Source organism: Mesorhizobium sp. Mes31 (genome assembly GCF_024519675.1).
GTDB lineage: Bacteria > Pseudomonadota > Alphaproteobacteria > Rhizobiales > Rhizobiaceae > Mesorhizobium.
On the sequence record NZ_JALJRL010000017.1, the window covers coordinates 1 to 113910 of the forward strand.

107 protein-coding genes and 7 pseudogenes are annotated in these 113910 nt (G+C 59.4%); 60 read left to right on the forward strand and 54 right to left on the reverse strand.

From position 1 onward, the window contains the following. Together NR193_RS24670 and NR193_RS24675 are read right to left on the reverse strand one after the other, a co-directional pair. The coding region (locus tag NR193_RS24670; protein WP_256753359.1) for an ABC transporter permease subunit at window positions 1-262 on the reverse strand (262 nt) is incomplete at its 3' end. A 28-nt stretch (window positions 263-290) separates the two neighbouring features. Then, the gene (locus tag NR193_RS24675) at window positions 291-950 is read right to left on the reverse strand and encodes an ABC transporter permease (protein WP_256753360.1); all 660 of its coding nucleotides are present in this window, start codon (window positions 948-950) and stop codon (window positions 291-293) included. Between the two features lie 271 nt (window positions 951-1221). Between NR193_RS24675 and NR193_RS24680 the strand changes: the two genes are divergently transcribed. Both NR193_RS24680 and NR193_RS24685 read left to right on the forward strand, forming a co-directional pair. Continuing rightward, a complete protein-coding gene (locus tag NR193_RS24680; RefSeq protein WP_256753361.1) occupies window positions 1222-2139 on the forward strand; it encodes a LysR family transcriptional regulator in 918 nt (305 codons plus the stop codon). 72 nt (window positions 2140-2211) lie between these two features. Next, window positions 2212-2292, forward strand: a pseudogene (locus NR193_RS24685) (AsnC family transcriptional regulator); the annotation flags it as partial. A gap of 178 nt (window positions 2293-2470) precedes the next feature. On the opposite strand, the gene NR193_RS24690 reads toward NR193_RS24685, so the two are convergent. Continuing rightward, a complete protein-coding gene (locus NR193_RS24690; protein WP_256753362.1) occupies window positions 2471-2611 on the reverse strand; it encodes a hypothetical protein in 141 nt (46 codons plus the stop codon). A gap of 66 nt (window positions 2612-2677) precedes the next feature. On the opposite strand from NR193_RS24690, the gene NR193_RS24695 reads away from it, so the two are divergent. From NR193_RS24695 to NR193_RS24705, 3 genes are all read left to right on the forward strand, one after another. Further along, complete coding sequence (locus tag NR193_RS24695) at window positions 2678-3958, forward strand: M20 family metallopeptidase (RefSeq protein ID WP_256753363.1); 1281 nt, start codon at window positions 2678-2680, stop codon at window positions 3956-3958. Between the two features lie 123 nt (window positions 3959-4081). After that, window positions 4082-4750, forward strand: coding sequence for a trimeric intracellular cation channel family protein (locus NR193_RS24700; protein WP_256753364.1), 669 nt, complete (start codon window positions 4082-4084; stop codon window positions 4748-4750). Window positions 4751-4938: 188 nt separating this feature from the next. Beyond that, entirely contained in the window at window positions 4939-5511 is a 573-nt protein-coding gene (locus NR193_RS24705) for an NADPH-dependent FMN reductase (RefSeq protein WP_256753365.1), read from the forward strand. Window positions 5512-5723: 212 nt separating this feature from the next. Here the strand turns inward: NR193_RS24705 and NR193_RS24710 are convergent, their stop codons facing one another. Next, a complete protein-coding gene (locus NR193_RS24710) occupies window positions 5724-6179 on the reverse strand; it encodes a hypothetical protein (protein ID WP_256753366.1) in 456 nt (151 codons plus the stop codon). A gap of 383 nt (window positions 6180-6562) precedes the next feature. Between NR193_RS24710 and NR193_RS24715 the strand changes: the two are divergent. Together NR193_RS24715 and NR193_RS24720 are read left to right on the forward strand one after the other, a co-directional pair. Then, window positions 6563-6670 (forward strand): annotated as a pseudogene (locus NR193_RS24715) (ATP-binding protein); the annotation flags it as partial. A gap of 381 nt (window positions 6671-7051) precedes the next feature. Continuing rightward, window positions 7052-8266: a M24 family metallopeptidase gene (locus NR193_RS24720; RefSeq protein WP_256753367.1), complete on the forward strand. Its 1215-nt coding sequence runs from the start codon at window positions 7052-7054 to the stop codon at window positions 8264-8266. 823 nt (window positions 8267-9089) lie between these two features. Here the strand turns inward: NR193_RS24720 and NR193_RS24725 are convergent. Then, a complete protein-coding gene (locus NR193_RS24725; RefSeq protein ID WP_256753368.1) occupies window positions 9090-9869 on the reverse strand; it encodes a creatininase in 780 nt (259 codons plus the stop codon). A 134-nt stretch (window positions 9870-10003) separates the two neighbouring features. Between NR193_RS24725 and NR193_RS24730 the strand changes: the two genes are divergently transcribed. The 9 genes and pseudogenes from NR193_RS24730 to NR193_RS24770 all read left to right on the forward strand — a co-directional run. Next, complete coding sequence (locus NR193_RS24730) at window positions 10004-10885, forward strand: LysR substrate-binding domain-containing protein (protein ID WP_256753369.1); 882 nt, start codon at window positions 10004-10006, stop codon at window positions 10883-10885. Between the two features lie 90 nt (window positions 10886-10975). Further along, complete coding sequence (locus NR193_RS24735) at window positions 10976-12112, forward strand: extracellular solute-binding protein (protein ID WP_256753370.1); 1137 nt, start codon at window positions 10976-10978, stop codon at window positions 12110-12112. 110 nt (window positions 12113-12222) lie between these two features. After that, complete coding sequence (locus tag NR193_RS24740) at window positions 12223-13068, forward strand: ABC transporter permease (protein ID WP_256753371.1); 846 nt, start codon at window positions 12223-12225, stop codon at window positions 13066-13068. Then, window positions 13065-13895, forward strand: coding sequence for an ABC transporter permease (locus NR193_RS24745; protein WP_256753372.1), 831 nt, complete (start codon window positions 13065-13067; stop codon window positions 13893-13895). The genes NR193_RS24740 and NR193_RS24745 overlap by 4 nt, the downstream gene beginning before the upstream one ends. 68 nt (window positions 13896-13963) lie before the next feature. After that, window positions 13964-14983, forward strand: a complete 1020-nt coding sequence (locus NR193_RS24750) for an ABC transporter ATP-binding protein (protein ID WP_256753373.1) — start codon at window positions 13964-13966, stop codon at window positions 14981-14983. A gap of 11 nt (window positions 14984-14994) precedes the next feature. Next, entirely contained in the window at window positions 14995-15939 is a 945-nt protein-coding gene (locus tag NR193_RS24755) for a GlxA family transcriptional regulator (protein WP_256753374.1), read from the forward strand. A gap of 64 nt (window positions 15940-16003) precedes the next feature. After that, window positions 16004-16210: a hypothetical protein gene (locus NR193_RS24760; RefSeq protein WP_256753375.1), complete on the forward strand. Its 207-nt coding sequence runs from the start codon at window positions 16004-16006 to the stop codon at window positions 16208-16210. 782 nt (window positions 16211-16992) lie between these two features. After that, the gene (locus NR193_RS24765; protein ID WP_256753376.1) at window positions 16993-17199 is read left to right on the forward strand and encodes a hypothetical protein; all 207 of its coding nucleotides are present in this window, start codon (window positions 16993-16995) and stop codon (window positions 17197-17199) included. Between the two features lie 123 nt (window positions 17200-17322). Then, window positions 17323-17986, forward strand: a pseudogene (locus tag NR193_RS24770) (catalase); the annotation flags it as partial. Here NR193_RS24770 and NR193_RS24775 read toward each other — a convergent pair. The 7 genes from NR193_RS24775 to NR193_RS24805 all read right to left on the reverse strand — a co-directional run bounded on the left by NR193_RS24775 (window position 17935) and on the right by NR193_RS24805 (window position 21819). Continuing rightward, entirely contained in the window at window positions 17935-18378 is a 444-nt protein-coding gene (locus NR193_RS24775; protein WP_256753377.1) for a CBS domain-containing protein, read from the reverse strand. The pseudogene NR193_RS24770 and the gene NR193_RS24775 sit on opposite strands and share 52 nt — an antisense overlap. Continuing rightward, the gene (locus NR193_RS24780) at window positions 18378-18656 is read right to left on the reverse strand and encodes a CBS domain-containing protein (protein WP_256753378.1); all 279 of its coding nucleotides are present in this window, start codon (window positions 18654-18656) and stop codon (window positions 18378-18380) included. The genes NR193_RS24775 and NR193_RS24780 overlap by 1 nt, the downstream gene beginning before the upstream one ends. A 39-nt stretch (window positions 18657-18695) precedes the next feature. Further along, entirely contained in the window at window positions 18696-19271 is a 576-nt protein-coding gene (locus NR193_RS24785) for a sterol desaturase family protein (protein ID WP_256753379.1), read from the reverse strand. Between the two features lie 119 nt (window positions 19272-19390). Beyond that, window positions 19391-19534 carry a hypothetical protein gene (locus NR193_RS24790; RefSeq protein ID WP_256753380.1) on the reverse strand — a complete coding sequence of 48 codons (144 nt, stop codon included), beginning with the start codon at window positions 19532-19534 and terminating at the stop codon, window positions 19391-19393. A gap of 140 nt (window positions 19535-19674) precedes the next feature. Next, complete coding sequence (locus tag NR193_RS24795) at window positions 19675-20133, reverse strand: Rrf2 family transcriptional regulator (protein ID WP_256753381.1); 459 nt, start codon at window positions 20131-20133, stop codon at window positions 19675-19677. A gap of 60 nt (window positions 20134-20193) precedes the next feature. Then, the gene (locus NR193_RS24800) at window positions 20194-20658 is read right to left on the reverse strand and encodes a group III truncated hemoglobin (RefSeq protein ID WP_256753382.1); all 465 of its coding nucleotides are present in this window, start codon (window positions 20656-20658) and stop codon (window positions 20194-20196) included. A 663-nt stretch (window positions 20659-21321) separates the two neighbouring features. Next, complete coding sequence (locus NR193_RS24805; protein ID WP_256753383.1) at window positions 21322-21819, reverse strand: PTS sugar transporter subunit IIA; 498 nt, start codon at window positions 21817-21819, stop codon at window positions 21322-21324. A 620-nt stretch (window positions 21820-22439) separates the two neighbouring features. On the opposite strand from NR193_RS24805, the gene NR193_RS24810 reads away from it, so the two are divergent. The 3 genes from NR193_RS24810 to NR193_RS24820 all read left to right on the forward strand — a co-directional run bounded on the left by NR193_RS24810 (window position 22440) and on the right by NR193_RS24820 (window position 24314). Further along, on the forward strand, window positions 22440-22853 hold the full coding sequence (locus tag NR193_RS24810) for a DUF5602 domain-containing protein (protein ID WP_256753384.1): 414 nt from the start codon (window positions 22440-22442) through the stop codon (window positions 22851-22853). After that, window positions 22850-23374, forward strand: coding sequence for a plastocyanin/azurin family copper-binding protein (locus NR193_RS24815; RefSeq protein ID WP_256753385.1), 525 nt, complete (start codon window positions 22850-22852; stop codon window positions 23372-23374). The genes NR193_RS24810 and NR193_RS24815 overlap by 4 nt, the downstream gene beginning before the upstream one ends. A 109-nt stretch (window positions 23375-23483) precedes the next feature. Continuing rightward, window positions 23484-24314 carry an ATP-binding protein gene (locus NR193_RS24820; RefSeq protein ID WP_256753386.1) on the forward strand — a complete coding sequence of 277 codons (831 nt, stop codon included), beginning with the start codon at window positions 23484-23486 and terminating at the stop codon, window positions 24312-24314. Between the two features lie 17 nt (window positions 24315-24331). Here NR193_RS24820 and NR193_RS24825 read toward each other — a convergent pair whose 3' ends face one another. After that, complete coding sequence (locus NR193_RS24825) at window positions 24332-25219, reverse strand: LysR family transcriptional regulator (RefSeq protein ID WP_256753387.1); 888 nt, start codon at window positions 25217-25219, stop codon at window positions 24332-24334. An 831-nt stretch (window positions 25220-26050) separates the two neighbouring features. Here NR193_RS24825 and NR193_RS24830 point away from each other — a divergent pair. The 5 genes and pseudogenes from NR193_RS24830 (at window position 26051) to NR193_RS24850 (ending at window position 31308) form a co-directional block, all read left to right on the forward strand. Next, complete coding sequence (locus tag NR193_RS24830) at window positions 26051-26500, forward strand: (2Fe-2S)-binding protein (RefSeq protein WP_256753388.1); 450 nt, start codon at window positions 26051-26053, stop codon at window positions 26498-26500. Between the two features lie 11 nt (window positions 26501-26511). Continuing rightward, complete coding sequence (locus tag NR193_RS24835) at window positions 26512-28767, forward strand: molybdopterin cofactor-binding domain-containing protein (protein ID WP_256753389.1); 2256 nt, start codon at window positions 26512-26514, stop codon at window positions 28765-28767. A gap of 226 nt (window positions 28768-28993) precedes the next feature. Next, window positions 28994-30289, forward strand: coding sequence for a cytochrome c (locus tag NR193_RS24840; RefSeq protein WP_256753390.1), 1296 nt, complete (start codon window positions 28994-28996; stop codon window positions 30287-30289). A 104-nt stretch (window positions 30290-30393) separates the two neighbouring features. Continuing rightward, window positions 30394-30498 (forward strand): annotated as a pseudogene (locus NR193_RS24845) (sulfite exporter TauE/SafE family protein); the annotation flags it as partial. A gap of 159 nt (window positions 30499-30657) precedes the next feature. Further along, window positions 30658-31308, forward strand: a complete 651-nt coding sequence (locus tag NR193_RS24850; RefSeq protein WP_306280479.1) for a uracil-DNA glycosylase family protein — start codon at window positions 30658-30660, stop codon at window positions 31306-31308. 198 nt (window positions 31309-31506) lie between these two features. Here NR193_RS24850 and NR193_RS24855 read toward each other — a convergent pair whose 3' ends face one another. From NR193_RS24855 to NR193_RS24875, 5 genes are all read right to left on the reverse strand, one after another. Then, complete coding sequence (locus NR193_RS24855) at window positions 31507-31686, reverse strand: DUF2945 domain-containing protein (protein WP_256753391.1); 180 nt, start codon at window positions 31684-31686, stop codon at window positions 31507-31509. A 123-nt stretch (window positions 31687-31809) separates the two neighbouring features. Beyond that, a complete protein-coding gene (locus NR193_RS24860) occupies window positions 31810-33345 on the reverse strand; it encodes an FAD-dependent oxidoreductase (RefSeq protein ID WP_256753392.1) in 1536 nt (511 codons plus the stop codon). A gap of 108 nt (window positions 33346-33453) precedes the next feature. Continuing rightward, window positions 33454-34275 (reverse strand): universal stress protein, encoded by an 822-nt coding sequence (locus tag NR193_RS24865; RefSeq protein ID WP_256753393.1) that lies wholly within the window; start codon window positions 34273-34275, stop codon window positions 33454-33456. Between the two features lie 204 nt (window positions 34276-34479). Next, the gene (locus NR193_RS24870) at window positions 34480-34776 is read right to left on the reverse strand and encodes a hypothetical protein (protein ID WP_256753394.1); all 297 of its coding nucleotides are present in this window, start codon (window positions 34774-34776) and stop codon (window positions 34480-34482) included. A gap of 89 nt (window positions 34777-34865) precedes the next feature. Beyond that, a complete protein-coding gene (locus NR193_RS24875) occupies window positions 34866-36401 on the reverse strand; it encodes an FAD-dependent oxidoreductase (protein WP_256753395.1) in 1536 nt (511 codons plus the stop codon). A gap of 1301 nt (window positions 36402-37702) precedes the next feature. Here NR193_RS24875 and NR193_RS24880 point away from each other — a divergent pair. After that, entirely contained in the window at window positions 37703-37927 is a 225-nt protein-coding gene (locus tag NR193_RS24880; protein WP_256753396.1) for a hypothetical protein, read from the forward strand. A gap of 115 nt (window positions 37928-38042) precedes the next feature. On the opposite strand, the gene fsa is transcribed toward NR193_RS24880, so the two are convergent. The 6 genes from fsa to NR193_RS24910 all read right to left on the reverse strand — a co-directional run bounded on the left by fsa (window position 38043) and on the right by NR193_RS24910 (window position 42640). Then, the gene (gene fsa, locus NR193_RS24885; protein ID WP_256753397.1) at window positions 38043-38699 is read right to left on the reverse strand and encodes a fructose-6-phosphate aldolase; all 657 of its coding nucleotides are present in this window, start codon (window positions 38697-38699) and stop codon (window positions 38043-38045) included. 147 nt (window positions 38700-38846) lie between these two features. Continuing rightward, the gene (locus NR193_RS24890) at window positions 38847-39218 is read right to left on the reverse strand and encodes a DUF488 domain-containing protein (RefSeq protein WP_256753398.1); all 372 of its coding nucleotides are present in this window, start codon (window positions 39216-39218) and stop codon (window positions 38847-38849) included. Then, window positions 39215-39436, reverse strand: a complete 222-nt coding sequence (locus NR193_RS24895; protein WP_256753399.1) for a hypothetical protein — start codon at window positions 39434-39436, stop codon at window positions 39215-39217. The genes NR193_RS24890 and NR193_RS24895 overlap by 4 nt, the downstream gene beginning before the upstream one ends. A 38-nt stretch (window positions 39437-39474) precedes the next feature. Beyond that, window positions 39475-39882: a cytochrome c family protein gene (locus NR193_RS24900; RefSeq protein WP_256753400.1), complete on the reverse strand. Its 408-nt coding sequence runs from the start codon at window positions 39880-39882 to the stop codon at window positions 39475-39477. A 116-nt stretch (window positions 39883-39998) separates the two neighbouring features. Further along, complete coding sequence (locus NR193_RS24905; protein WP_256753401.1) at window positions 39999-41768, reverse strand: GMC family oxidoreductase; 1770 nt, start codon at window positions 41766-41768, stop codon at window positions 39999-40001. Between the two features lie 23 nt (window positions 41769-41791). Beyond that, window positions 41792-42640 carry a gluconate 2-dehydrogenase subunit 3 family protein gene (locus tag NR193_RS24910; RefSeq protein WP_256753402.1) on the reverse strand — a complete coding sequence of 283 codons (849 nt, stop codon included), beginning with the start codon at window positions 42638-42640 and terminating at the stop codon, window positions 41792-41794. Window positions 42641-42867: 227 nt separating this feature from the next. On the opposite strand from NR193_RS24910, the gene NR193_RS24915 reads away from it, so the two are divergent. The 7 genes from NR193_RS24915 (at window position 42868) to NR193_RS24945 (ending at window position 47761) form a co-directional block, all read left to right on the forward strand. Next, on the forward strand, window positions 42868-43722 hold the full coding sequence (locus NR193_RS24915; protein WP_256753403.1) for a LysR family transcriptional regulator: 855 nt from the start codon (window positions 42868-42870) through the stop codon (window positions 43720-43722). Window positions 43723-44186: 464 nt separating this feature from the next. Continuing rightward, window positions 44187-44840, forward strand: coding sequence for a BON domain-containing protein (locus NR193_RS24920; protein ID WP_256753404.1), 654 nt, complete (start codon window positions 44187-44189; stop codon window positions 44838-44840). Between the two features lie 500 nt (window positions 44841-45340). Then, the gene (locus tag NR193_RS24925) at window positions 45341-45631 is read left to right on the forward strand and encodes a DUF6522 family protein (RefSeq protein WP_256753405.1); all 291 of its coding nucleotides are present in this window, start codon (window positions 45341-45343) and stop codon (window positions 45629-45631) included. 62 nt (window positions 45632-45693) lie between these two features. Beyond that, complete coding sequence (locus tag NR193_RS24930; RefSeq protein ID WP_375162737.1) at window positions 45694-46494, forward strand: succinate dehydrogenase iron-sulfur subunit; 801 nt, start codon at window positions 45694-45696, stop codon at window positions 46492-46494. Between the two features lie 15 nt (window positions 46495-46509). Beyond that, window positions 46510-46908 carry a succinate dehydrogenase, cytochrome b556 subunit gene (gene sdhC, locus NR193_RS24935; RefSeq protein WP_256753407.1) on the forward strand — a complete coding sequence of 133 codons (399 nt, stop codon included), beginning with the start codon at window positions 46510-46512 and terminating at the stop codon, window positions 46906-46908. 4 nt (window positions 46909-46912) lie between these two features. Next, on the forward strand, window positions 46913-47299 hold the full coding sequence (sdhD, locus tag NR193_RS24940) for a succinate dehydrogenase, hydrophobic membrane anchor protein (RefSeq protein ID WP_256753408.1): 387 nt from the start codon (window positions 46913-46915) through the stop codon (window positions 47297-47299). A 21-nt stretch (window positions 47300-47320) separates the two neighbouring features. Beyond that, window positions 47321-47761, forward strand: a complete 441-nt coding sequence (locus tag NR193_RS24945; RefSeq protein ID WP_256753409.1) for a cyclic nucleotide-binding/CBS domain-containing protein — start codon at window positions 47321-47323, stop codon at window positions 47759-47761. 74 nt (window positions 47762-47835) lie between these two features. Here NR193_RS24945 and NR193_RS24950 read toward each other — a convergent pair whose 3' ends face one another. The 4 genes from NR193_RS24950 to NR193_RS24965 all read right to left on the reverse strand — a co-directional run bounded on the left by NR193_RS24950 (window position 47836) and on the right by NR193_RS24965 (window position 59590). Beyond that, window positions 47836-56400, reverse strand: coding sequence for a GH36-type glycosyl hydrolase domain-containing protein (locus tag NR193_RS24950; protein ID WP_256753410.1), 8565 nt, complete (start codon window positions 56398-56400; stop codon window positions 47836-47838). A gap of 145 nt (window positions 56401-56545) precedes the next feature. Further along, window positions 56546-57166, reverse strand: a complete 621-nt coding sequence (locus NR193_RS24955) for a Tim44/TimA family putative adaptor protein (RefSeq protein ID WP_256753411.1) — start codon at window positions 57164-57166, stop codon at window positions 56546-56548. 61 nt (window positions 57167-57227) lie between these two features. Further along, window positions 57228-58823 carry a cytochrome c oxidase subunit I gene (ctaD, locus tag NR193_RS24960; protein WP_256753412.1) on the reverse strand — a complete coding sequence of 532 codons (1596 nt, stop codon included), beginning with the start codon at window positions 58821-58823 and terminating at the stop codon, window positions 57228-57230. Window positions 58824-58927: 104 nt separating this feature from the next. Beyond that, window positions 58928-59590, reverse strand: a complete 663-nt coding sequence (locus NR193_RS24965) for a 5-formyltetrahydrofolate cyclo-ligase (RefSeq protein ID WP_256753413.1) — start codon at window positions 59588-59590, stop codon at window positions 58928-58930. A gap of 39 nt (window positions 59591-59629) precedes the next feature. Here NR193_RS24965 and NR193_RS24970 point away from each other — a divergent pair, with 39 nt between their 5' ends. Next, window positions 59630-60562: a LysR family transcriptional regulator gene (locus NR193_RS24970; RefSeq protein WP_256753414.1), complete on the forward strand. Its 933-nt coding sequence runs from the start codon at window positions 59630-59632 to the stop codon at window positions 60560-60562. An 86-nt stretch (window positions 60563-60648) separates the two neighbouring features. On the opposite strand, the gene NR193_RS24975 is transcribed toward NR193_RS24970, so the two are convergent. From NR193_RS24975 to rnk, 3 genes are all read right to left on the reverse strand, one after another. After that, window positions 60649-60777, reverse strand: coding sequence for a hypothetical protein (locus tag NR193_RS24975; RefSeq protein ID WP_256753415.1), 129 nt, complete (start codon window positions 60775-60777; stop codon window positions 60649-60651). A 95-nt stretch (window positions 60778-60872) separates the two neighbouring features. Next, window positions 60873-61475, reverse strand: coding sequence for a nucleoside-diphosphate kinase (locus tag NR193_RS24980; protein WP_256753416.1), 603 nt, complete (start codon window positions 61473-61475; stop codon window positions 60873-60875). 119 nt (window positions 61476-61594) lie between these two features. Further along, window positions 61595-62059, reverse strand: coding sequence for a nucleoside diphosphate kinase regulator (gene rnk, locus NR193_RS24985; RefSeq protein WP_256753417.1), 465 nt, complete (start codon window positions 62057-62059; stop codon window positions 61595-61597). Window positions 62060-62532: 473 nt separating this feature from the next. Here rnk and NR193_RS24990 point away from each other — a divergent pair, with 473 nt between their 5' ends. Then, entirely contained in the window at window positions 62533-63390 is an 858-nt protein-coding gene (locus NR193_RS24990; protein ID WP_256753418.1) for a universal stress protein, read from the forward strand. 7 nt (window positions 63391-63397) lie between these two features. Here the strand turns inward: NR193_RS24990 and mnhG are convergent, their stop codons facing one another. From mnhG to NR193_RS25030, 8 genes are all read right to left on the reverse strand, one after another. Continuing rightward, window positions 63398-63787, reverse strand: coding sequence for a monovalent cation/H(+) antiporter subunit G (mnhG, locus tag NR193_RS24995; RefSeq protein WP_256753419.1), 390 nt, complete (start codon window positions 63785-63787; stop codon window positions 63398-63400). Next, window positions 63784-64065, reverse strand: a complete 282-nt coding sequence (locus NR193_RS25000) for a K+/H+ antiporter subunit F (RefSeq protein ID WP_256753420.1) — start codon at window positions 64063-64065, stop codon at window positions 63784-63786. Before NR193_RS25000 ends, mnhG begins: the two co-directional genes overlap by 4 nt. Then, a complete protein-coding gene (locus tag NR193_RS25005; RefSeq protein WP_256753421.1) occupies window positions 64062-64547 on the reverse strand; it encodes a Na+/H+ antiporter subunit E in 486 nt (161 codons plus the stop codon). The genes NR193_RS25000 and NR193_RS25005 overlap by 4 nt, the downstream gene beginning before the upstream one ends. Then, complete coding sequence (locus tag NR193_RS25010; RefSeq protein WP_256753422.1) at window positions 64544-66187, reverse strand: monovalent cation/H+ antiporter subunit D; 1644 nt, start codon at window positions 66185-66187, stop codon at window positions 64544-64546. The genes NR193_RS25005 and NR193_RS25010 overlap by 4 nt, the downstream gene beginning before the upstream one ends. Continuing rightward, window positions 66187-66528: a Na+/H+ antiporter subunit C gene (locus NR193_RS25015; RefSeq protein WP_256753423.1), complete on the reverse strand. Its 342-nt coding sequence runs from the start codon at window positions 66526-66528 to the stop codon at window positions 66187-66189. Before NR193_RS25015 ends, NR193_RS25010 begins: the two co-directional genes overlap by 1 nt. After that, entirely contained in the window at window positions 66528-69446 is a 2919-nt protein-coding gene (locus NR193_RS25020) for a monovalent cation/H+ antiporter subunit A (RefSeq protein WP_256753424.1), read from the reverse strand. The genes NR193_RS25015 and NR193_RS25020 overlap by 1 nt, the downstream gene beginning before the upstream one ends. A 306-nt stretch (window positions 69447-69752) precedes the next feature. After that, the gene (locus tag NR193_RS25025; protein WP_256753425.1) at window positions 69753-69959 is read right to left on the reverse strand and encodes a hypothetical protein; all 207 of its coding nucleotides are present in this window, start codon (window positions 69957-69959) and stop codon (window positions 69753-69755) included. A 92-nt stretch (window positions 69960-70051) separates the two neighbouring features. Then, window positions 70052-70351 (reverse strand): XRE family transcriptional regulator, encoded by a 300-nt coding sequence (locus NR193_RS25030; protein ID WP_256753426.1) that lies wholly within the window; start codon window positions 70349-70351, stop codon window positions 70052-70054. Window positions 70352-70665: 314 nt separating this feature from the next. Between NR193_RS25030 and NR193_RS25035 the strand changes: the two genes are divergently transcribed. The 3 genes from NR193_RS25035 to NR193_RS25045 all read left to right on the forward strand — a co-directional run bounded on the left by NR193_RS25035 (window position 70666) and on the right by NR193_RS25045 (window position 74099). Next, window positions 70666-71196, forward strand: coding sequence for a hypothetical protein (locus tag NR193_RS25035; RefSeq protein ID WP_256753427.1), 531 nt, complete (start codon window positions 70666-70668; stop codon window positions 71194-71196). A gap of 11 nt (window positions 71197-71207) precedes the next feature. Further along, window positions 71208-71906 (forward strand): CBS domain-containing protein, encoded by a 699-nt coding sequence (locus tag NR193_RS25040; RefSeq protein WP_256753428.1) that lies wholly within the window; start codon window positions 71208-71210, stop codon window positions 71904-71906. A 177-nt stretch (window positions 71907-72083) separates the two neighbouring features. Then, complete coding sequence (locus NR193_RS25045; RefSeq protein WP_256753429.1) at window positions 72084-74099, forward strand: hydantoinase/oxoprolinase family protein; 2016 nt, start codon at window positions 72084-72086, stop codon at window positions 74097-74099. Between the two features lie 120 nt (window positions 74100-74219). On the opposite strand, the gene NR193_RS33640 is transcribed toward NR193_RS25045, so the two are convergent. Then, complete coding sequence (locus NR193_RS33640) at window positions 74220-74534, reverse strand: SH3 domain-containing protein (protein WP_375162734.1); 315 nt, start codon at window positions 74532-74534, stop codon at window positions 74220-74222. A 105-nt stretch (window positions 74535-74639) separates the two neighbouring features. On the opposite strand from NR193_RS33640, the pseudogene NR193_RS25050 reads away from it, so the two are divergent. Beyond that, window positions 74640-74847: pseudogene (locus NR193_RS25050) on the forward strand (IS6 family transposase); the annotation flags it as partial. Window positions 74848-75065: 218 nt separating this feature from the next. Here NR193_RS25050 and NR193_RS25055 read toward each other — a convergent pair. Continuing rightward, a complete protein-coding gene (locus tag NR193_RS25055) occupies window positions 75066-75782 on the reverse strand; it encodes a Crp/Fnr family transcriptional regulator (protein WP_256753430.1) in 717 nt (238 codons plus the stop codon). A gap of 122 nt (window positions 75783-75904) precedes the next feature. Here NR193_RS25055 and NR193_RS25060 point away from each other — a divergent pair, with 122 nt between their 5' ends. The 17 genes and pseudogenes from NR193_RS25060 to NR193_RS25145 all read left to right on the forward strand — a co-directional run bounded on the left by NR193_RS25060 (window position 75905) and on the right by NR193_RS25145 (window position 90879). Then, entirely contained in the window at window positions 75905-76510 is a 606-nt protein-coding gene (locus NR193_RS25060; RefSeq protein WP_256753431.1) for a DUF6448 family protein, read from the forward strand. Window positions 76511-76572: 62 nt separating this feature from the next. Next, window positions 76573-77022: a hemerythrin domain-containing protein gene (locus NR193_RS25065; RefSeq protein WP_256753432.1), complete on the forward strand. Its 450-nt coding sequence runs from the start codon at window positions 76573-76575 to the stop codon at window positions 77020-77022. 420 nt (window positions 77023-77442) lie between these two features. Next, window positions 77443-78642, forward strand: coding sequence for an efflux RND transporter periplasmic adaptor subunit (locus NR193_RS25070; protein ID WP_256753433.1), 1200 nt, complete (start codon window positions 77443-77445; stop codon window positions 78640-78642). After that, window positions 78639-79772, forward strand: a complete 1134-nt coding sequence (locus NR193_RS25075) for an ABC transporter permease (protein WP_256753434.1) — start codon at window positions 78639-78641, stop codon at window positions 79770-79772. Before NR193_RS25070 ends, NR193_RS25075 begins: the two co-directional genes overlap by 4 nt. 1 nt (window position 79773) lies before the next feature. Continuing rightward, window positions 79774-80478 (forward strand): ABC transporter ATP-binding protein, encoded by a 705-nt coding sequence (locus NR193_RS25080; RefSeq protein ID WP_256753435.1) that lies wholly within the window; start codon window positions 79774-79776, stop codon window positions 80476-80478. A 272-nt stretch (window positions 80479-80750) separates the two neighbouring features. Further along, window positions 80751-80951: a hypothetical protein gene (locus NR193_RS25085; RefSeq protein WP_256753436.1), complete on the forward strand. Its 201-nt coding sequence runs from the start codon at window positions 80751-80753 to the stop codon at window positions 80949-80951. Between the two features lie 158 nt (window positions 80952-81109). Next, on the forward strand, window positions 81110-81331 hold the full coding sequence (locus tag NR193_RS25090) for an IS3 family transposase (protein ID WP_256753437.1): 222 nt from the start codon (window positions 81110-81112) through the stop codon (window positions 81329-81331). A 65-nt stretch (window positions 81332-81396) separates the two neighbouring features. Continuing rightward, window positions 81397-81645 (forward strand): annotated as a pseudogene (locus NR193_RS33645) (DDE-type integrase/transposase/recombinase); the annotation flags it as partial. A gap of 347 nt (window positions 81646-81992) precedes the next feature. Continuing rightward, the gene (locus NR193_RS25100; protein WP_256753439.1) at window positions 81993-82124 is read left to right on the forward strand and encodes a hypothetical protein; all 132 of its coding nucleotides are present in this window, start codon (window positions 81993-81995) and stop codon (window positions 82122-82124) included. A gap of 425 nt (window positions 82125-82549) precedes the next feature. Continuing rightward, window positions 82550-84163 carry a cytochrome-c oxidase, cbb3-type subunit I gene (gene ccoN / locus NR193_RS25105; RefSeq protein WP_306280485.1) on the forward strand — a complete coding sequence of 538 codons (1614 nt, stop codon included), beginning with the start codon at window positions 82550-82552 and terminating at the stop codon, window positions 84161-84163. Between the two features lie 4 nt (window positions 84164-84167). Then, window positions 84168-84920 (forward strand): cytochrome-c oxidase, cbb3-type subunit II, encoded by a 753-nt coding sequence (ccoO, locus tag NR193_RS25110; RefSeq protein ID WP_256753440.1) that lies wholly within the window; start codon window positions 84168-84170, stop codon window positions 84918-84920. A gap of 18 nt (window positions 84921-84938) precedes the next feature. Continuing rightward, window positions 84939-85103 carry a cbb3-type cytochrome c oxidase subunit 3 gene (locus NR193_RS25115; protein ID WP_256753441.1) on the forward strand — a complete coding sequence of 55 codons (165 nt, stop codon included), beginning with the start codon at window positions 84939-84941 and terminating at the stop codon, window positions 85101-85103. After that, window positions 85094-85975, forward strand: coding sequence for a cytochrome-c oxidase, cbb3-type subunit III (gene ccoP / locus NR193_RS25120; RefSeq protein ID WP_256753442.1), 882 nt, complete (start codon window positions 85094-85096; stop codon window positions 85973-85975). The genes NR193_RS25115 and ccoP overlap by 10 nt, the downstream gene beginning before the upstream one ends. A 243-nt stretch (window positions 85976-86218) precedes the next feature. Next, a complete protein-coding gene (locus NR193_RS25130; RefSeq protein ID WP_375162735.1) occupies window positions 86219-87025 on the forward strand; it encodes a DUF2189 domain-containing protein in 807 nt (268 codons plus the stop codon). Between the two features lie 14 nt (window positions 87026-87039). Continuing rightward, complete coding sequence (locus NR193_RS25135) at window positions 87040-89328, forward strand: heavy metal translocating P-type ATPase (RefSeq protein WP_375162736.1); 2289 nt, start codon at window positions 87040-87042, stop codon at window positions 89326-89328. Then, complete coding sequence (gene ccoS / locus NR193_RS25140) at window positions 89325-89474, forward strand: cbb3-type cytochrome oxidase assembly protein CcoS (protein ID WP_256753445.1); 150 nt, start codon at window positions 89325-89327, stop codon at window positions 89472-89474. Before NR193_RS25135 ends, ccoS begins: the two co-directional genes overlap by 4 nt. 1159 nt (window positions 89475-90633) lie before the next feature. Further along, window positions 90634-90879 carry a DUF982 domain-containing protein gene (locus NR193_RS25145; RefSeq protein ID WP_256753446.1) on the forward strand — a complete coding sequence of 82 codons (246 nt, stop codon included), beginning with the start codon at window positions 90634-90636 and terminating at the stop codon, window positions 90877-90879. 803 nt (window positions 90880-91682) lie between these two features. On the opposite strand, the gene NR193_RS25150 is transcribed toward NR193_RS25145, so the two are convergent. Then, complete coding sequence (locus NR193_RS25150) at window positions 91683-92156, reverse strand: hypothetical protein (protein WP_256753447.1); 474 nt, start codon at window positions 92154-92156, stop codon at window positions 91683-91685. 178 nt (window positions 92157-92334) lie between these two features. Here NR193_RS25150 and NR193_RS25155 point away from each other — a divergent pair, with 178 nt between their 5' ends. Next, window positions 92335-92922 carry an NUDIX hydrolase gene (locus NR193_RS25155; protein WP_256753448.1) on the forward strand — a complete coding sequence of 196 codons (588 nt, stop codon included), beginning with the start codon at window positions 92335-92337 and terminating at the stop codon, window positions 92920-92922. Window positions 92923-92945: 23 nt separating this feature from the next. Continuing rightward, window positions 92946-94385 (forward strand): homospermidine synthase, encoded by a 1440-nt coding sequence (locus NR193_RS25160; protein ID WP_256753449.1) that lies wholly within the window; start codon window positions 92946-92948, stop codon window positions 94383-94385. Window positions 94386-94895: 510 nt separating this feature from the next. Here NR193_RS25160 and NR193_RS25165 read toward each other — a convergent pair. Continuing rightward, window positions 94896-96629, reverse strand: coding sequence for a molybdopterin-dependent oxidoreductase (locus NR193_RS25165; protein WP_256753450.1), 1734 nt, complete (start codon window positions 96627-96629; stop codon window positions 94896-94898). 42 nt (window positions 96630-96671) lie between these two features. Then, window positions 96672-96887, reverse strand: a complete 216-nt coding sequence (locus NR193_RS25170) for a DUF2945 domain-containing protein (protein ID WP_256753451.1) — start codon at window positions 96885-96887, stop codon at window positions 96672-96674. A 198-nt stretch (window positions 96888-97085) separates the two neighbouring features. On the opposite strand from NR193_RS25170, the gene NR193_RS25175 reads away from it, so the two are divergent. Further along, complete coding sequence (locus NR193_RS25175; RefSeq protein ID WP_256753452.1) at window positions 97086-97655, forward strand: DUF488 domain-containing protein; 570 nt, start codon at window positions 97086-97088, stop codon at window positions 97653-97655. Window positions 97656-97685: 30 nt separating this feature from the next. On the opposite strand, the gene pgm is transcribed toward NR193_RS25175, so the two are convergent. From pgm to NR193_RS25200, 5 genes are all read right to left on the reverse strand, one after another. Continuing rightward, window positions 97686-99344, reverse strand: coding sequence for a phosphoglucomutase (alpha-D-glucose-1,6-bisphosphate-dependent) (pgm, locus tag NR193_RS25180; RefSeq protein WP_256753453.1), 1659 nt, complete (start codon window positions 99342-99344; stop codon window positions 97686-97688). A gap of 10 nt (window positions 99345-99354) precedes the next feature. Further along, window positions 99355-101466 (reverse strand): transketolase, encoded by a 2112-nt coding sequence (tkt, locus tag NR193_RS25185; RefSeq protein ID WP_256753454.1) that lies wholly within the window; start codon window positions 101464-101466, stop codon window positions 99355-99357. 110 nt (window positions 101467-101576) lie between these two features. After that, entirely contained in the window at window positions 101577-103232 is a 1656-nt protein-coding gene (pgi, locus tag NR193_RS25190; protein WP_256753455.1) for a glucose-6-phosphate isomerase, read from the reverse strand. Further along, a complete protein-coding gene (gene tal, locus NR193_RS25195) occupies window positions 103229-104332 on the reverse strand; it encodes a transaldolase (protein ID WP_256753456.1) in 1104 nt (367 codons plus the stop codon). The genes pgi and tal overlap by 4 nt, the downstream gene beginning before the upstream one ends. A gap of 63 nt (window positions 104333-104395) precedes the next feature. Then, complete coding sequence (locus NR193_RS25200; RefSeq protein ID WP_256753457.1) at window positions 104396-104641, reverse strand: DUF982 domain-containing protein; 246 nt, start codon at window positions 104639-104641, stop codon at window positions 104396-104398. A gap of 837 nt (window positions 104642-105478) precedes the next feature. Here NR193_RS25200 and NR193_RS25205 point away from each other — a divergent pair. After that, window positions 105479-106081: a carbonic anhydrase gene (locus NR193_RS25205; protein WP_256753458.1), complete on the forward strand. Its 603-nt coding sequence runs from the start codon at window positions 105479-105481 to the stop codon at window positions 106079-106081. 156 nt (window positions 106082-106237) lie between these two features. On the opposite strand, the gene NR193_RS25210 is transcribed toward NR193_RS25205, so the two are convergent. The 5 genes and pseudogenes from NR193_RS25210 to NR193_RS25230 all read right to left on the reverse strand — a co-directional run bounded on the left by NR193_RS25210 (window position 106238) and on the right by NR193_RS25230 (window position 112830). Continuing rightward, window positions 106238-108838 carry a membrane-bound PQQ-dependent dehydrogenase, glucose/quinate/shikimate family gene (locus NR193_RS25210; RefSeq protein ID WP_256753459.1) on the reverse strand — a complete coding sequence of 867 codons (2601 nt, stop codon included), beginning with the start codon at window positions 108836-108838 and terminating at the stop codon, window positions 106238-106240. Window positions 108839-109513: 675 nt separating this feature from the next. Further along, a pseudogene (locus NR193_RS25215) lies at window positions 109514-109984 on the reverse strand (IS5 family transposase); the annotation flags it as partial. An 83-nt stretch (window positions 109985-110067) separates the two neighbouring features. Next, a complete protein-coding gene (locus NR193_RS25220) occupies window positions 110068-111276 on the reverse strand; it encodes a cysteine desulfurase-like protein (RefSeq protein WP_256753460.1) in 1209 nt (402 codons plus the stop codon). A gap of 24 nt (window positions 111277-111300) precedes the next feature. After that, window positions 111301-111972 (reverse strand): amino acid ABC transporter permease, encoded by a 672-nt coding sequence (locus NR193_RS25225; protein ID WP_256753461.1) that lies wholly within the window; start codon window positions 111970-111972, stop codon window positions 111301-111303. Between the two features lie 66 nt (window positions 111973-112038). After that, entirely contained in the window at window positions 112039-112830 is a 792-nt protein-coding gene (locus NR193_RS25230) for a transporter substrate-binding domain-containing protein (RefSeq protein ID WP_375162738.1), read from the reverse strand. 185 nt (window positions 112831-113015) lie between these two features. Here NR193_RS25230 and NR193_RS25235 point away from each other — a divergent pair, with 185 nt between their 5' ends. Then, a complete protein-coding gene (locus NR193_RS25235) occupies window positions 113016-113729 on the forward strand; it encodes a FadR/GntR family transcriptional regulator (protein ID WP_256753462.1) in 714 nt (237 codons plus the stop codon). Window positions 113730-113910 lie beyond the last annotated feature (181 nt).

Below are 113910 nucleotides of genomic sequence, written 5' to 3' on the forward strand. Positions count from 1 at the left end.
CGCGCAGGATGACCCAGAAGATGCTGGCTCGCACCGCCTCGATCTGAGCGAGGCCGTAGTAGAGCAGAAAGAGCTGAACAAGCATCGGCGTGCCGCGTATCACATAGGTGTAGGCGAGCACCGCCAGCGAGAGGCCGGGACCTCCAAACGCACGGATGAAGGCCAGCGGCACGGACAGAAGAAATCCGGCCGTCAGCGACAGGACCGTCAGGGTCAATGTGAGACCAACGCCCGAAGGCAGGACAACCATTGCGTCAAACATCAAGCCGAGGTTCATCGGTCGCGCCCCCCTACCGGCCGAGTGCCGGATAGCGCCGTTCAGCCAGCCGGATCGACAGCAGCGTGACGGTGGTCAGCGAGAGATAAAGAGCGGAGGCCGCAAGGTAGAAGGTCAATGGCGCGCGCAAGGATCCGGCTCCTACATACGCAACGCGCATGATGTCGGTCAGGCCGACGATCGAAACCAGCGCGGTATCCTTGAAGAGCGAAATCCAGAGATTGCCGTAGGCCGGCAGCGCCAGCCGCAGCATCTGAGGTCCGATGACGAACATCCAGCGCTGCCAGGCGTTCAGCCCAAGTGACTTTGCCGCTTCGGTTTGACCCGCTGGCACTGCCGCAATCGCGCCGCGAAACACTTCGGTCGCATAACCGCTGAAGACGACCGAGAGTGCGATAACGCCTGCGGTGAATGCGTTCACCTCCACATAGCGGCCGGCGATCTTGCTGGCGAGGGTCGTTCCGCCGAAGTAGATGAGCAGGATAATGAGAAGTTCTGGTACACCACGGACAACCGTCGTGTAGGCCGTCACGACGCTGGTGAGGCGCGGCTGTGCCGTGCCCTTCGAAATGGCCAGAAACAGCCCGAATGCCGTACCCAGGCAGCCGCTGACAAGAGCCAGGCTTATCGTCACGGCGAGTGCGACAACAAACTGAGTAGTAAAACCACCCATGGGGCACGTTCCTTGACTCGCAATACCGCGAGATACGACGGTCCGTGTCACCCAGACAAAGTCGTATAACCCAAGGTTGCGAATTGTTTTATTTGTAATTTGGAGTTAATTTAAGATGTTGCCCAATTATAGCGTGTGCAATTACACACTCAATCTATAATTTTTATTATTTTATCTATAACGCACCGTTATATACTGAGGCGGTTCGTTGCTCCCGGGTTGGCGTTATCCGCTTCCCGGGTGGGCGTTATCAGGGAAAGGAGCGCAGGGAATGGAGTTGCTGCAGAGCGACCTGAAGCTCCGTCAACTGAAGGTCTTCCGGGAAGTGTTGCGGGCCGGTTCGACAAGGCGAGCAGCGGTTGCGCTCGGGATAAGCCAACCGGCCGTCAGTCAACATGTGAAGCAACTCGAGACCACTCTCGGCATCACACTCTTCAAGAGATCAGCCAACCGCATCGTTCCCTTGCAGGAAGCCTGGGAACTCCTGCGAAACGTAGAACTTGCCCTGACGTCCCTGGATCGTCTGGAAGCGTCGATCTTCGCGATGAAGCACGAGGAAAAGCAGAGGATTGCGATTGCCGCACCTTCTGTTTTCGGTTTCGTGACGTTGCCCAAGGTCGTGGCGATCATCCACTCAAAGACCGCTTCAAACATCCGGTCGATTTCGGGAAGCTACGAGCAGATCGGCGAGCACATCCTGGCTGGGCGGGCGGATCTCGGAATCTCGAGGTTGCCACTGGATCCACGCCTGTTTGAATGGGCGCCGCTCGGGTCGGCACGGAACGTATGCATCTTCCATCCCGACCACCGCTTTTCAAAACAGACCTGTATCGAGGCTCACGACCTGGCAGGCGAAACGATCGTCGATATCGATCCGCAGTTCGCCGCCCACCAAATGAACTTCAATGCCTTGCGCTTCGCCGGCGTTGAGCCAGACATACTCGTGGAATTCGATTGCAACGGTCACGAAGCCGGATACGTTTCGGCTGGCCTAGGCATTTCGATAACCAATGAGATTATTGCGCGTGAATACGCGGCGTTTCATCTCGAAGCAAAACCGGTGGAACCGTCAGCGCTCTATCACTACGTTGCGATGTGGCAGAAGGGCAGGAACTTTTCCAGCGCTTTGAATATCTCGCTCGAGGCGATCATCGCCGCGTTTTCGAACGTGCCAACTTCGAGGGCGTGACAGTACCCGAGGCGCTCGTCTCTTTCGTCGGTGCTCTGTCCCTGAGCAACGAGCCACGGACCTGCGCCGCATCGGCTCATTGCTGGCTTAACTGGCAGCGAAACGAGCCTGCTCCTTGCGACGCCGCGCACGACGCGGGCAAGACTGACGTAAGAAGCCGCATAGGCAGTGGCTCTCAGGGAAGGGCATCGACACGTTTGGTCTTAAGGTGCCGGCGATCGTAGGGGCAGACCTAGTCTCGAAGCTCGCAGCCATGAAAATCGATCAAGGGTTACTGGTGAGTTTCGAGAGTTCGCCCCCGAAACTGATCTTTGACATCGCTACGGGGCGACTAAGCCGTCGACGCCGAGCCCTTGGAAATACGCATGAAGGCGTCGCCCGGGAATACCAGCACGGCGACCGCGGTTGAGGTCACGATCGGTTGATCATAAGAATTTGGCTTGCTGTCGATACAGGGGACAGCAATGATCACCGTTTACTCCGCTGTGCCATCGAAGGCCTAAAAGCCAGTTGTGCAAGCCCTCGGCAGGAGATTGTCATGAAGAAGCAGACTTCTCGTGAGGACACATCCGCCGTTCTGTCGAACATGGACAAGCTACTGCCCGATCTTGAGGCGCTCTATAAAGACATTCACGCCCATCCAGAACTGTCGATGCAGGAGACGCGAACAGCGGGCATTGCCGCTGAGAGGCTCAAGGAGGCCGGTTACGAGGTAACAGCCGGGGTGGGCAAAACGGGTGTGGTGGGACTGCTCCGCAACGGCAAGGGGCCGACGGTGATGCTGCGTGCCGACATGGACGCGCTCCCGATCGCCGAGAACACCGGCCTCGCCTATGCCAGCAAGGTCACGGCAAAGGACGCCGAAGGGAACACGGTGCCGGTAGGGCATATGTGCGGCCACGACATGCATGTCGCCTGGCTGGTCGGTGCGGCGACGCTCTTGTCGCAGACGCGCAAAAACTGGACGGGTACATTGATGGCCGTCTTCCAGCCTGGTGAAGAAACCGCCCAAGGCGCCCAGGCCATGATCGATGACGGCCTGCTTAAACGCTTCCCAACGCCTGATGTCGTGCTTGGCCAGCATGTCATGGTCGGTCCCGCGGGCACTGTCGCCGGCAGCGCCGGCCCAATCACCTCCGCGGCGGACGGCCTTCAAATCCGGCTGTTCGGGCGCGGCGCCCATGGCTCGATGCCGCAAGCGAGTATAGATCCCGTTGTGATGGCGGCATCGGTCGTCCTGCGACTTCAGACCATCGTGTCCCGCGAGGTTGCCGCCACCGATGCGGCGGTGGTCACGGTCGGTGTGTTGCAGGCCGGCACCAAGGAAAACGTCATTCCCGACGACGCCGTCATCAAGCTCAATGTGCGCACATTCGACGCCGGTGTACGCAAGCACGTGCTTGCGGCGATCGAGCGGATCGTCAATGCCGAAGCCGAAGCCTCGGGCGCCCCGCGCAAGCCGGAGATCACGCCGCTCGACCGCTATCCGCTGAATGTGAATGACGAGACCGCGAGCAACCGCATTGCCGAGGCTTTTCGCGGGTATTTTTCTGCCGATCGAGTAAAACACACAGGCCCCGCGCCGGCGAGCGAGGATTTCGGCTGCTTCGGCACCGCGTGGCAGGTGCCTTCGGTATTTTGGTTTGTTGGCGGCAATGATCCTAAGATCTATGCCAAGGCCAAGGCAGCGGGTAAGCTGAACGAACTGCCGGTCAATCACAGTCCACAATTCGCGCCGGTTCTGCATCCTACATTGGAAACAGGTGTGGAGGCGTTAATGGTTGGCGCGCTGGCCTGGCTTGGCGCGAACGCGAAGTGACGCCTTTGGGATGGGATGGGAGGTTTGTCGAGAACGGGCTGCCTTTGTCTGTGGGTCAGGCTCGTTTGCATGCTGTTTCGTGCTTTCGGTTCGATGCGCTAAGCTTGCGCGGGCGGAGCCGTCATGATCACCATTGAAACGTTTGTGCATGTTCTGGACCTGGTCGGCACCTTCGTCTTCGCGATCAGCGGCGCTGTTGCCGCGGTCAATCGTCGTCTCGACATTTTCGGCATCCTCGTTTTGTCTTTCGTGGCCGGGAATTTTGGCGGGATCACGCGCGATTTGCTGATCGGCGCAGTCCCTCCGGCTGCTCTCACGGACAGCCGATATCTGCTGGTTTCTGTGCTGGCAGGGCTCATCACGTTCTTCTGGTATGCCGGTGTCGACAGGCTGCGCAGCCCGATGCTTCTGTTCGATGCGGCGGGACTATCGCTCTTTGCAGTCGCGGGCGCGCAGAAGGCTATCGAGTTCGGGTTGAACCCGGGAATGGCCGCCCTCCTTGGTATGTTGACAGGTATCGGCGGCGGCATGACCCGCGACGTTCTTCTCGCAGAGATCCCACAAGTGCTGCGTTCTGATCTCTATGCCATTGCTGCACTCGCTGGCGCATCCATCGTCGTCATCGGCGATAAGCTAGGTCTTTCCTATGGCATCTCGGCATTGGCTGGAGGGCTCTTATGCTTCGGCCTTCGCTTCATGGCAATCAGATACGATTGGCGTCTGCCTGTCGCACATCTGTCGGCCCGAGGACGGGTGGCAGCAGACCCTTCGAACGAGGAAGATCCGCGCTGAATTTGTTGGCGATCGCCATGCCAACGCCAGCTAAACATGACCTGCTGCCAGCTTTGTGGCGCCTGCCCGGCCAAGATGGATATCCGAGCTTATCATCGGTTTTGGTCACCTGACAGGAATTTGACTGGCGCCTGTCCTTGATTAAGCGGATACTGTTGTTGGGTCGGTCGGAAACGCCGGAGGGCCTCATGACCATACACAAGGTCGGCTACCTGATCGGCAGCCTCGCCAAGGGATCGATCAATCGCAAGCTTGCAAAGGCACTCGTTCAGCTTGCCCCGCCAGAGCTTGAGATGTCGGAGATTTCCTTCAAGGATTTGCCGCTCTACAGCTACGACTACGATGCCGACTTTCCACCTGTCGCTCGCGCTTTCAAAGACTCCATTGCCGCTGTGGAGGCAGTGCTTTTCATAACGCCCGAGTACAACCGCTCGATCCCAGGCGGGCTGAAAAACGCGATCGACTGGGCGAGCCGCCCATATGGCAAGAATTCCTTCGCTCGAAAGCCGTCGGCCGTCATTGGGACATCACCAGGGACCATCGGAACCGCCGTGGCCCAGCAAAGCCTGCGCAGCGTGCTGAGCTTCTGCAATTCGCCGCAGATGAATGCTCCGGAAGCCTACATACAGTTCACGCCGGGCCTGATCACGGACAGCGGCGAAGTGACGGTTGAATCCACCGAGCAGTTTCTGCGCAACTACATGGCGGAGTTCCATATGTTCATTGCACGGGTACTCCAGGTGCTTCCCAAAGACGCCTGATGTCCCTTCAAGTGTCTAAGCGCTGTCACGGCGTTGCGTTTTCCGATACCGTCGCGGCTGGCAACTGATCGTTGGCAGCCTTTCACCAGGGAGGTTCTCGTGATCGAAAGCCGCGCCGATCGCTCCGGCGACGCCGACGCGCGCCGCCACCAGAAGGGGCGGTGACCAAGGTCGCAGGCCTTCCCGCAGCGATCCCGACAATCCGTGGTGACCTAGCGGGACATGATTGGGGTCCGTGCGTTCCGCATATTCTCTGGTGTCAACCGCCTGGGTGCGAGCAGACGCGCCCTGTCGGCGGTGGCCGCAAGTGAGAAGTCGCCAATGGCGGGAGCGTTCATGACGCTTGCGAAGAGCAGGTTCAATTCCCGATTGAGCGCACGCAGACGGCTCAGAGAGCCGTTGGGTCGGGGGCGGGTCGGCTGGTGCGTCACCAGCGCGGTCCAGGATTCGTGCATGGCCAGTGCGGCCGTGTGGCGGAGCCGATCCTCGTCGGCCGTACCGATGGCCTCCGCAAAGCCCGCGACGGCTTGTCCCGCCGCCGCGACGGCCACCTTTTCCAGTCCTCTGGGCCAGACGAGGACGCCCGCCATTTGGGTCAGCCATGCGAAAGATCCGCCAGCCAACACCAGGAGGCCGACCTGAGCAATGGTCAGATAGTCTCTGGGCATGGCCGTGCCGGCAGCGCAGGCAAGTCTTCGCTCTATCGGAACGCTGGCATTCGTGACGTCCAGATCGCTAGGCCGATGATGACGATCAATATCCAGAAGAGCGAATTGAAAAGCATGCGAACAAGGTCGCGGTTTTGGTCTATGGAAACGCCAAGCCGATCGGAGAGAATGTCGCCTGGCGCGATAAACAGCCAGAGTATGAACCGACCGAGCCTTGCCATGCCCATTCCTTGCCTCTCCAGCCAGACAGCAAAGCACCAACCCGGGCGCAAGTCGAGCGCGTCATACCCGAAACGCGCCGGCCCGTGCCTCGCGATCAGGTCGGCAATCTGCAGTCGGGTCGAGTTCGCATAGTTTGAAGCAAAGGTGATGTGTGCTTGATCGGCCCCGCCAAGATGACAAGCGCGCTGCTAGACCGCCTCACCGATCACTGCGAGATCGCTGAGACTGGCAACGAATCCTGGCGCTTCAAGAGCCGCTCTCAAAGCTGAAGTCCGAAAGCCAATCGCAGCCCAGCCGACCAATACCGGCACGCCCAAGGAAAGGGCGGCACGCGTCGCGAATGGCCAGCGGCGCCCGGTGGGGCGTCAACTTGAACAACGCGTCCGGTCGAAAGGAAGGCGAGGGCGGAACGGACGGGGTCGATCGGACTGGGGTCATTCGAGTCATGTTCATTTTTTAGAAACAAGATCGGATGACCATACGCTGAGCCAGACATCGTTAACCTTAGTTCGGGGGACGTTCTCTAAAGCCACGGCCTTCCTGCCGGCAACACCCATAATTTCTGGAAATGCAGCTATCAGGTGAATAAATTTTCCTGATACACCCCATCATCGTAGCTTCCTGCATCAACCTCGCAGGGAAAAAGCACGATGACTGAAGACATGTTACACGTGACGGCATGGCACAATGGCGAGAAGGAGTATTCGCCGTTTTCCGAAGCTGAGATGAAACGGCGCCAAAACGATATTCGCCGCTGGATGGCCGAGAACAATGTGGATGCGACGCTGTTCACATCCTACCATTGCATCAACTATTATTCCGGCTGGCTCTACTGCTACTTCGGCCGCAAATACGGCATGGTTATCGACCACAACAAGGCGACCACGATTTCGGCCGGTATCGACGGCGGCCAACCCTACCGCCGCAGCTTTGGCGATAACATTACCTACACCGACTGGCGCCGCGACAATTTCTATAGTGCAGTGCGCCAACTCACTGCCGGCGCCAAGCGCATCGGTATCGAGTTCGACCACGTCAACCTCGACTTCCGCCGTCAACTTGAGGAGGCACTGCCAGGCGTCGAATTCGTAGATGTTGCTCAGCCGTCAATGTGGATGCGCTCCATCAAGTCGCTGGAAGAGCAAAAGCTGATCCGCGAGGGGGCACGCGTCTGCGACGTCGGCGGTGCCGCCTGCGTGGCTGCCGTGAAGACAGGCGTGCCGGAGCATGAGGTAGCAATCGCAACAACCAGCGCCATGATCCGCGAGATCGCGAAGTCGCACCCTTATGTCGAGTTGATGGACACCTGGACCTGGTTTCAGTCGGGGATCAACACCGACGGCGCCCACAATCCGGTTACCAACCGCCTCGTCCAGTCAGGCGACATCCTGTCGCTCAACACATTCCCCATGATCTTCGGCTACTACACCGCGCTCGAACGCACGCTGTTTTGCGATCATGTCGACGACGCCAGTCTCGACATCTGGCAGAAGAACGTCGCCGTCCACCGCCGCGGGCTTGAACTGATCAAGCCGGGCGCGCGCTGCAAGGACATCGCGATCGAGCTCAACGATATGTACCGGGAATGGGATCTGCTGAAGTATCGCTCCTTCGGCTACGGGCATTCCTTCGGTGTGCTTTGCCATTATTATGGCCGCGAGGCGGGCGTCGAATTGCGCGAGGACATCGATACGGTGCTGCAACCCGGCATGGTCGTCTCGATGGAACCGATGGTGATGCTGCCGGAAGGCATGCCTGGTGCCGGTGGCTATCGCGAACACGACATCCTGATCGTGAAGGAGAGCGGAGCGGAAAACATCACCGGCTTTCCTTTCGGCCCAGAGCATAACATCGTCGGCGGCTGACGAAGTGTTTTATATCCCACACCAGTGGCATCGTGGGAGGTCGGGCCAGCCAAATCGGCCCGACCCATACTCTGCGTCGCCTGTTTACGGCCTCATCCACGAGTTAGTCATCTATCTGATAAGCGTGTTAACGTCAGACGCCCCTGTGAAGCGCAGCGATTCTGCTTTGAGTGCACGTGAAAAAAATGTCGGCGAGGAGATATCGCAGGCACCCCCAAATTGGCCATTTCCATACTGATGGAGCTGGCGGACTGGCATACCTGGTACCTTGATGACGCAACTTGCCTGGCGGTGGTGCGTCAGTTTGAAATTAGGGATTGGGAAAACTGCGCGAAGCGCGCGTGATGTGCAGCCCATGCAGAAGTGTCGGCGCACGTCCAACCGATAGCATCGATGATCCCTGAGTAAGCTCCTTGTCGTTCTCAATAATCGGCTCATGTTGGGGCAGGCGCTTCTAGCCGCTATGCCCGATCGGCATTGTGCTTGGACGCTTCCACCTTCGCTTTTTGACACGCACGGAAATGGAGTCCGTGCCAATCGTCATGTCTGCGACGTAGCTGTCGCTTCCAATCTTGCTGACGTCGATAAGGGCCATCGCCATCCGTGCTTTCCACCAAGCTCGGCTGTTTTCGCCTGGGTCGGCAAACGTGACAGGCGTTTCGTCATGTTTCAATTGAAACACTGCGCTGTGGCGGCGATCATCTGTCACAACCATCAGGCAGCCACACGCAAACGCATCCGGCCTTCAGCCTCCATGTGCAAGTCCGAAGGCAGAAATTCTGTCGGTAGATACGGACATACTATTCGCTCGACGGTGCGAGCCTCAGCGTGGAAATTCGACTTCCAGCGCCTGGACGATGCCGCTTACGCAAACATCCAGCAGGATGTCGCCCTTCGCCTTCGACGCCTCCTTGGGCGACGACAGTGTGCCGCTCGGCGGTGTCCATTCAGGCTTGGGCGGGTAGACATCATAAGGCGGGAAGCTCGCCGGTTTATGATCAACGGCGCGCTCAAGATGAACGAAGTTCGGATACAGCGCCAGCATCAGCGACGTCTCGAGCACGCCGCCATGCTCGAGGTCCCAGCCGGCGAACCCGTCCGGATAGAGGCGTGCGATGGTCGCCTTGTCGACGAAATCCCAATACGACAGCACGACGATCTTCATGTCGCCAATGCCCCCCCAGCGTAGTTCGCGCAGCGCCAGATCGATGCCCTCGACGATGAACCACGAGTTCTCAAAATGACCGTTCACAAAGCAGATCTTGCGCACGCCGTGGCGGGCGAACTCCTTGATGACGTCGCGGAGTGCTGCGACCAGCGTCGCACCATCCAGGCTGGTCGTACCCGGCAGGTGATTGCCGCCGCCAGACTTCTGATGCGACTTGTAGCCATAGGTGAAGGGCGGCGCGACCAGTGCGCCGATTTTCCCGGCGACGCGTCGGGAGAATTCGACGGGCAACAGCACGTCGACATGCATGGGCATGTGATGACCATGCTGTTCCATCGATCCGACCGGTAGGAGGATGGGCACCGAGCCGCCGCGAACCATTTTGTCATAGTCCGGCCACGGCAGCTCGGCGGCAAATACTGTGGCATCCGGCATGACGGTCTCCCAATTTTTCGGCTGTCGCACTACTGATTAACGGCGAGAGCCGTGATATGGAAAATTTATATTCATGATCCACGTATGAGAAATCCAAATCCATGCGCAACATAATCAACTTCCAGACCGACCTGTTGCGGACCTTCGTGTCGGTAATCGATCTTGGCGCCTATACAAAGGCAGGTGATGCGCTTGGGCGTACCCAGCCGGCCATCTCGCTGCAGATCCGCCGGCTTGAGGAACTGGTCGGCGCGCCCCTCATCAAACAGGTCGGACGCACACTGCTCCTGACCAGCGAGGGGGAGATGCTGCTCAGCTATGCTCGCGAGATGCTGCGGCTCAACGATGAGGCCGCCTCCTATTTCAACCGCGCGAAGATAGCCGGCGTACTGCGCATCGGCCTGCCGAACGACTATGCGGTCGCCTTCCTGCAGGGCGTCATCACCGAATACACCAGCCAGCATCCGGGAATTTCACTGGAAATCCATTGCGGCTGGAGCGCCGACATTCTCGATCGGTTGCGCGCCGACGAACTCGATCTGGCTGTGGCGATGGTCAACAACGAGCGTTCGCAGTACCTGTCCCGTTCCTGGATCGAGCGACCGATCTGGGCTGCTGCTGAAGGGGCGCGCTTCGATTTGGGAACTGGGGTGCATTTGGCGGCGCACCCGGAAGGTTGTGCCTATCGCGCCCGCATGATCCAGTCTCTTGATGCCGCAGAAATCCGGTGGCGGGTGGCCTACACGGGCTCCGGCATCGCGGGGTTGCAGAACGCCGTGGTGAATGGGCTTGGCGTCAGCGCGCTGACTCGCTACACGATGCTGCCTGGCATGCGCGTTCTTGACGAAACGGACGGGTTTCCAGCGCTCGCAGAAATCCGTGTCGGTCTGTTCTACAAGCATCCCCGCCTGTCTGACGCGGGTATCAGGCTGGTCAACCACATCGTCGCGCGTCTGGATGAAGCCGGTGTCTCCGGCGACCCCGTGCGGCGGCCGATCGAGTTGGATCGGCAATAAGCGATACAAATGCATTTATTATAAGAATTAATTTTCCAAATAGCTCAACCCTTCCTAGGCTTGCTGGACAACAAGCCAAGGGGAACAACCATGACAATCAAAAAAAGCTTGTCCGGCGAACGCACGCGCCGCGATCTTCTAAAGGGTGCAACTATCCTGGGCGGCGGTGCTCTTGCAATGCCGTTCCTCAGCCGGCTGGCTTTCGCCGAGCCGGTCGAACTCAATATGCTCGCCTGGTATGGCCATGCCGAGCCTGACGTGGTTGCCGAGTTCGAGGCTGCGAACAACGTCAAGTTCAAGCCCAAATACTACACCGGGGGCGACAACATGCTCGGGCTGATCGCGCAATCGCCTCCCGGAACATTCGACGTCATCCTGTCGGATGCCGAATACGTGCAGCAGCTCAACGCGGCCGGCTATATCGAGAAGCTCGATCCCGCCGATTACCCGTTCGATGAATTCTTTCCCGAATTCCAGCATTTTCCGGGGCATTGGCAGGGCAACGATCTCTATTCCGTCATCACGCGCTTCGGCTTCCTCGGCGTTGCTTACAATACCGAAGCGATCACCGAGAAGGAGGCCTCGACCTACAATGTCTACTGGGCCGAGAAGCTGAAGGGCAAGGTCGGGCATTTCGATTGGCATCTCCCCAATCTCGGCCAGATCAGCCTGCTCAACGGCAACGCCACGCCGTATGATATCAATGATGCGGCCTGGAGCGCCGTGCAGGAAAAGACCAGATCGCTGCGCCCCCAGATCGGCGGATTCTTCGACTACGGTGGGACCTTCTCGTCGCTTCAGAACGGCCAGATGCTGGCCATGGCGGGCATCGGCGACTGGATAACCGGGGCGCTGGAGAAGGGCGGCGCAAAGGTACGCACCGCCATTCCGGAGGAGGGCGGCCTGCAGTTCACCGAATCTTTCTCGATCGGCAAAGGGTCGCAAAAGGCCGATCTGGCGAAGAAATGGATCCAGTACATCACGTCCGCCAAGGGGCAGGTAAAGTCGGCCAATATGGTGGCCTATCCGTGCCTTATCCCGAACAAAAAGGGCTGGGAGCTCTTGGCCACTGAAACCCCGGCGGAAGCCAAGCGGCAGGGCATGCTGCTCAACGAGAGCAATGTGATGGACATGATCCGCAACGGACGCATCAAATATCGTCAACTGCCCGTTCAGCAGAGCCTTGAAGACTGGAACGACTTCTGGTCCGAATACAAGGGATCGTAACGGTCAGAAACTGCCGGGTGGGGCTCGAAGGCTCGCCCGGCATCCTTTGAGGCCTCGCCGTGCACCGTGCGGACGGATGAGCCGTGTTCAATCGGGCGGGGCCTGTGCCAATGCGAAAGTCGATTACACTATACGGCCTGACATTTTCGCTGCCGATGCTGGTCTGGCAGGTGCTGTTCTTCCTGGCGCCGCTTGTCTTTCTGATCGCTCTCAGCTTCTGGACGGTCAAAAACTTCCGTATGGAACCGGATTTCAATCCGGACAACTGGGTAAGGATGCTTGGCCGTGGCGTCTTCTGGGACGCCTATTTCCGCACGCTGTGCCTGTCAGGCGCCGCCGCGATCATCACCAGCGCACTGGCATTCCCTTGCGCCTACGGCATCGCCTTCAAGCTGTCCGAAACGGCTCGGCGTTGGGCCGTGTTCTTGATGGTCATACCATTCTTCACCTCTTATCTGGTGCGCGTCTATTCCTGGCAGATCTTCCTGTCCGACAACGGCATCATCAACGCACTGCTCACCCATGTCGGCGTCGGCCCGTTCGGGATGCTGAATTCAACCTTCGGCACGATGGTCGGCTACCTGACCTTGTGCTTCCCGCTGGTGGTGCTTTTACAGCTGTTCAGCCTCATTTTCGTCGACAGAACGCTGATCGAGGCCGCCCATAATCTGCGCTGCGGGCGGCTGCGCACCGTGTTCGAGATCGTCGTGCCGGCGGCCAGGGTCGGACTGGTGATCGCGGCGCTATTCTGCTTCATTCTCACTTTCGGTGATTTCGTCAGCCCGCTTTATCTTGGCGGCGGCGATCCGCCGACGCTATCGATCCTGATCACCGATACGACCAAGTCGGGCCAGCAATGGCCGCGCGCTGCCGTCATCGCCTTGACCATGATCGCGACCCTGCTTGCGGTGGCATTCGCGGCCGTGAGCTACGCCTATAGGGAGCGCGGACGATGAACCACTTGAACCGCAGCCGGCTGGTCGACTGGGCGCTGAAGCTCTACATCGCCTTCTCATTCGCCTTCATCTTCGCGCCAATCGCGGCAAGCTTCGTCTTTTCGCTCAATGTCGACCGCTTCCCGTCGCTGCCGCTTGGTGGCTTCTCGACCATCTGGTACGAGGCCGTCTATGCCGACCCGCTGGTCTGGGAAGGCCTGCGCAACACCTTGATCGTCGGCGCCACCGTCTCGGTGCTGGCCACTGCGATCGGCTTCGGCGCCGCGTACACAGATTTCCGCTACAAATTCTTCGGAAAGCCGCTCTACGTGGCACTGGCGCTGCTTCCGCCGACCATTCCGGTGGTCATCCTCGGCCTCGCCATGCTGGCCTTCTTGTCGAATGTCAGCCTGTCGGGCGAAATCCACTCCGTTATCATCGCCCATGTGGTGATGTGCGCTCCCTTCGCCATGGCGATCTGCCGGCTGCGGCTGTCCCAGATGGACCCCTCGCTGGAAGCCGCGGCGTGGAACCTCGGCGCCTCGGAATGGATGGCTATGCAGCATGTGATCGTCCCTTTCTGCCGGCCAGCGATCTTCGCAGCGCTGTTCATCACCATGGCAGTGTCATTCGACGAATTTGCCGTCGCCTGGTTTGTATCCGGGCTGCACGAGACGCTGCCGGTCAAGGTCCTCGGCTTCCTGCAAGGCCAGGTCAGCCCGCGCATCAACGTCATCGGCACCTTCGTGTTCCTGGCTTCGATGACCCTGGTGGTCCTCGCTCAACTCCTCCTCATGAAACGCAACGTCGCCCAGATCAGTGGCGGCAAAGCGGAGACACAGACATGATCGAAGAAGCTCTCGTCGTCTTTAACGGCGTGGTCAAAAGGTTCGGCGCCTTCGTCGCCGTCGAACGCATGGATCTCGATATCCGCAAGGGCGAGTTCCTGGCCATCATGGGGTCGAGTGGCTGCGGCAAGACGACGACACTCAGGATGTTGGCCGGACTCGAGGCGCCGACCGAGGGCGAAATCCGCTTGGCCGGCAAGCGCATCAACGATTTGCCGACGTGGCGTCGCGACACGCCAATGGTGTGGCAGAGTCTGGCGCTGTTCCCCTTCCTGACCGTGCGCGAGAACGTCGAGTTCAGCCTGCGAATGCGCGGCGTCGACAAGGCGGAGCGCGCCCGGCGTGTCGACAAATGGCTGGAGCGAATGCAGATCACAGAATTCGCACAACGCAACGTCGCGCACCTCTCCGGCGGGCAGCGCCAGCGCGTGGCGCTCGCCCGTTCCCTTGTGACGGAACCGGGAATCCTGTTGCTCGACGAGCCGCTCTCGGCGCTCGACGCACATCTCAAGGTTCGCATGCAGACTGTGCTGTCGAACCTGCAGAAGGAGCTCGGGATTACGTTCGTCTATGTGACACACAGCCAGTCCGAGGCTTTTTCGATGGCCGACCGCGTCGTCATCATGAGCCGTGGTCGTATCGAACAGATCGGTAATCCGCAGGAGATCTACCGGGCCCCGCGCACACGGTTCGTCGCGGAATTCCTGGGCTCCTCGAACGTCTTTGCCGGCAAAGTCTCCGGGATCAGCAGCGATGCGGTCAGGATCGCCACGCCAGCCGGAGAGTTTGACGTCGCGCCGAACCCGGCAAAGGCATTGGCTAAGGGTGACAAGGCGACGTTCGTCGTGTCGGGTGACCGCGTGCAGTTGAGCAACCGCCAGCCGGCCACCAGCAACGCGATGCGAGCCTCAGTGGTTGGCGAGGAGTTTGTCGGTGCCACTGCCGTCATCCATCTCGAAGGGGTAGACGGCATCGAACTCAAGGCACAGAAGAGCCACGACGAGTTGGAGCAGCTGAATTTGATACCCGGCGCCACTATCTGGGTGTCGTGGCGCGCCGACGCGAGCCACATCCTGCCTGGGGAATAGGAGGATTGGTATTGCGTTTTGGCTTCCTGCTCGCCCGAAACTTTACACTTTCCCCACTGTCGCTGTTTCTCGACACACTGCGCCTTGCGGGCGATGACGACGACCGCAGCCGGCGTGGGAAGTTCGACTGGCAGATTATTGGAGAGAGGGGTCTTCCAATCCGCTCGAGTTGCGGTGTTGAGTTACTGCCCACGAGGCAAATCACGGATCCGCAGGAATACGACAATATCGTTGTTGTCGGGGGATTGCTCAACGGCACGCAGTACCTCAGCGGCGAAAAGGAGGCCTTTCTCCGACGGGCCGCACAGCGAGATGTGCCGCTTACTGCTTTATGCACCGGCAGTTTCGTACTGGCGCATTATGGTCTGCTCGACAACTATCGAGCCTGCGTGAGCTGGTTTCACGTCAAGGAATTTCGAAACGCATTCCCACACGTCCGCGCGCACGCGGACACTTTGTTTTCAATTGATGGAAATCGCTCCACCTGCGCTGGAGGTGCCGGCGCAGCTGACTTGGCCAGTTACTTTGCCTCTAAGCATGCTGGCGGCAAGGCGGCAGAGAAAGCCGCGAAGATTTTGGTCCTAGACAGAATCAGAACAGGCCGTGACGCGCAGCCCAACGGAGAGCTGTTTCCGAAGGCCAAAAGCCGCCACATCAGGCGTGCTTTGCTTCTGATGGAAAGTAATCTGCAGGAAAAAATCACGGTGACGGAAATCGCCAGCAAACTTGGGATTTCACGTCGCCAGCTTGAGCGATTGTTTGCCACAGAAATACAAACGGGCCCCGTGGCGGCCTATCTTGCGCTGCGCTTGCACTATGCGAGAACCCTATTGGGAACCAGCGACCTGCAAATCAGTGAAATCGCTTACAGGTGTGGTTTTCCAAATGCCGGACATTTTAGCCGCGTCTATCGTCAGCATGCAGGTGTTGCTCCGTCAGAGTCTCGACGGGCTTGATTGGCACCGGCCAGAAAAACGGTTTCGTCTGCCAAATCCTCGCCATAAGCCTAAAACCAGGCCGATGCCGGAGGCCGCCCGACGCGCCCACAACATCAAATCGAAGGTGCGTTCGAGCGTCGAGCATGTCTTTGCCAAGCAGAAGAGCCCTATGGAGCTGTTCATCCGAACCATTGGCATCGCACGCGCCATGCCGACGAAGATCGGCATGGCCAACATCCTCTGCAGTATGAAGCGTCCGATCTATCTGGACCGCGTCGCCATCGCATGAACCGCCGCCGAAAGGGCCGCGCGTCGCCGCAAAAGTGAGGTGTTGACGCCGATGAGCGCGGTTGCGCGCCGAAACCTGTCGGTCACCCTTCAGCCGGCACTTTGATCGAACCGTCCAGCGTCGCCAGGGGCAGACGGCATTCACGAACGCGCTCCCGGAATTGGGCCTACCCGAATAGTGGAAGCAAAAAAGCTGCGGCCAAATGACAACGAAATTCGTTTGTCAAATTGATGTGAGGCAATACACTCAGGATTGTTCTATGGCGTGTGACGAAAAAGTTTAATGTAAATTATATCGACGATAAGTTTTCATGATATCAATAAACAACGAGGCAATATAGGTCTATGTCGGATGCCGAGAAGTGCACACTGTGATCGCCTGCGATGTATATTTACCGAGGCTGGAGTTCTACAATGATGCTTTCTCTCTCGTTCCCAACGCGCTCGGCAGAGGACGTGGCCGACGCTTATGTACGGTCCAGAGGTACTTCGGGATTCTTGTCGACGGCTCGCGCGATCCAGGCAATGCGTCTTTGTCTGCCAAATTGCGATGCGACCGATCGGGAGTTAGAGAAAATTGTCGTAGCCGCGGCCATTAAGCGTGGTGTTTCTATCAAACTCGACGTTGCTAGCGCGGCAGTACCCGCGTGTACGAACGTCTTAAGATGAGACGAGCAGACCGCCCGCGTAACCGTCCGTTCCCAACCACGCTCGATGCGTTCACCTGCAACCGCTGCCACTCGCGCGTCTCTATCCTCTAGAAATTCTCTTGGAGTATTTGTCATGCCCATTGAAAAGGAAAAAGCTGGTTTAACTCAAACTGTTAGAATTCGAGAGCTCTACTCCGATGACACTGTCGTGGCGCTCAATGCCGCTCTTTTGGAACGTGGCGTCGAAATTGGACAGATTATCTCTGTGCTCAATGTCCCGGGGCAAGCGATGGGGCGACCCGTACCGCCGCAGTTCCGCGTTCTTTATCGGTCCAATTGACGTCGAAATAATTGTCGACCTATGACCGCAAAGATCAAGATATTTTGGAGACGAGCCGGAGGCGGTCCGGAAAGGAATGACGATATGAGCGGCTTGGATAAGAAGGAGAGCACCGGGTCCACCATGAGTAGTGGTGCACCAGCGCCAAGTGATCGGAACTCCCTGTCAATCGGATCGAAGGATCCTCTTCTGCTGCACGACGTACATTTTCTGGAACAGATGGCGCATTTCAACAGGGAGAAGGTTCCAGAACGGCAGCCTCACGCCAAGGGAGCAGGCGCGTTCGGCACGTTTGAAGGCACGGAGGATATGTCCGCGTTCACCAAGCATCGTTGTTCCAGAGCGGCGCGAATACCGACATGCTCGCCCGGTTCTCGACTGTGGCCGGCGAGTCAGGAAGCCCCGACACCTGGCGCGACGTGCGTGGGTTCTCGCTGAAATTCTATACCGACGAAGGCAATTACGACCTCGTCGGCAACAATACGCCAGTGTTCTTCGTGCGCGATCCGATGAAGTTCCCCCATTTCATCCACAGCCAGAAGCGCCTTCCCGACTCAGGCTTACGCGACAACCACATGCAGTGGGATTTCTGGACCAGCAACCCCGAAACCGCCCATCAGGTCACCTATCTGATGGGGGAACGCGGCTACCGCGCACCTGGCGCCACATGAACGGCTATGGCTCCCACACCTACATGTGGATCAATGCCAAGGGCAAGAAATTCTGGGTCAAATATCATTTCCATACCAGCCAGGGCATGGCGTTCTTCAACAACGCCGAGGCGGCGGACGTTGCAGGCAGCGATGCCAACTTCCATCGCCGCGACCTGTTCGAGGCGGCTGCGACAAGCGCGGCCTGGCGCTTACGTTCGTCAAAGATCGGTCCGCTCAGTTCCGCGACGCCCTTGTCTACGTTCACGTGAATCAGGCTGTTACGGGCCCACGTTTGGCTCTCAAGTTCTGCGAGTGTATTCTGGCGGATCTGTTCGTCTCCGACGTCCGTCGAACCCTGCATTGGAAGGACTCGAAGCAATGCACGCAGAAGATCCGAGCGAGCGATTATGCCGGCAACTTTCCCGTCTTCCACCACCGGGAGGCGTTTGACATTGTGGCGGGCCATGAGTTCGACGGCTTCTACGAACGATGCTTCGCGAGCCGTCGTGACGACACTGTCGGACATCACCTCGTCGACCCGCTGTCCGTTGGCGTGAACATATTCATCAGCGACTTTTCCGGGACTGACAAGAAATTCAAGCCAACGCCAGCGCTTGCGTTTCGTACCAGTTCTCCCCGGCGGAGAAAATCGCCTTCGCTGACAATTCCCACCAGCGGGCCATCGCTGCGAATGACTGGGAGGCCGCTGATCTTCTTTGAGAGCATCAACCTTGCCTTATCGGCGATCGACGCGGATGGCTCAATACCAACAGCTGGTGATGTCATTACTGCTTGGACCTTCATGTTTCATCTCCTTCAAGCAACAACTGCTGCAGCTTTCGGTCACAATGGAGGACCTCGGGTTTCTGACCGTCTGGCTGCCTGCTTGGGTGTGGCGGTGCCAAACAACCTGTCCCAAAGCCCAGTGGTCACGCCGAAGTTTCCGTCGCCGTCGATGTGGTGGTGCAGAGCATGTCTTTGCTTAAGCCTGTAGACATAGCCTGCATGCGGGGGGTGCCAATGATGAAGGATGTGGTGGATGCATACGTACCACAAATAACCGATCATCAAGCCGCTAGAAACGGCGCTGGCCATTCCGAAATTTGTGACGAGCCATATTGGCAAGAACACCAGTAGTCCATGAGCCGAAAGGCTCAGCCACGAAGGCGTGCCCCGCGACGCGGTCTCGTTGACATGGTGATCATGGTGTAAATCCCTGATCAAAGGAACGTGATGTAAGACCGCCCGGTGAAGCCAGTATTCAATCAGGGTCCACAATGCAACAAAGCTTCCGCAAGTGACGATCCACCAGGCCGCGCCGCTCAGCCCGGCTTCAGCCAGACCGCTGGCTGCGAGGGCTGCTATCAAGAGCGGGTAAACAACGAAGTCGCTGTAGTAACCAATCGGGCTCAATTGCATTTCAGACCCGTTCGTTTCTGGCTTCCGGAGGCATCGCATCGGGGATGTTGCACCCCACACGGCAGTCAAAGAGGGTAGGGCGGTCTGTCGGTCGAACCTTTCGCTGCCTCGTCCCGAAACTAGACAAACATCATAACCACGATCGCGCCGACAACTATCAAGACAAGACCGGCGATCAGCATCGGCAGCAAACTGTTGTCCTGGTCGATTCCAGACTCAAACTGCTTGATTACCTGCTTTTCGTTCTTCTTTTGGTCAATCATGACTCGTCTCCATCCGAGGAAAAGCACGTCGTCGATGCACCGACCGTGGCGGCTGTCTCCAAATCGGAGACGAGATGGTGGTGCTCTTCATTCTTCGCGTCACAGTCGCTCTGTCTCCAGCGACAGAAAAAGACAGAGCCTTATCCGCTGCCCCGCTGCGCGCCGTTGCGACCAGGCAGCGGCCCGCCAAGGAAGTCCTCAGGCATCAGCGTGACGTCGGCCAGCGTGTAGCCGTCAAGGGTGTTCTGGAAAGAGGCCATCGCTTCGCCAAACATGCCCGAAAGCTTGCAACAGCGAGTGAGCACGCATTGGTTTCCGGTGGCGAAGCACTCTACGAGCGCGAAATCCGGCTCGGTCAGCCGTATGACGTCGCCGATGCGAATCATTTCGGGCTGACGCCCGAGAACCAAGCCGCCGGAGCGACCGCGGATGGCCTTTAGGTAGCCGCTGCGCGTCAGAGCATTGGCAACCTTGTTGAGGTGCGTCCTCGACACGTTAAAGACGCGCGAAGCTTCCTCGATCGTGATGAGACGACCGCCCGATGCGGCCGCATACATCAGCATTCTCAACGCATAATCCGAAAAGTTGGTCAACCGCATGGATGGCTCCTCCAATGATCGTCGTGCTGTTACAGGAACCGATCAGAAGCCAGTCTGGCATTACAGCCCTTCTTCGGTGATCGGTTCGATGCCAATCGTGGTCTCGCCGCGGTTGAAAGCGACCGCAAGGCGAAAACTGTGAGCGATGCGCAGCGCGCGATCCATGAACAGCGCTGCGACCTTGGGCGGGCAGATGCGGCGCACCGTTGCGCGAAACAGCTTCAGCCAACGCCGGAAATGTGTCTCGCCAAGGCCGGGGATCGCCAGATGTGGCGGCAATGGCCGCCCTTCATATCGTGATGTTCGCAGCATTGTCGCTGACCAGAAATCGCACATCTTCGCCAGATGGCGCGGCCATTCGTCCGGATCGATCCTGCTTTGGAAGATGGGGCCGAGCAGCTCATCGCTGCGAATTTCATCGTAGAAACCGTGAACCACACCGTGGATCATGGCCTCGTCGAGCACTTCAGGCAACGGAACGCCGTCGATGACAATCGTTCTCGCGCTTGGACCATTCCCAGTCATCCGCCCGCTCCGTTTTTCGCACGGCCAAGCCGCCGTTTAATATCGTCGTCCACCATCTGCCGGGTCGATGACGGTTCACATGCCGGATAAACCTCGACGTTGTGAATTCCACGCGAGATCGAGGCAACGGACTGTACGGCCAGCTTTGTACGGCTGATGACCCGATAGCCGATGTGAGCGACTTCCTCGACGCTAGCAGCGAAAATGGGCAACCTTGCAGCCGTGTCATGGGATGATGATCGATGGATTTGCATTCCTATGATGTCTCAGCCTGTGAATTCCAGCCAGCATCCCCGCTAAAAGATATATTGTCAATCTATGTTTTAGAGAAGACAGCCATAAAACGGGAATGCAATTGCAAGGTAGGTTTTCTGCTGGACGTGCTGTTGGTGCTACACTCGGCGAAAGGATCGTGATTGCCAGGACGGCCGGGCGGGCCTTCGCGAGTGCCTCTCTTTCGCGCCTGCGAGAGATCTAGCTCGTTGCCGAAGGAGTCACGATCAACCGGGAGGCTACGTCGTAATTGGCACTCTTACTGTCTGTTGAACGCTTTCACGCCCAGACAGAAGCGGAGACAGAAAGGCCCGTTGTGACGGTTGACGCCAGCACACAATGCCAGCGGCGTACGTCCGCAACTAATGCGTCTAGGCATTGCTCAACTGCCTAGGCATGAAGCCCGGCCTGGTAAGTGTGCGAATTGGTGGAAATCGCCGGACGCAGGTCAGCATCGAGTATCGCCATCAGCTCACCGGCTGACTGTGCCTCTCGCAGTCCCTCTCGAGTCCGAGGTGCCCGAAGCACCCGGCACACCTGTGAAAGAGCGGGAAGGAAGGCGGAAGCGGCGGAGCGCGGCCAGAGCAACGTGTAAACGATATCGACGGGATCGTCGTCTGGTCCGTTGAAATCGATAGGCGGAGCCAGTCGTGTGAAAGACGCGACAGGCGAAGAGATCATGTCGAACAAAGCGTGCGGGATCGCCACGCCGCGGCCGATACCCGTCGAGCCGAGGAACTCGCGGTGCAGAAGACTACGGAGAACCATCTGCTCGTCCAGCCCGGATCTCCGTGCAATCCTGACGGCGATCCTCGACAAGGCCGAATGCTTTCCCTTTGTGGCGAGGTCAAGCGAAATGTCTTCTTCTGACAAGAGGGGGGGGATCATCACGGTCGCCTCTAAGCTGATCCAAACGCGATTGCGAACGAGCGTTCGGCCACATTGCCCACGCAAGGCAATGTTCACTTTGGACTGAATTGGGATCTGGCTGTCCCGGACGCAAAGCCAGGGTCTTTCCGCGTCCGGGCTAGAGGCCTGCTTTGAGGCGCTGCGGCTCTCGCCGGAAATGGAGCGTGGAACTATTCATGACAATTCAAATGTAGTGAAAGGTTTTTCGAAATCAAGCAAACAGCGCGGGGCAGGGAATTCCGGCCCCACCGCGAACTGTGTCAAGGTTCGAACGAACAAAAGGCGGCCGTGACGGGGCGTGCAATCCGGCTTGCCTTGTGGCGGCTTGCTGGCAAACGACATCCTGCCAACGCGCGTTCCCGAACCTGTCCAAAAGTGCGGGAACAGGATTCATCGGTCTCGAACCGGATCTAAAAGATACCAAACAAAACGCACGGGCATGCAGAAATAGTGCACTGAAATGCCAGTTAATTTCGTTTGACGAACATAAGGGCCTCCTACTTACTGGCGGCGCGAACAGGCCGTATCAACAGCAAAATCACATCTCGGTCTCCCAAATCGGCCATCGCGGCTTTTGAATTCAATAAGGAGATACCCCTATGAAAAAGCTCGCCCTCGCACTTGTCGTGACAATGGCCAGTTCGCTTTGCGCCATGGCGGCAGCTGATGTCGCCAAATCGCCGCCGGCAGCGCCTTACCAACAGGTAAGCAAGCTAGTGAAGCTGCCTGACTTCCTACCGGGCATGGGCCAGCTCTTCGTCGATCCCGCGACACTGCCGGCCGGTCCGTTCCTTGCTTATGATCACGATGGCAAGCTTGTCAGCTCGATCTACATGTTGCCAATCAAGGATCTCAACCCGGACAAGCGTTTTGACAATCTCGCGGCACCGGGCGGAAATGTCGACCATGTCGACGTCTACTACAATGCCGGCCATCCAGGCGTCGAAGTCCCGCATGCCCACGTCGTGCTGTGGCATGTCTCGGTCGCCGACGAAGCGCGGGTTGCCAAATGACACTCACGCGTCGTGAGATGCTGGGCGCGGGCGGCGGTCTTGCCGCCGCCCTTTCCCTGTTCCCATTGACCGCGTGGGCCAGCGAGGTGGTGGACATCAGGATGCAAGGGCGCGACGACGGCTCACACGTCTGGTTCGACCCGATCGGCATTCTGATCAAACCAGGACAGACAATCCGCTGGACCAATCTCAATCCTGGCAATTCGCACACGACGACGGCGTATAATCCGGCAAACTTCGAGCGATCGCTCCGTATGCCCAAGGCCGCAAAGCCGTGGGATTCCGACTATCTCCTGCCCAACGAGAGCTTTTCGGTTACCTTCACCGAGCAAGGGGTCTACGATTATTATTGCATCCCTCATGAGCATGCTGGAATGGTCGGCCGTATTATCGTCGGCGAACCCGAGGCTCATGGCTGGCCTCAACTGGTCGGAGCGAATGGCGACCTACCGGAGGAGGCCCTCAAGGCGTTTCCGACCATCGAAGACATCATGATGAAAGAGATCGTCCGGCGCGCTTAGATCATGCGCATGAGCTGAACGACCTTGGCAACAAATGGACCGAATAAGACGATACGAATGAGAGCGCGAGCTTCTTGGGCGTCGTCAGTGATCTGTAGGGGCGACTTTCATGACAGGCTGCGTGTTTCCGTGTGAAACTCAACCACCATCTCAGTCGGAACGCGACGCGCGCACCCAGGTACCGGACACGCCTCTCGACGTCCGAACTGCAGCCGAGCAACGCGAGCGCGCAACGCACCGGCTTGCCGCGCTGGGCGAAATGACAGGCGGTATAGCCCATGATTTCAGAAATCTCCTGACAGTAATCGAATCCGGACTCGGGCTCGCCGAGCGGAGAGCAGACGAACCCGAAAGCGTGCGTGCCTATATTGCGGCAGCGCGGGAAGGGATCGATCGAGGGGTCGAATTGACGTCGCTACTGCTCGCCTTTGCAAAGCATCAGGAACTCGATGCCCACACTGGCGACATGAATGAATTTCTCAGGAGTTTTGAACCTTTCTTGAGATATGGTGGCGGGCCAGATGTCCGCGTTAAGCTCGAACTAGGTTCCGATGTCCCGGCGTGCCTGATCGATCCGGCATTTTTCGACGCAGCAGTGCTTAATCTCGTCATCAATGCGCGCGATGCCATGCCAAATGGCGGCGAGATCCGAGTCATTACCGGGCGATTGGTGCAGACGACGGCATCACCTGATCCGCCCGGGCCGGGAAGCTATGCGCGCGTTCGCGTCAAGGACCCCGGTTGCGGCATGCCTGAAGAAGTCTTGCGAAAGGTGTTCACTCACTACTTTACGACGAAGGGTGAGAAAGGTACCGGAATAGGGCTGTCGCAGGTACGTGCATTCGTGCAAATGGTTGGTGGCCACGTTAGCATTGCAAGCGAACCCGGGGTTGGAACGACAGTTGATCTTTTGTTCCCGTCAATCCAACCGAATCCCTGAACGTCGTACCAGAATTCCTATAGTTTGACGTCGCCGCTCGCGACGGCATGCAATCCTGCCAAGGCAGGGACCGCTACGGCTTCATCGGCGTTAGCAGATTGCACCGCATAGACCGGGTAGGAGAACTGCGGCATTTCAGGTACGAGGTGGAGGCGCCCGGCCGCAATGTGAGACCGCGCCTCGCTCAGCCTGAAATAGCCGGAACCGCCGGCCGCAAGTACATAGTTGAGTGCGAGCGGACCGAGGTCGAAAGAAAGATCCGGCGCAGCACTCGGGAAATTCATCCCATGGTGAAGCGTAAAGTCTGGCCCCCAATCCATATAAACATAATCGGATCCGTCCAGGAGGTGCGCTTCTGAATTGGTAGTTACGAGGACGAGTTTTTCCTCAAGAACCAGATCGATCTTCAAACCCGGTCTGTGCGGGGGCGCGTACATGATGGCGATGTCGACCATTCCCGACGCGACTTGATTGATCAAATCCTGCGGCACATCGACGTGTACCCGAAGTGCAATATCCGGAAGGGATCGACGCATACATCGAACCCAGTCGAGCAGAAGAGGTTGAGCAAGACTGACTTCGCTGCCGACAGTCAGAACGGCGCGACGGCCTGGCGGGACAGCAACCTGATGAAGGGTGCGCTGCCATAGCTGGACGAACATCGGAGCGTGGCGCAGGAATTGTTCGCCGGCAGGGGTGAGCGAAGCTCCGCCTTTATGCCGGACGAAAAGCGGTCGACCTAGTTGTTGCTCAAGGGTGCGAATTCGTGCGCTCACGGTCGTCTGAGCAACATTCAAACGTTCCGACGCCCGGATGAAGCTTCCGCTGGAAACAATCTCGATAAAAGTGCGAGCGAGCTCGATGTCCATATGCGGTATAACATAAAAATTGCGTTCAAAGGTCAATCAAAATCATTTGTCAGATAGATAGCACCCATATTTAGGCTTCCAAAAATTCGCCAAGCGCGCCGTCGGTCGGTTTCGTGGGCGAAGGTTGGCTCGGCCCGACGCTCGTCTCAATACTTGCTTCATGTTGCCCATGACGAGACAGGGGAGATCATATCGACGAGAGAGAAGAGGTCGTCGGTGCCGGATCTAGCGGCCGGACGTGCCGAACGGGCGCGAACGGACCAGATGCCAGAGGCTGCCAGTGACATGGGGATGCGGCCGTCCAGGCAAAGCTGTTTCGTGGAAGCCGCCGTTGTAGTGCGCGGACGACAAACGCATCGCCTCAAAAGGTATCGAACTGGCTGTCTCCGGCGAGCATGTCGACCTCGTCGCACACCGCCGAGGCCAATCTCTCTGCCTGCTCGCCAAGGGGCAAACAATCACCGCCCGGCGACATGACTCGAACGCTCAACGAGGAAATCTACCGCTGCCTGATCACCTCGTGAAGTTCGATATCCACATACCCAATGTGGCAGCACAAAAAGTGCACTTAAATAACATTTCTATTCGTTTGCCAAATAGCTATCGCGGTCGGTAGGCTTTTACGGAGTTTGCCAGTCAAAACGTCAGATGCGTCGTCGATTTTTATACAGATAATGCGGGAGGCTATGCACTCATAGCACGTTCGTAGATTGCACACACATAAGCCTGGTTGAGCCGCTGCTGCTGATTGGAAAAAATAGCGACATCGTCCGGCATTTTCCGATCTCCTGCTTCTCACTGCCTACAACTGATAAGATAGTCGAATAAATACTACCATACGGACGCCACGATCCTGGAGATGCGAAGATGTTAAATTTTCAACTCAACGGTCAAGATGTCACCGCGGACGCGCCAGACGATGCGACGTTGTTATGGGTGCTCACAGACGATTTGAAGCAACACGGCCTGAAATTCGGCTGTGGATTGTCACAATGCGGAGCGTGCGACGTGATGATTGACGCTGAGGTCGTCCGTTCCTGTCAGACCAAGGCCAGCAGCGCCGGGGGACGGTCGGTCACCACGCTTTCCGGCCTCATGGAGAACGGCAAGGCAAGCAAGCTGCAGCAGGCGTTCATTGACGAGCAGGCGGCGCAATGCGGCTATTGCCTATCGGGGATGATCATGACCGCCCAAGCACTCATCGATCGCAATCCCAAGCCGACCGAAGCAGATGTACGCGCCGCGCTGAACGGCAACCTCTGCCGCTGTGGGACGCATACGCGGATCATCCGCGCCGTATTGCGCGCGACGGAATAGGGAGGCCAATCATGAACACCATGCTTAAAAAAATGACCCGGCGCGAGCTTCTCGCAACGACTGGCTTCCTTACTTTGACCTTTGCCATGCCGTCGAATTTGTTCGGTCAGCAGGCGCCGGAGGCCTTGGGTATTGCTGGTGGACCGGGTCTTCCGCATGACATGAAGAATAACCCGATGCTTAGCTCCTGGCTGCGTATCAACTCGGACGGAACAGTCACGCTGTTGATCGGTAAGGTCGAATTCGGCCAAGGCAACAGAACCGCCATCGGGCAAGTATGCGCCGAAGAGCTCGACGTCGATTTCAGCCGCTTGCAGATCATCGCCGGCGACACCAAACTCTGCCCGGACGAAGGTGTCACCTCGGGTTCGACGTCGATGCCTGACGGTGCGACCGCTGTCCAACATGCTTCGGCCGAAGTCCGTGGCATCCTTCTTGGGTTGGCAGCAGAAAAGCTCGGTCAGCCAGCTGAAACCATGAAGGTCAAGGACGGCACCGTCACCGCCGCCAATGGCAAGACCACGACCTACTGGGAACTCGTTGTCGGCAAGGCACTGGACGTCAACGCAACCGACAAGCCGATACTGAAGGATCCGGCGACATACACGATCGAAGGTACCTCAGTGCCGCGCGTAGACATTCCGGCGAAGATGACCGGTGGCGAGTCCTTCGTTCAAGATATGCACCCCGATGGTGTGGTCTACGGTATGGTCGCTCGCCCGCCCAACTACCGATCGAAGCTGACAAGTATCGACACAGGGCCGATCGAGAAGATGCCCGGCGTGATCAAGGTGGTGCGCAATGGCAGCTTTCTTGGCGTGATAGCCAAGACGAAAGACGAGGCCATGGCGGCCTCGGCCGCGCTCGGCACCGCCGGGAAGTGGGACGTTCCCAACGACATGATCGGGAACGCAGGCATTTATGATTGGCTGTTGAAGGCGCCGAGCAATCCTAACATAATCCACGACCAGAAGCGCGCAGACGGCGCCGCACCCGTCAAGACGATCGAGGCGACTTTTCAACGGCCGTATGTCATGCACGGTTCTATTGGAACGTCGGCGGCTATCGCGCAACTGGGCGCGGACGGTGTGATGACCATCCACACGCACAGCCAAAGCGTGTGGCAGACCGCGGAAGCGATCGCGAAGATGCTGAAGGTGGATACTGACAAGGTCCGCTGCATCCACACCCAGGGTTCAGGTTGCTACGGTCACAACATGGCCGATGATGCGGCGGCCGACGCGGCGTTATTAGCAACTGCGGTTCCTGGCAAGACGGTGAAACTTCAGTACACGCGCGCCCAGGAGCACCAGTGGGAGCCCTACGGTTCCGCGATGGTCATCAAGGTCAAGGCCGGCGTGGACGGCGACGGCAACGTGCTCGATTGGGAAACCGACGTATGGTCCACGTCGCACGCCACGCGGCCGGGTGGGCACCCCGGCAACCTCCTGTCGGCGCGCTATCTTGATCCGCCGTTCGAGCAGCCGACGCCAAAAGATATCTCCGGCCCGAATTATGGCGCGGGCCGCAACGCCATCCCGCTGTACGATTTTCCAGGGCAGACCGTGACAACGCATTTTGTCAGTGAGATGCCGATTCGCGTGTCGTCTACGCGCTCGCTCGGCGCCTATGCAAACGTCTTCGCGTTGGAGTCGTTCATCGATGAGCTGGCGCATGACGCGAAGGTGGACCCGCTCGAGTACCGACTGCGCTTTCTCAAGGACGACCGGGCGCGGGCCGTACTGACGAAGGCGGCCGACCTGTTCGGCTGGAGCAACTACGAGCGTAAACCAAACCAGGGCCGCGGCATCGCTTTTGCGCGATACAAGAACTACGCGGCGTTGACCGCGGTTGCGATAGAGGTTCGCGTTACCCCGCGTAGCGGGCGAGTGCAGGTGCTGAGAGCGTCGGTTGCCGACGACAGCGGTCAAGCCGTCAACCCGAACGGTATCGCCAACCAGATGGAAGGAGCGGTTATCCAGTCATTGAGTTGGACGCTCAAGGAGGAAGTTAGATTCAGCGATTCGGCGATCCTGTCAGCCGATTGGGCGAGCTATCCGATTATCACTTTCCAGGAAGTGCCCAACATAGACGTTGCGGTGATCAATCAACCGGGCATGCCGTTCCTCGGCACCGGGGAAGCTGGTCAGGGGCCGACTGCCGCGGCAGTGACGAATGCAATATTCGATGCAGCAGGCGTGCGGTTGCGCACGTTGCCGTTGACGCCTGATCGCGTGAAGACGGCGATGGCCGTCAAGAAAGGCTGACCTCTCCAACCAGCAACGAAAGAAGGCCGGCACGCCTGTGCGTGGGTTTGTTACAAATTTTCCATAATTGGCGCAGCTGCATGAAGGTCACCCCATTTTAGAATGATGTTGTCCCGCCTAGTGAAGAAAGCCGAATAGTAGCGCGCATGCGGCTATTCTGGACTTTGCGACGGAACCTTTGCCGTCGATGCGTCGATATGGAGGATTGTTGTGAAGGGTGGACGTCATGCGTTATTTGATCTCGGCCCTTATTGCCCTCTCAGTGGTGATCGTAGGCCTTTACGCGTGGGTAGACCGATATTCTGAGATTGATGCGATCAAACCGTTAGCCGTCAACGCCTTCGACAAGACCGTGATCGACAAGGGCGCTAGCCTCGTCACGATCGGTGATTGCGCAGTCTGCCATACCAAGCAGGGGGGTGAGTCCCTCGCCGGCGGCCGCGAGATCAGGACGCCCTTTGGCAGCATCCTCTCGACAAACATCACGCCGGACGTCGATACGGGCATAGGCGCTTGGTCACTGCCCGCCTTCACCCGCGCGCTCAGGGAGGGCGTAGATCGCTTCGGCCGCTATCTGTACCCTGCCTTCCCCTACGACCATTTCACCAAAGTCAAGGACGACGACATCGCTGCGATCTACGCATATTTGATGGCCCTTCCCCCGGTCAGTGCGTCAAAACCGAAGAACGTACTGCCGTTCCCATACAACGTGCGCGTCCTGCTCGCCGGCTGGAATTTCTTATTCCTGCGCCAAGGCGCCTACACGCCCGACCCGGCACGCGACGACCAATGGAACCGTGGCGCTTATCTCGTTCAGGGTATTGGCCATTGCGGCGCATGTCACACTCCACGCAACATCTTCGGCGCCGAGCGCCGTGGCAGCGCCCGTTTTGCCGGCGAAACGCTGGAAGGTTGGCATGCGCCGGCGCTGAACATGGCCTCGCCTGCGCCGGCACCCTGGACGGCCGACGCTATGGTCAACTTTCTTCTGGATGGTTGGGATGGCGATCATGGCATCGCCGCCGGTACCATGACACCCGTGGTCAATGGACTCGGCTCTCTTTCGGAGGACGACGCCTACGCCATCGCGACCTATATCCTCTCCTTCCAGGATCAGACCAACGTGGACGCGCGGACGAAGGCAGCCAAGTCCTTCGCCGAGAAGGTCGATTTCGGCCCGTCTTCGCCGGTACCTTCGCCGCTGGATGCCGCCTCCGAACGCGGCGCGGCGACTTTCGCCCGCGTCTGCGCGAACTGCCACCGCGCCGGCACCAACACGGCGCCTTTGGCGCTAAGCAGCGTCGTTAGCGGGCCTGACCCGAGAAACCTGATCCACATTATTGACCAAGGCATCGAGCCGCCCCAGAACGCTCTCGACCACTCCATGCCGGCGTTCGGCGGATCGCTCTCCGCTGGCGACCTTGCTGACCTGGTCACGTTTGTGCGCAGCCACTTCTCCGAGAAGCCCGCATGGTCGAACGTATCCGCTCTCATCACGGAGGCGCGAGCCGCCGAACAGTGACCCAAAAGACCACTATGAATGAGGTTGTTGCAACGGCTGACTGGAAGCGCAAAGAGGCTAGATCCGAGGCCAATTGTGCGGCAAGAATTTCAAACTGCCAGGGTGGGCGGGCGACCCGCCTCAAATCGGAAACCCTTTATCGAGTGATCGCCGTACTGTTGTTCGTCATCGCGGCCGTCCTCCTGTTTGGACATGATGCCACGGATGGGTTCTCTCGTCTCGCGCATGAGCACACCTTGCGAGACATGGACCTAGAACGTATCTTACCCTGGCTCCCACATTCATTGGTTAGTCGTTGAAATGGTTGCAGGGTAGGACAATTACAGGAATGGAACGACCTGGTGGACGTTGCTGCAACTAAATTCGACCTGCAGAGCCCCAAAACATGCGCTAGCTCAGAATATTCGCAACTCGACTCGCTCCTCTCGAACATTCGTGCCTGTAGCGCATGTGCTGGGGAATTCAGCCATGAACCCCGCCCGGTGGTGCAGGTTACCTCCGAGACCCGGCTCTTGATCTGCGGGCAAGCGCCAGGGCGACGCGTGCATGAAAGTGGACTGCCGTTCGACGACGCTTCCGGTGACCGGTTGCGGGAGTGGCTTGGACTGGATCGCAGCGCCTTCTATGGGGACCCACATATTGGCGTGGCCCCGATGGCGTTCTGCTTTCCTGGGACCAATCCCAAAAGCGGCGACTATCCGCCACCGCCCCGGTGCGCTGCGCTCTGGCGACGGTCGCTTCTGGTGTGCTTGCCGAGGGTGGAACTGACGCTCCTGGTCGGCAGTTACGCTCAACGGTGGGCGTTGCAGCACACCTCGGGGCCGTCGATGACCGCGACCGTCGCCGCGTGGCGCACCTATGGTCCCACGGTGATACCGCTGCCTCACCCTTCGTGGCGCAGTACAGTTTGGCTGCGTCGCAACCCGTGGTTCGAGAACGAATTGGCGCCTCATCTTCGCACCCGGGTTGCTGCCATCCTCGGCGGCGCGGCTGCCCCTCATGAGCCGGCGTCAAGATAAACGTGCGGGGACTCGGCACCGGTCGTATGAACCGCAGCCGTGACGCTTCCGAGACCCCAGAAGTCGAACGGCTGTCGCCCGGCGGCGAGCGGGATCATCGGCTGCTATTCGGCAATGAAACCTTCACGGGAGCAGGCCGGAACGTCATGACCGCACGCCTACGCAGCCTGATTGGTTCGATCAATGCGGCCGGGCCCGTCAGTCTCTCAATCGGGTGAGCACCTGGCCGCGGTGCAGGGCCACGTGGTCGGTCTTGCTGCTCTTGATCTCGTATTGTGGAGACTGCGGGCTCGCGTGATGCGTGTGGTAGTCTATGTCTTGGGTATGAATCTCAACGATCGTACCGCTGACGCGACCAGCCTCCGAATTCCAACTCAAACCGTTTCGTCGTCGCGAGCGTCGCGGCGCGGCGCCGCGGTACCTTCTTGTGTTCTGTCATTCTCTGTGCTCCGCCTGGGCAGACGCAATTCAGGTGTAGGCTGAGGGACTGGATCTTGGCGGTCACTCGTTCCTAACCATCGCCCGCTCGAACTCCAGTTCGGCGCGGAGTCCCGCCAAGTCCCGATGGACGAAGGCCTCGGCCAACTTCTGGCCGCCGCGCCGATAGGTGACTGTGCAGTCTCTTGCCGTGAGATCACCGTCGATTTCTGCCTCGTCCCATCCTTCGGCGTGGCCGACGTAGGCCAAGCTGAAGTCGTACTGTTCAGTCCAGAAAAAAGGCACGCAATCGAACCGCTCGCGGCGGCCGAGCATGTTGCGGGCAGCGGTCTGCCCCTGGCGCTCAGCGACGACCCAATGCTCCACACGAATGTTCTCACCCGTGCGACGGTCTGGCCAGCGGGCGATGTCGCCGGCGGCGAAAATCCCCGGAATGCTGGTTTCCAGATAGGTGTCTACCGTCACCCCGCGGTCGAGCTCCAACCCGGCCTGCTTGGCCAGTGTCAGGGTTGGGCGCACGCCGATCCCCGCGACAACAAAATCGGCCGCGAGTGTGTCCCCATTCTTCAGGGTGACGCCGCCGACACCGATCGAAGCCGCCGTCGTGCCGAGGTGGAAGACCACACCATGATGTTCGTGAAGCGTCCGGATATGCTGCCCGAGATCGTCGCCAAGAATCCGCTGCATGGGGATTGCTCCGGGGGCGACCACATGGACGTCGACGCCACGCGCGCGCAGCGAGGCGGCGACTTCCAGGCCGATGAAGCTGGCGCCTATCACCACGGCGCGACGTGACGCCACAGCGTCGGCGTTCAACGTATGGGCGTCGGCAAGCGTCCGCAGGTAGCGGACGTGAGGCCGTTCGTCACCCGTACCCAGCCGCACGGGTTCAGCGCCCGTGGCCAGCAGCAACGCGTCATAGGCATATCGGGTCCCGTCAGTGAGTTCGACGTGCCGTGCCCTTGTGTCGATAGAACCCACACGCGCACCCAGCTTCAGCTCGATGTCCTGAGCTTGGTAGAATTCAGCCGTGCGCAGCGGATTCGAGTCGTCCGAGGCGGTCCCCGTGAGATACCCCTTCGACAGGTTAGGCCGGTCGCAAGGGGCCGACGTATCGGCGCTCAGCATCGTCAGCCGCCCGTTGTAGCCCTCACGCCGGAGGGTTTCAGCGGCCGCTTGGCCAGCAGCGCCACCGCCGACGATCACGATCGAGTCGGGCAGGCCGGTGTTGGCTGGAAGCGACCGGCGCGATGCGGGCTTGCGCCGCGCCCGAACCCGTATGCGGCCATCTTTACGCTCGACATCAAAACACGGGATGGATGTCAGGGCAGGGGAGCGGAGCACCTCCCCCGTGCGCAGACTGAAGCAGGCATGATGCCAGGGACAACGAACAGTGTCGTCGACGAGGAGGCCATCGGCGAGTGGTGCGCCGTAGTGCGTGCAAACCGATCCAACGGCGAATATCTCCTCGCCGCGGCGCGCCAGCAAGACGGGCTCGTTGTCAACATGGCCGGCGAGCATGGCGCCATCTGCGAGCTGGCTCAGAAGGATGCCAATGCCGAAGTCCAAATAGTCAATGTCAGGTATACTGGAGTTCATGAAAAGCCTCCTTACTCGATCCTACAGCCTCGGCGTGCAACTCGCTCCGGGGACGGCGCGGCGAAACGCTCCGCCGGGGCAGGCGCACCGACCTCTCGGGCAACGTGATCAATTCGACATGACCCGGTTCAATCGATCATTTTCCAGCAGCGAGCGGGTAGCACCGCCGAAGATCCACTCCCTGAACCTGCTGTGGCCATAGGCGCCGGATATGATCAGATCCGCATGCATCGCTGCGGCCACATCGGCGATCGTTCCGCCATCGGATTTTTCCGGAAACACTTCCGCCTTCGCCTTTACGCCGTGAAAGGAAAGTAGGGCAACAACATCATCCAGACTGTTCCAGGTTTCGTCGGTTACGTCATTGTCGATCGTAACGACACGAACCTCCTGGGCCATTTGCAAAAAGGGCATAGCATCAGTAACCGCACGCCTGGCTTCACGCGTGTCCTTCCATCCGACAAGAACCTGGTTCATGCGGAAATTTTCCTGGTTGGTTGAGGCGACAAATACAGGCCGTCCCGCTTGAAGGATCAGGTTGCCGAGATCGGTGGAACGATGAACGTTGCCAGAAGAGGCGCCCTCGGGCGACGCTGTGACGATGAGATCGGCCACGCGCGCCGAGTCGATCAACAAGCGGGTCGGATTGCCCACCGCCCCACGCCATTCGGTATCAACCGTTGCGCCAGCAAGGCCTTCGAATTCCACGCGCAGGTCCTCAATTCGTCGCTCGATGTTCTTGCGCTGGCGCATCATGCTCTCTCCATCGAAGGCCACTCCTCCCTCCATCACAACGGGCGGAGGAACGTCGGCAGCGGAAAGTCCAATCAGACGCGCATCGAATCGCTGGGCCAAATCGACACCGAGCTTGATAACAGGAGCGACCATACCGTCGATGTCGAGATTGAGGACGATTGACTTGTAGGCCATTGGATTTCCTTCCTTGGATGGGTAATGAGTCGATCCTGCTAAGGGAGAAACGCCAACCGGCGATGCGCCGCAAAACGCGGCGCGTCAGCTGTCATCAAACGTTAGAAGAACGGAGCTCTGCGCAACGCCTCAAAAAGCTCGGCGTCACAACGATCATCGTCATGAAGCGTTCGCCGGCTGGCGTGGCCGTCGATGTTCCTCGCCCTACTCGAACATGATCCGAGCAGTACCTTTTTTGGCGATCAACATTCTCCGAGCTTCCTGGATCCGCTCAGCCTGTAGTTTGGTATAGGGGCCCATCGGCTTGGTCTTTTCATCGCCGCGACGGACCTGGCAGTACCACTGGCCATTGATCGAGAAGATTTCAACCGACGTCGACGTCTCATTGGGCTCGTCCTCAGCGACCGCCTTTATGAATTTGACGATCATTGAATAATGTTGAGCGGGCGCGACCGTGCCCAAACCATTGGAGGTGCTAAGTTCCTGTTGCATTGTGGACATAGGTCGAACTCCTTTCGGTCACGACGGCGTTCCGCTCCGCCATTTCTCATTGCACTCTTCTTCGGACTGCGGTGCCCGAGAGCGCTTTGCTAAGTCGCCATCTGGTGCTCCATTTCCACCTCTGCCTTCAGACTTTCGATGTCGCGGAAGATCGAAGCAACAGCCAGCGTGCGTCCGTTGCGTTTGAAGCGCAGCAGACAATCCTTGGCTGTGATGTCTCCATCGACCGCGATCTCATCCCATTGTCCGGCATGGCCGACATAGTTGATGGGAACATCGTAATGCTGACTCCAGAAGAACGGCACGGCCGCGAATTTCTCCCGATCGCCGAGCATGTTCAGGGCCGCTGTTTGGCCCTGCCTCTCTGCAACCACCCAATGCTCGACCCGAATGTTCTCGCCACTGTGAGGATCTGGCCACTGCGCAATGTCGCCGGCCGCGAATATCCCTGGCTCGCTCGTTTCCAGAAAGGCGTCCACAACAACGCCGTGGTCAACGACCAGCCCCGCCGTTTCGGCAAGCCCGGTCCGCGGCCGCACGCCGATGCCGACGACGACGAAATCCGCAGCCAGCGTACCGCCGCTGCTAAGTTTCACCTTCCTGCCGTCGATGCTGGTCGGCGTGTTCTCAAGATGAAATACGACGCCATTCTCCTCATGGAGGGCGCGGATGAAATCACCCATTTGCGGACCCAAGATCCGCTCCATGGGCCGTTTATCCGGCGCCACGACATGAACCTCGATATCGCGCGCGCGCAGAGCCGCGGCAACCTCGAGTCCTATGAAACTGGCGCCAAGGACGATCGCACGACCTGCCGTGGCGGCCTGCTCGACGATAGCCTTGCAGTCTGCGAACGAGCGCAACGTGTGGACGTGCGGCAAGTCGGCGCCGGGTATGGTCAGGCGAACCGGTTCGGCGCCGGTCGCAACCAGCAGCCTGTGATAAGGAATCCTTCCTTCATCGGAGAGGACGACCTCGCGGGAACGCAGGTCAATGTCAACGACCTTCGTATTGAGACGCAGGTCGATATTGTTTTTTGAGTAGAATTTCTCCCCGCGGAGCGGAATCCAGTCCTCCGGCGCTTTTCCCGCAAGGTAATCCTTAGAGAGGTTCGGTCGGTCGACGGGTGGCGATTGGTCGTCGCTGAGCATGACGATGCTGCCTTGGAACTGCTCCCGCCGCAGCATTTCGGCCGCTGCGAAACCAGCCGCGCCGCCGCCGACAATGACGATTTTCTTGGGTACCTGGCCGGAGCCTCCGGGGTGCGGTTTCGGAGCCGTCCGTTTGAGCTTCTCGCCGACGAATATCCGCTCATCGCGTTGTTCCACCGACCAGCAGGCAAGTGGATTGAAGGCAGGCGCCCGCAAGGCCTCGCCAGTGCGCAGATCGAAACACGCGTGATGCCAGGGACACCGGACCGTATCCCCCACCACAAGACCGTCGACGAGCGGCCCGCCGTAATGCGTGCAGGTCGCCCCGATGGCGAAGACCTCGGCCCCACGGCGCACCAGCAGCACCTGTTCATCGCCGCAATGGCCTATCAGCTTTCCGCCATCGGCAAGATCGGAGAACGCGATCCCCTGAGCCAGATCCGGCCCGTCCAGTTTGTTATGGCCCTCAGCCATTTTCTTCTCCCTTGGCGATCCCGTGTCATCGCGTGTGCGGTGAAGCGGGAACTCCCAAGCCCACCAGCATCGCAATATCTTTTGCCTAGCTAGCGCGTCGTCAGGTTTTCAGGACTGCCAAAGGCCCAGACCAGCTCACTCGTTGCGACCGAGCCGCATACACAGTGTAGTCTCCCGCCTTCTTAGATATCGTGCAAACGAATTTAATCGGCAATTGAATGCAATTTTTATGATACGTTAAACAACGGCTTTTGCTGGGGAGGCAAGTTGCCAGCAGCTTCTTTGCGAAGCAGGTTTGGCTTCTCGCTTTTCCTTTCTCGTCGACGCCGACACCACCATCGCGACGTTGTGCCATAGGCCATCGTACGCGCCTTCAATGGTGGCCCGGCGAGCGTTGAAGACGAGCTTCTCGATCGCTCTCGCCCCCGCCCAGATACCTTGAAGGGTGTGAAGCCGTCGGAGTCCAGGAAAGACCACCGATTCTTGCGGGTCGAGCATGCAGCAGATTGACAGCCCTCACGGAATCCAGGGAGATACCCATGCACGCAATCAGACTTGCCGTAGCGGCTCTCACCCTGGATGCCATCGTTGGCCTCCGCTCAGGCATTCGTCTGGTCTGAACAGTTGCAGAAATCGCCTGCGAACTTGAGGCTGCTCTTGGGGCGAACGCAAAATGCACCCATGGAGGGCAGCACTCTGTGCCGGTAAAGGTGGTCGATTTGGGAACCACAATCGAGGCTGACCTATTCTCGCCGGTTTCGGTGCACGATGCTATTTCATTGATGTTCGTAGTTGGCGAAGAGAATCCGCGCGTAGACCGAGATTCAGACCGACGATATGTTACGCAAGAGAACGAGAAATCCGTTTGCTTAATAGGAAGAGAGGCCACAGCGACTGTCTATTCCTTTATGGATCGCGTCTTCCGGATCGAATTTTTGTTTGACCGATGCGAGTCGCGAGAGGAGAAGGCTCACTTGCTTCTGGCAATGAACGCGTCGTTCGTGTACGCGCGATGCGACGGTGTTGACCTCAATGAAAAGGATTTCGACACCACACTTTACTGTTCAATCAAGGCACGGAACTCATATGGCTACACCAGACAGGGACAGCCAGGACTTCTGGACTTTCGATGGTCTCGCTTCACGGACGGTGAGTACGAAGCAGCGGAACGGAGATACGTTGTCGACTTCGGCTGCAGCGTACGCGGCGAAGTCCAGAGCCAGATATCACATATGGATCAGTCACATCGATGCTTGATAGACGTCGATAATTCTGACCCCACACATTGGTCGGCGACTTCCATGTATGAAAGCTTCACGCTTGGCATGATGTTCGATGACGTCAGCTCGCGCCTTACCGCGAACCGGATGTTCGTCGACATGCCCGCTGAAAAACTAGCGATAGAATCCATGCGGCCTGGGCTTCAGGCAATGGTAGATGGCATCAAAAAGGGCATCGTTGACCGGTTAGCCGCGAAGGAATCCAAGGACAATGGCATGTCCAACATCCTCGGCGCTGGCAACTGACGATCAGCACCTCGGCACGTGATGCCGGTCCAAGTCCTCGCGAGGCCCTCCTACACACACGATGATGTGGCTGGAGGACGGCAAGGCGTCTCCTAGGGAAGCCTGCTGCGGGCGATTACAGGATCGCTTGCCCTGTCTTGCTCCAGTCGGCGAGAAAGGACTCAAGTCCCCTGTCGGTGAGCGGGTGTTTGGCGAGGTTTCTGAGCACCGCCGGTGGCACGGTCGCGATATTGGCGCCTGCGATCGCCGCCTGTTTGACATGGAGAGGGGTGCGAATTGAAGACGCCAGGATTTCCGTCGTGAAGGATTTGTCGTTGTCGTAGATCTTGCGGATTTCCCGGATCACCTCCATGCCGTCCAGACCAAGATCATCGAGCCTGCCAACGAACGGCGAAATGAAGGTCGCGCCTGCCTTGGCTGCGAGGAGTGCCTGGTTGGCTGAAAAGCACAGGGTGACATTGACCTTGTGTCCGAGCTGACTAAGAGCCCGGCAAGCCCTGAACCCATCCCAAGTCGATGGCACCTTGACGGCCACATTGGCGGCAATGCCGGCCAAAAGCTCTCCCTCGGCGATCATACCGTCGAAGTGGATCGCGGTGACTTCCGCTGAAACCGGGCCCTCGATTGTCTTGCAAATCTCCTTGATCACATCCCTGATCGGCCTGCCGGTCTTTGCGATAAGGGATGGGTTCGTGGTCACCCCGTCGAGAAAGCCGGCAGCAGCAAGCTCACGAATTTCAGAAATATCGGCTGTATCGATAAAGAACTTCATTGTCTTTCTCCGCAACGTGAATACGTCCATCGATGATTTGATGGGGTTTCTTTAGTTTGGTTTCCGGAAAGATGATTTGCTCTCGCTGTTGTGATCCACGCCCTATGTCTTTGAAGGCAATGGCAGTGCAGGAGAGACGTGGCGTCTCTATCGATGTCTCAGCAAGATCTCTCTGAGGACGACGGCATCGTTGTGGGCCTCGTCATGAGCCGAGTAGACGAGTGTGACGGCGCCCTGCCGTATCATGTCGCGCAGTCGGTCGAGTTCATCGCGATGCTCATGGATTTCCGCCGCATATCGCCGGCGGAATTCCTCCCAGCGGGCCGGATCGTGTCCGAACCATTTTCGAAGCTCGGTGCTTGGCGCGAGTTCCTTCATCCAATGGTCGATGGCGGCCTCGGTCTTCTTGACTCCGCGCGGCCAAAGCCGGTCAACCAACACTCGCTTGCCATCGTCGGCAGTAGGGCTCTCATATGCCCGTTTCAATTTTACTCTCTCGACTAAGATTTTTTCGCTCATCGACGTCGTGTCCTGTCGGTCTCCGTGTCGTTGACAGCATCGAGAAGGCCGGCGAATTCGTTTCTAAGGATTACCCCGTCGGCTTGATCTGATGCGAATACGAAGATGTCGCCGCGATATCGCTCGATCCAGTGGCGTCCCGCACCATGGCTGCGCAGGTAGTCACCGATCTGATGAACCGTAGAATACCCCAGACCCTGGTGCAGGATGAACTTCATAAAGGTTGTACTTTGCAGCCGGGACAGGTCCCCCTGACTCAGGGGCCGACCTTCTGTCCTTGAGCGTTGAACTGTTTCAGATAGGCGATCACGTCGGCAACCTCCTGGTCCTTGCTGAGACCGGCGAATGTCATCTTTGTGCCGGGCACCAGTTTGCGCGGGGCGCGCAGGTAGGTCGTCAGCGTCGGTTCATCCCAGGTCAGACCCGAATTCTTGTTCGCCGTGGAATAATTGTAATCGGGATACGCGCCGGCCCCTCGGCCGACGACCCCGTTCAAGACCGGACCTACTCCGCTCTTTGCGTCAGGGCCGACCTTGTGGCAGGCCATGCACCTCCTGAAGACGACGGCGCCGGCTTCGGCGTTGCCGGGGGACGAATCCTCAGCATGGGCCGATCCGACTGCAGTGAGAATTGCGGTCGCCAATCCAAGCATGGTCGATTTCATGGTTGCTTCTTTCAGTGAGCGGCGGGCCGGTTCCGGCCGAACCGGCCTCCTGCAATATCGGGTTCAAAACACACACAGCCTGCCGGACCCGAACCGCGGATCCGGCAGGCGTTGCCTCAGGAGGAAACTAGTGGGCCAGGGTTCTTCAGATACTGGTTCTTGATCGCGTCCACCGCCCAGTAGGCAAGAGCGCCTACCGGTCCGGTCGGGTTCTTCCCCGCGTTCTGGGGAAACACGCAAGCGCCGGTGACGAACACGTTTGGAACATCCCAGACCTGAAGATATTTGTTCAGAACGCTGGTGTTCGGATCGGCGCCAAAGACTGCCCCGCCTGTGTTGTGCGTGCTTTGATAAGGCACGATCGAATAGGGCACGGGGGGAATGCTCCGATCGACCTTGGTCGCACCCATCTCCTTGGCGATCTTCACGCAGATGTCAGCCTGACCGTTCATCTGCTTCACCTCATTGTCTTGGAAGTCGAACGTCATCCTCATCAGTGGACGCCCAAAGACGTCGGTGTAGGTCGGATCGAGGCTGAGATAGTTCTGTCGGTAGGCCATCACGGCGCCTTGATTGCCTACGCTGGCCGCGTGGTCATAGTTGTCGACCACTGCCTTTTTCCACTCAGAACCCCAACGCGGGGTGCCATGCGGTGTTGGATGCGACTGGATGGGCCGGGCGCCCGAGTTGCTGCAGCTGATCCCGCCGCCGCCGATGTAGCCGGCTTTCACGAAATCGTAGTTGTCGCCGTTGAAATCGTCCATGGTCGTGCCGAGCGCGCCTGCGCCCATGAAGCGGTTCAGGATAGTATCCTTGTCGAAGAAGGCCGTAGCTCCTCCACCGCACTGATAGGCATAGTTGCGGCCGACCACGCCTTTTCCCGTTGCCGGGTCATAGGGCAGGCCTATCCCCGAATGCAGCAGCAGGTTGACGTTGCCGAGCGCATAAGCCGAGAGGATGATGAGGTCGGCAGGCTGTTCGAACTCCCGCCCGCGTGCGTCGAGATAGGTGACGCTGACCGCCTTCTTGCGGGTCGAGTCGAGATTGACCTTCAGCACGATCGAGTTGGTGCGCAGCTCGAAATTCGGGTTCTTCACCGCCAGCGGAATGACGGTGAAATGCGGGCTCGCCTTGGCATTCGCCTCGCAGCCGAAACGCTCGCAGAAGCCACAATAGTGACACTGGCCGAAGGCCACGCCATCGGGATTGACGTAATCCCGTGACGCGTTTGACGAGGGATTGGGGAAAGGGTGGTAGCCGAGATTGCGGGCCGCCTTCTCGAACATCACCATGCTCTGCGCGGCAATCATCGGCGGATTGGGGTACTCGTCCTTTCGCGATCCCTCGAAGATGTTGCCACCATCGATCTTCCGGCCATTAATATTGCCGGCCTTGCCGGAGGTGCCGCAGGTTTTTTCGAATTTGTCGTAGTAGGGTTCGAGATCGTCATAGGTGATCGGCCAGTCCTGCAGATGCATGTCCGAAGGAATGATCTTTTCGCCATATTTGTCGACCGTCCTGGTACGCGCCTGGTGGTCCCATTCGAGCCAGCGCCAGGTGACGCCGTTCCAGTGAACGCCTGCGCCGCCAACGCCCTGGCCGGGCAGGAACGAGCCGAGTTGACGCATCGGCAGCGCCGTTTGCGATTCACTGTTGCGGAATGTGATGGTTTCCCGCCGCACGTTCTGCATGAGGTCGTAGCGGGCGGCGTAGCGCAGCTCGTCATGGATCTGCGGGTCGATGAAGTCCGGATTGGTGTCACGTGGGCCTCCCCGCTCAAGGGCGACGATTTTCAGCTTAGTCGACGCGAGCTCCTTGGCGATGATGCCGCCTGTCCATCCAAGGCCGACAATCAGGACATCGACAGCGTTGAGCTTGGTGGCCATGTTATAGTCTCCTTTTCCGTCGGCTAGATGAGGTCCTGAATGCCTTTGGGTTCAGCCTTGTAGGGCCTGTTCCGGAAGGGTTCGATCTTGTCCATGTACATGGCGTCTGCGCCTGGGAACCCGATCATCTTCCAGGCCGCCCTGTCCTTGTTCCCGCCATACATCGGGTCGGCGAAATAGCCCTCGATCGTCAGCTGAAGCAGCAGTCCGAAGAAGGTCGCGGTCGGCACGGTTGGGAGTTCGACCTTCCCGCCCTCGAGATCGGCCAGCACCGCGGCACGATCTTTTGCCGAAAGGCCGTCGAAGGTGCTCTTGTGGTTTTTCTGCACGAAGGCATTGACGTCGGCGATGCCGGCCCGGATCAGTTCCGATGGCGTTATGGGCAATTGATAGCCCTGCTCGGGCGTACCCTCGCCAAATGGCCCTTCCAGATACAGGCGGTCACCCTTGCCGTATCCACCGGCCATCTGCCGGTCGATGTAAGTCGCAACGCCGAGTTCCTTGGCGCCGGGGCCTGTTGAATCACTTGGAAGGAGCGTATCGACCGCCGCTTCGATGAAGGCGGATTCGTCCACATTGAAGAATTCATAGCCAGAGCCTCCAACATGAGGTTCGGTGGCGGCGTAGTGATGTTTTGTATCTGTGGCGGTCGCAGCCATGATTTCGTCCGCCGATGCGGATCCGCCAAGCGGCAAAGTACTCGCTGCCGCTCCGGCAGCTCCGGCCGCGCCGAACAGCTTCAGAAAGTCGCGACGCCCCACATCGCCTTGGCTCTTTTCTCTCGTCGACATGATCTCTCCTGTGACGCTGCAGGCAAACGATGGGGAGGATGGAGAAAGCTTGCGCCCGCTCCAACCGGCGCTGCGCAGCATCCAGCGCTAAGCTTGGTGGATTTCCCCGAAGCCTAATGCTCGCGCTTACTACCTAGCAAACGAATTTAATCGACAAATCAGTGCAGTTTTTATGATAGATGGGAGCGTTGATTGCCATCGGACCGCGATATCGCTCGCTCGTATGGCCGCGTAGAGAAATCCGGAGGGTCTATTTCGGAGCGCAATTTAACTGACAATTAAACGCAATTTTTATGTTATGATGGCCTATGGACGTCGAGCTCGCCCGCTCTTTTCTTGAGATTGTTTCCAGCGGAAGCTTCATTCGAGCTTCAAGGCGTTTGAATGTTGCTCAGACGACCGTGAGCGCGCGAATTCGCAGCCTTGAGCAACAACTAGGCCGCCCTCTTTTCGTCCGGAACAAAGGCGGAGCTTCGCTCACTCCCGCCGGCGAGCAGTTCCTGCGCCACGCTCCGATGTTCGTCCAGCTATGGCAGCGCACGCTTCATCAGGTTGCTGTCCCGCCCGGCCGTCGCGCCGTTCTGACTGTCGGCAGCGAAGTCAGTCTTGCTGAACCCCTTCTGCTCGACTGGGTTCGATGGATGCGTCGATCCCTTCCGGATATCGCACTTCGGGTACACGTCGATGTGCCGCAGGATTTGATCAATCAAGTCGCATCCGGGCTCGTCGACGTGGCAGTCATGTATGCGCCCCAGCATCGGCCCGGCCTGAAGATCGATCTGCTCATGGACGAAAAACTCGTTCTCGTGACAACCAACCCTGAAGCACGCCTGGTGGACCGCATAGACTACGTGCACGTAGATTGGGGGCCGGATTTCACGCTTCATCATGGGATGAATTTCCCGGATGTCGCGCCAGATCTTTTGATGGATCTTGGCCCGCTTGCGCTCAATTATATTCTTTCGGCTGGCGGATCCGGTTATTTCAGGATGAGGGTGGTCGAGCCTCATATTGAGGCTGGTCAGCTTCATCTCGTGCCCGAAGCGCCGCAGTTTTCCTACCCGGTCTATGCGGTGCAATCTGCTAACGCCGATGAACTCATATTAGGCCCTGCCTTGGCTGGACTGCATTCCATTTCAAATGGCAACGCCGAACCGGCATAATTCCGCGTTTGCCCCGACATTGCTGGCTGCTTGAAGCGTTGTCCCTCTTGTCGATGCTGAAAGTAGTCCCGGCGGGAACATGAGATCGACTGTCGTTCCAGATCCTCGCTCGCTGGCAATGCGGACCTCGCCGCTTTGTCGAAAAGCCACTTTACGAACGAAGCGATCACCCCGCTCGGCCGGGCGCGAAGGCTTCATCGGAAACACATGGAAAATCAAAAAGGGAAGGGCCGCGTCGTGTCGCCATTGGAACCGAAAATGACTGCAAGATAATTGCGCTGAAATCATCATAAATTTCGTTTGCCTTGTTCTGAAAGAATGACGAGGCTCTAGAGCGGCGCATCGGCAATATCGGATGCCGGTGTCGCCGGGTGCCAGAGCAGTAACGTCGTCCGTCTGCGTCAAGGCGACCTTTCTCGAGGCGTGCAGGTGCCGAGTGTTGATCCACTATAAGGAACTGTGACATGCGATTCGACAGAGATATTAAGCAAGACCTGGAAAGCGAACTGAAATGGGACCCCGACATCAATGCCACCGACGTCGGTGTCACCGTCAAAAAGGGCGTCGTCTCGCTTACGGGCTACGTGCCTTTATATATGCAGAAGTACGAGGCGGAGAATGCGGCGAAGCGAGTCAAAGGTGTCCTCGGCATCGCCAACGACATTGAAGTTCACCTTCCATCCAGCCATCAAAAGACAGATCCGGAACTCGCGCGGGCCGCAATCGAGGCAATCTCCATCGAGCTTCCCTCCTCCCACGATCGGTTCAAGGTCATCGCGAAAGATGGTTGGCTTACCCTGGAGGGCGACGCCGAGTGGCAATATCAGCGCAATCAGGCTGAATCCGCCACGCGCAAACTGCACGGCGTCAAAGGCGTCATTAATCGCGTGGTGCTAAAGCCGCGCGTGGCACCCGTGGAGATCAAGGCCAAGATCGAAAATGCCTTCAAGCGAAGCGCGGAGGTCGACGCGCAGCATATCAGCGTCACCGCCGATGGCGGCGAAGTGATCCTCGTCGGAGCGGTAAGCTCGTGGTCAGAAAAGCAGGAGGCCGAGCGAACCGCCTGGCGAGCGCCTGGCGTCGTCAGGGTCCACAACCACATCAACATTGTCGGCTAGGTCATAGCCTTCGGCGGCGAACCCGGTCGTCGCCTGAAACCAATGCGCTGCGCACTGGCCGTCATCGCAAACTTTTCCGGCATATGCGGCGAAGCGATCGCCCTCTTTCCAGAGCACTTCCGACCGTTATACGCTGGCAGCATTCTTTTCTGCGAATTGGCGTCGCCTCGCCAGCCGAGAACGGCGCGGTCCGCGGGTCGAGCCGACGGCCACTTTTGTAGCCGGGAGCGATAATTGATTCCTTAAATGAAGAAGGGAAACGGGCATTATCTGCTGACGAATCGAGATAGCCGACACTGAGCCCGAAGCCGGTGGTTTACCTTTCATTGCATTCCCGCCTCTTTCGGAAAGGAAACTGGCGATGCTCAAGCCAAAGACGAACGATGGGCAGGCAACAAGCTGATCGAGTCTGACGTGGGACTGCGCAGCAGTCTCCTGCCGATACTGATCGGCGCACTACAAATGGCCGCTCTTGAAGGGCCGCCGCACAGTGATTGATGATGGCGACGATCAAATTCGAAGATGATGAAGTGCAGGTCGATGCCGCGATCATTGGCAAGGGGCTCGGTGTTGACCCTTCGGTTGTCCAGCCTCTCATTCGGGAAGGCAAGATAGCGAGCAGGCATGAGCGCGGAGAAGGTGCAGATGCCGGGCGCTTACGGCTGACATTCTTTTTAGGCAATCGTCGGTTCCAGGTCATTGTCGACGACGCCGGACGGATCATCCAGCGATCTGCCGTCGATTTTGGCGATCGCGCTCTGCCCAAAGCACTTCGAAAGCCAAGCGGATGAACGAGGATAAAAGGAGCCCCTTTCTCATCGAATCCTCAGACCAGCTTCCCCAAGTGACGGTCTTGAAGCGGTTTCCGCTGCCTAGAAAACTAGGCGTCGGTAAAGAATCTCGAATAGGAAAAGGGAAACTCTGGCCTGTGCCTGCGGCGGGCGCAGCGCGTGTAAAGACATTCGAGATTTACCGCTACGATCCCGACTCCGGCGACAATCCGGTCATAGACATCTTCGAAATCGATCTCGACGACTGCGGCCCGATGGTTCTGGACGCCCTCATCTGGATCAAGAACAAGGTCGACCCGACCCTAACGTTTCGCCGCTCATGCCGCGAAGGCGTGTGCGGCTCCTGTGCGATGAACATCGACGGCACGAACTGGCTGGCGTGCACAAGATTCATAGCGGATACAGAGAAGCCAGCAACAATCTATCCCTTAAGCAATATGAGGATCATCAAGGATCTGGTTCCCGACCTCACGCACGTATTTGCCCAATACGGCCTCATCGAACCCTGGCTCCATTGCAAAGCGACCGCGCCGGAACACGAGCGCCTTCAGTCGCCGGCCGAAAGAGCTCAGCTTGACGGCTACTATGAGTGCATTCTCTGCTTCTGCTGTACGTCGGGATGCCCCAGTCATTGGTGGAATGGCGATCGCTTCCTCGGTCCTGCCGCGCTGCTGCATGCCTACCGCTGGCTCATTGACAGCCGCGACGAGGCGACTGGCGAACGGCTCGACGATCTGGAGGATCCTTTCCGACTCTACAGATGCCACACGATCCTCAACTGCACACGCACATGTCCCAAGGGATTGAACCCAGGCAAGGCTATCGCCGAGATCAAGAAAATGATTGTCGAGCGGGCAGGCTGAGGGAAGGGGGAAGAAATGAAGATCACAACCAGCCGCATGCGGCCGCTTTCTCCCAACATTCAAATCTACCGACCACAACTTACCTCGGTTCTCTCGATCGCCAATCGCATCACCGGCGTCGTCCTGAGCGCTTTCGCGGTGTTCCTGGTGGTCTGGCTTTCTGCCGTCGCCACCGGTTCGCAAGAATTCGCCACCGTTCAAAGTGTCACAGGATCCTGGATCGGGCAGGGTTTAATGATCTCAGGCCTGTTTTCCTTCTTCATGCATCTCTGCGGCGGGATCCGGCATTTGTTCTGGGACGCGGGATATGGTTTTCAACTTCGCACGATCTATGCCTCCGGCTGGGCAGTGGTCATAACAAGCTTTTTGCTCACGGGGGCAACATGGGCGCTCAGCATCTACATGGCAGGATAAGAAGGTGCACAAGCAGGATACGCGCTCACCGCTAAGCCGCGCGACCGGGCTCGGCTCGGCCAGCAAAGGCGTCGGGCATTGGTGGGCCGAGCGCGTAACGGCTATTGCACTGGTTCCTCTGACTATATGGTTCCTGGCGTCTGTGATCACCGTCACTGGCAGGGACCATGCTGGTGTCGTCACTTGGCTCAGGACGCCGTCCGCTACGATCTGTATGGTGCTGCTGCTGGTGGCGCTGTTTTATCACATGGCCCTCGGACTTCAGGTTGTAATCGAGGACTACGTTCATTCCGGAGCGAGATTTCCGGTGTTGATAGCGATTCGCTTGGGCTGCTTCGCGCTGGCCGTAACTGGCATTGTCGTCACGTTGCGTATCTCCTTGGGCGGCTGATGGAGGGGAAAGGACGAACAAATGCTCGTTGATAGAGTCGTGCCCATTGCCCGCAAGAGGCTTGCCACTATTGGATATGATGCGCCCTTGCTTGAAGCAGCGCGACTGCTTGGCGGTTCATCGGACCTGGTCGTTGTCTGCGGCCCCGATGGGCTTTTGAAGGGCGTGATTACGAAAACGGATATCGTAAGGCAGGTCGGCCGATGCCAAGGTTCAACCTGCCAGATCGCGGTATCGTCGGTTATGACCGCGGACGTCATCATCTGCCGGCCGACGGACTGGTTGCACGACGCCTGGTCGATCATGAAGGAGCGCCGACTGAAAAACATCCCCGTCACCGATGCGGAGTCTCGACCGATCGGAGTGCTCAACGCACGAGATGCGCTTGAGGCCCTCATGCTGGAGGTGGAACAAGAAGAGACGCTTTTGCGCGATTATGTGATGTGTGTTGGCTATCGCTGATGTCTATGCGGCGGCCGAGACCGAGTAGCTTGATGCCATCATCGAATAGTCTGCGGGCAGGTCCCTCGCTCGCGTCAACCCAGCGTAACCAGGAGTTCATGAACGCGCGCGTCGTCGATCAACTCGACCCGGAGGGGACGCTGAACGAGCAATATCCCATCCAACTGAGCCGAAGCCACCCCCCGGGAAAAGCCATTTGGGTTGTCTACCTTTATTCGCATGCGGGCAGAACGGCGACGGAGAGTGACCTCGAACCCTGGCCAACTGTTCGGGATGCAGGGGTCGAGATGCAGAAACGATCCCTCGAACCGCACGCCCAGGATGCTTTCGAGCCCGGCGCGGTGCATCCAGCCAGCCGAGCCCGTGTACCAGGTCCAACCGCCATGTCCGATCTGACCGGGCGCTGAATAGATGTCGGCAGCAACCACATATGGCTCCACCTTGTAATGTCGGAGTTCGGGCCGCGTGCGGGCATGGTTGATCGGGTTGAGTTGCGCGAACAAGCCCGTCGCCTTGCCGCCTTCGCCGAGGAGGGCAAAGGCGATGACCGACCACGCTGCGGCATGGGTATACTGGCCGCCATTCTCACGAATGCCGGGTGGATAGCCCTTGATGTATCCCGGATCGTGCGACATATGGTCGAAAGGCGGCGTGAACAACAGCGCCAGACCGTTGTCTTCGTCGATCAGTTCGCGTTCGACGGCAACCATGGCTTGGGCTGCGCGCTGAGGCTCGGCTGCGCCGGAGATTACTGCCCAGGATTGCGCAATAGAGTCGATGCGGCATTCATCGTTCGTCGCCGAGCCAATCACGGCGCCATCATCGAACCAGGCGCGCCGATACCAGTCGCCGTCCCATGCCTGGTGTTCGAGCGACTCCCCCAGCGCCGAGGCATGCGCGCGCCAAGCCTCAGCTCGTACCGGATCATGACGTGTATCAGCCACCCCAGCAAAGGCGGTCAGGGTCGTATGCAGGAGCCAAGCCAGCCAGACGCTCTCGCCCTGGCCGCCTTCACCCACGCGGTTCATCCCGTCGTTCCAGTCGCCACCGCCCATCAGTGGAATACCGTGGCTGCCTACCGCGAGGCTCGCATCAAGGGCGAGGGCACAATGCTCGTAAAGGCTAGCAGTTTGGAGCGAAATAGCAGGTGAGAAAAAGCTGTCGTGCTCGTCAGCGGCCAGATTTGGCCCCGCCAGGAAAGGGACGAGTTCGTCCAGGAGCGCGGCGTCGCCTGAGACCTCGATGTACTGTGCGACGGCGTAAGCCAGCCACGCCTTGTCGTCGGAAATCCGCGTGCGCACGCCCTGGCCTGAATGCGGCAGCCACCAATGCTGAACGTCGCCCTCCGCAAACTGGCGGCCCGCGGCACGAATCAGATGTTCGCGCGTAAGCGAGGGACGGATTGCCGCCAGCGCCATGCCGTCCTGAATCTGGTCGCGGAATCCGTATGCCCCGCTTGCCTGATAGAAACCCGACCGGGCCCAGATGCGACACGCGATTGTCTGATAGAGAAGCCAACCGTTCAACATGATGTCCATAGACCGATCGGGCGTTTTGACCTGCACCGCGCCGAGAATGTCCTGCCAATGCGCACGCACCTCGTTCAACACGGTGTCAAGATCGGCCCGACGATACCGCGTGATCAGTTCGACGGCCTCACCGGGGCCGGCGGTGTCGCCGAGGAAAAGGACGATTTCGGTTTCCTCTCCTGGAGCGAGCTCGATGATGGTCTGGAGAACGCCGCAAGGGTCGAGGCCGGCGCCGACCGCTCCCGAAAGGCGGGCGCCGGCCGCCAGGCCGGCCGGGTCGGCAAGGTCGCTGTTGCGGCCGATGAACTCCCGACGGTCGGCCGTCCAACTTGTTTGACGTCCACCCAAGTCGAGGAAGGCGACCCGAGATCCAAAGTCAGCGCTCCATGGATTGCGTGCGAAAAGCGCGCCGGATCCAGGATCAATCTCCGTCAGAACGAACGGAGCCGATGAGGCGCGGGAGACGCCGAGTACCCATTCGACATAAGCCGTGACGGACAGCCGGCGACGGCGGTTGGTCGTGTTGCGGAGTCTGAGGCGCGATATCTTGATCGCATCAGTCAAGGGTACATAAACCAGCAATTCCGACGCGATGCCGTGCGCCTCATGCTCGAACCGGCTGTATCCCCAACCATGCCGGGCCACGTAGGTGCTTGCGTCATCACGGATCGGGGATGCGGTCGGAGACCACAATTCGTCCGTATCCTCATCGCGCAGATAAACCGCTTCGCCCGATCGATCGGTGACTGGATCGTTTGACCACGGCGTCAACTGGTGTTCGCGGCTGTTGACCGACCAGGTGAAGCCGCATCCCTCGGCGGACATTTGAAAACCAAAAGCAGGATTGGCGACAACATTGATCCAAGGCGCAGGGGTCGACTGACCAGCGCCAAGGACCGTCACATATTCCTTACCATCATCGGCGAAGCCGCCGAGGCCGTTGAAATATTCAAGCTGCAAGCGCGGCGCCGCCACCGGTCGCAGCGGGCGCCGGGCGCGAGAGCTTCGGGCCGGCGGGATCCCGTCGCCGGCATCGGAAATGCGGTCGAGCTGTGCGGCTAACCCGCCATGCTCGGCGACGAGCACGATCCGCGCGATTGATCCAAGCAGCGCGCGGGTCTCCGTCGGGACCAGGTCGGCTCGGAGGACGAACACACGACCGGCGGAGGCGTCCTGCGAAATGGCCGACGAGAGCCCACCGTAGCTGGTCCGCACCAAGCCCTCGAGGGCGTTTTGCAGATCTTGAATGTAAGAAGAGGCGCGCTCGTTGATGATGACGAGGTCCACCGCGAGCTGTTGATGGCGCCAGTACTCCATCGCCTGAAGAAGTTGATGCGCGATCCGCATATCGTCCGCATTTGCAATACGCAGGAGGATAATGGGCAAGTCACCGGATATGCCTTGTGCCCACAGTCCGGGTTGTGCGCCTGCACCCCGAAGGATGGTCTCCGAGGAGGAACGCAACGCGGGCGTGGCGTAAAGCAGATGGCCCGCCAGACGCTGAAACAAGGTCGCATCGGCTCGATTGATCCCGAGATGATGGAGTTCCACTTGCGCCTTCGTCCAGGCGAGCGTCGCGGCGCGGTCGAATGCGCTGATGTCATGCGTTTTGTCGATCAGGTCAAGAACCCCCGTCCGCGATTTAGCGACCACAGTCCAGTATGCAATGCGAACCGGCGCACCAGGAGCGAGGTGCACACGACGCCGCAGCGCGAAGATGGGATCGAGGACCGATCCTGTCGATCCGGAAAGGAGCCGACCGTCGATCACAGCGGCGGGGTTGCGGACGCCTCGTCCTCGGCCGAGGAAGCGGCCTCTGTCAGTTTCAAATTCAGGCTTTCCTACACTCGCGCCCTCAACCACCGAATGATGCGCGGCCCAGATTTCAGGTTCGTCCGGCGAGCGCCGCCGCCGCGTGGCCAGGATGGCCCCCGGACGCGTATCGTACTCGGTCTGGACGAAAAGTTTCGCGAAGGCTGGATGGGCGGCATCGGTGGCCGGGGGCGCCATGACCACCTCGGCGTAGGATGTGACCTCGATGTCTCGCGAGCGACTGCCGGAATTGGTGACGGTCACACGGCGTACCTCAGCGTCGTCCCCCGCTGAAACAACAACCTCGAGGATGGTGCTCAGCTCGCCGTCGCGCCGCGAGAATGTGGCGCGATCCGCGCTGAAAGTGACCGCGTAGTGATCCGGCTCAACGCCCGTCGGGGCGATCCCCGCCGACCAGACTTCGTCGCTCTCGATATCCCTGAAATAGATGTAGGATCCCCAATCATCGCAGGTTGCGTCCTCTCGCCAGCGTGTAACAGCCAGCGCGCCGTAGCGGCTGTATCCCGAGCCGGCCGCCGTCAGCATTACGCTGTAACGGCCATTGGAGAGCAGGTGCGTCGCAGGCGTCGCGGCATAGGGGTCGACGCGCCGCGAGGCTTCGGGCAGATCGAGCTCCCGGATCTTCGCCACGGAAATCCCGTCGCTCGCCCAAGGCGACTGCACCGCGACCTCGCGGGGCATACGTTCCTGTAGCAGCAGCTCGGCGGCCCTCATCATCGGCTCTGCGTGGAAACGGCGCCGCATCGCGCCTCCCAACAAGGCGTCTGCGATGGCGGCGATCGTCATGCCTTGGTGATGGGCCATATAGGCATGGACAACCGCGACGATTTTTCCGTCCGGCAATCGAGCGGGCGTGTAGTCGAGCGCCTCGAAAAACCCGTGACGGCCCAGGCCGCCCTGCGCGACCAACTGCTCGAAGTTTCGCGCTGCAGCAACCGGATCGACCGTCGCCGCCAACGCGGTCGCATAAGGCGCCACAACGGCATTTTCGCCGAGTCCTCGCTTCAATCCGAGCCCCGGCACGCCAAAATTGGAGTATTGATAAGTTAGTTCCAGGTCGCGAGCGTTATAGGCGGATTCAGAGACACCCCAGGGCACGCCGAGGGTTTTTCCGTATTCGATCTGCCGCCGGACAATGACATGGTTGGTCTGTTCGATCATGCTGCCTGCCGGTGAGCGCATGACGATGGACGGCATCAAGTATTCGAACATTGAACCCGACCACGAGATCAATGCCGCGCTGCCATCGACCGGAGTGACATCGTGTCCGAGGCGAAACCAGTGTCGGGCGGGAAGGTCACCTTTTGCGATAGCGACGTAGCTTGCCAGCCTCGCCTCCGACGCCAGCAGATCGTAGCAGCTTTCGTCCATCACGCCCTCGGTGACCAGGAAGCCAATCGAGAGCAACATGCGTTGGCGGTCGAGCAGGAAATCGAATTCCATCGCCATCGCCAAAGTTCTGGCAGTTTCGCCAATAGCGGAGAGACGTTCCGACATCTCGGCGGCAGTTGGTCCCGAACTGTCCAGATCGCGTTTATGACTGGCGATTGAGTTGCGGATGGCGCGTGTCCAAAAAAGCATGTCAGAGCTGCCGTCCTCGGCCCGTTCGAGCGCCAACGCCTGAGTGATGTCGACCAAGGTCTCGGCCGATGTCGCCAGCGCAGAAAGGAGGTTAGGCATCTCTTGAGGGGCGGCCGGCGGTCGATGTAGGTCAGCCGTGAGAAGGGCGATGGCGTCGTCGAGCTGACGCCAGGTGACGGTATCGGTGCGACGGCTGTCTCGCAGCGTGTTGACCTCATCGACCATGATGTTGAGAGCGTCGTCTATTCCTCTCAACCGCGCTGCCGCACTGAGGTCGCCCCAATCCTTGCAAGCGTTGGCGAGCGCGATGAGATGTCCGGCGAGATTGCCGCTATCGACGGAGGAGACATACCGCGGATCGAGGGGACGAAGATCGCGGGTATCGTACCAATTATAGAAATGTCCACGAAAGCGGTCGAGGCGCCCCATGGTCGAAAGCGTCGCTTCCAGACGCTCGACCGTGTCGGCGACACCGAGCCAACCAAAATCGTGTGCACTCGCCGCCGACAGCAGGTAGAGACCGATATTGGTCGGCGAGGTGCGATGGGCGACGACCGGCGCGGGATCCTCCTGGAAATTGTCTGGGGGAAGATTGTTGTCGTCCGCGGAAACGAAGGTCTCGAAGAACCGCCAGGTCCGTCGCGCGATCATCCGCAAGGCGCGAGCCTCCGCCACGGTCGGCGCTTGCACCGCCGCTGCTCTGACCGAAGGCAGGCTCACCCACCTGGCGATTGCGGGAGAGGCGATCCACAGGATCGCAAACGGGACGGCAAGAAACCAGGTCTGGTTTCCGGAAAACAAGGCTACGATCGGCGCGGCCACACCGATCAGCACCGCGCCCGCCATCCAGCGATAGTAAGCGGACGTTGTAGGTTCGCGACCAATTGTGGCTTGTGCCGACGGGGTCCATTCGAGAAGGTTGCGCCGGGTGATAAACAGCCGGAACAGGGTGCTGGCGATGGCATCGCCCATCAGCCACGCCTGGTGCGCCAGCAAAGTGATTATCAACAGTGATTGAAGCAGGGCGAGGCGAAAGTCCGACATCACGGTTTTGAAGTGAATGCGCTGGCTGAGACCGGCATGACGCGGTGCTATCCCTGCCAGAGCCGGCACGGAACTGGGCAACACAAGCGTTGCCACGACAAAGATCGTCCAGATTACCGCGGCGTCGAAAGGCAGCAGCCATCCCGCCATGAGCGCGAGCAGGCACGTGATCGGAGAAAATGTGCGCCGCAGATTGTCGACCATCTTCCAACGACCACTGGCAGGCATTGTTACGGAGTGCGTACGGCCCCCTCCCAGCAGACTGGACCACCCTAATATCCACGGCAGCAACTGCCAGTCCCCGCGCGCCCAACGATGATACCGAAGTGACGCAACATCATAGCGGGCCGGGTAGGCTTCGACGACCTCGATGTCGGCGGCCAGAGCGGAGCGGGCAAATACGCCTTCGAAGAGGTCATGGCTGAGGAGGATCGAATCGGGCGAACGGCCCTTGAGTGCGAATTCGAAGGCGTCGACCGCATAGATGCCTTTGCCTGCGTAGGACCCTTCCTCTAGCAAGTCTTGATAGACGTCGGCTACAGCCGTTGAATACGGGTCGATCGCGTTCATGCTGGAGAACACGCGCTGGTAGACCGATCCCTCGGCTGCCGTCGGCAGCGCGGTGGCAACACGAGGCTGCAGCACGGCATGGCCTTCCACGACGCGGCCGGTGGCCGCGTCGTGGCGTGGCTGGTTCAGCGGGTGCGCCATCTTGCCGATCATGCGCCGGATCGAATCACGCCGAAGTCTCGTATCCGCGTCCAGTGTGATGACATAGAACACGCCCTCCGGAACCTGAGGCGGCCGGCCATCAAGGCTCAGGAATGTGGTATCGGAAGCACCCCGCAACAATTGGTTCAGCTCATGAAGCTTGCCGCGTTTGCGCTCCCAGCCAATCCACTTTTGTTGGCTCTCATTCCATACGCGCCGGCGATGGAGCAGCAGGAAACGATCGCCGCCAGGCGCTTGTCCATGGCGCAGGTTCAGGCGCGCAATCGCATCGATGGCAACTTGAAGGAGTTCCTGGTCACCTTCGACGGTCTCGGTCGCCGCGTCGGTCCAGTCAGACAGCAAGGCGAGTTGAACATCACCAGCGATGCTCGCGAGATAGTGGATTTCCAACTGTTCGATTTGCGCGGCAACAACCTCGCGGGTCGTCAGCAAGGTCGGCACAACCACGAGCGTGCGAAGCCGTTTGGGCACGCCATCGCGAAGTTCGAGACCCGGCAGTTGGGTCGGGCCGAAACGGTGGGTCAACTCCTGGTTGACGAGCGCAACCGCTGCGTCCAGGGCTGGGATGGCCCCGAGTGTTCCCAGTATGCCCAACCATATCCAGCCAGGACTGGCTTGAGCATGGACGACGATCGGCATCGCCAGCAGGAGCGCGGCCACGATCGCGCCCGCACCGATATACCCTCCAATGCCAAGCGTGCGATAGAACCGCCCGAATAACAGTCGAGGTCGTGGGCGAAATCCAACTTCCGCTTCGAACTCGACACGACCGCCTGCGCAAAGATAATAGCCAGGATCGGTCTGGCGTTCGTCTGTCTCCAAGGCTTCAGGCTCGGCCTGAGCGCCGGTTAAAACCGCTCGGTGAGCGATTTCCAGCTCACTAAGGCCGGATCCGCGGGCGAGTTCCTCGACGGCCGTGCGGTACAGATTGCGGGTCGGGAAGTCCATCTCCGCAAAGCTGCAGCCATCCGCCAACACAGCGTCGATCAGGGTGACGCGTTCGAAGATTTCCGTCCAATCGACATCGGACATGCGGCGCATGCTGGTGATGATGTTTCGAACGGTAACGTTGGCCGAAATCTGCTTTTGTTGCTCGTCATTGACAGCTGCGTCTACGGTCTTCCCCTGCGCCGCCAGCCGTTTGTCGAGATGTATGAACAGTGACGAGACGGAGGGACCTTCATCGCGTAGCCGATGAACGAGTTGAAGGAGGAAGGCCTCGGAGAGCACCCCTTGATCGAGCTCGTCCATGACGGACTTAGGAGGCTCGGCCGCATGCCCACCCACCGCGAGAAACCTGTCGGCAAGATCATCCGCTCTGCGGCGCTCCTCGCGGCTATAAACGATACGCGCTGCGATCCGCCTGAGGTTTTCTATTAGAATGACCCTGAGAGTAATCGCCGATGCCCAGAGTTCGCCGATCATCAGTGGCTGGATGGTTTGATAGGCGTGTACGTAGTCGCACCACGCGTCGACATCGAACCGGCTGTCCGTGTGGGCGACGAATGCCCAAGCCATCCCGAAGACACGCGGATAGCCCGCAAACGGGCCGTCCGCGAGCGTAGGGAGTTGGCGATAGTAACGAGGTGGCAGATCCAATCTGACTTGTCGGATTTGCCGTTCCACTTGATGGAAATTATCGATCAACCACTCCGCGGCAGGAGTGATAGCCGCCCCGTCACCGACCGCCTCGCAGATGGAGCGATAAGCAGCGATCAGGCTGGCTTCATTGTCGGTGAGCCGCTTCAGCAGCGAATGCCCGTTCGGCCTGTCCTGCTTGATGTGCTGGGCGGCCGCCAGGCTGCGGGCGTGCTCTTGCAGTCGTTCGACGCTGAACAACATTTCGCGAACAGCGTTCGTATCGTTCCAGGGCGAAGGCGCCGGCGCCAAACCAAAGGCCCGACGAAGCAGGGTGGCCATCAACATGTCTCCACCGCACCTGCAGCGCAGATGCGTTCCAAAGCGTCATGGCCGTTGGTCCTCTTACGCTGACCCACGGCGTACGTGACGAGGCCTACATGACCAGGCGTCGCCCTCCAGCGGTTACCGGAAGGGGCGCAAACCGTTATTCGCCGTCCGTGGCGATCAACATCCAATTCCGCTTCGTTGACTGGGTTTCACAGGCGAACGTCCACGTATCGATCACCTCAACGATTTGCTCGGGATCGCCGGCGACGATCGCATCGTTGGCCGAGCGTGTAACGCTGACCACGTCGGAAACGAACCGAACAACAACCTCAGCGGTACCGTCTTGCTCGAGAGTATCGACGACCTTTGCTTCACTGGTGCCGATGAAGGTGAGATGCAGCGTCTCCTCGCGATCCCGGCGTCCGGCAATGGCTCGCTCAAAGGTATCAAGCACTTCCGGCCCGACAAGGCGCTTCAACGTCTGGATGTCACTGTCCGCATAGGCCCGCAGGATAGTTTCATAGGCTGTCTTGGCGCCAGCCAGAAACGCGGCGATGTCGAAATCCGGGTCGATCTTTCGAATCCCATCCAAGGGGGTGTCGGCGGAGGGCGTGCGTTTGTCACTGCCGGTCCGTTGGTCCGTCGGCGCATCGTCCCGCTTGGCCTTGTCGGTGCCAGGGCGCGGCTGAGTTTGGCCCCAACTGCTCAGCAATGCCCAATAAAACGCGATGATTCCCACGAGCAGGATGTGGTTGTTCGGATCTGTGGTCTCGTTCATGACGTTCTCCCGACAAGATGTCGAAGCGACAGCAGGCGCCGATTTGGAACAGGAGGCGAAGCTAGAGGATGCGCGGCAGCTTCTCCCACTGATGGAAGGGCGGCGGCGATGGCAGTTGCCATTCGAGCGTGGTCGCCCCTTCGCCCCATGGATTGGCGCCAGCCTGGCGTCGGCGGCTGAAAGCTTCCGCCACCGTGATGAAGAAGACGACAAGCCCAGCCGTTGAAATGTAGGACCCGATCGACGACACGAAATTCCAGCCGGCGAAAGCGTCGGGGTAGTCGGCATAGCGCCGCGGCATGCCGGCCATGCCCAGAAAATGCTGTGGGAAGAAGACGAGATTGACGCCGATGAACATCAGCCAGAAATGCAGCTTGCCCAGCGTTTCGCTGTACATGTAGCCGGTCATCTTCGGGAACCAGTAATAGAAGCCAGCGAAGATGGCGAAGACTGCACCCAAAGACAGCACATAGTGGAAGTGGGCGATCACAAAATAGGTGTCGTGCAACGAGCGGTCGATGCCGGGGCTGGCGACCATGATCCCGGTGACGCCGCCGATGGTGAAGAGCAGGACGAAGCCGAGAGCCCACAGCATCGGCGTCTTGAACTCGATCGATCCTCCCCACATGGTCGCCAGCCACGAAAACACCTTCACCCCGGTTGGAACGGCGATGACCATTGAGGCGAAGGCGAAGTAGCGCTGGCTGTCCACGGACAGACCCGTGGTATACATATGATGCGCCCAGACGACGAAACCGATCGCGCCGATCGCCACCATCGCATAGGCCATGCCGATATAGCCGAAGATCGGTTTTTTGGCGAAGGTCGAGATGACGTGGCTGATGATGCCGAAGCCGGGGAGGATCATGATGTAGACTTCGGGATGGCCGAAGAACCAGAATAGGTGCTGGTAGAGGATCGGATCGCCGCCGCCGTCCGGCACGAAGAAGGTCGTGCCAAAGTTGCGGTCCGTGAGCAGCATCGTGATCGCGCCGGCGAGCACCGGCAGCGACATGAGAAGCATGAAGGCGGTGACCAGCATCGACCAGGCAAACAGAGGCATCTTGTGCATCGTCATGCCAGGTGCGCGCATGTTGAAGAGGGTGGTGATGAAGTTGATCGCGCCGAGAATCGATGACGCTCCCGCAAGATGGATCGAAAGGATGACGAGGTCGACCGCAGGGCCCGGTTGGCCGGTGGTCGAAAGTGGCGGATAGAGCGTCCAGCCGCCGCCATGACCGAGCGTGCCGGGCGCTCCAGGAACGAACATCGAGGTGATGAAGAGGATAAACGACATTACCAACAGCCAGAAGGAAATGTTGTTCATGCGTGGAAAGGCCATATCGGGCGCGCCGATCATGATCGGCACCATCCAGTTGCCGAACCCCCCTATCAGCGCCGGCATGAGGACGAAGAAGATCATGACCAGCCCATGGGCACTGACGACGACGTTGTAGACAGCCGGGTCGCCGAATATCTGCAGTCCCGGTTCCTGAAGCTCCATCCGGATCAGCACCGAGAGCGCGGTGCCGAGTACTCCCGCCATGATCGAGAAGATCAGATAGAGCGTCCCGATGTCCTTGTGGTTGGTGGAGAACAGCCACCGGACGAGAAACCGGGGCCTGTGATCATCCAAGGTCGTGGCTGGATTAGACATGATGTGCTTCCTGCTTTTCACTGCTGGCAGGCAAGACGGCCTCAACGATGGACGGCATCCGCGATCCGCCGTCACAAAGGGGATCAGGCCTTGCCTGCACTCATTCATTCATCCGTGACGATCACATCCATCGGAATGTCGTGTGGCTGCGGATAGATGGTCTGGATCCTGCTGCCGGCGTAACCGACGCCGACGACGAGCGGCCGTTTCGGCGCGGCGGCCAGGGTTCGGTCGAAGAAGCCGCCACCGTAACCCAAGCGGTAGTTTGCCTGGTCGAAACCGACGACGGGTGCGATGACCACATCCGGTTGGACAGCAGGTCCGTGAGAAGGGACAAGAATATTCCAGACGCCGCGTTCGAGCGGGTCTCCTGGCCCCCAGATACGAAACTCCAGCGGCCAGCCTTTCTTGATGACGACTGGAAGCGCAATCCGTCCGCCGCGCTCGATCACCTTTATCGCCCAGTTGCGGAGATCGGGCTCACCGCGGAATGGCCAATAGCCGCTGACGATCCGCCCGCTCACCCGACCGACAGCCAGGTCGAGAGCGGAAGCGATACGCAAAGACCTCGCATTGCGTTCCTCGGCGTCGATCGCGAGACGCTCATCGATCAGGCGCTTGCGTTCCGCCTTGCGCCATCGACAGACATCGGGCCATGCGTCCTGAACTGCCGGCTCAGTGCCGTACCCGGGGACAAGTTCGTGCATGAAGCATGCTGGAGAGGCGTATTCTCTCGTCTCCGGGTAGACATCCTCCTGATCAGACATCGCACGCTCCATATCCGTTGCAGCGGAGACCCCGCTTCCGTGGACGTTGCGCTGCGTAAAACAGGAAGGCAAACGGAATTAAATGCTGTATTAGTGCAAGATTATTGCACTGAACTGAAAGCTGTGATGGACATCGACCGCGCGCGCACGTTTTTGGAAATCGTCCATTCCGGCAGCTTTCTGAGAGCTGCCGACCGACTCCACGTCACCCAGACAACTGTGAGCGCGCGGATACGCACGCTGGAGGAAGAGCTCGGACGTCAACTCTTCATCCGCAACCGCAATGGCGCGCAGTTGACGCCGGCGGGCCGGGAGTTCGAGCGGTTCGCCCAGTCATTCGTGCAAATTTGGGAGCGCGCCCGCCACCAGCTCGCCATCCCATCGGGACGGACAAGCGTCGTCGCCCTGGGCGGAGAGCTCAGCCTATGGAACCCGCTGCTGCTCGACTGGCTGGTCTGGATGAAGAAGGCCAGGCCGGAAATCGCCATTCAAGCCCAAGTCGGCGTGCCGGACCAGCTCCTCGAGCAGCTCAGGACCGGCGTTCTGGACATTGCGGTGCTCTATGCGCCGAAGCTGCTGCCGGGTTTCAGGGTAGAGCTTCTCGTCGAGGAGCAGCTCGTCCTGGTTCGCACCACCGACAGAGATGGGGAACCGGTCGGCTCCAAGGACTATGTCTATGTCGACTGGGGGCCGCTGTTTGCGGCCCAGCATGGTGCCAGTTCCTCTGCCTTCGGCGAGCCGGGATTGATGGTCGGCCTTGGCCCGCTTGGGCTGAGCTACATCCTGCGCGCCGGCGGAATGGGTTATTTCCGCAGGGGCGCAGCAGCTCCCCATATCGAGGCGGGGCAGCTGGAGGTGGTAGAAGGCGCGCCGGAATTCACCTATCCAGCCTATGCAGTCTATCCGGAAGCAAGCGAGGCGCGAGCCGACGTGCAGGAGGCGCTACGTGGATTGAAGCAAGTTGTGAAATGATCGTCGCTCCCGGCGCGAAGCCACGGTTCGCGTTAGTGGAAGGATCGCAAAGACTGCAATGACAAGCTGTCGGCTTCGTCGGTCATCTACATTTCGATCAAAGCGTAGGCCAGGCCAAAGATTCCGGTCATTAGAACGGCGAAGAATGCCCAGCCTCTCAACGCGGCTCGCACATCTTCAGGCTTGGCGCCTTTCTGGTTGTCGTAATCATCCATAATCAGATCCTAGTTTGTTGGGCTCACTTGGTACAGGCAAGGGCTGACGGAACGCTTGTCTATCCGCCTTCACAGCCTTCGGGATAGTCGAGCTTTCAGGCCGCTGACGGACCCGGGTCGTCGAACCCGGGGTCGAAAGCCGCCATGCCTTGCTTTGCCGCTTTGTCTTGCGCCTCATCGGAACGATGGACGACGCGCAGAACCGGTCCGCCCAACCCCCACGAGCCCGGCTCGGCACCCCCCGCCAGCTTCAGTCTCTCGCGCCTTGCGGCTTCTGGCTGATAGACCACTTCATGCACAGTCAGCGTTTCAAGGCCGCCGTCCGTTGTCGGGATGGATATGGACTGACCTTCGGCCAGACCAAGCAGCGCCAGGCCGCGCGGATTGGTGATCGGCAAAAGCATGCCAACCAGACCGCGCATCTCGTCATGGGCGACGATGCGGGTTTCGGCAGGGCCGTCGTTCACCCGATAAGCCACACGGGTACTGAGTGTCACGACGTTTGCCGGGACGTCTTCCCGAAACATTACAACTGCGCTCGAAATCTTCCGTTGAAGGATAGCCGAGAAGGCATCGCGGGCAGGGCGGCGCTCCTGCATCACTTCAAGAATCGTGTAGTCCTTGGTGGTCAGTTGACAGCTATCGATAGTGGGCATGGCGCGTCTCCAGCCGGTCCTCTGCAAGGGATCCGGCGTCAAGCAATTGATCGGGTGTGGAAAGCTACCCCTGTGCCGGGCCAGGATAGGCCGGCGCAGGGGTCACACTCCCGCGATGAGGCTGCCCGCGTGATTGAGGAGACGGATGGAAACGCCCATGACTAGACGCCCGCCACAATTGTCGAAGACGCTGGCGCGCGCCGATCGGCTACATCGCCTTCCGGAGCGGGCTGGCTCACGTCAAGCACCAACAATTCGTGTCGACGCCCGTCCCGGGCGGTCCACATGATCGACTGGCCAGCCGAGAGGCCGATCAGGGCCGTGCCAATCGGCGTAAGGATCGAAACCTTGCCTTCTGAGATGTCGGCATCGCCAGGGAAAACCAGCGTCACCGTTTTCCGATCGCCGGTGTCGGGCTTGAACGTCACAATCGAGCCCATCCGGACGGTGCCGGCGGAGACCCAGCCATCGGCGACGATGCGCGCGCGCTCGAGTTCGGCGAGCAACTCATCTGCCGCCTCCGGATTTCGGGCGGCAACGGTGTTCGCGAGGGCCGACAAACGTGCGTGATCCGATTGTGAGATGCGGATGTTCGGCTTGCGCCGGGTTTTCTTGTTGTCTTGCATTTGAATACTCATGTTCTGCCTCGCGTCCGGGACCCGCCGAAGGGGCCGTCAACGGTTGTCAGTGCGACGGAAATTTATTGCTGAATGCGCCGATACTGCAGGGACTGATGCGACCCTGCGCCAATGTCACATGTCGATTTCACATGCTCACCCCTCGGCTCGGGGCGCGCATGGCAGCCGAGCCGGGGGTTACGATCCCGCTATGGGGCAAACCCGGAAAAGAAAATCGCGGCGGATTTTGGCGGTGGTGCTCATACACCTATAGTTGGGGAAGCAATTTGCGAAGTCAAGCCGCGCGGCGCCAGGCTCAGCGGCAAGAGAAGGCGATCAAGCATTTCCGGCCGCCCTTGCAGCACAGTGAAGCCGCCGCATAGGGTGCCCTTTCGACTACGCGAGAGCATCGTCAACTAGATCACTACCCAAGTCTGCCGAAGGATAGGTATGATCTCACGGACGAGAAACACGGAGCTGCCATGAAAATCCTTGCCGCGACCGATTTTTCCACCCGTTCACAACGTGCACTGCGGCGAGCCGGCCTCCTGGCGCGGGACGTCAGCGCGGAACTCACACTCGTCCATGTCGTCGACGACGACCAACCCCTAGGCATGCTCGAGCTCGAAAAACGCGAGGCGCAGAGATATCTTGAAGAGCAAATGGGTTCGATCGCTGAACTGCGGGGGCTCCACTGTAAGTCTACGGTTGTCGCCGGCGATCCGTTCGACGGCATTTTGAGGGCGGCCGAGGCGCATGCGATCGATCTCATTGTCATGGGCGCGCACCGCAAGCAGCTGCTGCGCGATATTTTTGTCGGAACGACTATCGAACGGGTGATCCGTACAGGACCATGCCCGGTGCTCATGGTGAATGCAGAAGTAGAGCATTCATACAAAAAGGTGATGGCTGCCGTGGACATGTCCAAGCCGTCCGCGCGGGCGATCAGGACGGCTAGGGAAACCGGGTTGATTGGCGACGCCAGTCTTTCGCTGGTCCATGGTTTCGATGCGTTCGCCAAGGGAAAAATGTCAAATGCTGGAATAGGCAAGGACGAGATCGCGCGCTACGTGGCGGCAGAACGTTTGCAGGCGGGCAGGGAACTGGTCGCGTTTCTGGAAGCGAACGACTTTGGCGTCGACAACTGGTCGCTGCGTATCAAGGAAGCAGGCCCCGTCGAAGCGATCATGGAGGCGATCAAGGAGGTTGCCCCCGATCTTCTGGTGATCGGAACGCATGGCCGTTCGGGCCTCATCAAGGTACTTCTGGGAAGCGTGACAGAAAGCATTCTGCGATCGGTCGACGTGGATGTTTTCGCGGTGCCGCCGATCCGAAGTTGATCGAGGCCTATACGCCAGATGATCGTGGCTGTTCGTCTTGGGATTCCGCGGCCATCTCGAATGGCGGGACGCCATCGTTACCCTCGCTGCGGTCCCGGTAAAGCGCCGCGCGCGCCAGGAGCATAAGCGAGACGGGTGTCGTGACAGTCACGAACAGTGCGATCAGTATCTCGTGCAGGACAGGTTTCGACTGAAGCACTGAATGAAAGATGATCGAGGCGATCAGAACACCTCCCGTGCCCCAGGTGGTCCCTAGCGTCGGCGCATGGATTCGTTCGTAAAAACTTCTGAACCGCAGGAGCCCGACCGACCCGAGCAGGGTCAGCGCCGATCCCAGGATCAGGAAGAACCCCGTGAGCAGAGCCGCCCAGACCGGCAGGTCGCCGAGACCGGTCATTCTATTACCTCGCCGCGCATAAGGAATTTCGCCAGCGCCACGGTCGAGACAAAGCCGAGCAGCGCGATCACCAGGGCAGCCTCGAAATAGACCGTGCTGCCGGCACGGATGCCGAAGGTCAGCAGCAGAAGCATGGCGCCGACATAGAGCGCATCGAAGCTCAGGATCCGGTCCTGCGCGCGCGGCCCCCGAACGAGGCGCAGCAGAGAGCACGCCATTGCGGCGACCAGAAGCAATTGAGCGACGGTGACGGACCAGACGATTATGACGCCGCTCATTCGAAAATCTCCATCAACCGCCGTTCATAACGCTGCTTGATCAGGTCGATCCACGCCTGCCGGTCGATCAGGTCGAGAACATGGATCCGAAGCCTGCCGCTGCCGGCATGATATTCGACCCAGGCGGTGCCGGGCGTACTAGTGATGATGCAGGCGAGTACAGCCAACCCAGTCCGGTCGCGCAGTTCGAGAGGGATCATCACGAAGCCGGATGTTCGCGTACGCCGCCTGCCTTGCAGGATGACCCCCGCAACGGCGATGTTGGAGCGAAGAATGTCCGCCAGGACGATCAGGACCAGTTGCGGGATCATGTCCCAGCGTCGTATTTTTGGTTTGGAGGGTTGAAGCGCTGCCATCGCCAAGGACGCTGCAAGAGCGATTATGCCGCCGAGAACAACCTGGCCGACGGACAGACCATTGAGCAGCATCCACATGACGAGCAGCGAAGCTGTCAGCAGCGGATAAGGCAGAAGAGCGCTCATTTGTCCCTCGGCGCGTTGGGGCCTGGTATCGGCTGGGCGGACAGAACATCTCGCAAATAGTCCGCTGGCGAATGCAGGGACTGAGCGGTCGCCTCCATGTAGCGCATCATTTGTCCACCCTGGACCGTCATCAACAGGCAGAGCGTCAGCAGGAAGGCGACAGGCGCGATCTCCAGCAGCAGCACGCGGGGTATGGTGCCTTCGATCGGCGCCCAGAAAATCTGGATGCCGGCGCGCATTGTGGCGATCAGGGCACAGAGGCCGGACAGGATCAGCAACGCGACCAGGGCCCATGTCGAGCTCGCGATTACGCCGCCGTCCGCCACCGCATCGGGGCGCACCATCGCGCTCAGCAGCGCGAACTTTCCGACAAATCCCGAAAGCGGTGGCAGGCCCGCAAGCAAGAGGCCGCATGCCGCGAAACAGATGCCGAGAACGGCCAGCGTGCCGGGGATGGCAACGCCGACTTCCTCCTGCTCTGGCACTTCCTCCTCCATGTCGTCGCCATAGGCTTCCATGGTCACCGATAGAACATTTGCGGCTGGGTCCTGCACCCGCTCGACGAGCTCGATCAGGAGAAAGAAAGCGCCGATCGTCAGGGTTGAACTGACCATGTAGAAGAGGGCTCCGGCAGTGACTCTCGCATCGGCCATGCCGATCGCGGCCAGCAGTGTGCCGGATGAGACCAGGATGCTGAAGCCGGCGAGCCGGCCCACCGCCTGCGACGCCAACACGCCGACAGCGCCGAAGGCGATGGTGGCCATGCCGCCGAACAGCAGCCACGAGTGGCCAAAGCCCGCTGTGGCCCCAGCGTCCACGCCAAACAGCAACAGGGAAAGCCTCAGCAGGACATAGAAGCCGACCTTGGTCATGATCACGAAGATCGCGGCGACCGGGGCCGCTGCCGCCGAATAAGCGCCCGGCAGCCAGAAGCTCAGCGGCCACATCCCCGCCTTGACCAGGAAGGCGACGCCGAGGACGGCGGCGCCGGCTTCGAGCAGCATTCGATCCTGCGCCGGCACCGCCGGGATTCGCTGCGCAAGATCCGCCATGTTCAGTGTACCGGTCACGCCATAGATCTGGCTGACGCCGATCAGAAACAGCGACGAAGCCGCGAGATTGACTGCAATGTAGTGCAGGCCCGCCTTGACGCGGAGCGGTCCCGAGCCATGCAGAACGAGACCATAGGATGCGGCCAGAAGGACCTCGAAGAAGACGAACAGGTTGAACAGGTCGCCCGTGAGGAACGCCCCGTTCAGCCCCATCAGCAGAAGCTGGAAGAGCGTGTGGAAATGCGGGCCTGCCTTGTGCCAGCGCGCCAGCGAGAAGGCCAGGGAAGCGAGCGCCAGTACGCTGGTCAGGACCAGCATCAGGGCAGATAGCCTGTCGAGCACGAGCACGATGCCGAACGGCGCCTGCCAATTGCCGAGCAGGTAAACGCCGGTTGCTGCGCCGGACGAAGCGCTGGCATTGTCGGCCGAGCGAAGTAGAGCGATGGCGATGACCATCAGCGCAAGCGCCGAGACGATGCTGATCACGGCCTTGATGACATGGCGACGCTCGTCCAGCAGCAGCAGAAAGGCCCCTGCCGCCAGCGGCAGGACGATCGGCATGATCATGAGATGACCTGCCGTTTCCATCAATTGGGCTCCCTGCCGTCGACATGGTCGCTGCCCGTCAAGCCGCGCGATACCAGCAGCACCACGAGGAACAGGGCAGTTGTCGCGAAGCCGATGACGATCGCGGTCAAAACAAGCGCCTGCGGGATGGGGTCGGCGTAGTCCGCTGGGTTGACCACCGCGCCGGATTGGAGAACGGGCGGCGTATTAACCCTAAGTCTGCCCATTGAGAAGATGAACAGGTTGACACCATAGCCGATGAGGGACAGGCCGATGATGACCTGAAAGGTCCGCGGCCGCAGCAACAGCCAAACGCCGGACCCCGTCAGCACGCCGATCCCGATGGCGAGGATAAGCTCCACTACGCGATTTCCTCGTTGCTTTGCGCGGCGATCCGCGATGCGCGCAGTCGGCGGATGGACTGGTGGGCGAGAGCGATCAGCATCAGCACGGTAGCACCGACAACGAGCGAGAAGACGCCGAGATCGAAAAGGGTCGCGGTAGCCGCCGGCACGGAACCGATCAGCGGCAGCTCGACATAGCGGGAATACGAGGTCAGGAACGGGTATCCGAACAGCCAGGAGCCCGCGCCGACGAGGGCCGCCACGAGAAGCCCGAAGCCGATCCAGTTCACCGGCAGGACGCGCAACCTGTCTTCAACCCAGCGTGTGCCCTCCGCCAGATATTGCAGAATGAAGGCGGCCGCCAATGCTATGCCGGCGACAAAGCCGCCGCCGGGGAGGTCGTGGCCGCGCATGAACAGATAGGCGGCGAACACGATGATTACCGGGAACAGCCATTGCATGATCACCGAGGGGATCAGCAAATAGTCGCTCACCGTATCGCCCGCCTCGCGGTCGGGCCGGGCTTCGTCAAATGCCCGCTGGACGCGTTGCTGTTCAGGGGATTCCACATTGTCGGGCGCCGGCCGGAACCGGCGAAGCAGGGCGAACACCGTCAAGGCGACGATGCCGAGAACCGTGATCTCGCCGAACGTGTCGAAACCCCGGAAGTCTACCAGGATGACGTTGACGACGTTCTTGCCGCCGCCTTCCGAATAGGCCTTTTTCAGGAAGAAGTCGGCGATAGTGACTGGCGGGGTCCGCGTCATGACCGCATAGGCGATAATCGTCATGCCGGTTCCGCACGCAACCGCCATGGCCAGATCGCGGTAGCGGCGTAGTCTTGCCCCCGTCGTTGCCACGCCGCGGGTGACGTCTGCCGACCGCTTGGGCAACCAGCGCAGGCCGAGAAGGATGAGAACTGCGGTCACCACCTCTACGAGCAGTTGAGTGAGCGCGAGGTCTGGCGCGGAAAACCAGACGAAGGTGATGCAGGTGACAAGTCCGGCGCCGCCGAGCAGGATAAGCGCGAACAGTCGGTGGAACTTGGCTTGCCATGCGGCGCCGAGGGCGCACACGACGCCGACCGCCCAGATGCCGGCAAAGGTGACGTCGAGGCCTTGGACTGTCAGCCGACCGGGATCGAAACCTAGCCTGTGGAGTGGCCATGCGGCGGCGATGAAGGCCACGACGATTAGCAAGCGAAGTTGCGGCTGGAGCCGACGCGTTCCGAGAATGCTTTCCAGGAAGCGGGCACCTCTCCACGAGACCGCCACCATCACGCGCTCGAAGACGCGCTGGCCCCTGAGGCGGCGGAAGTAGGGCGGCCCGTCCTCACAGCGCGCCAGATAATCCTTCAGCAGCAGATAAAGGATTGCACCACCGGCGAGCGCCAACACGCTCATGAAAAGCGGAATCGTGAACCCATGCCAGACGGCCAGACTGTACTCCGGCGTCGCGGGCCCCAGGACGGAGGTGACGGCGGTGTGGAGGAACGGGCCGACGGTCAGGCCGGGTACGGTCCCAACCAGGAGGCAGGCGAGGACAAGAAGCTGGATCGGAAACCGCATGAAAAACGGCGGTTCGTGAGGTTCGCGAGGCAGATCGGCCGGCAGCAATCCGAAAAACACGCTGTGGATGAACCGTGCCGAGTAGGCAACTGCGAAAGCACTGCCCAGGACGGCTGCATAGGGTGCTGCGGTATCGAGAATGGAATCGGCGTGCGTTGCGATCGCCTCGGCGAAGAACATTTCCTTGGAGAGAAATCCGTTCAGGAGGGGCACGCCAGCCATGGCCGCGCTTGCCACCATGGCGAGCGTTGCGGTGTAGGGCATGAAGCGGAAAAGTCCGCCCAGCCGCTGCATGTCGCGCGTTCCGGTCTCATGGTCGATGATGCCGGCGGCCATGAACAACGAGGCTTTGAACGTGGCGTGGTTGATCATGTGGAAGATGGCGGCGACGGCCCCAAGGGGGCTGCCGAGGCTGAGCAGAAGTGTAATCAGACCGAGATGGCTGATGGTCGAGTAGGCGAGCAAACCTTTTATGTCCCGCTGGAAGATCGCAAAATACGCCCCCAGCACGAAAGACATCATGCCGGCGAAGCCGACAATCCAGAACCATTCGTATGTCCCCGCAAGCACCGGCCACAGGCGCGCCAACAGGAACACGCCGGCCTTCACCATGGTCGCCGAGTGCAGGTAGGCCGAGACCGGGGTCGGTGCGGCCATGGCGTTGGGCAGCCAGAAGTGGAACGGAAACTGCGCGCTCTTCGTGAACGCCCCGAGGAGCACAAGAACCAGGATGGGCACATAGAGATCGTGGGAGCGGATAAGGTTGCCTGAAGCCAAAACACGATCGAGGTCGTAGCTTCCAACGATAAGACCGATCAGCAGGAAGCCAGCCAACAGACCGATGCCGCCGATGCCGGTAATCGTCAGCGCCATGCGGGCGCCGTCTCGGGCACTGGCGTTGTGGTGCCAATAGCCAATCAGCAGGAAGGAAAAGATGCTGGTCAGTTCCCAGAATACGACCAGCAGGATCAAGTTTCCGGAAATGACGACCCCGAGCATTGATCCCATGAACGCAAGAAAGAACGAAAAAAACCTGGGAACCGGATCTTCCGGCGACATGTAGTAGCGCGCATAAATGACGACGAGGAAGCCGATGCCGCTTATGAGCACGGCGAACAGCCAGGCAAATCCGTCCATTCGCAAAGTGACATCAAGACCAAGCGTTGGAAGCCATTCGATATCGCTGCGCACCACGCCTCGATCGAGTACGGAGGGATAAAACATGACCGCCAGACACAGACAGATAAAAGCCACTGCGCCGGCGAGAATAGCTGCGGCGTTGCGGGCGTTTGTCGGGAGTATGATAGCGGCAAGGCTGCCTGCGAAAGGCAGGACGATCATCAGAATCAGCGATGTGTCGTCGGTCATCTATTGTTGCCCAAAGTCATCGGAGACAACCCCTGCCTGGCTCCGCCCATTATGGTTCTCCGATGACATTGGGCAAGGCATTGATTGGTGCGTTCTCCGTAACAGCCGCGCCGCGCGAGGGCCAGTCAACTGGAGGTAAGAGTAGCTTGGAGAACTCGCTGACAAAGATCAGGAATTCGCATGCCAGCGACTGTACGGTGCTGGGAGCCCCGCCGCGGACTCTCAAGAAAGGTGGCGTTCGGCTGCTTCCGGCATGCCGTCAACGGCACCTGTCACCAGTTGGGATCCGATCCGTTTGACGCAGGCCTAGTGGCGGCGGACGCCAAGCAAGGTGGCTATCACCAGTTCTCTTCCGGCCCTGTTTATCCCGGTCCCGCCCGGTCTTTCTTCCGCCAGTCCGAGAAAGACAAGGCGTTCGGCCAAGGGTTTCGATAGAGATGGGTAAGGTCCACGGTTCATTCGCTTGAGTGCCGTTTGCTCGTCCTCGGTGAGATCGTCCCAGATAACCGTCATAAAGGACTTCCTTGCTCGCGTCTGCGCAGCCAAGCGGGATCTGAGCTGCCCAGCAGTCGACTGTGAGCGTCGACCCATCGGGCTCCGAAGACCTATGGAACGGCGTCCGTTCCGACGATGCCGCCTTCATTTTCCAGGACGCCGATTCGTCTGACTTCCGAGCGGTTGAGTTTCAGGCGAACGCCGACACCGCCGCCGTTCTCCGCGATGAAAACGGCGCCGGCGTTTTCAAGCGCGGTTTGCAACGTGTCGCAGATATCCTGGTCGGGAAGACTGATCCGACGCTCGAATTCCTCGATGACCAACACATCCACGCCTGAATTGCCGGAGAGCTTGTCACGGGTCCATTCGACCAGCGCGCGAGCGGCACGGCATTGAGCACCAGTGATCATCGTAAAATCTCCTGCTACCACTTTCGAGGCCGAAATCGCCGCTTGCTGAAAGCCAGGGCAATCCCGGGGGCAGCAGCTTCATCCAATCAAAAATGCATATCGAATCCGAAAAAGGAAGGGCTGCGCCGCGCGCTGCGATCGAAATTATGATGCAAAATAATTGTGCTAAAGGGGCAATAAATTTCGTTTGTCTTGCAGATAAGGATGAGTGAAGCTCGTGCTTAGCGAAATTGACACATTGGGTGCCAGCCAGCAGGTCTCAACGCCAGGGGAGCTCTTGGCGTTATCGCGCGAAGGGCACCTTGGGGTCCGCGATGATCATAATGGACAGGCTTGAACACGATTTCGGCAGAATCCTTTCCGGCAGGGACATTCAGCGTCATGTGGTAGGGCGAATGGTATCTGCCAGCCGCCTCGACGTAGATGGCCGCATCCCAATCGCTCCCGCGGGTGACAATGCTCTCAAAAGACGGCTGCGTGAGGAACTGCTCCTGCAAGCACAGACCCGGCTGCCGATCACCTATGCAAGACTGGCCGAGAGCATGGTTGGTTCAGAGGGAACAGGCGTGATCCGGGATGCACTCGAACAACTGATGGACGACGATGCGGACGAAGGCCTGCCATTGCTTGCGGCTGTTGCCGTGAAGGCGCTCGAGCCCGGTTTGCCCGCTCCCTGGTTCTTCCGGAAAGCCGAGGATATGGGATTGTTCGCTGGCGATCCGGCCGATCTAGAAGCCTATGCTTTCCATGCAAGGGAGTTCTATCGCGCGATCCACCTCCATGCTGGCAACGGGCAAGGCTCCGGAACGACCTTGCCGCCGGGTCTGGCGCCTGCAGACAGGTGAAGGAGAACGAAATGCTGATCGCCAAAGACGTCATGACGTCACCGGTCATCGCGGTAGGACCTGACAGTACGGTGGATGAGGTCGCCGATATTCTCCTGTCGCACGGGATCAGCGCCGTGCCGGTCATTGATCGAGGTGCGCTGCTGGGCATCGTCAGTGAAGGAGATCTGATCCGCCGGGCGGAGATCGGTACGGCGCCGCAGGGTTGTTCCTGGTGGCTTCATTTTTTCACCAACAACGCGGTTCAGGCGGAAGGCTATGTCAAGTCTCATTCTGAGCATGTGATCGACGTCATGACAAAGCAGGTTGCGACGGTGGTCGAGAGTACGCCAGTCGGCGAGATCGCAACCCTGCTTGAACACAATCGGATCAAGCGTGTCCCCGTGCTTCGCGACGGAAAGGTGGTGGGGATCGTCAGTCGCGCCAATCTGGTGCGAGCTTTGGTCGTTGCCAGGAAAGGTTGGCGCGCTCCGGCCCCGCATGACGACAGCAGTATCAGGCTGGAAATTCTCGGCGCCTTGCGATCCGAATCATGGCCCTCGACCGGAAGTTCGGACGTGACGGTGACCAACGGCGTGGTCACTTTCTGGGGAGCTTACCTGTCGGAGCAGGAGCGGAAAGCCTCGCTCATCCTGGCTGAAAACACCGCTGGCGTGCGCGCTATCGATGATCACCGTATTCCCCTCGATATGACCTACGGCGTGCTTTGAAGTCGAATGACCGGTAGATTGGATCATGTCACGCCGGCAGCCCCGATTTCGCCTGCCGGCACGGACATGAAATGTGCAATCACACGCGACCCGCCCGTCCATGCCAAGGTGGTCGACACGGCGAACAGTCTCGCGACAATATCCCTCATCGACCCCGAGCTGGGTGACTGATCAAAAATGAACGCATATGCGCACCAGCCGCCACTGTATCTGGGCATCGATACCGGCGGCACGTACACCGATGCCGTGCTGTGGTCGGAATCTACGGGCATTGTGGCCAAGGCCAAATCACTGACCACGCGACATGATCTTGCCGAGGGCATCGCCGGCGCCGTCGAGGCTGTTTTGTCCGAGGCTGCCACCGAACCCAGCGCCATCAAGCTCGTCTCGATGTCGACCACGCTCGCAACCAATGCCCTCGTCGAAGGACAGGGCGGGAGGGTCGCGCTGGTAATGATCGGCTTCGCTGAAGCCGATATTGCCCGGAGCGGATTGTCAAAGGCCCTCGGCTCCGATCCCGTGATCTTTTGCCCGGGCGGACATGACGTCCACGGCGATCCGCGTCAGCTGGTGCTGGACGCTCTCGTGGCTGCGCTGCCGTCTCTCGCCGACACGGTTTCAGGCGTCGCCGTGGCCTCCTATTTCGCGGTTCGCAATCCCGAACATGAGATCGCTGTACGTGACATTATTCGCGAGCGTATCGGGCTTCCGGTGACGTGTTCGCATGAACTGTCGTCGAAACTCGGTGGCCCGCGTCGGGCGCTGACGACGCTTCTCAACGCGCGACTGATCTCGATGATCGATCGCCTTGTCAACGCCGCGGAGGGCTTCCTGGCAAGACGCGGGATCGTCGCTCCACTCATGGTCGTGCGCGGCGACGGCGCGCTTATCACCGCTGAATTCGCCCGCGCCCGGCCGATTGAGACCATCCTGTCAGGACCAGCGGCAAGCCTGGTGGGGGCGCGGTACATGACGGGCATCGACGACGCCGTGGTGTCCGACATCGGGGGCACCACAACCGACATCGCCGTTCTCGACGGCGGCCGCCTGCGGCTCGATCCGGAAGGCGCCACCGTCGGCGGCATGCGAACCATGGTGGAAGCCGTCGCCATGCGCACCTTTGGGCTCGGCGGAGATTCGGAAGTCTCGCTCCATGAGCGGTCGCTGACTTCGACGATCGTGCTCGGGCCCCGTCGGCTCGTGCCGCTAGCGCTGGCCGCCGTGAATCACGGCGATGTCATATACAAAGGCCTCAAGCGGCAATTGCTCGGCCCCAACACCAGGCGGCTGGACGGCCGCTTCGCATTGCGCACAGGAGTGCCCGGGCGTCTGGCTGCGGGCCTTACAGTTACCGAGGCGCGGCTCTATGCGGACATTTCGGCAATTCCCGCCGCGCTCGATCGGCTGCTTATATCGACGTCACAGGTCGCAACGCTCAATCGCCTGGTCGCACGTGGTCTGGTGCATATCGCGGGCTTCACGCCCTCTGACGCGGCCCACGTGCTTGGCCGGCAAGGGAATTGGGATCCTGTCGCGGCTCGACTGGGCGCCGAATTGTTCTCACGCAAGCGCGATGGCCAGGGCCATCATGTCGCCGAAGGCGCAGAAACACTTTCCGAGATGGTCCTCACCGCAGTCACCCGGCATTCTGCCGAAGCCATTCTTGAAACCGTCTTTGCCGAGGACGGGCTGGATGGCGGCGTCTCTGTTGCCAATCCGCTGGTCCAGCGAGCGGTTGGCCGGCGAGGGGGCATGGCGCGGCTGTCGATCGCCCTCGACCGGCCGGTGATCGGCCTGGGGGCCTCCGCATCACTCCACTATGCCGGGCTAGCGCGATTGATCGGCAATGACTGCTCCGTCGCCGAGCACGCCGACGTGGCAAATGCGCTGGGCGCCGTCGTCGGCCAGGTGCGAATGTCGGCAGAGGCGCGCGTCAGCCAACCCGAGATCGGGCTTTTCCGTCTCAATTCAGGCGAGCGGCTGGACGACTTTGACACCGAAGAGGAAGCAATGAATGCCGCCGAAGCCCACATTCGTGCCTTGGCGGCAGGCCTCGCCGAGCGAGCCGGGACCGATCAGGCGCGGATCGAGATCGCACGCGACATAAGGGTTGCCACAATCGAAGGCGAGCGCAGTTTCGTCGAAGCCATTGTCGTTGCGACAGCCACCGGGCGCCCTCGCATCGCGTCCTGATCCGGGAAGCCAGGCCCGAGACGCGCAAGCCCGCGATCTAAGCACCCAGGCCAGGCACGGAGTGTCGATCGCGGCCCTGGCTGCCACAGCTTCGGTGAACAGTGCGATGGGTGACTGATGTCAGAGCGTTTCGTCAGGATAGATGCCCCAAAGGCGGGTTTGCCTGACGAAGCCTGCCTGCGACTTGACAGCGACCTTGCACCATTGCCCGTCGCACCGCACCAATTCGAAGATCGCTTCCGGAGCCAGCCAGGATGTGACGAGGCTAGATATCGAAGGCTTCCGGCGCAGGGCGATTTTGTCCTTGCTCCAAGGGGCGGTTACAGCGGTCCTGCGGCCCGACAGGAGCGGACCGAAGACCCAGCCGGTCGTTCCCTGCCAGTCTCGAACCCGCCGCCAGTTCCCATATTCCTGGTTGGCCGGACATAGACCCATTCGATGTCATACTGAACGCCCGGTCCAACCCGCAAACGATGCGAATACCGGCGGCATCGGAAGTAACGACGGTGGCAAACGCATTGACGGTGGAGCCGAGCACGCCGGGCGGAGAATGCGCATGTGCCGCAGCGAAAACCAGAGCGGACCATGCAAGGCTTCGATCACCAGGAGCACTGCAACGCTTCTTTCGATCTTCTCGTCGCTGCGCAATCTCTTCGTCTCGCCCTGCTCAAAACGCTCCGCTCTCGCCACACATATTCACCGCCTGCAGGCCATGGCGGAATGGAAAGCCGTGACCGTGGTCAGCTGATATCAGCGGCCGCAGGTCTTCAACGCGCTCATGTATAGGGAACGTGACATCGCCGCCACACTTCATCCAGTACAGCGACATGCGCGAAATGAACGCCTGGGCCGCGCATCAGATGGACATCGCAGTTGTGGAAACGATCGTCAAACGGACGCTAAACGAACGCGGCTGGTTGTCCGAAACAGACTGGGCGGACAGCCAGGGAAGTTCGACGAGGATCCTCATTCGACACCGGCATTCCCAGTGCCCCCGGCCCAAGCCTTCAACTTCGAGACGTCGCGGACAGAGACACGGCTGCGCTGGAGCGAGATGGCGCCGTCTCGCTCCAGTTGCTTGAGCGCGCGCTGCGCGACCTCCCGCACAGAGCCGACCATCGAGGCGATCTCCTGATGCGTTATGTGCTCGCATGCGGTCTCGGCACTTTCGATAATATGCCCGTGATGGCCTACGCATCCGAGCAGCAAACGGGCGACTCGAGCGGTAACGTCGCGAAGCGCGAGATCCTCGACCATTGATCCAAGGGATCTCTGGCGGGAGGATAGAATCTTCAGTGCCGCCCGCGCGACTTCGGGATGTTGGTCAAGGAGCCGTATCATGTCGCTCTTTGGCAGGAAGCCGAGAAACGCAGCGCCTACGGAGACGGCGCCGAAAGGATTCGGACCGCCGTCAAAAACCGCAATCTCATTGAAGGTGGCTCCGGGGCCGAGGATCCCAAGTACTTGATCGCGGCCCTCCGCAGCGCTTTTGATTAGCCGGATTTGCCCCGAGACTACCAAGAATAGGCCCGTGCACGGCTCTCCTTCAACAAGAACCTGCCTGCCAGCTCCAATGCGCTGTGGGCGCATGATCCCGGCGATCCGGGCCAGAACGTGCTTATCCAGACCGAGAAAGATGGGCGCCCGCGCGATGGTTGTACTCAGATCCTGCACTCCTGCCATCTGAAATTCACTCCTGCTCGGTCAAGTTCGATAAATCCATCCCGTGCGACTTACGTCGCTGAACGCGATGGATTCAGGCCATATATTCGGGGAAATCATGAACTCGATAAGGAGACCAGACCATGATCAGGATCAAACTGCTTACAGCCACCACCCTCGCGGCTGGGTTGCTGTTCGGGACACAGAGTGCATTTGCCCATTGCGATTCCATCGATGGGCCGGTGGCGCAGGCAGCTCTCAGGGCGCTCGACACTGGCAATGTCGGGCTGATCCTGCCCTATGCACCAGCGACGGCCGAGGCAGAGATCGAAGCGCACTTCGGACAGGCCCTGAAGGTCCGAGGGCTCGGATCAGAGGCGAAAGGGTTTGCCGACAGGGCATTCATGGAAACGGCGGTCCGTTTGCACCGCGCGGGAGAAGGCGCCGCTTATACCGGCCTGAAGCCGGTGGGGATAGATTTCGGGCCCGTGATTCCCGCGGCCGAGAAGGCGATCGCGAGTGGTGACCTGGATAACGTGAGGAGCATTCTGGTCGATGAGCTACAGCATGGCCTGAATGCCCGGTTCGAGCACGTTTTGCACACGAGGAGCTCGGTATTAGAACCGAAAAACCCTGCCGAAGTGGCCGCCGCCCGCGACCGTGTTAGCGCCGAGCTGGGGTTTGTGACATTCGCCGAAGGCATGCGTCAGGCGGCAGCCGGGGCTCTGGGGCACGAACACAGGGAATGACTACAATCAGAAGAAAGGGCGCGCTTGCGGGCGCGTCCGCCCCTGCACAGGAGGACAGTGAAATGCTGATGGAAATCCCCAAGACGCTGAAGATCGAGCACGACGAACTGCATGCGGAACTGGTCGAGGCGACCAAGGCGGGCGGCCGCACGGGCCAAGCGGCAAATGCCGTCGCCCGAGTTCTGCACGACCATTTTGTCAAGGAAGAGCAATACGCGCTTCCGCCGTTGGGCATCCTGAAAAGGCTAGCGCACGGCACTGTTCAACCGGATATGGCGGAAGTGCTCCAGATGACCGACCGGCTGGAGGCCGAACTCGGCACCATGCTCGTCGAACATGAAAGCATTGTCGCCGAACTGGCTAAGTTGAAAGATGCCGCGAGCGCAGAAGGACACCCAGATGTGGCTCTGTTCGCCGACAAGCTGATGCTGCATGCCCGAACCGAGGAGGACGTCCTTTATCCCACGACGATCCTCATCGGCCGCTATCTGAAGCTTATGCTTGCCGGGTGAGCTGAGACTAGGGAATCTTCTCGGGTTGTCCCAGAAGCGCCAGACCTAGGTGTCGTATCAAAGCGCGCTCGAACCCGGTGCCGACAGTCGCGGTGAACTGTTCATGTCAATCCATGCAGTTCTACGGGCCAGGAGGATGCATCTTGACCTTGATGGCTAGGATGCGCGTCCGGTCCAATTGCCGCAATGCGGGTGATGCGGCCCCGCTGAAACGGCGGTCGTGATTTGTCGCAGATCAAAGACGTAGCCTCGCCTGACGGATATAAAAGCAAGGTGCGCATAGTTGGCTTGGTAACGACCGGTCTTGCGGATTTTCTCAGACGCCCTCCGCTTGCGCTTTTTGGCAATCACGTCGCGAACGAGTGACGGCGGAGCCGTTATCGGACGATTGTCCTGTTGAGACCTGCCTGAGGCTGCAACATGCAAGGAAATCGAACATCGGCGGCTGCGACCCTGTTCCGCAGGCCAGCGATCCTGTACCCGCTGGTCGCGGCCATAGTTATTGTGGCCGGCTTTGGAGCGTATTCCTTCTATAATAACCGCCCGGTCGCCGTTGAGGTTGTGGCGGAGGAACACGATGTCCCCGTCCGCGTCTTCGGGCTTGGCACTGTCGAGGCCCGGATTCGTTCCGATATCGGCTTCGAGGTCGGCGCGACCCTAGTGGAGCTGAAGGCGGACGAGGGTGATCGCGTCAAACAGGGCGACCTGCTTGCAAGCCTGACGCTGGGCGAGCAACAGGCAAAGTTGGAGAAGGCCAAGGCTGCAATGCTCGTCGCCGACGCTACCGTCGAAAAGTCGAATGCCAACTTGGGAAAGACGCGAGCCATCCTGGCGCAGAAGAAGGACGCAAATGCACGCAGACAGGCGCTTGCCGGGCAGAGCGTGGTGTCTCGGCAGTCCGCAGAAGAGGCGCTTAGGGATGAGGCCGTCGCTGAAGCCGACGTCGCCGTAGCTTCGAGCGAAGTCGATGTCGCGCAAGCGCAACTTGCCGATGCGGGCGCCCAACTGCGGTTCGAGGAAACCATGCTGCGTCACCGCAGGCTGATTGCGCCCTTCGACGCGATAGTCGTTAGCCGTCACAAGGAGATTGGCACCGTGGTTAAAGCCGGTGATCCGATCTTCACGTTGATAGCTGCCGACAGCTACTGGGGCCTTGCCCATGTCGACGAAGCGCGCGCAGGCTTCATCGAGGAAGGTCAGCGCGTGGACGCGCGGCTGCGCTCGCGTCCACAGGACGCCTTCACGGGACGCGTGGTCCGCATCGGGCTTGAAAGCGATAGGGTAACCGAGGAACGGCGCGTCTTCATCAAGGGGGACAACCCGCCACCGCGGGTCTATCTCGGGGAGCAGGTCGAGTTCTGGATTACGGTTGCGAAGATCGACGCGGCACTGCTCGTACCCGAGGCGGCCGTGCAAGGTTTCGACGGCCGGCAGGGCACTGTCTGGACGGTCGAATCTGGGCGTCTGCGATCCCGCGTCGTCAGCTTCGGCCATCGGACCGAGGATGCACGACTGGAGATCGTCGCCGGACTTCCTCAAGGCGCCAGCGTTGCCGCGCGGATCGCAAGTGGCTTTCGGGAAGGTCGTTCTGCGCGGGTGGCGGAGGCCGTTGGAAATTGAACCTCGCTTATCGCGATATCCGGCACGGTCTTGGCCGGTTCCTGCTTACCTGCGTCGGGCTCGGCCTCCTTCTCGGCGTGGTCCTCGCAATGATTGGCATATACAGGGGACTTGTCGTCGAGGCGCTCACCATCGCTCGCGCGCCAGCTATCGATCTTTGGGTTGTCGAAGCCAACACACGCGGTCCGTTCGCCGAGGCCTCCCGTATACCAGCCGACACACGCGAGGCGATCGCCCGGATTGCCGGCGTGGTCGCCGCCGGCAGCATAACCTACCAGACCGTCGAAGCCGAATACCAGGACCGAAAGCTCAGGCTTTACGTTATCGGCTATGAGCCGACACGCCCGGGCGGTCCACCCGAGATCGAGGAAGGACATGCGATTGCTCGCAGCCATTTCGAGATGGTCGCCGACCGCTCTTCAGGGCTTGTACTGAACGATCGACTACGGCTCGGACGTGATGTCTTCACCGTCATCGGATCGACCCGCCAGCAAGTCAGTTCCGGCGGCGATCCGGTTGTCTACATAACCCTGCAGGACGCGCAGAAACTCCAGTTCGACCTTGCCCCGCCCGCAGCCCGCGTACAGATGGCGCGCGGCACAGGAGGCAGCGGTCGCGATACCGTGAACGCCGTTGTGGCTCGCCTCCACCCCAACGCGTCACCCGATGCCGTGGCCGAGACAGTACGGCGGTGGAAGCATCTGACGGCGGTGACGCAGGAGGCACAGGAACTGATCCTGACGCGCTCACTAGTCGATCGGGCGCGCCGGCAGATCGGTCTTTTCACATCGCTTCTGCTCACCGTCTCCGCAGTCATCATAGCGCTCATCATCTACACGATGACGATGGAGAAGCTGAAGCAGATCGCTACCCTGAAGCTGATCGGGGCACCGGACCGAACCATCATCGGCATGATCGTGCAGCAGGCGCTGGCCCTCGGTTCGATCGGGTTTGCAATCGGCGCCACGCTCATCGCCAGCATCAAGGACTATTTCCCACGTCGCGTAGTCCTCGAGCCCGACAACGTCTTGGCGCTCGGCGTGATCGTCATCGTTGTCTGCCTGCTGGCCAGCGCACTCGGCGTTCGCGCGGCCCTCAGGATAGACCCCGCCACGGCGCTCGGAGGTTAGCGTGCCGGCCGAGAAAGCAAACCAGCCCCCACTCGTCCGGCTAAGGAACCTGTCGAAGCACTTTGGCGAGGGGGAAACACGCGTCGATGCGTTGCGCGATGTATCACTCGACGTCCGAGCAGGCGAAGTCATTGCCCTGCTCGGACCGTCGGGATCCGGCAAGACGACCCTGCTCAATATCATCGGCTGCATCCTCGACCCGTCCTCGGGCTCCATGGAACTAGACGGCGAAGTAGTGCTAAGGGATGGCCGCTGGGTTCGACCCAACCTGAGGCGCCTGCGGCTCGACAAGATCGGATTTATCTTCCAGTTCCACAATCTGATGCCCTTTCTCAACGCGACCGACAACGTGGCCCTGGTTCTGCAACTGGCTGGGGTCGACTCGCGTGAGGCTAGGTTGCGGGCGCTGGGGCTGCTCGACTATCTCGAAGTAGGGAACCGTCGCGGTTCGATGCCGGCACAACTCTCGGGCGGCGAAGCGCAGCGTGTGGCGATCGCTCGGGCCCTCGCCAATCAACCGCGCATCATTCTGGCGGATGAGCCGACCGCGGCGCTCGATTCGAAGCGTGCCGGCATCGTCATGGATCTTCTGCGCAAAGTGGCCGTCGAACGCGACGCCGCAATCATCGCGGTCACCCACGATGAGAAGATCTTCGATCGCTTTGACAGTATTTTCAACCTCCGGGACGGAAGACTAGATGTTTGATCTTAGCAAAGGCCTGCTCGACTGATGGTGTTGTCTAATCGCGCTGGGGAAGTCAAGGATCGTCGCGCTTGGAGATGCGTTTGCAGGGTGCATGGTTGTCTTCGCGAAATAGGGTATGCGCTTTGTCAAAAGCTGAAAAATCCGCGCAGGCTGCTCAGCGCACCGGGTTGACCACCCATCAACTCTGACACGGCTGTGGAGTGAGCCCTTCGGACTGGACCAGGGGGACCTGAAAACGTATACGTCCGACGGGCCTTGAACGGAGAAGGCTCATGAGGGCACGAGGTCCATATCGTCGGCATGCGACGCTATTCAAATTACTGCTTTGCCAGGACATCCGCGGTGGTATCATCGGGCGGCGCGATGCCCAGCGACCGTACAGCGTCTCCGCCAACCTCATCCCGCTGTGGCTGACGAAGTTCGACCGGGGCGAACTGAATGACGAGGAGGCTGAGGCCACCCATTATCGCTGAACACGAGGCGCGTATCTCCGCCCTCGAGCGCAAGGTCGGCCAACCTCACCATGGAGCTGGACGTGGCAAAAAAAGCCGCGCCAACCGATCGCCGGCGACGGCGAGAGATCCTTCATTGTCACCGGTCCCCGGCCTGTTCCGTCAGACGGGGGTGTCAAGTGATCGATCTGCCGAGAAGCACCTTCTATTATCGCGCGACGACCAAAACATTCAAACTCTCGGACGTGGGACTCGTCAGCTTCATCGAGGATATTCAGGACGAACTGCCGTGCTATGGCTATCGGCGCGTGACCCACGAGTTGCGCAGGCGCGGACATCTCGTCAACCACAAGCGCGTAGCTCGGATGATGAGGGCGGCAGGCTTGGGAGCGCACGACTGACAGCAGCCACGATTCCCCGATCTACCCGAACCTCTACCGCAACGTGATCCCGGGATCGGCCCGACGGGGTCTGGTTTGCCGATTTCACATACACCAGAATTGCCAACGGCTTCTGCTATCTTGCCGTCATTGTCGATGCCTGCAGTCGCAATGTCGTCGTCTACGCCTTGTCCCGACGGCTCGACACGCCGTTGGCGCTCGCAGCCTTGCGCTCAGATCTGACAAGCGGAAGCTATATGGCGGAGGCCATTCTGTTCTGGATGCCGCTGGTCATAGCGCGCCCGAACCTCAAAAATGATCTGGATCAAGGTTAAATCTGCTTTTCCAATTTATATTAGAATTCATGTGGAATCCGATCATCACAGCTCCGTTCGATCTCGAGCTCGAACTAGCCGTCCTCGATGCGGAAGGCGAACATGCGCTTGTATTTCCCTGCACGAAGCATCGGGGTTACTGGAAAAGCACCTTGACCGGCGAGCGGATCGACATCCATCCAACCCACTGGCGCGCTTGGCATCTTTCCAGTTCTACCAATGGCGCCCGCCTTGACGCGCGAAGCTAACGCAGCCTCATGCCCCCGCATGAGGTGGTGCGAGGACGGGGCAGTTCCAGGACAGCGCAGCATCTTGCCGGCCCGGGCGCCACGCGCTATTTCTGAGGTATGACCGATGCAACCAAAGTCCACCGCGATTTGGCAGCTGTGCTGGCCTTTGGCTTCGGTGCGATCGTGGTGGTGGTTAGTTTGACGTCGTTGGCTTTGACGCTTCTTGCGATTTGCGGCATTCATATGTGACGGCAAATGCCATCGACTACGCTTGCCCTTGCACTAGGCCATTTTCTGCACAGGGAATGCTTTGGCTGACGGCGCCCCCGAAGCTCGCTCTTCCGGCAGTGTTTGGTTCCCCCTCGGTTCCGGGGACTGCAAACGGCTGAAACCCGGCCAGAAACAATTGACCAAGGTCCTTGGCCCGAAGGTCAGCGCTCGTGAGTGTATATTATCACAAACTCATAGACAAACGTGACACGCTGTTCGTGACGCGGGAAAAGCGCGCAGAGTTAGCCATCGTGTTGCCCTGCATTCGGCACTTGCAGCATTGCTTGAAACAGGTGTTTTGAACTGCCATGGTGTGATCAAGAATAAGAATCGACTGATACAGGCGAGCAGGAGAAATTGAATTGATCACCGAGCTGACCTCCAGCGAACGCCAATACGCGGCAATGATACTTGTTGTGATGGCGATGGTGGGCGTTGCCATGGCAGCCCTGGGCAGGTCTGATCCGTTCGGGGTGCACGGCGTGGTCGTACTGATTTTCAGTGCCGGTCTGCTGTTTCACGTGCTGTCCGCGTTCTACGCGCCTGAGCCGCAGGCAGACCGGCAGGCCAGCTACTATGATGACCCCATCAAGGTGGGCATCGCCCTGTCGATGGCTTGGGCCGTATTTGGCATGTTCATGGGTGTTTGGATCGCAGCCCAACTTGCCTGGCCGAACCTCGCCTTCGATGCCGCCTGGTCGACCTTCGGACGACTGCGTCCGAGCCATACCACCGGTGTCATTTTCGGCTTCGGCGGCAATGCCCTGATCGCGACCTCATTCCACGTCGTGCAACGCACCTCGCGCGCTCGTCTGGCGGGCCAGATCAGCCCATGGTTCGTGCTGTTGGGTTTCAATCTTTTCTGCATTCTGGCCGTCACCGGCTATTTCATGGGCGTGACCCAGTCAAAGGAGTATGCCGAGGCCGAATGGTACGCCGACCTTTGGCTGGTGGTCGTGTGGGTAACGTATTTCCTTCTCTATCTTCGCACCCTCGCGCGGCGCAAGGAGCCGCATATCTACGTGGCCAACTGGTACTACATGGCCTTCATCGTGGTCGTGGCGATCCTGCATATCGTCAACAACCTCGCAGTGCCCGTGTCGATTGGACATGCCAAAAGCTACACGATCTGGGCGGGGGTGCAGGATGCCATGGTGCAATGGTGGTACGGTCACAACGCCGTCGCCTTCTTCCTCACCTCGGGCTTTTTGGGTATGATGTATTACTACCTGCCGAAGCGGGCGGGCCGGCCAATCTTTTCCTACAGATTGTCTATCCTCAGTTTCTGGGGGATTACCTTTTTCTATATGTGGGCGGGCTCACATCACCTCCATTACACGGCGCTGCCACACTGGGTGCAGAACCTCGGCATGACGTTTTCCGTGATGCTCCTGGTCCCATCCTGGGCATCGGCAGGAAATGCGCTGCTGACGCTGAACGGCGCCTGGCATAAGGTGCGCGACGACGCCACCTTGCGCTTCATGATGGTAGCCGCCGTTTTCTACGGCCTGTCGACCTTCGAAGGCTCTTTCCTGGCAATTCGTCCAGTGAATTCGCTTTCGCACTACACAGACTGGACCATCGGCCATGTCCATGCCGGTGCGCTCGGTTGGGTGGCTTTCATCACCTTCGGCTCGCTTTACGCGCTCGTTCCCGCCCTGTGGAAACGCGAACGCATGCATTCGGCGGCCCTTGTCGAGGTTCATTTCTGGCTCGCGCTCGCCGGAACACTCATCTACGTCTTTGCGATGTGGAACTCCGGCATCATACAGGGGCTGATGTGGCGCACCTACACCGAAAATGGGACGCTGGCCTACTCCTTCGTCGATTCGCTGGTCGCCATGTACCCCTACTACATCGCGCGCGCGTTTGGCGGGCTCCTGTTCCTGCTTGGGGCACTCGTTGCCTGCTACAACATCTGGATGACCGCTCAAGCCACGCCGCTCATCGCGGGCAGTCAGCTGGATCTGCCGGATCGGCGCCCCGCAGCGGGCACGGCACCGAGCCCCGCGGAGTAAGAACATGCCTGAACTCTTTCACCGCAAGATCGAACGGACGGCGATTGGTTTTGTCCTGGCTATCATCGCCGCTGCCAGCGTCGGCGGCCTTGTCGAGATCGCGCCGCTGTTCACCATCCACGAGACTGTCGAAGAGGCGCCTGACATGCGTCTCTATACGCCTTTGGAGCTCGCAGGCCGCAACATCTATGAACGAGAGGGGTGCTACGCCTGTCACAGCCAGATGATCCGTACCTTGCGTGACGAGGTCGAGCGCTATGGGCCCTATTCGCTTGCGGTCGAATCCAAATACGATCACCCCATGCTTTGGGGCTCGAAGCGTACCGGGCCGGATCTTGCGCGCATTGGTGGCAAGTACTCTGATCTCTGGCACGTAACGCACCTTACGAACCCGCGGGACGTCGTTCCGGAATCCAACATGCCGTCTTATCGGTTTCTCGCTCGCACTCCGCTGGAAACCGCCGATTTTGGTATGCAGCTGGCGGCCATGCGTGAAGTCGGCGTGCCCTATACCGACGATATGATCGCCAATGCGGCGAGGGATGCCTTTGGCCAGGCGACTCCCGACAGCGATTTCTCGGCGGGCGTTGTCGAACGGTACGGCGAGAAGACCCAGGTGAGCGCCTTTGACGGCGTGACGACCGAACTCACCGAGATGGATGCGCTGGTCGCATATCTGCAAGTGCTCGGGCGCTTGACGGACGCTGCCTACAAGCAGACAGCGGCGTCGGAAAAAGCGCCGGGTTCACAGCAATGATGCAACAGAGTACGCACGATGGAACACGATACGCTCGTCGCATTCTCTAAGAGTTGGGGCCTGTTCTACCTGATCGCATTTGCCATTGGCGTTTGCGTTTATGCGTTCTGGCCATCAAACCGCAAGATGTTCGATGATGCCAAGAAGAACATTCTCGATCGGGACGACACGCCATGGAAGTAGAGGAAATTGATGCCGCAAGTGGCCACGCGACGACGGGACACGAGTGGAACGGCATAAAGGAACTCGATATCCCCGTTCCGCGAGGCGTCCTGATGTTCCTCGTCATCACGCACCTGTTCGCCGTGATCTGGTGGTTCGTGATGCCGACCTGGCCTTTGGGGACGACCTATACCAAAGGTCTGCTCAACACCGATCAGCGCAAGATCGTGGCGGAGAAGCTCGTCGAGGCGAGCGCCGACCGAGCATCATGGTCCGATGCTATAGGGAATTCGAGCTACGACGAAGTGCTGTCGAATCCGAAGTTGATGGACGTCGTAAAACAGGCCGGCCATCGGCTCTTCGGCGATAATTGTGCGGCCTGCCATGGGCGGGATGGCAAAGGCGGTAAAAACTATCCCGACCTGACCGATCACGACTGGATCTGGGGCGGCGGCCCGGAAGCAATCGCACAGACCATCACGACAGGCGTCAATTCCAGCCATGCTGAAAGCCGGGTTTCGCAAATGCCGGCTTTTGGGCACGACGAGATGCTTGATCCCGCTCAGGTCAAGACCGTGGCGGCCTATGTCCATTCACTCAGCAATCCGTCTGACTCCACGCCCAGGTCCATCGAAACGATCGAAGCGGGCAAGCAAGTGTTCCTGACCACGTGCGCGGCATGTCACGGTGAAAATGCCAAGGGAAACTCAGACCTTGGCGCGCCCAACCTTACCGACCAATATTGGATATACGGCGGCGACCTTCAAAGCATTATCGCCACCATTCACGGCGGACGCCAGGGACACATGCCGACTTGGGACAAGCGGCTCGGCTCGCTGCAAATCAAGATTCTTGCCCTCTATGTTTATTCGTTGGGGCTCGAGACTCCATGACGGGATGAAGAAGATGGCGCTGGCGAAACAGAAACGATCACGAGTTCCGCCCCTTGTCTGGCTGCTTGTTCCGGCCGCAATGCTGCTTTTCGCCGGGGCGAACGCGCATCTGCTGTATGTTGCATTCACCTCACAACCGGAATGCGTTTCGCATCTGATGGCTCCCGACCCCTCGAGCGGCAGATTCAGAGCCGCGAATTCCGACTGTTGAAAGACACCTGGGCCGCTCGCGAGGAAAGAATGATGACCGATGTCGACAAACGCTACGGCCTGCTAAACGAAGTCTCGGGTATCGAGGAAACCCGAAATCCACAGCGCCAGCGACATTTGCCGATGGGCGCCGCCTTCGGGTGGCTCACGGCAGGCTGGCGCGATCTCATGGTGAGGCCTGGTCCCAGCCTCGTCTATGGGTTCGCCGTCTTTGTCGTTTCGGTCGTCTTTATCTGGACGATGTTCGTCCTCGAGTGGGATTACATCCTGTTTCCCGCTCTTGCCGGATTCATGATTGTGGCTCCTGTTCTCGCGGTCGGGCTTTATGAAAAAAGCAAGGCCATCGAAAACGGGAAGCAGCCGACGTTGGGCGCGATGCTGCGGGTCAAGCCGCGGGCTGGCGCGCATATGTTTTTCACCGGTCTCCTGCTTTGCCTGCTGATGTTGTTGTGGATGCGGGCGGCGGTGCTCATCTATGCCTTGTTTTTCGGCATCCGGCCATTTCCCGGCCTTGATCACATCATCGGCGTACTTCTGACGAGCCCTATGGGATGGGCCATGATCATCATCGGAACCTTGATCGGCGGGCTGTTCGCCGCCTTCGGTTTTGCGATCAGCGTCTTCTCCGTTCCGATGCTGCTGGATCAGCGGACAGACGCGTTGACGGCCATGGCAACCAGCATGGCGATGGTCTGGAATAACCTTATCCCCATGATCACGTGGGGAGCGATTGTGCTCGCCCTGTTTGCGGTAAGCGTCGGCACCGGTCTCATCGCCCTGATCGTGGTCTTCCCGTTGTTGGGTCATGCCACCTGGCATGCCTATAAAGCCATTCGCTGAATCGGCCAGGTCGCATGTCCTGCTGTTCACCAGCCGACGCCCGGCTCGAACTTGAGACACTCCATTCCATAGTGCCCGAGGAAATCCTGCTGGGCAGCCGGGACCTCGGCGACGGCACGCGTCAAACCGACCTTTCGGTTCCAACCATGCACTGCGGAGCCTGCATGGCGGCGGTGGAAAAATCGCTCTCTTCGTTGGATGGGGTCATCAGTGCGCGCGTCAACCTCTCCATGAAACGTGCCGCCGTCCGCTGGCGTGCGGTCGAAGATACAGTCCCGGATCTGATTGGGTCGCTTGAGAGAATTGGTTACCGGGCGCACCTGTTTACTCTCGGAGCCGACGCGAAGGATACCGAACTGCCTCGGCTTGTCAGGGCGCTGGCGGTTGCCGGCTTCTGCAGCATGAACATCATGATGTTGTCAGTGTCCGTGTGGTTTGGTGCTGACGGCCAAACGCGGCAAGCATTCCATATGGTTTCGGCCGCCCTGGCCCTTCCGGCAATATTGTATTCCGGCCGCATTTTCTACCTGTCGGCGTGGGCGGCGTTGCGACATCGTCGCACCAACATGGACGTTCCGGTTTCGATCGGCGTGGCATTGGCATTTGGTCTGAGTCTATACGACACCGCCCACAATGCGCCGCACGCCTACTTCGACGCGGCGACGACCCTGCTTTTTTTTCTTCTGATCGGGCGCACGCTGGAACATATGATGCGTGAAAAGGCGCGTTCGGCGGTTTCTGGCCTGGCTAGGCTTTCGCCGCTCGGCGCAACACTCATCGATGCGGACGGCACTCGAAGATACGTTCCAACGATGGCCGTCGAGCGCGGCTCGCTCTTGTTCATCGCTCCGGGCGACAGGATTCCGGTTGACGGCATCGTAGAGACGGGAAATTCTGACCTAGACCACTCGCTGGTTTCAGGAGAAAGCGCGCCCGTCTCTGCGGCGCCCGGCACGGTAGTGCAGGCCGGGCTCTTGAACCTCAACGGCCCGCTCACCGTAAGAGCAACCGCACGTGCCGAAGACTCGTTTCTGGCACAGATGTTGAGGATGATGGAAGCCGCCGAGGGAGGACGCGCGCGTTATCGCCGCATTGCCGACCGTGCGTCGGCATTGTATTCACCAATAGTCCACACGATCGCTTTGGTGTCTCTTCTTGGCTGGCTTTACGCGACAGGCGATTGGCACCTGTCGATATCTATCGCGATCTCCGTCCTCATTATAACCTGCCCTTGTGCCCTCGGCCTTGCCGTTCCTATCGTTCAGGTTGTAGCCACGGCGCGCCTCTTCGAGCGGGGCATCATGGTCAAAGATGGCTCCGCGCTAGAACGTCTCGCCGAGGCGGATGCGGTCCTTTTCGACAAAACGGGAACGCTGACCCTGGGAAACCTGTGCCTGACCAATGTCGACGTAATCCCTCCCTCGGCCCTTGGCATTGGCGCTGCAATCGCGGCGGGATCGCGCCATCCCGCGGCCAGGGCGATCGTCGTGGAGGCCGCCGGTCGATCAATGCCCACATTCTCCTTCGACAACCTCGAGGAGGTTCCCGGTCTCGGACTGGAGGGCTCTGCGAAGGGCAGTCGCTATCGTCTGGGCCGCGCCGGTTGGGCACTTGGAAGGGGATCGGAAGACGAAAACTGCTCGCCCATGGGCACGGCTGCTGTCCTGGCGAGGGACGGTCAACGGCTAGCGACGTTCCTGTTTGAAGACCAGATACGCCCTGATGCGGCACGGACTGTCCGAAATTTGATGCGCGCCGGGATTGCTAGCGAGATCCTGTCAGGCGACCGTATTGCTGTCGTCAACGCTATTGCAATGCAACTCGGCATCGGCCGAGTTTCGGCCGAGCTCCTGCCGTTGGACAAAGTGGCGCGAGTCGCCGAGCTGGCTCGCTGCGGCAAAAGGATCCTGATGGTCGGCGACGGACTGAATGACGCTCCCGCACTTGTCGCCGCCCATGTCTCGATGGCGCCGGCTACCGCTGCAGATGTCGGCCGCAACGCTGCCGATTTCGTCTTCCTCAAGGAGAGCCTCTCAGCGGTGAACGATGCACTGATCGTCTCGCGCCGAACCGGCTCGCTGATCCGCCAAAATTTTGCGCTCGCCATAGCCTACAACGCCATTGCGGTGCCGGTAGCTATTGCCGGCTCCGTCACCCCGTTCTTTGCTGCGTTGGCTATGTCGTTTTCCTCAATCTTGGTGATAGCCAACGCGACAAGATTGAGAATCTCGGACGCTCCCGCAGCAGGAACTAGACTTCCATCCTTCGTTCGGTCATCGGTCCAGCTTGGCAGCCGTCCATGAATTACCTGGCCGTCCTCATTCCAGTTGCGATCCTGCTAGGCCTCGTCGGGCTTGGAGCATTCATGTGGTCTTTGCGGTCCGGCCAGTATGACGATCTGAGCGGCGCAGCAGAGCGGATACTCCTGGATGACGAAGACCGTCCTTAGCACCGGTTCGACCAGACGCTCGTCCGGGCTGGCCGATCCAACGGACATGCCAGGATGTGCCTGTCTGATCTGAAAGTAGCGCGGGGGACTCCAGGTCGCCTGTGCCGCCGTCAGCATACTCTTCCCAGATGGCGCGCGATGGCAAAAGCCTTGCGAGACTTCATGGCGATTGCATAAGGCTGCTTCGTCTTGCCCGACGCGTCGAGAACTGTTTGTCCGGTAGAGGCTCTCGACTTATTCATCAATCACTTCAAGTTTAACGCCGCCTTGGCGTCCGCAAATCAGCTTACTCCGGGCCAGACATCTTCTTCGGGAATGCCGACAAGCCTTGCGTTTGGCCCACTTCGCCTCGACACCGATACCGGGATTCCATTCCACGACATCGAACCGACGCGCTCGTCCAGCGGGCGGTCGCGCTGCTTGCGGAACAGGCAGGCGCGCCTGTTGCGAAGGAAGCTCTGATCAAGGCGGCGTGGCCCAGACATTTCTGCGAAAGAGGCTGCCTATCCGGGCGCTTGTTTTGTGTGGATAAGGCATGCATGGCCTATTAGTCCTGCGCGGCACGCCGCGCACTCTCGCCAAACGAAGGCCGTGCATGTTTTGTTCAAGCAGTCCCTCGCCAGTATGATGACCGCAGAGCGACCCCTCAGGCAACCTTCTCTTGTTTGGAGGGATATGGACAGACATATGGTGTTGGTCGCACCGTCGATGCAGCCCAACGCCCTGCTTCTGAAGCCAATAGTTTGCGACTTAAGGCCTCACCGCGAGGGTAGGAATGCACATGCCAAGCGTCGTGACAGCGGCGTTACCAAGATTTCAAAGCCAATTCCTCGAGATCGCCCCCCACGCCGGGGTGGACGACGGTCGAGCGCGTGCTGAACGGCAGGGTCGGCTCACGGCCTCGTGGCGGGTCCACTGGTCCTGCGACGCAGATCAAATGGGCCAAAGCACGAAAAGTGCCAGCATGACAATGAAGAGCGCAGAGACGATTGCGACGATCCGCCAGCGGAGCCTTCTACCTTGTCCGGATAGGTTCATTCCCGGTGCCTGGCTCACTCGCCAGGCTTGATAAATTCATATCGTCACACGATATACATATAGGGATGGCGTTTTCGATGTCTAAGAACAACCAAAGGCATCATCATTTTGAGAGACGGCCATGTACGATGGATGGTTTTCAAAGCCCGTTGCAATCGCGACTGGCGTGAGCGGTGACATCCGGACCCTTATGAGCGCTCAGCAAGCGACACAACTCCTGACTGCCAACTGGCGCGATACCGGCAGCGAGAAACATCTTGCCGCCTTGCGAGCCTGCCGCCAGGCGGTGCAAGGCGGCATTCCGGCCGATGTCGCGAGGACGGCTTTTGTGGAAGCGGCTCGGGCGGCACATATGTTGATCGAATAGCACCAACGTGCAATTCGCTGTCGCCAACCGGTAGCGGCCCGGCGGCTGGTGCTCCAGCATCCGACCGGGACAGGTCCTTCGGCAGCTTCGCTTGTTCAACCAAAGCGGTCTTGTTCGGCGCCATCCTGTTTTCTACGGCAGGTGCCCCGTTACCGGTTGTGGAAGCGCGTCCAGAAGCACGCCCAGCCGGCTGCGAAGGGTATGAAGCGCGACCGGCGACGCAATGGGTCAAAACGGGCTGATCAGACGGGTGAAGCTGCGTGCGTTGGCCGCTGGCTCCGCCGGGAGTGTTCTGCATGGGCAGCATAATCTCCAGCCGATGGTAGCGCCCCATGACCTGCGGCTCTAGCCACCAGGGCAGGAAGCCTGAAATGGGATATAGCGCTAGCACCGAGCCTTGGCTTGCACCAGGATTCATTTTTTGGCCATTTTCAAGCTCGCTAAAATTTAGCCTGCGTCCGTCTGGAAGCAGGCTGCCTCATGTCGAACTGAAGAGCAGAGAACGGCGTCGCTCTGTTCGATAGGTTCGACAGAAGAGTGCCCATATAAGGCGATTCTCGAAGAGCGCCTTATATGGTTGATCTAAGCGTGGCTATTTCTTGCCAGTACGCCGCCCGTCTTTGAGAGATTGCTGGGATATGGCAGATAGTTCCTCTGGTTTTTCTTTAATCTGCTTTGGTTTGCGTATTTCTCGATTACCATTTTTCTTCGACATTGGATTTGGATTCCTGCCTTGAAGCCAACGCCACATCAACCTCATCCCGCCCGGTCTCGCGCGGGAACAAGCCGTGTGACATTCGCAATCAGATTCCGCCTGAACGTGTTGCGGTCAGCGAAACCAGTTGAGTTGTTGATATCAAAAGTGAAAAGCTCCCTGGCCCACTTGTCGCTTCGGCGACAAGTGGGCCAGGGCTAATGGCCTTCGAGAAGGCCCAGCCGAAAAGTCGGCAAATAGGGGAGCGAACTTTGCATGTCGCTATCCTTGGCGATAACGCCGTCGAAGTCAAATGCGGGAATGCCGTTTGCAAAGAACACTTTTGTCGCAGGGCAGTTTCCACCCTTGTTTTGATCGGCACAATGTCTAGATTGGAAGGCATGTGCATGAATACATTCATCTTGATTTCGAGGCTTTCCGGGGAAGCATATGCTTTTTCCCGGGGTGGCTTGATGATGAACTGACAGCCGCACAGTACTCCGCTCCGGGAACACTCACCAAAATTATCGCGGTGCAGCTTTAATTGCGCGTTGCTATGCAGCGTGCGCTCGGAGTCCATCATGTTCACCCTGTTCCTGGCCGCCACGTGCCAGACCTGTCACCGCACCCTGCCCAGGGCCGCACCCCGCTGTCCGTGGTGCGCCGGCCAGGGCATCCGTCAACATGGCAGCCATGCGCGTTCTCAGAAGGATTTTCGACGGCGTCGATGCGTCGCTCTCGAAAAGACCCGGTTGTAGACCGTGTCGCCGATTGAAAAAGCTGCCATCCATGGAAAACCGGAGTCGTTCCGGGGGTCAGGCATTCGCCGTCAGTACGGTGCCATCGCATGGCGCCGGTCCAGGAGTCGTGAGCTCAAGATTCTCCTGATCACCTCGCGAGAGAGGGGGCGGTGGATCGTACCCAAAGGCTGGCCCATCGAAGGCGGGACCCCGGCAAAGGTCGCCGCACTGGAGGCATTCGAAGAAGGAGGAGTATTCGGAGATGTTCGTTCGGAACCGATCGGGGCCTACGACTACCTGAAAATCCTTCGCGACGGCTCGACAGCCTTATGCCGTGTTGTTCTGTTCGGCATCGAAGTCCGCGGCACCCTCGCCAACTGGCCCGAGCAGTCTCAACGCAAGCGGAGTTGGTTCACGGTTTCCGAGGCGGGACGGACCGTTTCGGACTACCAACTCGCGCAGGTTCTAAAGTCGTTGGAGGCGAACTGCACTGTTTGCGTCGGCGATTGCAAATGCGGACGTCTCCCTTGGCCGACGCGACCGGCGAAAAAGAAGACGGTATCCGTAAATCAAAATCTTGAACCCTTTCCAGTCACGTCTCTTACGTGACGCCAACCATGATGGACAAACATATGAAAACCGAAACCTGGCCAGTGCACGCACAAATTTCCGGTCCCATCGTAATGATTGGCTTCGGCTCCATCGGCAAAGGAATGCTGCCGTTGATCGAGCGCCATCTTGAGTTTGACCGCGCACGCCTTGTGGTGATCGATCCCGACGACACCCACCGCCGCCTCCTCGATGAGAGGGGGATCAGGTTTGTCCATGCAGCGGTCACACCAGATGGCTACCGCGAGCTTCTGACGCCTCTACTGACAGCCGGTGGTGGCCAAGGGTTCTGCGTCAACGTTTCGGTCGACATATCATCGCGCGCCATCATGGAGCTCTGCAGGGAGATCGGTGCGCTCTATATCGATACGGTCACGGAACCTTGGGCGGGCTTCTACTTTGACAGCAACGTCGGGCCTGAGGCTCGCACCAACTACGCGCTGCGCGAAGTCATCCTCGAAGCACAACGCCGGAACCCGGGTGGCACGACTGCCGTGTCGTGCTGCGGGGCCAATCCCGGAATGGTCTCGTGGCTTGTGAAGCAAGCACTGCTTACCCTCGCAAGCGACATCGGAATGGAATTTGAAGAGCCGAAATCGCGACAGCAATGGGCGGTCTTGATGCATCGCGTCGGGGTGAAGGGCATGCATATTGCCGAGCGGGACACGCAACGCGCCCTTTCGCCAAAGCCTGTCGGCGTGTTTGTCAACACCTGGTCCGTCGAAGGCTTCGTGTCCGAGGGACTGCAACCCGCCGAACTTGGGTGGGGTACCCATGAAAGATGGATGCCAACCAACGGCCGAACGCATGACAAAGGCTCTAAGGCGGCGATCTATTTGCTTCAGCCGGGCGCCAACACGCGCGTCCGCTCTTGGACGCCTACAGCACAGGCGCAGCATGCCTTCCTTGTGACTCACAACGAGTCCATCACGATTGCCGACTACTTTACCGTTCACGATCATGACGGAAAGGTCGCCTATCGGCCGACCTGCCACTACGCCTATCATCCTTGCGACGACGCGGTGCTGTCGTTGCACGAAATGTTCGGCAAGGCTGGCAAGGCTCAGGATAAGTTCCACATCCTTGGCGAGAGCGAGATCGTCGACGGCATAGATGAACTTGGCGTGCTTCTCTACGGGCATTCAAGAAACGCATTTTGGTACGGTTCGCAGCTGTCGATTGAAGAGACACGCCAGCTGGTGCCCCATCACAATGCTACTGGGCTTCAGGTCACGTCGGCTGTGCTCGCAGGCATGGTCTGGGCGCTTGAAAACCCCGAGGCTGGCATCGTGGAAGTTGAAGATCTGGACTTCCGGCGCTGCCTGGAGATCCAGAAGCCCTATCTTGGCTCTCTCGTGGGTGTCTATACGGACTGGACGCCTCTGGATGGCCGGCCTGGGCTCTTCCCGGATGAGATCGACACATCCGATCCCTGGCAGTTCCGGAATGTGCTGGTTTCATGACAGGCGCCGGGCAGGGCAGCGGCGCACGGGGTTTCTGCTCCGGCAAAGCTGCCGAAGCAATTGGTGTGGACGACGATTCCGTGCGGACGGTCTCGTCCAATTCGAGACGCCAGACATGGCAGTAAGGAAATTGACCCGATGGATCTCACCACACGGCTTATAGTCGCGATCGGGCTTGGCGCGCTTCTTATCGGGGCGTTCATTCTCATATAGCCGAATGTGACGTTTCAAACGCCTTGCACGCGTTGACGCTGCCTTTCGTGCGGCAATTCTAGGGGAGACTGGGTGGCAGCGCCGACTTCTCGCCCTGCCGTCGCTTGTCCGTTGGTCGGATCACCCTGTGCCTACTCTCAGATGGTGACGCTCCAGCCCGCCGTCCACACCTACCCATTTCGTACGTCTTGAGACCCTGCAGAGCCATGACATTGCCCGCCGGCAAATTCTTCAGTTTGAGATAGCGATGTGGCATCGGTCCGCGTCGGCTCGGTCACCGACGTGCGCGGGCGAACGTCAGATTGGCATGCGATAGCCATAGAACTCATGGTCCTCGTTGTAACCGCCCTGGCCTGCACCAAGGTCGGCGAAATCGCGCACGAACTCGATCGCTGCGATCCATTTGACCATCTTGAAACCGAGTTCGTTTTCGCATCGCAGCCGCAAAGGTGCGCCATGCAGGATACTGACTGGCGCGCCGTTCATCTCGTAGGCGAGGATTGTCAGGTGATGCTGCATGTTTTCGATCTTGTGGACGTCGTAGTAGCGGCCGCCATCGGCTCCATCGGCTAAAGAGTAGAACACTGCGTAGCGAGCGTCGGGCGTCGGCTTCACCAGATTCAGTATATCTCGCATCGGGACGCCGCCCCATTCGGCGACGCCGGTCCAACCCTGGATGCAGAAATGCGTTGTGATTTGCTTTTGTTTGGGCATTGCCTTGAGATCGGCCAGGGAGAAGTCGCGGGGTGCCTCGACGAGGCCGCCGACGTGCAGTCTGTAGCCGGCGAACTTCTCGGCCACGAGATCGTCAAATTCCTTGGAATTCGGCATCGTGCCGTTCGGCCAAAAATAGGGCGAGATATCCTGCTTCGTCAGTTGCGAGCGCGGATCCCAGCCTTCTGCCAGCCCCATCAGCCAGCCGATCATGAAGGCGCCGGTGCGCTGCACCAATCGGGCGTGGCGGATGGTGAAAGGTGAGACGACTAGCCATGCTGCGACGAGGATTGCCATCGCGACGAGAAAAAGGGGGAACCCTGTCCATGAGGCGTCGTCGATGCCGGCGAACATATGATTGGTATTCTGCCGGATGCCCGTGACGAAGACCATCGCGCCATGCGCCAGGATAAAGCCGACGAACCAGGCGAACGAGATGAAATGAACCGATCGCATGGCCTGCCGGTTGAACAACCGTCCGAAAGAGCCCAGTGCATTAGAGATTGCCGGGCCTTGCATGAGGCCGGTGAAGATCGAGACGGGTGCCGCGATGAAGACTGTGATGAAATAGCTGAGCTGCTGGAGGCCGTTATAGCGGGTCCAGCCCTCGTCGACCGGAAAGTTCAGCGAGGCATATTGGATTGCCGTCGAGAGCGCGGCCGGGAAAACTTCCCACGTCACGGGCACCAGCCTGCGCCACTGATCGGTCGAAAAGAGCAGAATGTAGAAGGCGGCTCCGTTTATAAGCCACAAGAGGTTGATCGAGAAATGCCACCAGCGCGATAGGCCGAGCGTGTGCCGGAGGCCCGGAATTCCAAGCCATGTCGGCAGCGTGACGGAATCATCCTTAGCGGTCCAGATACGGTCCTTAGGCACCGGCACCTGGAAACGAAACCAATCGGTTCCCGGCGTGCAGTCTCGCCCCCAATACAGTCGTGGATGGTCGGCCAGGATTTGCAGGCCGGACCGCATGATGAAGAGCATGAAGAACATGTTCAGGAAGTGCTGTAGCTGCAGCCACCAAGGGAAACCGGAGTCGACCATTGGCGCCGATAGAGCGATGCCGGGATGGTTCTGGATGAAGGCCTTGACCTCGGGAAGCTCGCGTAAGCTCTGTGCCACCGCAATCATGCAGAGCAGCGCGGCAGCGCTGATCGGCAGCGTCCATAGCGTATTGATCCAGTGAGTCCCAATGCGGATGCGCGGGAAAATCCCCTTTTGCGGCGACATCCAATGACTGAAACGGATGCGATCGTCGGCGTCACTGAGCTTGGCGCGGAGCGGTTCGGGCGAAGGAGGCTGCGTGTTGATGGGCATCGGACAACCGCTTTCTTTGATCGATCGCATCTGGCGAAAGCGTCAGTCGCGAAGTCGGGCGAGCGCCGAACCCTTGTGGAAGGCGATGTGCTCGGTCTTGCTGCTCTTGATCTCGTATTGCGGCGCTTCCGCACTCGCATGGTGTGTGTAGCCATGGACCTGGAAATCGCGTGTGTGCACGCGGACGATCGTGCCGCTGACGCGCCCGGCTTCCGAGTTCCAGCTCACGTGATCGCCGACTTTGAATCTATTCGCCATGAGGCTCGGCCAAGGGTAACAAGGATTCTCGCGGAACCATGACGCCGTTTCGCACCTGGATGGCGCGATCGAACAGCGATGATCCATCACTCAACCGTCGCGCTCTAATTCGGTTCCAGTGAATCGCTTCCCGCTGCAGGGCCTTTTTGATCTGGGAGATAAACCGGCTACGATCCGCGCCGAGGTGGCTAGTGCGCCGTGGGCCGCCAGATTGGAACCGAAACGAACAGCTTCTTCACCATAGGCCATTCCACGCGCACGATCGTCGAGTTCGGCGAACTGCTTCAGGAGTCTCGTGTCGATTTCGTTGCCGATGTGCGCTCGATGCCGCGTTCGCGCACCAATCCGCAGTTCAACGGCGAAAGCCTTCCGGGAGCATTGGCGCCGTGGCGGATCGGTTATGAGCATATCGCGGCGCTTGGCGGCTTGCGGGGCAAGGCGCGTGGGTCGGAACCTTCCCCCAATAGCTATTGGCGCGTAAGTGGTTTTCGCAACTACGCCGACTATGCGCTGACCGAGCCGTTCGCCAAAGGCTTGGCGCAACTGCGAGAGCTTGGCGGCCAGCATCGCTGCGCAATCATGTGCGCGGAAGCCGTCTGGTGGCGCTGCCACCGCCGCATCATTGCCGACTACCTGCTCGGAGAAGGCGAACGCGTCATGCACATCCTTGGGGCCGGTCATGTCGAGGAGGCCAGCCTGACGCTGGGCGCTGTCGTGCGCGAGGATGGAACGATCATCTATCCTGGGGAGCATCTCCTCGGGAAGTAGGCATCGATCATCGCCTGCTGTAAGGCCGGTTCAGTTTTTGATTGCCCCGAGCGCATGGTCGACGATCGTCTGCCCCTCGGCCAGGATGGCGCGCAGATGGTCCTGTCCGCGAAAACTCTCAGCGTAGATTTTGTAGATATCCTCGGTACCTGACGGGCGCGCGGCGAACCAGCCGTTTTCCGTGGCCACCTTGACGCCGCCGATTTCGGCATTGTTGCCCGGTGCCCGGCTGAGCACCGACCGGATCGGTTCGCCAGCCAAGATCTTCGACGTGATCTCATGCGTTGAAAGCTTCGACAGTTTCTCTTTTTGTGCTGGGGTTGCCGTTGCCTGCAGCCGGTCGGCGACCGGTTCGCCCAATGCCTTCGTCAGGTCGCGATAGACCTCGCCGGGATCGCGACCCATCCTTGCCATGATCTCGCCCGACAGCAACGCCGGAACGATGCCATCCTTGTCGGTCGTCCAGACGGCGCCGTTGCGGCGCATGAACGTCGCACCAGCACTTTCCTCACCGCAAAACCCCAGGGAGCCGTCCTGAAGGCCCTCGGCGAACCATTTGAAACCGACCGGCACTTCATACAGTCTGCGCTTCAAGCTGGCGCTGACGCGATCGATCATCTGGCTGCTCACCACCGTTTTTCCAACGGCGGCGTCCTTGCGCCATTCAGGGCGATGCTGGAACAGGTAATCAATCGCCACCGACAAGTAATGATTGGCCGGCAGCAGCCCGGCACTGCGCGTGACGATGCCGTGCCGGTCGTGATCGGTGTCGCATGCGAAAGCGATGTCGAATTGATCCTTCAGGCTGATAAGGCCTTGCATGGCGTAGGATGAAGACGGGTCCATACGAATCTGGCCATCCCAATCGACCGTCATGAAACGAAAGGTAGGATCGACCTGCCGATTGACGATGGTCAAGTCGAGCTTGTAGCGGTCGGCAATGGCGGGCCAGTAGTGGACTCCCGCGCCGCCGAGGGGGTCGACGCCCATGCGAACATACGCTCCGCGAATGGCGTCCATGTCGATCACGTTGCCGAGATCGTTCACGTAAGAGTTCAGGAAATCATGGGTATGTGTTGTCGGCGCATGAAGGGCTTTCTCGAACGGCATCCGCCGCACGCCTTTCAGGCCGTTGCCAAGTAGCTCATTGGCCTGTCTTTCGATCCAGCCGGTGACATCGGTATCCGCCGGCCCGCCATTGGGCGGGTTGTACTTGAAGCCTCCGTCGCCGGGTGGGTTGTGCGACGGCGTGATGACGATGCCATCGGCGAGTCCAGTCTTGCGCCCGTTGTTGTAGTTGAGGATTGCGTGCGAGACGGCCGGGGTCGGCGTATACTCGCCACCGGCCGCCATCATCACCTCCGCTCCGTTCGCGGCCAGCACCTCGAGGGCGCTCGCAAAGGCTGGCTCCGACAGGGCATGGGTATCGATGCCGACGAATATGGGACCGTCGATACCCTGTCGCTCGCGGTACAGGCAAATGGCCTGGGTGATTGCTAGGACATGTGCTTCGTTAAAGGTTCTCTCGAATGCCGACCCGCGATGCCCGGATGTGCCGAACGCTACCCGCTGCAAGGGGTTGGCAGGGTCCGGTGCCTGGCTGTAATAGGCCGTGACGAGCCTGGCGACATTGACCAGCATGTCAGGCGGGGTCGGCTTTCCCGCCAATGGACTAATCTTCATGGTCATGCTGGTTGCCTCATTCGGTTCGGGCGCTCCCAACTCGTTTGGTTGACTGGCGGCCCGCAATTTGCGCCTTGGCGGCCGCAACGACGTGTGCCGGTTCGAAACCGAAGTGTTCTGCGACGACTTTCGATGGAGCGGACAGGCCGAAACTATGCAGAGCGAGGATGGCGCCGTCGAAGCCGGTATAGCGCTCCCATCCGAAACCGGATGCTTCCTCCACTGCCACGCGGGCCGTTGTCGTTGGCGGCAGGACGGTATCGCGATACTCCCTTGGCTGGCTTTCGAACAATTCCCATGATGGCATGCTGACGACACGTGCCTTGATGTCCTCGGCTTTCAGCTGTTCATAGGCCGCCACACAGAGCGCGACTTCGCTGCCGGTTGCCAGCAGCAGGACGTCGGGTTTGCCGTCGGGCGTATCGGCCAGTACATAGGCGCCCCGTGCCACGCCGCCTGCGTTTGCATAGGTCGAGCGATCGAGCGTCGGCACCGCCTGTCGAGTCAGCACGAGGCAGATAGGCCTGTCCTTGAGATGAATGATGACCTTCCATGCCTCCACGACTTCGTTCGCGTCTGCGGGGCGCAGCACGATCATGCCGGGCATGGCGCGGAATGAGGCAAGCTGCTCGATGGGCTGGTGGGTTGGCCCGTCCTCGCCGAGACTGATGGAATCATGGGTCCAGATGGAGATGAGCGGGAGTTCCATCATCGAACTCAACCTCAGCGCCGCGCGGCAATAGTCGGTGAAGATCAGGAAGCTGGAAACGAACGGCCGCAGCTTCGAGAGGCTCATGCCGTTGCCGATGGCGCACATGGCATGTTCGCGCAGGCCGAAGTGGAAATTTCGGCCGCGGTAGCTGACGGCCTGTTCAGCCTCAGGAGCCTGAAAGTCGCCGGCAAAGTCAAATTCGAGGTTCGTCTTGGTTGACGGCGACAAGTCTGCCGCGCCACCCAGCAGCCATGGCACATGTTCCGCAATGGCGTTCATCACCTTGCCGGACGAGTCGCGCGTCGCGAGGCCCTTCGCATCGGCTCCAAAACTGGGCAGCGCGGCGTCCCACCCAGAGGGAACTTCGCGTTGCTGCATCTGATCGATTTGTTCGGCCAGGTCCGGATATTGAGCCCTGTAGACGGCAAACAATTTCCGCCAGGCGGCATGAGCGGCGTCCCCACGCTTGCCCATATGTGCGCGGAGATGCGCCACGACCCCTTCCGGAACCTTGAAATCGGCGTCCGGATCCCAGCCGTAGAATTCCTTAGTCAGCCGAACTTCTTCGGCGCCCAGTGGCTCTCCGTGGGCTTTGTTTGTGTCATGCTTATGCGGCGCGCCATAACCGATATGGCTTTGAACGATGATCAGCGTGGGGCGGTCATGCGTATCGATGAACGTCTGATAAGCCTTGTCCAGCAACATCAGATCGTTTGCATCACTTACCCGCTCGACATGCCATCCGTACGCGAGGAAGCGGGTTGCCACGTCTTCGGTGAATGTAAGGCCAGTCGGCCCCTCGATGGTGATGTGATTGTCGTCATAAATCCAGCAGAGGTTCGACAATCTGAGGTGTCCAGCCAGCGATGCCGCCTCGTTGCTGAGCCCTTCCATCATGTCGCCGTCACTGCACAGCGCATAGACGTTGTGCGAGAACAGATCATAATCGGGTCGATTGTAGGTAGCCGCCAGCCACCGTTCTGCAATTGCCATGCCGACGCTCGTTGCCGCACCTTGTCCGAGTGGCCCCGTGGTGGTTTCCACGCCCGAGGTCCAGCCATATTCGGGATGTCCCGTACAATGGCTGCCTGCCTGGCGAAAACTCTTGAGATCGTCCAGCGTCACGGCAAGCCGGTCGCCCGATGGATAGCTCGCGCCCTTTGCCTTCACGCCGCACAGGTAAAGCAGGCTGTAGAGCAGGGCGCAGGCATGGCCGGCCGACAGCACGAAGCGGTCGCGGTTCGGCCAATCGGGGTCGGCAGGGTCGTAGCGAAGGAAGCGCTGCCACAGGCAATAGGCCATCGGCGCGGCGTCCAGCGGCGTTCCGGGGTGGCCGGATTTTGCTTTCTGAACCGCATCGATTGAAAGCATTCGCAGCGTGTTGATGCTGAGCTGGTCGAGTGGCACCTGTTTCATGGGGCTCCTTTGATCGGATGTAGGCAACCCGATCGTCCAAGTGCTGGCTGGGTTGCGAGGCAGTATGTTGGTCAGGTCGGCGCCATAGGCGCGGCCGGGCTCACTGCCCTTTACCTCTTTCGTTTCCTGAACCGGCGATAGCGCTCGATCAAAGCGTTGGTCGAGCTGTCATGTTGGAGGTGCGGAGTTTCGGAGGCTTCCAGCTCCGGGATCGTTTTCTCGGCCAGTGCCTTGCCCAACTCGACACCCCATTGGTCAAAAGAGTCGATGCTCCAGATGACGCCTTGCGTGAAAACGCTGTGCTCGTAGAGCGCCACCAGGCTGCCAAGGGTCTTCGGGGTCAGGCGCTCGGCAAGCAAGGTGTTGGTGGGGCGGTTACCTTCGAAGGTGCGATGCGGAACCAGCCAATCCGGGGTCCCTTCAGCCCTGACTTCCTCCGGCGTTTTGCCGAAAGCCAGCGCCTCGGTCTGCGCGAACAGATTTGCCATCAGCAGGTCGTGATGACGTCCCAGCGGATTCAATGCCTGACAAAACCCGAGGAAATCGCACGGAACCAGCTTGGTGCCTTGATGAATGAGTTGGTAGAATGAATGCTGCCCATTGGTGCCAGGTTCGCCCCAATAGATCGGCCCTGTCTGGTAATCGACTTTCGTGCCGCCAAGCGTGACGTGCTTGCCGTTGCTTTCCATTGTCAGTTGCTGCAGATAGGCAGGAAAGCGCTTGAGATATTGCTCGTAGGGCAGAACCGCGACCGTCTGCGCCTCGAAAAAATTGTTGTACCAAACTGCGAGCAGGCCCATCAGCGCCGGCAGGTTCTCACCGAACGGCGCGGTGCGGAAGTGGTGATCCATGTCGTGGAAGCCCGACAGCATCGCCTGGAAATTTTCCGCCCCGATGGCGAGCATGGTGGACAGGCCAATCGCTGAATCCATGGAATAGCGGCCGCCGTCCCAATCCCACATGCCAAACATCTGATTTGTGTCGATGCCGAATTCCGCGACCCCTTCGGTATTGGTCGAGACGGCGACGAAATGCCGGGCCACCGCCTGTTCGTCGCCCAGCTTTCGCAAGACCCATTCCCGTGCGGTGTGGGCGTTGGTCAGCGTTTCCAACGTCCTGAACGTCTTCGAGCAGATGATGAACAGCGTTTCTTCAGGGTTCAGATCCCGCGTCGCCTCCACGAAGTCGGAACCGTCGACGTTCGAGATGAAGCGGAAAATCATGTCGCGCCGGCTGTAGTGGCGCAGCGCTTCATAGGCCATGACCGGCCCGAGGTCCGAGCCGCCGATACCGATATTTATGACGTTGCATATCGGCAGGCCTGAATGGCCGCGCCAAGCACCGCTGTGAATCTTGTCCGTGAAGTCGGCCATCTTGCCAAGCACCTCTTGGACTTCCGGCACGACGTCGATACCGTCGACTAAAATTTGCTCGCCAATAGGCGCGCGCAGGGCCGTGTGAAGTACCGCGCGGCGCTCCGTCACATTGATCTTCTGACCGCTGAACATCGCTTCGAGGCGCTCACGCAACCCGCAGGCCTCGGCAAGTTGAATGAGAAGCTGGACCGTCTCGGCCGTGATGCGGTTTTTCGAATAGTCGAGATAAATTCCGCATGCGTCGATGGCGAAACGCTTGCCACGCTGGGGATCGTCGGCGAAGAGCCGCCTCAGATGCAAAGGACGCACTTCCTGGCAATGCGTCAGCAACGCTTGCCATGCTGGAAGTTCCGCGAGCGGCAATGTCGTGGTCGCAAGAGACTCTCTCATGATCCTGGCGCCGAACCGCGAGAACGATGCAACTGCTCGCTCTTCGACGCGATCACCGCCATCAGGTCGTTCCATGATTTGGTGAAGGACTGGGCGCCTTCGAGCTGGAGCTGCGCGGCAAGCGCCTGAATGTCGACGCCGGCTTTTGCAAACTCGCCAAGCACTTTTTCGCTCTGGCCGCCATCCTCCCGCATGACACCGCGCACCACTCCCTCTTTCGAAAATGCATGGAGCGTCTTCTCCGGAATGGTGTTGATGGTGTCCGGTGCGGCGAGCGCTTCGATGTAATAGGATTGCGGAAGCTGCGGATCCTTGGTCCCGGTGCTCGCCCATAGCAGACGCTGGGAAAGTGCGCCGGCATCGGCCAGCTTACGCCATCCGGCAGAGCCAAGGCGCTCACGGTAGGCTTTATAGACTTGCCCGGATATGGCGATGCCGAGGCGGTTCCGCAGCGCGGGGCTAACCTTGTCCATCACCGCTTTGTCCCAACGGCTGACGAAGATCGAGGCGACAGAGGCGATCTTCGGGTCGAGCCCGGCGTTGATCCGGCGCTGAATGCCTCGGCAATACGCTTCGGCCGCCGCTATGTATTGCTCGCACGAAAACAGCAGGGTGACATTCACCGGCACGCCGGCGAAGATCGATTCTTCGATGGCCTCAACGCCTGCGGACGTGCCCGGAATCTTGATGAACAGGTTGGAACAATGCGCTTGCGTGTGCAGCCGCCTGGCGGCCTCGACAGTGGCGCCAGCATCATTAGCCAGCAAAGGCGACACTTCCAGGGAAACCCATCCATCGATGCCGCCCGTCGCTTCATGGACCGGACTGAACAGTGCTGCGGCCTCCGTCAGGTCTTCGAGCGCCATTTCGAAGAATAGCTGCTCACCCGCTTTTCCTTCTCTGGCTTTTCGATGAAGGGCCTCGTCGTAAGCAGTGCTGTTTCTAATCGCCTCATCGAAAATCGTAGGGTTCGACGTCAATCCCGTCACCGAAAAGTCGGCGCAATAGCGCTGAAGGGTGCCGCTGCTCAGCAGATCGCGTGTGATGTTGTCCAACCAGAGGCTTTGGCCGAGTCCATGCAATCGGGATGTTGCGTTCATGGCGACCTCGCTAGTGGGCGGGAAAGTGCTTCACCCTGGCCAGTCTGATGTGCGGCGCGCAATTCACTCGACCAATATGCGCGCTTCCCGCGCTGCGTCGATGAACGCGTCTCTCGCGACGTCAGCCGAAACACTGCCGTTCAAGGCCTGCTGGCATGCCCGTTTCGCAGATCGATGCTTATCGCTACCTCCGTCACGCCAATGGTCGTTAAGCAGGTCAAAAGCTTGTCGAGCGTTGGTCAGGTTTCGGATGTCGCCGCTTATGCCGGTGGCAACAGATATTGGCTTGGAAAACCACGCATCATACATGGGGCGGCACGCCTCGCACTGGCTGAACTCTCACAACGCGCCTCGTCGGGTGAAGTTTCATCGACAGGCATCACCCTTGCGTGAACCCCGGCTGTGTGAATAGGAGCGGCGCGTTTGAGAGCGGCCGCGCCGGAAAAGGGAGCAAGTAGGCGCTGTCTGGAAGAGCGGAGCGAATACACTCATTTTCTTTCGATTCTGATCGGGAAGGGGGCATCTGCGGAAGACAACGCTGTTTGTTAGTCGATAGACGCGCCGAGCAATGTCGAGAGCCAGATCGTTGTCGAGGGTGAATTCACGCAAATGACGGTCTGTTGCCTTCCAGATGCAAAGGGCGCACGCTGGCTGCCGCACTTACCGTCGCGACCCGAACGCCCGTAGGCGCAGTTGGCAGCGCAGCACGGAACCTCGGGCTTAGTCGCAGTGCATGCAGTCGCGGATTGCGAACCGAGCGCATAGGAAAGAGCCACCCATGTCCCAAGCACCGAACCAAGAAAACGCCACCAAAGGTCTATACGCGGTCCCGCCTCCTCGGAATCATTCAAAGACAATCAAGTTCACGAGTAAGGCGGCTAAGGGGAGCCTGCTGAGGTAATCACTTCGGTGGAAATTTTCTGCGACAATGGCCGATGGTATTGCCAGGTTTGTCGAGGAGGTGAGAAGACCCGACCGATGGGTCCGTATACAAAACACCAAGCCGAACAGATCCAGGATGCGCGCTGGAAGTTGATCGCGAAAATGGGGTCCGCTAGGCTGATCTTCGAGGCGAGACGGAAAGGTTAGGGCCCCAACCTTTCACACGTCGCTGCAAGCAAGCGCAAAGCCTAGCCGGACTTAATGATGATTGAAGACCTTTTTATCCGCAACAAAATGTGGTCAGACGAACGTAAAGCCGAAAGGGTTGATTATTTTCAACGTCTTTCGAACTTGCAAAGTCCCGAATATCTGTGGATCGGCTGCTCTGATAGCCGAGTACCAGCCAATGTGATTGCCGGGTTGGAACCCGGCGAGGTTTTTGTGCATCGCAACGTCGCTAATCTCATCCATCCAACCGATCTGAATATGCTCTCCGTCGTCGAATATGCTGTGAATCAACTCGGCGTACGGCACATCATCGTTTGCGGGCACTATGGCTGCGGTGGCATCCGTGCCGCTGTAAGCGGCAAACGTCTGGGCCTTATCGATCATTGGCTGCAGCCAATCAAAGATGTTGCCGAGTCCGAATTCGAATGCCGAGAGTGTGGTACTTGGAACGACACGAATCTTGACCGGCTCAGCGAACGCTCAGTCGCTTCCCAAGTGAAACGTCTTGCGCGCACGCCGATCCTGCATGCGGCATGGAGGTCAAATAAGAACGTATCGATCCATGGTTGGATATATGGATTGAAGGACGGTTTGCTCTATGACCTGAACTGTACCATAACCAGCAACCAGGATATCTGAATTCGCTAAGCTAGGGCACTGACCCTTTCCTGGCGCGATCCTAGCGGGCAGACAGCGCGAAATTTCAAAATCAGCGGCAACCTGAAACCTGGTTCGCTTCTCCCCAGATATTCGTCCTGACGCTCTCCTTGTTACCAAAGGGACTGATCCTCGTTGTCAAAGCGCGTTTGGCAGCGCGTAAGCGATGATGGAATCGCCGGCCTCTGTTCCCGTCGACCCGTGGCCGCCGGCAACCACGACGATGTACTGCCGGCCATCCGCGCCCTTGTAGGTGGAGGGCGTCGCCTGTCCGCCCGCTGGCAACCGGTCGCGCCAAATTTCGGCGCCGGTCTTAAGGTCATAACCGCGGATGTAATAGTCGAGAGTGCCGCTGAGAAAGGCTACGCCGCCCTTGGTGATGATCGGCCCGCCAATTCCGGGCACTCCCATTTTGAATGGCAGTGGGATCGGCGACAGGTCGCGCACGGTGCCATTGACGTGCTTGTAGACGACTTTGCCGGTGGTCAGGTCGACGCCGGCGACGTAGCCCCAAGGTGGCGACTGGCATGGCAGGCCAAGCGGAGACAGAAAGGCGCCCATTTTCGCCGCGTAAGGAGCCCCAAAATTCTCGTTGAAAACATCCTCCCCATCCTTGCTGACGACGCGGGCGAACTGATCAGGGCGCGGTACGAGCTTGGATGTGAAAGCGAGATAGACCGGCATGGCGAACATCACTTGACGGTCCGGGTCTACGGCCACCGCGCCCCAGTTGAACGTGCCGAAATTCCCGGGATAGATAATCGAGCCCTTTTCCGTAGGCGGCGTGTAGCGGCCCTTGTAGTCGAGGCTGCGGAATTCAATGCGGCAAGCGAGCTGATCAAGCGGCGTTGCGCCCCACATATCCTTTTCGGTAAGCGGCTCAGGCTTGAACGAAATCGCCGAGACTGGTTGGGTCGGTGCGGTGGCATCTCCTTTGACAGCACCGCTCGGGGCGGGTTCCTCGGTGACCGGAAGCACAGGCTCGCCAGTCTTACGGTTGAGAACATAGACTTCGCCTTGCTTAGTCGGCGCCACGAGCGCCGGCACGACCTTGCCACCAATGGTGAGATCGACAAGGCTCGGCTGCGCCGGCACGTCCATGTCCCATAGATCGTGGTGCACAGCCTGGAAGACCCAGGCGACCTTGCCCGTGTTCACGTCCAGCGCGAGGATCGAGGAGGAGAACTTCTCGACTTCTGCACTGCGGTTGACGCCATACTGATCAGGCGATTGGTTACCCATCGGAAGGTAGATCAGCCCGAGCTTTTGGTCGTAACTCGAAACGCTCCAAGAATTCGGCGCGTTTTCCGAATAGGTCTGGCCGTTGGCAATTGGTGCGGTTGCATTGGGCTTCTTGGAATCGAAGTTCCAGACAAGCGCCCCAGTGTTGACGTCGAAGGCCCGGATGACGCCAGATGGCGACGTGGTCGACGCGTTGTCGTTGACGGCGCCGCCGACAATCACCATGTGGTCGGTAACGACGGGCGGAGAGGTTGAATAGACCGAGCCGGGCGTGATGTTGGGCATGTTGGCCCACAGATTTATGGTGCCATCGTCGCCGCCGAAACCGGGGCAGATTTTACCGGTCTCAGCGCTGATCGAGATCAGCCGACCATCGGACGTCGGCGTAATGAGCCGTTTGACGCAGGATGGTTCGATCGAGGCTGTGGTCGTGGGATCCTTGCGGTCAACTTCGGGATTGGGGTCGCCGCGCTTAGCCTGGCCGGTCACCACGTTTTGTGGCACGCCTGCCGCTTGTGTGGTCACTTCGGCCACACTTGCCGCGAGGCGCTGTTCTTCGGTCGATGCCGCCTGTGGTGCGCCGGTTGCGGGGGCGGCCGCCGACGCGGCCGGCTGCTCTGCACCGCCGGCGGGTGGGCTCGTGACTGGCGAACCGTCGAAATAGGCGACACCACGGCAGGTGAGGTGTTGGGTTGTTTGCTTTACCGTCTGCTTGAGGTGCGGATCGAAGCGCCACTTCTCCTTGCCGGACACCGCATCAAGCGCAATCACCAAATTGTGCGGAGTGCAGACGTACACGGTGTTGTCGATCATCAGCGGCGTCACCTCATAGGTCGCCTCGCCCGGATCGGCAGGACCGCGTATGTCGCCGGTGTGGTAAGTCCAGGCAACTTTCAGATTACTGACGTTCTTCGGCGTGATCTGGCTGAGCGGCGAATAGCGGTCCCCGGCGGCGGTTCGGCCGTAGGCCTGCCATTCTCCATCTGGAACGACGCTTTTGATCTCCCGTGTGGCGGACATGCGCTCGTCGGCGAAGGTGCCGGCGAGATCGTGCGGCATCTGGAACATCGCGTAGACACCGGCAAGCACCGCGACTACGAGGGAGCCGGCCAGAAGCCCGCTGGGGCCGTTGTATCGGGCTGAGCCCATGTCAATTCTGTGAAGTGACTGCACCATCGGCGGCAGCAGCAGGAGGACGCCGAGCATGATGAGCAGGCTGCCGCGCGCGGAAAGCGCCCACCAGTCGAAGCCAACTTCCCATATCGACCAGCCGAGCGTCACCAGCAGCGTTATGCCGTATAGCGCCAGCCCGGCGGGGTTGCGCCTAAAAGTTAGCGCTGCTGAAATCACAAGGGCAGCGCCGAGCACAATGTAGAACCACGATCCGCCGAGCAGTGCGAGCCAGCCGCCGCCCGCTAGCAGCGCGGCCCCGATAACAAAGATTACGAGTGAGAGGATTATCCGATACATGAAGTTCACCGCACCTGCTGGCCGCATGCATGGTTCCTCGGGCTACGATTAAGGGAGCGTCCCCAAACGACCGCCTTTATGTACAAGGAGCACGCGGGTTTCTTCTAACTCCATCGCAACTGACACCCACCTGGTAACGTTCCCGACACAGACAACAACAATTCGTGATGTGAGAGGATCGGCCGTTTCGGTTCCCGCCGACATGAGCGCGGGCAGTGGTTTGCCCGTTCGCGTCAACGGTTCAGGGGCAGTAAGGCGATCCAGTGGTCCGAGAACAAGCAGGGGTATCGAACACTATCGAGACGATAAGCCTGTCCTTCGGCGCCACTTCGGACTCGTCGACGAAGCGCTCGATATGCTTGAAGCCGAGCTTCGCCAATATCCGCAACGACGCGAAATTGCGCGCCGCCGCCTCAGCCGTCACCTTTTCGAGCGCCAGAGTTTCAAAGCGTAGCGGAGGACTTAGCGCATCGCCTCAATGCCCAGGTCCTACCCCCAAAACACACGCGCCTGCACAAATCCCAATGCAGCGACCTTGACGTCGGTTGCCGAGCCGCGCGAGCGTTATGCGATCGACGGAGACATCGGATCGCACTGTTGGGCAGCGACGCGATGCCATCCCGCTAGAGCGTCGGACGCTCAGGTTGAATCGCAATGGATTCCGCTAATGTTGGGTTGTGATTCACTTCCCTATGGAGGTTCGAGCAAAGCAGGCGCTTGGGTGACATCGCCTCGCTGGCCGGGCGTCAGGATTAGGCGCAATGGGCGGCCTTGGCCGTCGACGGCCATGTGAATCCTGGTGGTCAATCCACCTCGGCAACGCCCCAAAGCCTGGTTTTGGTCCCCCCTTTCCGGTCGCCGCCTGCTGGTGGGCGCGCACCAACGTGCGGTCGAGCATCACATAATCATTGTCGGGATCATCGATCAGATCAGCAAAAACACACTCCCAAACGCCAGCCTTTGACCAACGTCTGAAACGCTGATGCAGCGTCTTCCACTTACCGTAGCGTTCGGGAATGTCATGCCAATGTGCTCCGAGCGCAGGACCCACAGAACGCCATTCACGAATAGCCGATTGTCCTCGCCACTGCGGCCGGGATCGCCTGCTTTTCCCGGTAGCAGGCCTTCAATACGTCGCCATTGTGCGGGGCTCAGTTCGCAACGAGACGTCATTCATCGTCCTCCAGATCGAATCTGGAAGCCTATGAATCATGCTTCATCCCAGTTTTGAATCCTGAATGTCGATTGGACCTAGTCTATCTCAGCGATTGGTCGAGCACATCGATCAGCCGGTCGACTTCCGCGACAGTGTTGTAGTGAACCATGGATACGCGAATGACGCCATTTGGCGACAGCCCAAGCGCTTCGGCCAGGCGGCGCGAATGGAAATCGCCGTGACGCACGCCGATCCTGGCCTGGTCGGTTCGCGGGATGATATCCTGGGGCGCCTGGCCGTCGACCGTGAAGCTGATCGTCGGCACCCGAAGTGTCGCCTGCGAGCTCCGATCGCCAACGATCCGGACGCCATTGCGCACGCGCAGCCATGACAGCAGGCGTTCGCCGATCTCGGCCTCGTGCGCCGCGATATGGTCGAATCCGCTCTCGATCGCCTGGCGTCCCTGGCCTGCGCCCAGCGTCTCCAGATAGTCGACGATACCGGCTGCGCCCCAGACCAGTTCATAGCAGGGATTTCCGGGCTCGAGCTTGCCCGGCACTTTGTCCTTGCCGTAGAAATAGTGGTAGAGGCCGTCGAGTTCGAGCAGCAGTTCATGGCGCCCATACATGACCGCGTAATGCGGCCCGTAGGTCTTGTAGAAAGAGAATACGTAGTAGTCGACGTCAAGTTCCTGGACGTCGAGCGCGCGATGCGGGGCGTAGGCGACACCGTCGACGCAGATGCGAGCGCCGCGCGCATGAACGAAATCGGCGATTTGTCGGATCGGATTGATGGAGCCAAGCAAATTGGAGGCATGGGTCACGCAGACCAGCCGCGTGCGATCGCTCATCAGCGCCTCGAGCGTATCGAGGCTTGGCACCAACGTTTCGGGATCGATCTCCCATACCTTGAAGACGATGCCGCGCTCCTTGAGGATCAGCCAGGGACCAATGTTCGACTCATGATCAAAATTGGTCAGGATAATCTCGTCGCCCGCCGTCAGCTGGCTTGCCATGGCGGTTGCCAGAAAACGCACTAGCACGGTTGTCGAAGGTCCGAAGAAAACCTCTTCCGGCCGCGCCGCGCCAACGAATGTGGCGATGCGGGCGCGTGCCTGTGCCAGCATTTCGCTGGCATTGACTGACGGCCCGTAGGAAGCGCCGGTCTGGACGCTTGTGGTGAGCAGATAGTCGGCGACGCGCTCGGCCACCGGGCGCAGAACCTGCGAACCGCCGGCATTGTCGAAAAATGCCCAGCCGGTGTCCAGCGCCGGAAACTGGGAACGAACAAAATCGATATCGAGCGACATGGATGGCCTCGTGGGGGAAAGTCTTCAACGTTCAGATTTGGCGAGACGCTTCTCCAGCATGCCGACAAGCCGGACCAGGGGAAGCAGGATGATGAGGTAGATGGCGGCCGCTACGATCAGCGGCGTCGGATTGGCGGCAAGGGCCTGCGCCTGGTTTGCCTGTTTGAGCAGGTCCGGCATTGCCACCACGGAAGCCAATGCAGTGTCCTTCATGACGTTGATGGCGTTCGAGGTCAGCGGCGGCACGACGATCTTGATCGCCTGCGGCAGGATCACCTTGAGCATGGTCGAATAGAAGTGGAGCCCAAGCGCCCGTGCCGCTTCGAATTGACCTTTCGGAATAGCGACGATGCCGGCGCGGATGATTTCGGCAGAATACGCGGCCGATATCATCGAGATCGAGGTAGAGGCGGCCGTGAACGAACTGAACCGGATACCGGCAAAGGGCAACGCGTAATATACGACGAACAGAAGCACCAGAACCGGTATCGACCGGAACACGTCGATATAGGCGACGGTCACAAAACGCACCGGCGCCGGCGCATAAAGCCGCAGCATCGCCAGGCCAATGCCGACGAAGAACCCGACAAGGATGCAGACAATGCCAAGTGTCAGCGTGGTGGCAAGGCCACTCAGGATGAGCGGCAACGTCTCCACGAAGACGCGGTAGTTCAAAAACGTATCGAAAATGGACATGTCCCAGCCTCTGCGTCACGGGAGAAGGAGGCCGCAACACGGTCTCCTTCCACATGATGACCGGGATCAGAGCTTTGGCATATCCAGCACAGTCGACGTGGCAAGCCCTTCATCAGGCTTGGTGCCGAACCAGGTTTCGTGGATCTTTGCCAGCGTGCCGTCTTTCTTTAGAGCTGTGATGACGTCGTTGACCTTGGCAGCAAGCGGGGCATCCTTGGCGAACATCACGGAGTATTGCTCCGTGGTCTTGATGCGTTCGACGACCTTGAACTGCGGCTTGTCCTTCGAATAATAGAGCAATGCCGGAATGTCCGAGATGTAGCCGTCGATGCGGCCCGCCTGTAGATCCAGCATTGCCGGCTGCAAGCCCTCATATTTGTTGATGGTGGCGATTTTCGTCTCGGCCTGATGCGCGGTGGTCCAGATATCACCGGTCGAACCTGTATCGACGCCGACGGTCTTGCCAGCCATGCCAGCGAGACCGGTGATGCCGCTTTCGCTCTTGACGGTCAGCGACTGGTCGCTGTCGTAATACGGCTGGGCGAAGCTGACCGATTCAAGGCGTTTCTTGGTGATCGTGATCGATGAGACCGCGGCGTCGATCTGACCGGACTGAACAGCGGCGAACAGACCGGCGAACGGGATGTTCGTGAACTTGACGTCCATGCCGAGCCGCTTGCCGACCTCTGTCATCAGGTCGATTTCAAAGCCCACTATCTTGCCGCTGGCGTCCTGGAACTCCCAGGGAACATTGCCGATGTTGGCGCCGACATTGATCTCCGCGGCGTACGAAACGGCGGCAGTGAAAGACCCCAGGGCAAGTGCTCCCGAGATCAGAATTGCTTTCAACACTCTCATTGAATTCCCCATTTTTTGATGACTTTTTTGATTGATGTGGTTAGACCGGTCTGACCAGTCCGACCTACCAATCATGTACCCCTTAAAAATGCAAGGCATTCCGTCCGCCAGCCGCATCGGCTACCTCTGAAGCGAGCAAAGGTGCAGCCGGATCGGCGCTGCCGTCCCAGAATGGAAGAAATTCGATGCTTTCGCGTGTTCCAGTACCCCACGCCGCCGCGAGGAAAATCCAGAGCATGATCCTCAGTGGAGAACTGAGGTCAGGTGAGAAGGTGCCGTCGCAGCGCGAGTTCGCGCTCAGTCTCGGCGTCAGCCGCGCCTCATTGCGCGAAGCGCTGCTGACACTCGAGACACTGGGCTTGCTGAAGACGGAACCGGGGCGAGGGACGTTCGTTTCGCAGGAAAGGCCTTCGGCCTCGCGTAACATGGCGCGGTGGCGCTATGCCGACAGCTATCCGGTTGCCGATGTTTTCGAGACGCGCATCATGCTGGAAGGGCGGATAGCCGGCCTGTCATCACAGACCCTCACAGAAGCCGAGTTTCAGGCTCTCGAGACTGAAACGGATACGATGGAGCGCAATTGGGAAAGTGGCGACCTGTTGGCTAATGTCGAGGCGGATCTTGAATTCCATGCAATCATCGCATCTGCCTGCCCAAACAGAATGATCGTCGATCTCTACCAGTCTGTCCGTGACAAGCTGACCGAGACACAAATCCAGCCAATTCCAATCACCGAGCCTGCTCGCATGCGGGCGTCGATCGCAGAGCACAGGCGCATCATACGGGCCCTGCGAAATCGCGATGCCGCAAAGGCAACGCGCGAGATGCAAAATCACATCAGCAACACAGCCCGTTGCGCCGGTATTTCGATCGTTTCGAGCGTTCTCAATTCGGACTGAAGACACAGACCGACGTGAACGAACCACTCCACCGCGCGTTTTGGCAGAGCGTTATGGCCTTCGACAGGATGGGAGGGGACATCGCGACTAAGGCGGAACTCCTTGTGAGTAATATCGGCCTTGCGCGCCCTGCCGCGTCTCCAGCAAGCGGCGTCCATTGCAGAGCTAGAACATGCCGCTG

Excerpts from the sequence above, each read along its gene's own strand:
- sdhC (WP_256753407.1), top strand. The coding sequence starts at position 46,510 with ATGAAGATCACAACCAGCCGCATGCGGCCGCTTTCTCCCAACATTCAA.
- NR193_RS25220 (WP_256753460.1), bottom strand. The coding sequence starts at position 111,276 with ATGTCGCTCGATATCGATTTTGTTCGTTCCCAGTTTCCGGCGCTGGAC.
- NR193_RS24840 (WP_256753390.1), top strand. The coding sequence starts at position 28,994 with ATGCGTTATTTGATCTCGGCCCTTATTGCCCTCTCAGTGGTGATCGTA.
- NR193_RS25020 (WP_256753424.1), bottom strand. The coding sequence starts at position 69,446 with ATGACCGACGACACATCGCTGATTCTGATGATCGTCCTGCCTTTCGCA.
- NR193_RS24720 (WP_256753367.1), top strand. The coding sequence starts at position 7,052 with ATGACTGAAGACATGTTACACGTGACGGCATGGCACAATGGCGAGAAG.
- NR193_RS24725 (WP_256753368.1), bottom strand. The coding sequence starts at position 9,869 with ATGCCGGATGCCACAGTATTTGCCGCCGAGCTGCCGTGGCCGGACTAT.
- NR193_RS25210 (WP_256753459.1), bottom strand. The coding sequence starts at position 108,838 with ATGCGGCCAGCAGGTGCGGTGAACTTCATGTATCGGATAATCCTCTCA.
- NR193_RS24740 (WP_256753371.1), top strand. The coding sequence starts at position 12,223 with ATGCGAAAGTCGATTACACTATACGGCCTGACATTTTCGCTGCCGATG.
- NR193_RS25000 (WP_256753420.1), bottom strand. The coding sequence starts at position 64,065 with ATGAGCGGCGTCATAATCGTCTGGTCCGTCACCGTCGCTCAATTGCTT.
- NR193_RS24875 (WP_256753395.1), bottom strand. The coding sequence starts at position 36,401 with ATGGCTGAGGGCCATAACAAACTGGACGGGCCGGATCTGGCTCAGGGG.
- NR193_RS24975 (WP_256753415.1), bottom strand. The coding sequence starts at position 60,777 with ATGGATGATTACGACAACCAGAAAGGCGCCAAGCCTGAAGATGTGCGA.
- NR193_RS24695 (WP_256753363.1), top strand. The coding sequence starts at position 2,678 with ATGAAGAAGCAGACTTCTCGTGAGGACACATCCGCCGTTCTGTCGAAC.
- NR193_RS24815 (WP_256753385.1), top strand. The coding sequence starts at position 22,850 with ATGACACTCACGCGTCGTGAGATGCTGGGCGCGGGCGGCGGTCTTGCC.
- NR193_RS24680 (WP_256753361.1), top strand. The coding sequence starts at position 1,222 with ATGGAGTTGCTGCAGAGCGACCTGAAGCTCCGTCAACTGAAGGTCTTC.
- NR193_RS24805 (WP_256753383.1), bottom strand. The coding sequence starts at position 21,819 with ATGATCCCCCCCCTCTTGTCAGAAGAAGACATTTCGCTTGACCTCGCC.
- ctaD (WP_256753412.1), bottom strand. The coding sequence starts at position 58,823 with ATGTCTAATCCAGCCACGACCTTGGATGATCACAGGCCCCGGTTTCTC.
- NR193_RS24750 (WP_256753373.1), top strand. The coding sequence starts at position 13,964 with ATGGATCTCGATATCCGCAAGGGCGAGTTCCTGGCCATCATGGGGTCG.
- fsa (WP_256753397.1), bottom strand. The coding sequence starts at position 38,699 with ATGAAGTTCTTTATCGATACAGCCGATATTTCTGAAATTCGTGAGCTT.
- NR193_RS24765 (WP_256753376.1), top strand. The coding sequence starts at position 16,993 with ATGCCCATTGAAAAGGAAAAAGCTGGTTTAACTCAAACTGTTAGAATT.
- NR193_RS25145 (WP_256753446.1), top strand. The coding sequence starts at position 90,634 with ATGTACGATGGATGGTTTTCAAAGCCCGTTGCAATCGCGACTGGCGTG.
- NR193_RS25030 (WP_256753426.1), bottom strand. The coding sequence starts at position 70,351 with ATGATCACTGGTGCTCAATGCCGTGCCGCTCGCGCGCTGGTCGAATGG.
- NR193_RS24945 (WP_256753409.1), top strand. The coding sequence starts at position 47,321 with ATGCTCGTTGATAGAGTCGTGCCCATTGCCCGCAAGAGGCTTGCCACT.
- rnk (WP_256753417.1), bottom strand. The coding sequence starts at position 62,059 with ATGCAAGACAACAAGAAAACCCGGCGCAAGCCGAACATCCGCATCTCA.
- NR193_RS25005 (WP_256753421.1), bottom strand. The coding sequence starts at position 64,547 with ATGAGCGCTCTTCTGCCTTATCCGCTGCTGACAGCTTCGCTGCTCGTC.
- NR193_RS24835 (WP_256753389.1), top strand. The coding sequence starts at position 26,512 with ATGAACACCATGCTTAAAAAAATGACCCGGCGCGAGCTTCTCGCAACG.
- NR193_RS24800 (WP_256753382.1), bottom strand. The coding sequence starts at position 20,658 with ATGACTGGGAATGGTCCAAGCGCGAGAACGATTGTCATCGACGGCGTT.
- NR193_RS24915 (WP_256753403.1), top strand. The coding sequence starts at position 42,868 with ATGGACGTCGAGCTCGCCCGCTCTTTTCTTGAGATTGTTTCCAGCGGA.
- NR193_RS24965 (WP_256753413.1), bottom strand. The coding sequence starts at position 59,590 with ATGTCTGATCAGGAGGATGTCTACCCGGAGACGAGAGAATACGCCTCT.
- NR193_RS24905 (WP_256753401.1), bottom strand. The coding sequence starts at position 41,768 with ATGGCCACCAAGCTCAACGCTGTCGATGTCCTGATTGTCGGCCTTGGA.
- NR193_RS24785 (WP_256753379.1), bottom strand. The coding sequence starts at position 19,271 with ATGCAATTGAGCCCGATTGGTTACTACAGCGACTTCGTTGTTTACCCG.
- NR193_RS25235 (WP_256753462.1), top strand. The coding sequence starts at position 113,016 with ATGCTTTCGCGTGTTCCAGTACCCCACGCCGCCGCGAGGAAAATCCAG.
- NR193_RS24910 (WP_256753402.1), bottom strand. The coding sequence starts at position 42,640 with ATGCTGCGCAGCGCCGGTTGGAGCGGGCGCAAGCTTTCTCCATCCTCC.
- NR193_RS25070 (WP_256753433.1), top strand. The coding sequence starts at position 77,443 with ATGCAAGGAAATCGAACATCGGCGGCTGCGACCCTGTTCCGCAGGCCA.
- NR193_RS25060 (WP_256753431.1), top strand. The coding sequence starts at position 75,905 with ATGATCAGGATCAAACTGCTTACAGCCACCACCCTCGCGGCTGGGTTG.
- NR193_RS25065 (WP_256753432.1), top strand. The coding sequence starts at position 76,573 with ATGCTGATGGAAATCCCCAAGACGCTGAAGATCGAGCACGACGAACTG.
- NR193_RS24775 (WP_256753377.1), bottom strand. The coding sequence starts at position 18,378 with ATGTCCGACAGTGTCGTCACGACGGCTCGCGAAGCATCGTTCGTAGAA.
- NR193_RS24950 (WP_256753410.1), bottom strand. The coding sequence starts at position 56,400 with ATGGCCACCCTGCTTCGTCGGGCCTTTGGTTTGGCGCCGGCGCCTTCG.
- NR193_RS24955 (WP_256753411.1), bottom strand. The coding sequence starts at position 57,166 with ATGAACGAGACCACAGATCCGAACAACCACATCCTGCTCGTGGGAATC.
- NR193_RS25115 (WP_256753441.1), top strand. The coding sequence starts at position 84,939 with ATGGAACACGATACGCTCGTCGCATTCTCTAAGAGTTGGGGCCTGTTC.
- NR193_RS24990 (WP_256753418.1), top strand. The coding sequence starts at position 62,533 with ATGAAAATCCTTGCCGCGACCGATTTTTCCACCCGTTCACAACGTGCA.
- ccoS (WP_256753445.1), top strand. The coding sequence starts at position 89,325 with ATGAATTACCTGGCCGTCCTCATTCCAGTTGCGATCCTGCTAGGCCTC.
- pgi (WP_256753455.1), bottom strand. The coding sequence starts at position 103,232 with ATGAGAGAGTCTCTTGCGACCACGACATTGCCGCTCGCGGAACTTCCA.
- tkt (WP_256753454.1), bottom strand. The coding sequence starts at position 101,466 with ATGAAACAGGTGCCACTCGACCAGCTCAGCATCAACACGCTGCGAATG.
- NR193_RS25055 (WP_256753430.1), bottom strand. The coding sequence starts at position 75,782 with ATGGCAGGAGTGCAGGATCTGAGTACAACCATCGCGCGGGCGCCCATC.
- NR193_RS25165 (WP_256753450.1), bottom strand. The coding sequence starts at position 96,629 with ATGCCCATCAACACGCAGCCTCCTTCGCCCGAACCGCTCCGCGCCAAG.
- NR193_RS24925 (WP_256753405.1), top strand. The coding sequence starts at position 45,341 with ATGGCGACGATCAAATTCGAAGATGATGAAGTGCAGGTCGATGCCGCG.
- NR193_RS24780 (WP_256753378.1), bottom strand. The coding sequence starts at position 18,656 with ATGAAGGTCCAAGCAGTAATGACATCACCAGCTGTTGGTATTGAGCCA.
- NR193_RS25130 (WP_375162735.1), top strand. The coding sequence starts at position 86,219 with ATGACCGATGTCGACAAACGCTACGGCCTGCTAAACGAAGTCTCGGGT.
- NR193_RS24820 (WP_256753386.1), top strand. The coding sequence starts at position 23,484 with ATGACAGGCTGCGTGTTTCCGTGTGAAACTCAACCACCATCTCAGTCG.
- NR193_RS24790 (WP_256753380.1), bottom strand. The coding sequence starts at position 19,534 with ATGATTGACCAAAAGAAGAACGAAAAGCAGGTAATCAAGCAGTTTGAG.
- ccoN (WP_306280485.1), top strand. The coding sequence starts at position 82,550 with ATGATACTTGTTGTGATGGCGATGGTGGGCGTTGCCATGGCAGCCCTG.
- NR193_RS24895 (WP_256753399.1), bottom strand. The coding sequence starts at position 39,436 with ATGAAGTTCATCCTGCACCAGGGTCTGGGGTATTCTACGGTTCATCAG.
- NR193_RS25040 (WP_256753428.1), top strand. The coding sequence starts at position 71,208 with ATGCTGATCGCCAAAGACGTCATGACGTCACCGGTCATCGCGGTAGGA.
- NR193_RS24890 (WP_256753398.1), bottom strand. The coding sequence starts at position 39,218 with ATGAGCGAAAAAATCTTAGTCGAGAGAGTAAAATTGAAACGGGCATAT.
- NR193_RS24710 (WP_256753366.1), bottom strand. The coding sequence starts at position 6,179 with ATGCCCAGAGACTATCTGACCATTGCTCAGGTCGGCCTCCTGGTGTTG.
- NR193_RS25035 (WP_256753427.1), top strand. The coding sequence starts at position 70,666 with ATGATCATAATGGACAGGCTTGAACACGATTTCGGCAGAATCCTTTCC.
- NR193_RS24760 (WP_256753375.1), top strand. The coding sequence starts at position 16,004 with ATGCCGGAGGCCGCCCGACGCGCCCACAACATCAAATCGAAGGTGCGT.
- NR193_RS24700 (WP_256753364.1), top strand. The coding sequence starts at position 4,082 with ATGATCACCATTGAAACGTTTGTGCATGTTCTGGACCTGGTCGGCACC.
- NR193_RS24830 (WP_256753388.1), top strand. The coding sequence starts at position 26,051 with ATGTTAAATTTTCAACTCAACGGTCAAGATGTCACCGCGGACGCGCCA.
- NR193_RS24675 (WP_256753360.1), bottom strand. The coding sequence starts at position 950 with ATGGGTGGTTTTACTACTCAGTTTGTTGTCGCACTCGCCGTGACGATA.
- NR193_RS25045 (WP_256753429.1), top strand. The coding sequence starts at position 72,084 with ATGAACGCATATGCGCACCAGCCGCCACTGTATCTGGGCATCGATACC.
- NR193_RS24810 (WP_256753384.1), top strand. The coding sequence starts at position 22,440 with ATGAAAAAGCTCGCCCTCGCACTTGTCGTGACAATGGCCAGTTCGCTT.
- tal (WP_256753456.1), bottom strand. The coding sequence starts at position 104,332 with ATGAACGCAACATCCCGATTGCATGGACTCGGCCAAAGCCTCTGGTTG.
- NR193_RS24880 (WP_256753396.1), top strand. The coding sequence starts at position 37,703 with ATGTATGAAAGCTTCACGCTTGGCATGATGTTCGATGACGTCAGCTCG.
- NR193_RS25225 (WP_256753461.1), bottom strand. The coding sequence starts at position 111,972 with ATGTCCATTTTCGATACGTTTTTGAACTACCGCGTCTTCGTGGAGACG.
- NR193_RS24900 (WP_256753400.1), bottom strand. The coding sequence starts at position 39,882 with ATGAAATCGACCATGCTTGGATTGGCGACCGCAATTCTCACTGCAGTC.
- NR193_RS25135 (WP_375162736.1), top strand. The coding sequence starts at position 87,040 with ATGTCCTGCTGTTCACCAGCCGACGCCCGGCTCGAACTTGAGACACTC.
- NR193_RS25025 (WP_256753425.1), bottom strand. The coding sequence starts at position 69,959 with ATGACGGTTATCTGGGACGATCTCACCGAGGACGAGCAAACGGCACTC.
- pgm (WP_256753453.1), bottom strand. The coding sequence starts at position 99,344 with ATGACCATGAAGATTAGTCCATTGGCGGGAAAGCCGACCCCGCCTGAC.
- mnhG (WP_256753419.1), bottom strand. The coding sequence starts at position 63,787 with ATGACCGGTCTCGGCGACCTGCCGGTCTGGGCGGCTCTGCTCACGGGG.
- NR193_RS24735 (WP_256753370.1), top strand. The coding sequence starts at position 10,976 with ATGACAATCAAAAAAAGCTTGTCCGGCGAACGCACGCGCCGCGATCTT.
- NR193_RS25230 (WP_375162738.1), bottom strand. The coding sequence starts at position 112,830 with ATGAGAGTGTTGAAAGCAATTCTGATCTCGGGAGCACTTGCCCTGGGG.
- NR193_RS24745 (WP_256753372.1), top strand. The coding sequence starts at position 13,065 with ATGAACCACTTGAACCGCAGCCGGCTGGTCGACTGGGCGCTGAAGCTC.
- NR193_RS25205 (WP_256753458.1), top strand. The coding sequence starts at position 105,479 with ATGATTGAAGACCTTTTTATCCGCAACAAAATGTGGTCAGACGAACGT.
- NR193_RS25085 (WP_256753436.1), top strand. The coding sequence starts at position 80,751 with ATGAGGGCACGAGGTCCATATCGTCGGCATGCGACGCTATTCAAATTA.
- NR193_RS24920 (WP_256753404.1), top strand. The coding sequence starts at position 44,187 with ATGCGATTCGACAGAGATATTAAGCAAGACCTGGAAAGCGAACTGAAA.
- NR193_RS24870 (WP_256753394.1), bottom strand. The coding sequence starts at position 34,776 with ATGTCCACAATGCAACAGGAACTTAGCACCTCCAATGGTTTGGGCACG.
- NR193_RS24795 (WP_256753381.1), bottom strand. The coding sequence starts at position 20,133 with ATGCGGTTGACCAACTTTTCGGATTATGCGTTGAGAATGCTGATGTAT.
- NR193_RS25150 (WP_256753447.1), bottom strand. The coding sequence starts at position 92,156 with ATGATGGACTCCGAGCGCACGCTGCATAGCAACGCGCAATTAAAGCTG.
- NR193_RS25200 (WP_256753457.1), bottom strand. The coding sequence starts at position 104,641 with ATGTATGATGCGTGGTTTTCCAAGCCAATATCTGTTGCCACCGGCATA.
- NR193_RS24860 (WP_256753392.1), bottom strand. The coding sequence starts at position 33,345 with ATGAACTCCAGTATACCTGACATTGACTATTTGGACTTCGGCATTGGC.
- ccoP (WP_256753442.1), top strand. The coding sequence starts at position 85,094 with ATGGAAGTAGAGGAAATTGATGCCGCAAGTGGCCACGCGACGACGGGA.
- NR193_RS33640 (WP_375162734.1), bottom strand. The coding sequence starts at position 74,534 with ATGGGTCTATGTCCGGCCAACCAGGAATATGGGAACTGGCGGCGGGTT.
- NR193_RS25010 (WP_256753422.1), bottom strand. The coding sequence starts at position 66,187 with ATGGAAACGGCAGGTCATCTCATGATCATGCCGATCGTCCTGCCGCTG.
- NR193_RS25100 (WP_256753439.1), top strand. The coding sequence starts at position 81,993 with ATGACCGATGCAACCAAAGTCCACCGCGATTTGGCAGCTGTGCTGGCC.
- NR193_RS25170 (WP_256753451.1), bottom strand. The coding sequence starts at position 96,887 with ATGGCGAATAGATTCAAAGTCGGCGATCACGTGAGCTGGAACTCGGAA.
- ccoO (WP_256753440.1), top strand. The coding sequence starts at position 84,168 with ATGCCTGAACTCTTTCACCGCAAGATCGAACGGACGGCGATTGGTTTT.
- NR193_RS24705 (WP_256753365.1), top strand. The coding sequence starts at position 4,939 with ATGACCATACACAAGGTCGGCTACCTGATCGGCAGCCTCGCCAAGGGA.
- NR193_RS24865 (WP_256753393.1), bottom strand. The coding sequence starts at position 34,275 with ATGGCCTACAAGTCAATCGTCCTCAATCTCGACATCGACGGTATGGTC.
- NR193_RS25160 (WP_256753449.1), top strand. The coding sequence starts at position 92,946 with ATGAAAACCGAAACCTGGCCAGTGCACGCACAAATTTCCGGTCCCATC.